At 38.9% G+C, this 95,302-nt stretch carries 70 protein-coding genes (1 of these 70 running past the window's edge); 36 read left to right on the top strand and 34 right to left on the bottom strand.

Going from position 1 to position 95,302, the window contains the following annotated elements; genetic code table 11:
* Nucleotides 1-704, bottom strand: a 704-nt coding sequence (locus DUT68_RS15930) for a hypothetical protein (protein ID WP_157960886.1), incomplete at its 3' end; no start/stop codon positions are given.
* Nucleotides 705-1,207: 503 nt separating this feature from the next.
* On the opposite strand from DUT68_RS15930, the gene DUT68_RS15925 reads away from it, so the two are divergent.
* On the top strand, nt 1,208-2,290 hold the full coding sequence (locus DUT68_RS15925; protein WP_113639211.1) for a hypothetical protein: 1,083 nt from the start codon (nt 1,208-1,210) through the stop codon (nt 2,288-2,290).
* Between the two features lie 501 nt (nt 2,291-2,791).
* Here the strand turns inward: DUT68_RS15925 and DUT68_RS15920 are convergent.
* From DUT68_RS15920 to DUT68_RS15910, 3 genes are read right to left on the bottom strand one after another with little or no spacing between them, the layout of a single operon-like run.
* A complete protein-coding gene (locus DUT68_RS15920; protein WP_113639210.1) occupies nt 2,792-4,804 on the bottom strand; it encodes an OmpA family protein in 2,013 nt (670 codons plus the stop codon).
* Between the two features lie 12 nt (nt 4,805-4,816).
* A complete protein-coding gene (locus tag DUT68_RS15915; RefSeq protein WP_113639209.1) occupies nt 4,817-5,809 on the bottom strand; it encodes a PorP/SprF family type IX secretion system membrane protein in 993 nt (330 codons plus the stop codon).
* A gap of 45 nt (nt 5,810-5,854) precedes the next feature.
* Nucleotides 5,855-15,442, bottom strand: coding sequence for an Ig-like domain-containing protein (locus DUT68_RS15910; RefSeq protein ID WP_113639208.1), 9,588 nt, complete (start codon nt 15,440-15,442; stop codon nt 5,855-5,857).
* Nucleotides 15,443-15,730: 288 nt separating this feature from the next.
* On the opposite strand from DUT68_RS15910, the gene DUT68_RS15905 reads away from it, so the two are divergent.
* Together DUT68_RS15905 and DUT68_RS15900 are read left to right on the top strand one after the other, a co-directional pair.
* Nucleotides 15,731-18,235 carry an NACHT domain-containing protein gene (locus DUT68_RS15905; RefSeq protein WP_113639207.1) on the top strand — a complete coding sequence of 835 codons (2,505 nt, stop codon included), beginning with the start codon at nt 15,731-15,733 and terminating at the stop codon, nt 18,233-18,235.
* Nucleotides 18,236-18,568: 333 nt separating this feature from the next.
* Nucleotides 18,569-19,075 carry an FKBP-type peptidyl-prolyl cis-trans isomerase gene (locus DUT68_RS15900; protein ID WP_113639206.1) on the top strand — a complete coding sequence of 169 codons (507 nt, stop codon included), beginning with the start codon at nt 18,569-18,571 and terminating at the stop codon, nt 19,073-19,075.
* Between the two features lie 81 nt (nt 19,076-19,156).
* Here the strand turns inward: DUT68_RS15900 and DUT68_RS15895 are convergent, their stop codons facing one another.
* From DUT68_RS15895 to DUT68_RS15885, 3 genes are all read right to left on the bottom strand, one after another.
* The gene (locus tag DUT68_RS15895) at nt 19,157-19,609 is read right to left on the bottom strand and encodes a hypothetical protein (protein WP_113639205.1); all 453 of its coding nucleotides are present in this window, start codon (nt 19,607-19,609) and stop codon (nt 19,157-19,159) included.
* 107 nt (nt 19,610-19,716) lie between these two features.
* Nucleotides 19,717-20,907 (bottom strand): ABC transporter permease, encoded by a 1,191-nt coding sequence (locus DUT68_RS15890; protein ID WP_113639204.1) that lies wholly within the window; start codon nt 20,905-20,907, stop codon nt 19,717-19,719.
* Complete coding sequence (locus DUT68_RS15885) at nt 20,904-21,566, bottom strand: ABC transporter ATP-binding protein (protein WP_306419627.1); 663 nt, start codon at nt 21,564-21,566, stop codon at nt 20,904-20,906. The genes DUT68_RS15890 and DUT68_RS15885 overlap by 4 nt, the downstream gene beginning before the upstream one ends.
* Before the next feature lie 559 nt (nt 21,567-22,125).
* On the opposite strand from DUT68_RS15885, the gene DUT68_RS15880 reads away from it, so the two are divergent.
* The 4 genes from DUT68_RS15880 to DUT68_RS15860 all read left to right on the top strand — a co-directional run bounded on the left by DUT68_RS15880 (nt 22,126) and on the right by DUT68_RS15860 (nt 28,451).
* On the top strand, nt 22,126-24,597 hold the full coding sequence (locus tag DUT68_RS15880; protein WP_113639203.1) for a glycoside hydrolase family 31 protein: 2,472 nt from the start codon (nt 22,126-22,128) through the stop codon (nt 24,595-24,597).
* 375 nt (nt 24,598-24,972) lie between these two features.
* Nucleotides 24,973-25,626: an ATP-binding cassette domain-containing protein gene (locus DUT68_RS15870; RefSeq protein WP_113639201.1), complete on the top strand. Its 654-nt coding sequence runs from the start codon at nt 24,973-24,975 to the stop codon at nt 25,624-25,626.
* A gap of 18 nt (nt 25,627-25,644) precedes the next feature.
* Nucleotides 25,645-27,648, top strand: a complete 2,004-nt coding sequence (glgB, locus tag DUT68_RS15865) for a 1,4-alpha-glucan branching protein GlgB (RefSeq protein ID WP_113639200.1) — start codon at nt 25,645-25,647, stop codon at nt 27,646-27,648.
* A gap of 212 nt (nt 27,649-27,860) precedes the next feature.
* Nucleotides 27,861-28,451, top strand: coding sequence for a hypothetical protein (locus DUT68_RS15860; RefSeq protein WP_113639199.1), 591 nt, complete (start codon nt 27,861-27,863; stop codon nt 28,449-28,451).
* Nucleotides 28,452-28,464: 13 nt separating this feature from the next.
* On the opposite strand, the gene DUT68_RS15855 is transcribed toward DUT68_RS15860, so the two are convergent.
* Nucleotides 28,465-31,113 (bottom strand): CHAT domain-containing protein, encoded by a 2,649-nt coding sequence (locus DUT68_RS15855; RefSeq protein WP_113639198.1) that lies wholly within the window; start codon nt 31,111-31,113, stop codon nt 28,465-28,467.
* A gap of 225 nt (nt 31,114-31,338) precedes the next feature.
* Here DUT68_RS15855 and DUT68_RS15850 point away from each other — a divergent pair, with 225 nt between their 5' ends.
* Nucleotides 31,339-32,016, top strand: coding sequence for a DUF4397 domain-containing protein (locus DUT68_RS15850; protein WP_113639197.1), 678 nt, complete (start codon nt 31,339-31,341; stop codon nt 32,014-32,016).
* A gap of 35 nt (nt 32,017-32,051) precedes the next feature.
* On the opposite strand, the gene DUT68_RS15845 is transcribed toward DUT68_RS15850, so the two are convergent.
* Together DUT68_RS15845 and DUT68_RS15840 are read right to left on the bottom strand one after the other, a co-directional pair.
* A complete protein-coding gene (locus tag DUT68_RS15845) occupies nt 32,052-33,365 on the bottom strand; it encodes an MFS transporter (RefSeq protein WP_113639196.1) in 1,314 nt (437 codons plus the stop codon).
* Nucleotides 33,366-33,442: 77 nt separating this feature from the next.
* Entirely contained in the window at nt 33,443-35,758 is a 2,316-nt protein-coding gene (locus tag DUT68_RS15840) for a sensor histidine kinase (protein WP_198659612.1), read from the bottom strand.
* A 342-nt stretch (nt 35,759-36,100) separates the two neighbouring features.
* Between DUT68_RS15840 and DUT68_RS15835 the strand changes: the two genes are divergently transcribed.
* From DUT68_RS15835 to DUT68_RS15795, 9 genes are all read left to right on the top strand, one after another.
* A complete protein-coding gene (locus DUT68_RS15835; protein WP_113639194.1) occupies nt 36,101-36,667 on the top strand; it encodes an RNA polymerase sigma factor in 567 nt (188 codons plus the stop codon).
* Nucleotides 36,668-36,744: 77 nt separating this feature from the next.
* Entirely contained in the window at nt 36,745-37,875 is a 1,131-nt protein-coding gene (locus tag DUT68_RS15830) for a FecR family protein (protein WP_113639193.1), read from the top strand.
* A gap of 129 nt (nt 37,876-38,004) precedes the next feature.
* Complete coding sequence (locus DUT68_RS15825) at nt 38,005-41,361, top strand: SusC/RagA family TonB-linked outer membrane protein (protein WP_113639192.1); 3,357 nt, start codon at nt 38,005-38,007, stop codon at nt 41,359-41,361.
* A gap of 12 nt (nt 41,362-41,373) precedes the next feature.
* A complete protein-coding gene (locus DUT68_RS15820) occupies nt 41,374-42,807 on the top strand; it encodes a RagB/SusD family nutrient uptake outer membrane protein (protein WP_113639191.1) in 1,434 nt (477 codons plus the stop codon).
* Nucleotides 42,808-42,823: 16 nt separating this feature from the next.
* Nucleotides 42,824-43,576, top strand: a complete 753-nt coding sequence (locus DUT68_RS15815; RefSeq protein ID WP_113639190.1) for a DUF4843 domain-containing protein — start codon at nt 42,824-42,826, stop codon at nt 43,574-43,576.
* A gap of 22 nt (nt 43,577-43,598) precedes the next feature.
* A complete protein-coding gene (locus tag DUT68_RS15810) occupies nt 43,599-45,119 on the top strand; it encodes a PKD-like family lipoprotein (RefSeq protein ID WP_113639189.1) in 1,521 nt (506 codons plus the stop codon).
* 51 nt (nt 45,120-45,170) lie between these two features.
* Nucleotides 45,171-46,550 carry a TlpA family protein disulfide reductase gene (locus tag DUT68_RS15805; protein ID WP_113639188.1) on the top strand — a complete coding sequence of 460 codons (1,380 nt, stop codon included), beginning with the start codon at nt 45,171-45,173 and terminating at the stop codon, nt 46,548-46,550.
* A gap of 66 nt (nt 46,551-46,616) precedes the next feature.
* The gene (locus tag DUT68_RS15800) at nt 46,617-47,645 is read left to right on the top strand and encodes a retropepsin-like aspartic protease (protein WP_113639187.1); all 1,029 of its coding nucleotides are present in this window, start codon (nt 46,617-46,619) and stop codon (nt 47,643-47,645) included.
* 136 nt (nt 47,646-47,781) lie between these two features.
* On the top strand, nt 47,782-48,921 hold the full coding sequence (locus tag DUT68_RS15795; RefSeq protein WP_113639186.1) for a thioredoxin family protein: 1,140 nt from the start codon (nt 47,782-47,784) through the stop codon (nt 48,919-48,921).
* A gap of 160 nt (nt 48,922-49,081) precedes the next feature.
* On the opposite strand, the gene DUT68_RS15790 is transcribed toward DUT68_RS15795, so the two are convergent.
* Together DUT68_RS15790 and DUT68_RS15785 are read right to left on the bottom strand one after the other, a co-directional pair.
* Nucleotides 49,082-49,843 (bottom strand): hypothetical protein, encoded by a 762-nt coding sequence (locus DUT68_RS15790; RefSeq protein ID WP_113639185.1) that lies wholly within the window; start codon nt 49,841-49,843, stop codon nt 49,082-49,084.
* Nucleotides 49,836-50,399, bottom strand: coding sequence for an RNA polymerase sigma factor (locus tag DUT68_RS15785; protein ID WP_113639184.1), 564 nt, complete (start codon nt 50,397-50,399; stop codon nt 49,836-49,838). The genes DUT68_RS15790 and DUT68_RS15785 overlap by 8 nt, the downstream gene beginning before the upstream one ends.
* A gap of 343 nt (nt 50,400-50,742) precedes the next feature.
* Between DUT68_RS15785 and DUT68_RS15780 the strand changes: the two genes are divergently transcribed.
* Both DUT68_RS15780 and DUT68_RS15775 read left to right on the top strand, forming a co-directional pair.
* On the top strand, nt 50,743-51,747 hold the full coding sequence (locus tag DUT68_RS15780) for a hypothetical protein (protein WP_237088357.1): 1,005 nt from the start codon (nt 50,743-50,745) through the stop codon (nt 51,745-51,747).
* A gap of 245 nt (nt 51,748-51,992) precedes the next feature.
* On the top strand, nt 51,993-53,990 hold the full coding sequence (locus DUT68_RS15775) for a DUF7849 domain-containing protein (RefSeq protein ID WP_113639183.1): 1,998 nt from the start codon (nt 51,993-51,995) through the stop codon (nt 53,988-53,990).
* Between the two features lies 1 nt (nt 53,991).
* Here the strand turns inward: DUT68_RS15775 and DUT68_RS15770 are convergent, their stop codons facing one another.
* Nucleotides 53,992-56,001 carry a thioredoxin domain-containing protein gene (locus DUT68_RS15770; RefSeq protein WP_113639182.1) on the bottom strand — a complete coding sequence of 670 codons (2,010 nt, stop codon included), beginning with the start codon at nt 55,999-56,001 and terminating at the stop codon, nt 53,992-53,994.
* Between the two features lie 213 nt (nt 56,002-56,214).
* Between DUT68_RS15770 and DUT68_RS15765 the strand changes: the two genes are divergently transcribed.
* From DUT68_RS15765 to DUT68_RS15755, 3 genes are all read left to right on the top strand, one after another.
* Nucleotides 56,215-57,312 carry a mandelate racemase/muconate lactonizing enzyme family protein gene (locus DUT68_RS15765; protein WP_113639181.1) on the top strand — a complete coding sequence of 366 codons (1,098 nt, stop codon included), beginning with the start codon at nt 56,215-56,217 and terminating at the stop codon, nt 57,310-57,312.
* Between the two features lie 122 nt (nt 57,313-57,434).
* A complete protein-coding gene (locus DUT68_RS15760) occupies nt 57,435-58,037 on the top strand; it encodes a GIN domain-containing protein (RefSeq protein ID WP_113639180.1) in 603 nt (200 codons plus the stop codon).
* A gap of 99 nt (nt 58,038-58,136) precedes the next feature.
* Nucleotides 58,137-58,901: a DeoR/GlpR family DNA-binding transcription regulator gene (locus DUT68_RS15755; RefSeq protein WP_113639179.1), complete on the top strand. Its 765-nt coding sequence runs from the start codon at nt 58,137-58,139 to the stop codon at nt 58,899-58,901.
* Between the two features lie 73 nt (nt 58,902-58,974).
* Here the strand turns inward: DUT68_RS15755 and DUT68_RS15750 are convergent, their stop codons facing one another.
* The 3 genes from DUT68_RS15750 to DUT68_RS15740 all read right to left on the bottom strand — a co-directional run bounded on the left by DUT68_RS15750 (nt 58,975) and on the right by DUT68_RS15740 (nt 62,606).
* Nucleotides 58,975-59,907, bottom strand: coding sequence for a glycerophosphodiester phosphodiesterase family protein (locus DUT68_RS15750; RefSeq protein WP_113639178.1), 933 nt, complete (start codon nt 59,905-59,907; stop codon nt 58,975-58,977).
* Between the two features lie 48 nt (nt 59,908-59,955).
* Nucleotides 59,956-61,086, bottom strand: coding sequence for a metallophosphoesterase (locus tag DUT68_RS15745; RefSeq protein WP_113639177.1), 1,131 nt, complete (start codon nt 61,084-61,086; stop codon nt 59,956-59,958).
* 149 nt (nt 61,087-61,235) lie between these two features.
* Complete coding sequence (locus DUT68_RS15740) at nt 61,236-62,606, bottom strand: dipeptidase (protein ID WP_113639176.1); 1,371 nt, start codon at nt 62,604-62,606, stop codon at nt 61,236-61,238.
* Between the two features lie 150 nt (nt 62,607-62,756).
* Between DUT68_RS15740 and DUT68_RS15735 the strand changes: the two genes are divergently transcribed.
* Nucleotides 62,757-63,773: a GDSL-type esterase/lipase family protein gene (locus DUT68_RS15735; RefSeq protein WP_113639175.1), complete on the top strand. Its 1,017-nt coding sequence runs from the start codon at nt 62,757-62,759 to the stop codon at nt 63,771-63,773.
* Nucleotides 63,774-63,827: 54 nt separating this feature from the next.
* Complete coding sequence (locus DUT68_RS15730; protein WP_113639174.1) at nt 63,828-64,784, top strand: zinc dependent phospholipase C family protein; 957 nt, start codon at nt 63,828-63,830, stop codon at nt 64,782-64,784.
* Between the two features lie 65 nt (nt 64,785-64,849).
* Here the strand turns inward: DUT68_RS15730 and DUT68_RS15725 are convergent, their stop codons facing one another.
* The 11 genes from DUT68_RS15725 to DUT68_RS15675 all read right to left on the bottom strand — a co-directional run bounded on the left by DUT68_RS15725 (nt 64,850) and on the right by DUT68_RS15675 (nt 75,148).
* A complete protein-coding gene (locus DUT68_RS15725; protein WP_370738894.1) occupies nt 64,850-65,506 on the bottom strand; it encodes a VTT domain-containing protein in 657 nt (218 codons plus the stop codon).
* A gap of 190 nt (nt 65,507-65,696) precedes the next feature.
* Nucleotides 65,697-66,821, bottom strand: a complete 1,125-nt coding sequence (gene dnaN / locus DUT68_RS15720; RefSeq protein ID WP_113639173.1) for a DNA polymerase III subunit beta — start codon at nt 66,819-66,821, stop codon at nt 65,697-65,699.
* Nucleotides 66,822-66,855: 34 nt separating this feature from the next.
* Nucleotides 66,856-68,547: a gliding motility-associated ABC transporter substrate-binding protein GldG gene (gene gldG / locus DUT68_RS15715; protein ID WP_113639172.1), complete on the bottom strand. Its 1,692-nt coding sequence runs from the start codon at nt 68,545-68,547 to the stop codon at nt 66,856-66,858.
* Nucleotides 68,541-69,269, bottom strand: coding sequence for a gliding motility-associated ABC transporter permease subunit GldF (gldF, locus tag DUT68_RS15710; protein ID WP_113639171.1), 729 nt, complete (start codon nt 69,267-69,269; stop codon nt 68,541-68,543). Before gldF ends, gldG begins: the two co-directional genes overlap by 7 nt.
* Before the next feature lie 102 nt (nt 69,270-69,371).
* Nucleotides 69,372-69,935 carry a porin family protein gene (locus DUT68_RS15705; protein WP_113639170.1) on the bottom strand — a complete coding sequence of 188 codons (564 nt, stop codon included), beginning with the start codon at nt 69,933-69,935 and terminating at the stop codon, nt 69,372-69,374.
* Between the two features lie 291 nt (nt 69,936-70,226).
* Nucleotides 70,227-70,877: a porin family protein gene (locus tag DUT68_RS15700; protein ID WP_113639169.1), complete on the bottom strand. Its 651-nt coding sequence runs from the start codon at nt 70,875-70,877 to the stop codon at nt 70,227-70,229.
* Nucleotides 70,878-70,999: 122 nt separating this feature from the next.
* Nucleotides 71,000-71,536 carry a hypothetical protein gene (locus DUT68_RS15695; protein WP_113639218.1) on the bottom strand — a complete coding sequence of 179 codons (537 nt, stop codon included), beginning with the start codon at nt 71,534-71,536 and terminating at the stop codon, nt 71,000-71,002.
* Between the two features lie 186 nt (nt 71,537-71,722).
* A complete protein-coding gene (locus tag DUT68_RS15690) occupies nt 71,723-72,256 on the bottom strand; it encodes a hypothetical protein (protein ID WP_113639168.1) in 534 nt (177 codons plus the stop codon).
* Nucleotides 72,256-72,963 carry an ATP-binding cassette domain-containing protein gene (locus DUT68_RS15685; RefSeq protein ID WP_113639167.1) on the bottom strand — a complete coding sequence of 236 codons (708 nt, stop codon included), beginning with the start codon at nt 72,961-72,963 and terminating at the stop codon, nt 72,256-72,258. The genes DUT68_RS15690 and DUT68_RS15685 overlap by 1 nt, the downstream gene beginning before the upstream one ends.
* A gap of 1 nt (nt 72,964) precedes the next feature.
* Nucleotides 72,965-73,885, bottom strand: coding sequence for a glycerophosphodiester phosphodiesterase family protein (locus DUT68_RS15680; RefSeq protein WP_237088356.1), 921 nt, complete (start codon nt 73,883-73,885; stop codon nt 72,965-72,967).
* 213 nt (nt 73,886-74,098) lie between these two features.
* The gene (locus DUT68_RS15675; RefSeq protein ID WP_113639166.1) at nt 74,099-75,148 is read right to left on the bottom strand and encodes a patatin-like phospholipase family protein; all 1,050 of its coding nucleotides are present in this window, start codon (nt 75,146-75,148) and stop codon (nt 74,099-74,101) included.
* Between the two features lie 281 nt (nt 75,149-75,429).
* Here DUT68_RS15675 and DUT68_RS15665 point away from each other — a divergent pair, with 281 nt between their 5' ends.
* Nucleotides 75,430-76,917 (top strand): glycine--tRNA ligase, encoded by a 1,488-nt coding sequence (locus tag DUT68_RS15665; RefSeq protein WP_113639164.1) that lies wholly within the window; start codon nt 75,430-75,432, stop codon nt 76,915-76,917.
* A gap of 82 nt (nt 76,918-76,999) precedes the next feature.
* Nucleotides 77,000-77,629, top strand: coding sequence for a hypothetical protein (locus DUT68_RS15660; RefSeq protein ID WP_113639163.1), 630 nt, complete (start codon nt 77,000-77,002; stop codon nt 77,627-77,629).
* Nucleotides 77,630-77,639: 10 nt separating this feature from the next.
* On the opposite strand, the gene DUT68_RS15655 is transcribed toward DUT68_RS15660, so the two are convergent.
* Complete coding sequence (locus tag DUT68_RS15655) at nt 77,640-77,984, bottom strand: arsenate reductase family protein (RefSeq protein WP_113639162.1); 345 nt, start codon at nt 77,982-77,984, stop codon at nt 77,640-77,642.
* On the bottom strand, nt 77,984-79,186 hold the full coding sequence (locus tag DUT68_RS15650; RefSeq protein WP_113639161.1) for a C40 family peptidase: 1,203 nt from the start codon (nt 79,184-79,186) through the stop codon (nt 77,984-77,986). Before DUT68_RS15650 ends, DUT68_RS15655 begins: the two co-directional genes overlap by 1 nt.
* Before the next feature lie 134 nt (nt 79,187-79,320).
* On the opposite strand from DUT68_RS15650, the gene DUT68_RS15645 reads away from it, so the two are divergent.
* From DUT68_RS15645 to DUT68_RS15630, 4 genes are all read left to right on the top strand, one after another.
* Entirely contained in the window at nt 79,321-80,403 is a 1,083-nt protein-coding gene (locus DUT68_RS15645; RefSeq protein WP_113639160.1) for a calcium:cation antiporter, read from the top strand.
* 31 nt (nt 80,404-80,434) lie between these two features.
* Nucleotides 80,435-82,366 (top strand): LTA synthase family protein, encoded by a 1,932-nt coding sequence (locus tag DUT68_RS15640; RefSeq protein ID WP_113639159.1) that lies wholly within the window; start codon nt 80,435-80,437, stop codon nt 82,364-82,366.
* Nucleotides 82,363-82,842: a GtrA family protein gene (locus DUT68_RS15635; RefSeq protein ID WP_113639158.1), complete on the top strand. Its 480-nt coding sequence runs from the start codon at nt 82,363-82,365 to the stop codon at nt 82,840-82,842. The genes DUT68_RS15640 and DUT68_RS15635 overlap by 4 nt, the downstream gene beginning before the upstream one ends.
* A gap of 387 nt (nt 82,843-83,229) precedes the next feature.
* On the top strand, nt 83,230-85,014 hold the full coding sequence (locus DUT68_RS15630; RefSeq protein WP_113639157.1) for an aromatic amino acid hydroxylase: 1,785 nt from the start codon (nt 83,230-83,232) through the stop codon (nt 85,012-85,014).
* 113 nt (nt 85,015-85,127) lie between these two features.
* Here DUT68_RS15630 and DUT68_RS15625 read toward each other — a convergent pair whose 3' ends face one another.
* On the bottom strand, nt 85,128-85,682 hold the full coding sequence (locus DUT68_RS15625; RefSeq protein ID WP_113639156.1) for a PhnA domain-containing protein: 555 nt from the start codon (nt 85,680-85,682) through the stop codon (nt 85,128-85,130).
* A 166-nt stretch (nt 85,683-85,848) separates the two neighbouring features.
* On the opposite strand from DUT68_RS15625, the gene DUT68_RS15620 reads away from it, so the two are divergent.
* A complete protein-coding gene (locus DUT68_RS15620; RefSeq protein ID WP_113639155.1) occupies nt 85,849-86,550 on the top strand; it encodes an SDR family oxidoreductase in 702 nt (233 codons plus the stop codon).
* A gap of 429 nt (nt 86,551-86,979) precedes the next feature.
* Entirely contained in the window at nt 86,980-87,516 is a 537-nt protein-coding gene (locus DUT68_RS15615; protein WP_113639154.1) for a C40 family peptidase, read from the top strand.
* 161 nt (nt 87,517-87,677) lie between these two features.
* Here the strand turns inward: DUT68_RS15615 and DUT68_RS15610 are convergent, their stop codons facing one another.
* Both DUT68_RS15610 and DUT68_RS15605 read right to left on the bottom strand, forming a co-directional pair.
* Complete coding sequence (locus DUT68_RS15610) at nt 87,678-88,565, bottom strand: flavin reductase family protein (protein ID WP_113639153.1); 888 nt, start codon at nt 88,563-88,565, stop codon at nt 87,678-87,680.
* Nucleotides 88,566-88,865: 300 nt separating this feature from the next.
* Nucleotides 88,866-89,861: a fumarylacetoacetate hydrolase family protein gene (locus DUT68_RS15605; protein ID WP_113639152.1), complete on the bottom strand. Its 996-nt coding sequence runs from the start codon at nt 89,859-89,861 to the stop codon at nt 88,866-88,868.
* Nucleotides 89,862-90,345: 484 nt separating this feature from the next.
* On the opposite strand from DUT68_RS15605, the gene DUT68_RS15600 reads away from it, so the two are divergent.
* The 3 genes from DUT68_RS15600 (at nt 90,346) to DUT68_RS15590 (ending at nt 94,115) form a co-directional block, all read left to right on the top strand.
* Nucleotides 90,346-91,512 (top strand): homogentisate 1,2-dioxygenase, encoded by a 1,167-nt coding sequence (locus DUT68_RS15600; protein WP_113639151.1) that lies wholly within the window; start codon nt 90,346-90,348, stop codon nt 91,510-91,512.
* A gap of 168 nt (nt 91,513-91,680) precedes the next feature.
* Complete coding sequence (gene hppD / locus DUT68_RS15595; protein WP_113639150.1) at nt 91,681-92,811, top strand: 4-hydroxyphenylpyruvate dioxygenase; 1,131 nt, start codon at nt 91,681-91,683, stop codon at nt 92,809-92,811.
* Nucleotides 92,812-93,251: 440 nt separating this feature from the next.
* Nucleotides 93,252-94,115, top strand: a complete 864-nt coding sequence (locus tag DUT68_RS15590; RefSeq protein ID WP_237088355.1) for a YihY/virulence factor BrkB family protein — start codon at nt 93,252-93,254, stop codon at nt 94,113-94,115.
* On the opposite strand, the gene DUT68_RS15585 is transcribed toward DUT68_RS15590, so the two are convergent.
* Nucleotides 94,101-94,688 carry a porin family protein gene (locus DUT68_RS15585; protein ID WP_113639148.1) on the bottom strand — a complete coding sequence of 196 codons (588 nt, stop codon included), beginning with the start codon at nt 94,686-94,688 and terminating at the stop codon, nt 94,101-94,103. The genes DUT68_RS15590 and DUT68_RS15585 overlap by 15 nt on opposite strands.
* 30 nt (nt 94,689-94,718) lie before the next feature.
* Nucleotides 94,719-94,994, bottom strand: a complete 276-nt coding sequence (locus tag DUT68_RS15580) for a hypothetical protein (RefSeq protein ID WP_113639147.1) — start codon at nt 94,992-94,994, stop codon at nt 94,719-94,721.
* Nucleotides 94,995-95,295: 301 nt separating this feature from the next.
* Here DUT68_RS15580 and mdh point away from each other — a divergent pair, with 301 nt between their 5' ends.
* A protein-coding gene (gene mdh / locus DUT68_RS15575; RefSeq protein ID WP_113639146.1) for a malate dehydrogenase crosses the window boundary here: on the top strand, nt 95,296-95,302 show its start. The gene runs 932 nt beyond the window's last position; 7 of the gene's 939 nt are visible here — the first part of the coding sequence; the start codon lies at nt 95,296-95,298; its stop codon lies beyond the right edge, outside the window.

Raw genomic sequence — 95,302 nt, 5'->3', positions numbered from 1 at the left:
TACTGAACAGTTTGGAACGTACAGGGATGGATAGTATTTCCGAAATACACAGCTGATTCAATATAAGCGTGAAAAAGTCCCATTATTTCAACTTCTCTAATATTCTGTGTGTTCTCAAATATTTGTTGACTATTTTGTTTTGAGAACTCAATAATCATATCAACTAATTTGGCGGCTGGTTTTTTGTCCTTAGCTACTGCAATTTTCTTTATTCTCTCCGCAATCTCTTTTTCTTGTTCAAGTTTTTTCTGTTGTGTGTTAAACGCAATTTTCTCTTGGATTTGCTTTAAAAGTAGGTGAACAAAACTTGTAACCGAAGTCATTGCAATAAATGCTTCGTTCTCGTCAAAAAATAATTTGTAATCGTGAGTTGATTTGTTACGCCACTCTTGTCGGTAGTTCTTAAAAAGCTGCAAAACCCTTTCACGAAAAATATTGTTCGTTTCAAAAAATTTCTCAATGTCATTTGTAGTTTTTCTAATGACTTCTTCCTGTGTCTTGTCCGCAAGAACTTTGTATGATTCTTTTAATGCACCTTCATAAGCTTGGTTGCTCCGATAGATCACGTCATTGAAATAATTTGTATCTGTCTTGCCCTGTAAATAGTAAAACTCTGTTCTGTCGATATGCGTGAAAATAGAGTCCAAGTAAGTTGAACTGTCAACTTTCTTAATTGAGTTTACTTGTTGTTCTATTTCTTTCAATATGTCCATTTAATGTCGTCTTTTAGGATTGCTGCCAACTTATATATTTATGTAGTTTATTACATAAAGTCAACCAAAACTGGTCGTGTCAGTGTAACTCAACTAATGAACACTCTAAAACTTTTCGAAATATTAGTGAAAGAATTGAGAGCATAAGTTCAACTAAATTAACAGAATACAATATTAATTGCAAATGATTTGCTCACCGCCTGCGAATGGAGCTTATGTGCCAAAGGAAAGGTTCGCAGCAAGGCTCTAACTATGTTTTAACACAAGCACTAGCGCTGCATGGACGATTAAGTAGTAGAAATCACACCAATTTCTTCCCAATTACCTTCATAAAACCAAGCATTAAAAAATAAATTGCATTTTATTGTCACCTTATAGTGACATATTATTACTTTTGTGTATGCGCTCAACTACAGAACAAAGAAACCCATCCTACTCCTATTACGAATGGGCGTTTATGCATCAACAAAGTCAATTTATTCAAACCAATAATTATGAAAATTTCTTTAATTAATTGCTTTAAAGCCTGCAAGAAAGGCGTTGGAAGCACCATGTTAATTGCCGCTTTATGTATTTTACCTGCGTATGTAAGCGCACAAATCAGTACGGCAACTTTCGAAAATGAAACTACTGGTAGCAAAACATTTACCGACAACGGAGTAACATTCAATATTGTGGATAACAGAGGTATTTTTGACATCTATTTTGCTAATAATGCCGGATGGAACGGCACTTCAAAGGATTCTAAGTTTATTGACAATAGTGGAACTGCCTTACCAACTAATCTAAATCCCTCAGTTAGTATTAAAGCAAGTTCTTCATTATTTAAGGTGAACAAATTTTGGGTGTTTCTATCGGACAATGCACTAAAGCAAAACGTTACCGGTACGCTAACGGTTACAGGAAAACTTGCTGGTGTAACGAAGTTTACGCAAACAAAAGCTACAGGCTTCAATACTACGTTGAGCACAAACAATGGTTATACGCTAATTGACTTAACCAATTTGAACGGACAGAACTATTCAAATATAGTGCTTGATGAAATTCAAGTGTCGGCCGACGGTGCCTACACCTATTTGGCTATTGATGCATTTACGTGGGTTAAACAAAGTACGCTTCCTGTTACGCTTACCGGCTTTAGCGCTAGCTTGAATACCAATGGTGTTTTAAAGGCTAACTGGAAAACTGCTTCGGAGAAAAACAACAGCCATTTTATTTTGCAGGGCTCTGCTGACGGCAAAACCTGGAAAGACTTGGTACGCAAAAACGCGGCTGAAAATGCTACCGCTGGCGCCAGCTATGAAGTGGAAACCAACATTGGCACGTTAACTTTGGCAGGCTTTGGTTTGCTGGGACTGCTGTTATTGCCTTTTACCAACAAGCGCTACCGCATGTTTGCTTTTTTAGCGGTGGTTGCCGTAGTTGCTACAGCTTGCGCTAAAGATAAGAATGATGGAGCGCTTAACTTGGGCGGTGAAAAATCTTTAAGTGGCAATACCATTTATTTGAGATTGGCACAAGTTGACCATGATGGCACCACAACCTATAGCGAAGTTATATCTGTTAAGGCTAAATAAATTAATACTCCTATGTTAAGGCGGGTTAGTGGTGTAAACTGCTACCCGCTTTTTAATACCAATGAATAATTGGAAGAGGTGAAATAATAACCAATGAACAATTGAACCAATGAACCAATAAGTAATTGGATAATGACCTAATTTGATAATCAGATAATTGGATGATTGGAAGCGGTGAAATAATAACCAATAACAATTGAACCAATGAATCAATAAGTAATTGGATAATGAGCTAATTTGATCATCGGATAATGGATGATTGGAAGCGGTGAAAATAAAAATGAACTAGTGAACCAATGAACCAATAAGTAATTGGATAATGAGCTAATTTGATCATCAGATAATTGGATGATTGGAAGTGGTGAAAATAAAAATGAACTAGTGAACTAATGACTATTGAACTAGTGAACCAATGAACCAATGAACTAGTGAACCAATAAAAACAAAGCCTAAGTAAACTTGTTACCTAGGCTTTAACTATAAACTAGAACGAGATGGCGGTTATTTGTCGCTCAATACCTTAAACTCTGTTCGGCGGTTTAAGGCACGGCCTTCGGGATTGTCTTTGCCTTTTTTGAGTTGATTTGGTGCGACTGGTTTGCTGAAACCGTAGCCTTTCCAAGTCAATCTGTCTTCTGTAATCCCTTTGCTTAAAAGGTAATCCACGCAAGATTTTGCTCTCTTATCGGATAGATCCATGTTATAAGTTTCCGTTCCGATATTATCAGTATGGGCACTCAACTCAATTTTTATCTTCGGATTATCAATCATTACCTGGAAAAGGGTATCAAGTGTAACCTTTGATGACTCCGTTAGCTCGGCACTATCAAACTCGTAAAGGATATTTTTAAGCACAATTGGTTTGTTGATTTCCATAGGTTCCAAGCAAAGCTCAGCACTGAGCAAGGTATCAGCATTTACCAACTGAGCATAGTTAAAACTGATATTCTTAGCAAAATACTTATCCTTTTCCGCATGGATTTGCAAGTCTCTGTTACTTCCCACTTGCAAGGTATAAACACCATTGGCATTGGTTTGTACACTTTGTTGCGGGATATTGGTGCCAACCGCAGTAATAGTAGCACCTGCTAAAGGTTTTTGGGTAAGGCAATCCAAGATGGTTCCTTGTACGCTTAGGTACTCACGCACCACATGGAAAACTTCTAAACAACAAACGGATTCGCGGTCGGAGCTGATATACCCTTCCCTTCCACTGTCATCTAAAGCAGCAAAGTAGATATCATCTTTAGCTGAATTAAATGGATAGCCCATATTTACCGGTTCCGACCATTCTACGAAATCTCCTGCAACTTCGTAAAAATCGAAACCACCTAAACCTACCCTTCCATTACTGCTGAAAAGCAATTTTTTAGTAGCTGGCAAGTAATAAGCTGCTTGCTCATCCTCAGGCGTATTTATTTTCCTGCCCATGTTAATGGCATTGCCCACCGTGCCATCGGGACGTAAAACCGCATACCATAAATCGTAGCCGCCCTGTCCGCCGGGTCTATCTGAAGAGAAAATAAAATATTTACCATCTCTAGTTACGGAAGGCTGCATGGAATTGAAGCCCATTAAATTCACTTGACTGCCCATTGCCACTGGCGAAGACCAACTTCCGTTTTCTTTTTTACTGATGTAGATGTTGCGTTTCTGGTTTTCTTTATCCATTCCCCAAGCAGTTAAAAACATGATTTCGCCATTAGGATGAATAGTAGCCGCAGCAGTTTCCATTTTCTTCAGATCGATATCTATTTTTTGAATACTCACCTGATCTGCCATTGGACTATCATTACCGACAGCGTAAATGGTATTTACGTAAGGCGTTTCCTTTTTCACCACTTTCGGCTTCCCTTTTCCAGCATCAAGCACCTGATTTTTGCCTTCGCTGCCAATAGGCCTGGACGAGGTAAAATAAAACTCCGAATCGCCAATGGCAGGAGCATAATTTGAACCCGCTTGATTGATGTTATTGCTCAATCGGGAGATTTTATACATCCGTGGATATTTCATTTCGCTCATGGCATACTTACAAGAAGCAATTTCTAGCTTCGCCTTCGGGATGCAATCATCATTAGCCTTGTATCTGCTGATGAAATTTTCAAACGCTTTAATGGCCTCTTCATATTTCAAATTGGCCCTTAAACATTCGCCATGCCAAAATTCGCTTTGCGCATACTTAGGATTGGTAAATTTATTAGAGATGGCATACCATTTTTCTGCGTCTCTGAAGTTTTTGTACAAGCGCAATGAAGTTGCCAGCTGATACACGGCATATTCGTAATCATCCTTACGCGGACTAGTTTCCTTCATTTTTTGTTCAAAAGCATAAGGCACTACAAACCCGGCGCTATCTGGTGAAATCGAAAGCATTTTTTTATAGTATTCGGCAGCCGCATAATATTCTTTATTGAGAAAATATACATCGGCAATACGTTTGGCACTTGGGCCAATTTGTGCACCTGCTGTACTAGCAAAGCAGATGAGCAGCACAATTATTTTAAAAGATTTCATGAGCTTAATTTTTTAAAGTCGAGGACAAAAGAAATTTGGACCAACAATACCTTTACGGGCATTAAATGAAATGGAAAGTTCTAACCCTCCCCTACTGCTGGTGGCCCTATTTAATCCCGAGGTGTTAAAATCGTAGCTTACGCCAAACACCATGCTTTTGATATGGAAGCCTAGAAAGGCAATAGCTGCATCATCTACCCTGTAATTGGAACCAAATAGCAAATCTGTTTCGGTGTTCAGCATCATTTGTGCATAAGCGCCAAAAGCAATTTGTTGTGCATTACCTTGTTTCAGAAATAGCGCATTAGGCGTGATATCAAAAATGTTATTTAAGCGTACCCTAGCTCCGCCATGACCGGTAAAACGCATAGGCAATTTGGCATCGCCTCCTATAAATTTATCTTTTGGCCGGGTTAAATGTGCCACTGATCCACCAAAAAATACATTCACAGATTTGTAATCCGCAGCATCAAAAAACATGATACCTGCATTCACATCAGGAGCTGTAAAATTTTGGGCAGCGAAGGTTTCATCAAAACCCATTCCGCTGTCGTAGCCCATACCAGGGTTGTACTGACTGCCCAAAGTGATGCGGGAAACATCAATGCTTTTGTTGATGATGCCTGCCTGCAAGCCGAAATTAATGATCTTATCGCCAGCTTGACCAAAACGGATGCGATACGATGCCGATGCCAAGGCACTTAATTGGTTGTAAGCTACCTCTCCAGCTCTTTGGTTAATTACCATTGCGCCAAAGGCGATATTTTTTTGGTTCGGGGCCGCATCAAATGAAGCCCCTACCGTTAAATAACCATTATTGATATTGTTCCACTGTTGCTTAGCATTTAAATTAGCCCTGTAAGCCCCATCGGTTACACCCGTTAATGCCGGGTTGAGCCATAATGGATTGGCGTAGTATTGCGAAAAATGTGGATCTATTTGTGCCTGTATATTGTTTACAGCTAGCGTTAATACAACTACTACTGTAACTATTATTCTTGTCATTTTCATTGGTGCTATTTTTAAATAAAACCATGTTTTTTTATATCATTATCTGAGTAGAGTTACAGTACCTTTAAAGGTTTTAGTTACGCCACTGTTAAAGGTTACATCGATGTAGTACACGTAAACGCCACTTGGCTGTTGCCTACCACGATAAGTACCATCCCATCCTTGCAGTAAATTCTGCGATTCGTAGATGAACTCGCCCCACTGATTGTACACCCTCATTCGGAACTTAGCCACGTTGTTGCCGTAGGCCATGAAGAAATCATTACGGCCATCGTTATTTGGCGTGAAGGTGTTAGGGATGTACAGCTCATCTTTGAAAGGTTCGGTGGTACTGGCTGTTACCGCATTTGAATTGGCACTGGTTTGGCAAGCCGAAACTGCTTTTGCCCTTACCACTACGGTGATGCTCTGGCCCTGATTTAATCCGGCGGCCAAGTAGTTTGGCACAACAGTAGTTACCCAATTGTTTCCGCCATCCATTGATACCTCATAAACCGAAGCTCCGGTGACCGCATTCCAATTGAACTGGATACTGCTGGTAGTTACATTGCCTACCGTTACTACTGGGGCAGGTAAAACCGATAACACGTTAACGATAACTGCCGTTCTGCTTACACTTACGCAATTGCCACCATTAGCTACCGCCTCTACATAATAAGTGGTAGTTACATTTAGCGGCATGGTAGTGTAAGTTACACCGCTATGCAACGATGTTCCGCCTGTTTCTGCGCTGTACCAATTGTAGGTTACGCCTGCAACAGGGTTATTTACCGTAAGTACCGTGGTGCTACCTGCACAAATGCTTGTTGCCGCAGCGGTAACATTAGCTGGAGGAGCTGGCGGCACACCTACCGTTACATTTACTTGAGTACGGCCTGATGATGCGCAACTTCCAGCACTGGCTTCCACGTAATAAACAGCGTTGGCACTTAGTGGTGGTGTAGTGAATATACTTCCCGTACCAACTGCGGTGCCGCCCATTGCGCTAGTAAACCAAGTATACGTTACACCTGCTACTGGGCTGCTTATCGTTAAAGTTGCCGTGCTATTGGTACAAGTACTTACCGTTGTCGAAGCCACGGTTGGGTTGGCTGGTCTGGCATTTACCGTAACTGCCACAGCAGTACGTGCCGAAGCTGTAGTACAACCTGAAGTGGCCACTGCCTGAACGTAATAGGTAGTATTGCTATTTGACACAGGCGTAGTGTAACTTGAACCCGTGAATAAAAGTGTACCATTATTGGCACTGTTATACCATTCGTAAACGGTATTGGCCTGTACATTGCTCACCGTTAACACCGTAGCATTATTGCTGCATATGGTAGTTCCTGTGCTTGCCACAATTGGTGCCACAGGTGCTGCAGCTACATTTATGTTGATACTAGCGGCAGTACCCACTGCATTTTCGCAACGGTTATCTCCTTTTACAGTAACATAATAGGTTTGATTTGCACTAAGCACCGGTGTGGTGAAACCTGGACCAACATTTACCACCGTAGTTAAAGCAGCATTGCTATACCAAGTAAATATTGGATTGGTTACCGTAGTGCTGCTGGCGGTTAAGGTTGTTGTTCCGTTAGCGCAAATAGTGGTGTTGCCATTAATTGTCATGTCACTAGCAAGCGCCCTTTGCTTAATGGTTACCGTTACCGCTCTGGCATCGGCGGCTGGTGTTTCACAACGATTATCGCCTTTTACTGTAACATAATACGTTTGATTAGTGCTTAACGTAGGTGTAGTGAAACTAGCACCTACAAAAGCCACATTCGTTAAAGCAGCATTGCTATACCAAGTGAACATAGGATTGGTTACTGTATTGCTGCTAGCGGTAAATGTAGCCGTACCAGATCCGCAAATTTCGGTGGTACTAGGCGCAACGGCCAAATCAGCGTTGGTAGCAAATGGTTTAACAATTACTGTTACTACTTTCGCATCGCTAGCGGGAGTTTCACAGCGGTTATCTCCTTTTACAGTTACATAATACGTTTGACTAGCAGCCAAGGTAGGCGTGGTAAAGCTTGATCCGGTGGCGGCTACCGTAGTTAAATTGGCATCGCTATACCAAGTAAATACAGGATTGGTTACTGTGGTACTGCTTGCCGTAATTGTAACCGCACCTGGGCCACAAAGTTCATTTGGTGTAGATACCGTTAAATCAGCAGCGGAAGCTCTGTTATTTACATTGATATCAATTCTTAACGCATTGGCTGGTTGATTTTCACATTTATCAGCCCCTTTAACCGTTACATAATAGGTTTTGTTGGCATTAAGATTTGGTGTAGTAAACGGCGTTCCTACAAAAGCAATTGTGGTTAAAGCAGCATCCTCATACCAAGTAAAAATAGGATTGCTTACCGTAGTGGTAGTGGCATTTAATACCGTACTTGAATTTAAGCAAACATTTCTGTTTCCGTTTACTGTGATATCCGAAGCTAAAGCATTGGCCTTAACGGTTACTACTACAGCTTTAGCTTGCGAAGCAGGACTTTCACATCTATTATCACCTTTAACAGTTACGTAATAGGTTTGACTAGCTGTTAATACTGGTGTTACGAATGGAGAACCTGTACCCGCAACGGTTGTTAATGCGGCATCGGTATACCAAGTAAATACTGGATTAGCTACAGTAGCGCTGCTTGCTGTTAGACTCACACTAGCTGTTCCGCAAATTTCAACTGCTGGAGATACCATTAAATCGGATGCAGTGGCCGGCGGATTGACATTGATAGTCACCGCTTTGGCATCCATTGGTAGGTTTTCGCATTTGTTGCTGCCACTTACCGTAACGTAATACGTAACACTGCTATTAATTACAGGCGTGGTGTAGGTGGCGGTTGTTGCCAATGGAATGGTTAATGCTGCATCAGCATACCATTTAAATTGCGGGTTAGTCACCGTGGTACTGCTTGCAGTTAATGTGGCTGCATTTGAAGCACAAATATCGGCTCCAACCACCATGATATCGTTAGCAACTGCTCTTTCGCCAATATTGATTGTGATGGATGTTCTGGTAGTATTGGCACAACTATTAGCGTTAGTTGCCTCTACCGTGTAAGTATAGCTTCCTACTGGCAAATTGGCAGGTATGGTATAGGTTGAAGTATTTAAGGCTACTAAAGTTCCATTAGCATTGTACCAGTTAAAAGATACACCTGCAACGCTCTCCACACCTAAAGCTGCACTAGCTCCAAAACAAATATTGGTCGGATTAGTATTCAGCGGAACTGGAGGAGCAGGAACTGGCAATATGGTAACTTCCACTTTTGTACCTGCACTTTCGCATCCATTTACTACAGCCCTTACATAGTAGTTATATGTGCCTGCCGCTAAATTGTTAGGCGTAGTGAAATTAGCACCCTCTGTAGCCGTACCTGTATTATTCAAATACCACCTGTAAGTAGTACCCAGAACTGGATTTTTTACACTTAATACCGCCGAACCACCTGCACACGCAGTTACCGCAGCCACATCCACTTGAGGAGCTACCCCGATACGCTGTGCATAATTAAAGTTAAGCGAATTAAATGCGCTCACCAAGCCTGAATTCAAGTGTAGTTCAACCGCATCAAATTGTTGCGTTGGCACAAAGGTCAGCGTAGCTGCACTTCCATCACTTAGCAATTCGAGGTTAATTAGCGAGCTATTGGCGGTTATTGCATCATTATTACTGTTGGTTCCATTATAAGTAAGGACGCTAATTGAAGGCAATACCGATAGTGAAAGTAATTTCCCTGGCGAGGTGATGCGCACTTTTACGGTGTCACCTATGGTAGATAAACTACCAAAACCGACCCTTTGATAAACATAGGCATTAGCTAGGCCTGCAGGAATTACCAAAGATGAAGCTGTCTCGATCCTATCGTCTACTGCTAACTGTGGATTAAACACATCGCTTAATAAAGCAACTCCAACCGTTCCTTTATCAACAGCAATTGTGGCAGATAAACAAGGAACTGGACCCGTATTGCCATCAGTAACTACGGTTACTGTTACTGGAATACGTACTGAGGCACAACCTCCATTTACAAAAGCTTCTACATAAAAAGTGGTATTGGCGGTGATAGGGTTAGTGAGGTAAGAATTTCCGGTTTGTAGCAAGGTTCCGCCTACTGGCTGATCATACCATCTAATAATTGCTGCTGGATTACTGGAAACTGCATTTAGCAATGCCCTAGCACCTGAAGTTACGCTCACATTAGCTGTTGTTACTACTGGTGCATCTAAAGTGCCCACGTTAATTTGAACATTGGTTTTTGTAGCGGAAGTGATGTTACAATCTGCATCGAAAGCTTCTACGCTAAATGTGGCATTTGCCGTCACATTATTTACTTGATAACTGGTGCCAGTAGCTACTTGTACATTGGAAGCATTATACCAACGGTAAGTAAGGCCAGCAATTGGATCTTTCACCTGTAGCACCACATTACTTCCAGTACAAGTGCTAATGTTATCGGATAACAAAACTGGCGCTGCCGGAATAGGTTTCAAACTCACCTCTACCGCTGTTCTTGAACTTTCGCAGCCCGAACCTGAACTTGCTGTTACATAAAATTTAGTAGTTGCGGTAATGTTAGGTGTAGTAAAAGTTACGCCATCAGCCTGATAAACACCTGCTTCATTATACCATTTATAGGTAAAACCTAATCTCGGATTTTGAACCGTTAAGTTAGCCGAAGCACCGTTGCAGGTGGTTACGTTGGCAGCGCTTACTTGTGGTGCAGCAATTACGTGTTGCGCATAATTGACATTGACTGTATTTAAAGCTGATGCAACGCCAGCATTTAACCTCAATTCCACCTGATCAAATGTTTGTGCAGGCACAAAAGTGAGCAACGCTTGCGTACCGCCACTTAAAAGTTCCAGACTGATGAGTGCGCTATTTAAATTGGTTAAATCGTTATTAGCAACGCCCGCTTTTAATGTGGCTAGTTGAACTGAACCTAACACGCCAAGCGAAAGTAATTTACCTGGAGAACTTACCGCAATTCTCACGGTGTCTCCAACAGCGCCCTCACCTGGGAAGGTAAACCTTTGATAAACATAACCACCCAAAGCAGCTACAGGTAAATACAAAGTAGACCCTGTTTGAGTGTCATTATCTATCGCTAAAGCGGAATTAGAAACACCAGCTAATAAAGCAATGCCACTTACGCCATTACTTTCCGCAATAGGTGAAATACAAGGTGTAGGAATGGCTCCAGCATTATTTACGTTGATGGTAATCATTACCCTTGATGGCGAAACGCAACCGGTAACGCTAGATCTAGCTTCGACATAATATGAGGTTGTTGTAGCTAATGGAGGAGTTACAAATGTTGCTCCCGTAAATACTGGCGTAGCCGCATTGGCGGAAGTATACCAGTTAAATTCAACATCGGTATCGGTTGAACTTGCAGTAAGCACCACGGTTTGTCCGGCATTAATTGTTGAAACTGATGCCTGAACCTGAGGTAAAACAGGACGAGGATTTACAGTTACCGCAACCGCTGCCCTTCCTGCACTAACACAACCTTGTTGGGTAGCTTCAACGTAGTAAGTTTTGCTAGCGCTGATGTTCGAGATTGTATAAGTTGCGCCGGTAAATAATTCTGTTCCGCCCACGGCAGCATCATACCATTTGTAGGTAACCGCCGGATTTGGACTAGCAACCGCTAAAGTAACTGGTGAGCTTTCGCATGCAGTTAACGAACTTGCAGCCACCGTAGGTACAGCTAAAAGAGGTACTACATTAACTGAGATTGGCATTCTACTGGTGTTGGCACATCCATTTCTTGAAACTTCAATATAATAGATGGTAGAAGCCGTTAAATTTGGCGTAGTGAAGCTAGCAGTTGTAGCCAATAAATTTCCACCTGTAGCGGCATCATACCAAGCAATTTGAGTGCTGCCGTTTGCTGTAGCACTGATGGTAGCGCTGGTATTATAGCAAATAGTTTGATTGTTACCAACAACAGTTGGATTTGGATAAACAATTTGCGCACCATAAATATCGAGGCTACTTAGTGCGGCAACAACTGCTTGAAAGCGAACCTCTACTCTATCAAACTCAGCTCCTGCCGCAAATGTAGCCTCAAATCTATTTCCTCCTAGTAATTGAAGATATACTAGGGAAGAATTTAACTGTAGTGTACGTACTACAGTGTTATTTTTCATCACGTTTACGGTAATGCCTCCCAAAGCCGACAAATCAAGTAAGCCAGTTGGCGTAGCTAAATCTAAACGAATGCTGTCAGTAGCTAATCCCATTGTTGGGAAAACCAATCGCTGGAAGCCAGTTGAGGCAGCGCCTACAGTTAAGGTAATACGGGTGTAATTATTTGGATCGGCATCCACGGCATTACCCGGATTAGCCACATTACAAAGCACACACAACAAACCTGTTATTCCGCTACTCTGCGCATTTGCTGCGGTGCAATTTGCCCCAGCACCTCCATTAATTACTGTTACTACTGCTGGCGTTTTAGTTAAACTAGCACAACCTTGTGCACTTACTGCTTCGGCGTAAAATGTAGTTGTGGCTGCTAAATTAGCTGTTGTAAATTCTTCGCCTGTGGCTAAAAGTGTTCCGCCAGTTACCGCATCGTACCATCTAATGGTATTACCCACATCAGCGGTAGCTCTTAAAGTAGTGGTTTGATTAGCGTTAATAGTTTGGTTGTTAGTGGTAATCACTGCAGAATTTGGTGCTGGATTAGCAGTCACATTTACTGCAACCCTAGCGCTTACCGCTGTGCCCGATACCGCTTCCACATAAAATACAGTACTTGCAGTGATGTTTCCCGTATTAAACGTGCCGTTGTTATTTGTTGCCAAAGCAGTACTACCACTTGCGCCATACCAATTATATGTTATGCCGCTTTGTGTATTGCCTACCGTGAGCGTTGTAGAAGTACCACTACAGGTAATTGCGCTTGCTACTACAGGCGCAGGTACTGTTACATTAACCTGATAGTTTGTGGTTACACTATTGTTTGCTGCATCTGTTGCATTAATACTAAAGGTATAGTTACCGCCCAATGTTGGCGTACCAGATAGTTCTCTAGTAGCAGGATTAAATGTTAATCCGGCAGGCAAATTAATTGCAGTATAGGTGTAAGGTGCAGTGCCTCCAGTTACGGCCGGCAACGTTTGTACCGGATAAGCCGTACCAACCGTACCATTAGGCAGGCTTGCCGTTGCCAAGTTTAATGCACCTGTTACACTCAATGCGTAAGTATTAGTTGCGGTTCTGCCTTCAGCATCGGTTACTGTTAGGGTGATGCTAAAATTTCCCGCACCTGTTGGCGTTCCGGTAATTTCCCTAGTGTTTGCATTAAAACTCAAACCAGCAGGAACATTAGTAGCTACATACGTATAAGGGCCAGTGCCTCCACTTGCTGCGGGCAATGTTTCTGTTGCATACGTTGCACCTACTGTTCCATTAGCCAACGTTTTGTTAGCCAAAGTCAATGGAGCAATTACCCTAATGGTATAATCAGTGCTTACCGTTGAACCTGCGGCGTCACTTACTTGCACACTTACCGTAAAATTTCCCACAGTAGTAGGCACACCACTAATTTCTCTAGTGGTAGGGTTAAAAGTTAATCCAGGTGGAACATTGGAAGCCACATAAGTGTAGCCCGGTGTGCCACCAGTAGCCGCTGGCAAGGTTTGCGACGGATAGCTTGCCCCAACTGTACCAACTGCTAAGGATGTGCTAGCCAAAGCCAAAGCATTTTTAATCACAATAGGATAATTGATGCTTGCTGCATTGCCATCTGCATCGCTCACGTTTACAGTAATTACAAAAGATCCGGCTACGGTTGGCGTGCCAGTAATTTCCCTAGTAGTTGGGTTAAAAGTTAAACCCGCAGGTAAATTGATGGCGGTGTAGGTGTACGGAGTGCTTCCTCCATTAGCCGCTGGCACTACTTGCGTAGGGTAAATCAATCCAACTGTACCATCTGGCAATACCAAATTCCCTAAGGTAAGGGTATTGGTAACCGTTAAGGTATGACTAGCGGTTGCCGTACAACCTTTTGCATCGGTTACTGTAATTGAAAAAGTGAAGCTCCCAGCCTGGGTTGGCATACCCGCCAGTAATCCGGCATTGCTTAAGGTTAAACCTGCAGGTAAGGTGCTACCAGCAGCAACAGCGTAAGTGTAAGCTGCGGTGCCTCCAGTAGCAGCTGTTAACTGTTTGCTGTAAGCGGTTCCTATGGTTGCGTTGTTTAGCGCAGTAGCGGCAAAGTTAATTTGAGGGTTTACGGTAACGTTGATAGGCACCCTAACCGATTCGGCTGTACAGCCTAATTGCCTAGCCGCTACATAATAGGTTTTACTGGCGGTTAGGGCTGGCGTTGTAAAAGATGTATTATACGCAGTTGTAGCTAAAGCGGTTCCGCCATCTTGCACATCGTACCAAACCAACTCATTAGTTGAAGCCGTGGTAGCGGCCAAAGTTGCAGTGCTATTATAACAAATGTTGAGCGCATTAGACAATGGGGCTGCAAAAGTTGGTCGTGGCGCAGAGCGGTTGACTTCAAAAACATCGATGGATTGGGTTAACGAAACACCCAGTAGCGCTGATAAGGTGATTTTCACCCGATCAAAAATGGCGTTTGGAGAAAACGGAATGTTGACTGCCTGTCCACCGTTAAGCAGTCCCAGCAAATCTAAATTGAGCAAACCAGCTAAACCGGTTCTATTATAAACTAAATTATTGCCATTATAAGCCTCAACAGTAATGTTGCTTAATACACCCACATTGGCTAATGCCGCCGAAACCCTAAGCCTGATATTGAATTCATCATTAACCCTAGATGGCGAATTGAAATAGATGTTTTGACTGATGGTTCCAACTGCTGAAATTAACCCTAAACTGATATTAGAATTGGTAGCGGGATTTCCATCAATGGCATTTTGAATATTGGTGACACCGGCACCGCCAGCGCCTAATAAACTCAAAGTAGCGCCAGTACCTTCATAATCAGTGGCAAAAGGTGGGTCACAATTTCCCGTTCCCGAAACATGGAATGCGTTATAAACCCTTATTTCGTTAGGGCTACTTAACAATAGCGCATTGGTAACATCTTTAATGAAAACACTTCGATAAGCTGCATTGGGTGTAACTGCCAAATAGAAATTGCCGGCAGCATCTCTCACTAGCTTCACATTGCTGGTGGAAAATGAACCGTTGCTTGAGCCAACAGCCACTTCTTGGCCATTTGAGTTTTTCGCTCCAACCACGAAATAGTGGTCGCCTAAAACTACGTTACCCAATAAACCAGCCAACGACGAGCCCAAATTGCCGCCCAATAAAGCGTTCAAAATGTTAGCGTCGTAGCCAATGCGAATAAAAGTGGTTCTGTTGGCGTCCACATCTTGTGCGTAACTAAGTTGTAGCTCGCCACTGTAACGGCCAATTCCGAGAGCCGCACCACCGTATGATTTTACGGATGCGAAAGTGTTGTCGTCTCGGGTAGCATTATCCTTATCGTCAACCCTAGTGGATACCACCGTAGCTGTGTTCGCAAAAATTTTAGTTTGCGCATACGATGAACTAGAAAGTAACGTTATTAGGTAGAAGTGCAATAAAATGAGCAACCATTGCTTCATCTTTGCGGACTGAGTAGAGGTTTGTCCCATAAGCCTGGTAATTTTTTGTTAATTCGAGACAATATTAACCACGGCTAACAGCTTTTTTGCTGTTCAAACTATCCAATGAAAATCCCTCAAAAATTTTTCTGTTCAATTTTGTTCGAAGCAAACATTAATATCCTGTTCAAGTTTTAAATGCTTTGAACAAACGGAGAAAACCAAGTATTTATACCTGTGTGAAATACGTAAAGTTACCTGAAAAGTGCTTTTTAGATTTAAAATGAAGCTTTTTCGTTAAATTAGCTATACGCGATAAATAAGATTATAGCTCTCACTATGAACCAAACTATTGTACTTGATAAAATACGGCGGGTGATCCTTCTAAAAGCAGGCATCCATGCTATTAGCCCTTCCGATTGCAAGCATATTGCATCCAGTATCAGCAAAGACACTAAAAAATCTATAAGCGAAACAACTGTTAAACGGCTCTACGGCTTTGCCGAAACCAAAAGTAATTTTTCACGCTACACCTTAAGCGCTTTGCTTGAATATGCGGATGAAATTGAAGCTGCATTTGCCAACGCGTTAACCCACGAGCAAAGCCTGAAACAGGTGCAGCAAAACTGCAAAATGACGAGCAGTGCTACTTGGAAAAACATCAGTAATAGAAGCGGCATCCCCTACCATTTAACGGTTCGTAGAATTTTTCCAAAACTTGATTTTGATTATTTCTACAACAGCAGTTATAGTTTTATGGCAATTGTATCAAGGGCTGGCTACGGAAAAAGCACCATAATGTGCCATTTGGTACAACAACTGTTGGAAGAATCAACTGAAACAACAGAAAAAGATGCCCTGCTATTTGTGTCAGCAAGAGATATTTTCGATGATCAATTTCAATACACCAATCTCGAAGACAGAATCAAATCAAAAATTGGACTTGCCGAACATACCGACTTAACCGATTATTTTTCGCAGCAATACCAACGCAACGGCAGTAAGCTGCTCATTTTTATCGACAGCTTTTCGGAGCTGTTAATCAACAATATCGCTAAGCCCGTCATTTTCGATAAACTCATTAACTTGATTTGCAGTATCGGGCAATCAGAAGGCATTAAGGTAATTTTCACAATGCGCTCCAACATGTGGAGCAGGTTTTTTGACCGTATCAGAAACATGCCACTTGTATTGGAAAAATGGTTTCCTGGGTTGTGTTTCGATATTCGTGATCAATCCAATATCCCGCCATTGGCACTTGAAGAAATTGACACTATTTTATCGAAGATAGATCCAGAAAAATCACGGTATCTTCCTCAAGATTTAAAATCGAAGCTTAAATATCCATTTTTTATCCAATGGTATTATTTGCTTAAAGATGAATTTCCGAATTTTGAGCCTACTTCCGATCTACTATTTTTTGAAATCGTTGACCGTTTTATTGCCGAAAAAATACATCACACCAGTTACGCCACCGAAAAAACTATCTTTTGCAGAAAACTCACCGTGTTGATGCAGGGACACAAATCAGTACCCAAATTGTTGCTAATAGAAGATTTAGCCCATTTTAAAAATGCTTACCGAGAGCTGCTAGCTGATGGAATTTTGATGGAAGAAAAACAAGAAGAGGATGGCATTATTGCTGAATATGTACGTTTTGTGCACCCTCACGTGTCGGAGTACTTTATTTTTTTAGAACATTACCATCTGGCTGGAAAGAAAATTAACCAGCGATTTTTCAAAGATATCAATGCCAATTATACCGGCAATTCTACTCGTTTTCAATTAATGCAGTGGGCCGCTAAAGTGATTATTGCAAAAGGTGATTTTGAGGAACTGGAATTGCTAATCTCAAAATCGCTGAACAACTACGAAAAGAAAGCACTTATTCATTTCATCGCCGAAAGTTTAAAATACCTGAAATCTAGAGGAACATTGTTGCCGCAATTACAGCAGCATGACTTACATGAAATGATTTGTAGTCACCTTGCGCCGCTAGATTTTGTTGACTCGAGATATTTAGATACCATTTGCGCTTTACATGGCGTGTCCTCGGCCGATCGTCAAACCTTCTTCTATTTGTTAGTGGTAGCAGTTTATGATTGTTTATCACTCAAAAAGTGCAGGTTGAGTAGAAGAATTAAAGACATTGAAAAATTAGATTTTAAGGAAACTGTATTTGGCTTATCACCCATTGCTTTACTCCGAAACCTCAACCATTTGCTATCCGGTAAAATCGTTGCCGATCCAGAACTTTCGTGGCAGATCGAGCATTTCAAGCAAAACAAACTCACGCTAGAACACAATGAGCAAAAAATACCCAAAGACGTTGAAATGTTGGTATTTGTTCTCATGATCATCCGTGAAAGCATTCAAAATCCTAAAGGCGTTTCTAAAATGATTGATGCAATGATTGCCTACTATCCGGAAATTTTAGTATCAAACAGTCCTTTCTCTGCCTATTTCTTGGCTATAATGGACTTATCTTTCAGTAGAGGAAATCAATCGGTAAGCGAAAACTTGAGTTCCAAAATCAAGGTAAAAATCAAACAAATGAAACGCGAACAAAATGCGACTAAATTTTCTGAAAGCATCTACAAGCTTTCTAAAGCGTATCAAAGCCAAAAGCTAGGCAACTATGAAATCGCCATAAACTTTGCCACACATTGCCTCGAAATTTTTCGTCGTAATAGGCTACGCTTAATTGAAGTTGGCGTTTATGAACTTTTGTCTGAACTTCATGGCGCTATAGGTGATATCGAGAAGAAAAACGATTACCTCTATCAGAAACTAAAATGCTTAAATCAAGAAGAAGCTGCACCAGCTTTAATTGAAAGTAAATAACAACTAACCTAAGTTCGATAATAACATCAACAGAGCAACAGCAAATTGGCGTTTCGTCATACTGCCCCGAATGTTCGGGATCAGTATCAGTGTTGAAAGCTAATTAGCAATGAACTAATAATAGAACTCGGGCGTAAGGTTTACTATTTAAAATGGTTTGCTTGGCTTAAAGTCAACAAAACTGCTGTTTTTTTGTTAGCATAATAATTAAGTTATATTTGCCCAACGTTAGCCCAATGGCAGCGAAATAACAATTAAATACGCTTAAAATAGTTAAATAATTGAGGTCTAAATAGTTAAGGCTTCATTCAATAAATACAAATAATAAGATAAATGAAAATTGCACCTAACACGGTAGTTTCTCTAACTTACGAGCTACATACCACAACTCCAGAAGGTAACCAAGTTTTTGTAGAGAAAGCTACTGAAGAAAATCCGCTAGTATTTTTATACGGTGTGGGTATGATGTTGCCGAAATTTGAAGAGCACTTAGCGGGTTCAGCCGTTGGTGATGAATATAGTTTTGAACTAGAGCCTGCTGATGGCTATGGTGAAATTGATCCAGGAGCACATGTTGATTTACCTGTGTCAATGTTCAAAGATGGTGGTGCTGAGCTTCCAAACGTTGGTGACGTGATTCCTTTGCAGGATAACCAAGGCAATCAGTTCCGTGCTGGCGTAACTGCAGTTGGCGAAGAAATTGTTTCAGTTGACTTAAACCATCCAATGGCTGGTAAAAACCTAATTTTTGCAGGTAAAATTTTAACTGTAAGAGAAGCTACTGCTGATGAATTGGCTCACGGGCATGCTCACGGTGTTGACGGACATTCTGGTCACTAATCAACTTTTTGAACACCGAATAGTCATTATAAAAAAAATCCCGGGGCTTAACCTCGGGATTTTTTTATGTTATTGATCAACCTATTTGATCACCTTTCCATTAATTAAGGATATTGGAGAAGCATCTAACGCATTAGCGGTACTTAGCTTTAAGGTCCCACGAACCTTAATGGTTTGGTAAGTGAATTTGGTGGGCTCAGCCAACTGCACCTCAACCATAATAGGAACACCATTTTTTCCACAGTAAAAACACTGGTTAATAGGCAAGGTAGAAAGCATAAACTTCGTTTGTTTCATTCCATCCTTAATTGGCACAATGTATCCTTCCAATTCAAATGGCTTACCAGCACGTTTTTTAATATCGTTGTTAAAAATGGCATACATTTCACTATCGTCTTTTGCCATTTTAAATTCTACATCGCCTATCACATCCCAGTTGGCTGATACAATTTGATCGCTTGGATCGTGTTGAGCGCTTACCCTATTAATTCCAAAGCCTGCTAATAATAAAAATAATACCGTTAGTTTTTTCATGTGTGTTCTTATTGTTTTCGTAGTTACGAGGTCCGAAGCATTTCTAAAAAGTAACTTCTAGCTATGATAAAATTACTTCTCGCCTCCGTAATGACTCTTTATTCTTGTTAGTTCTCTGCTAAAATTTTTGAAATGTTAGAACGATATGCCTGAATAGCCGGAATAATTGCTGCTAAAACGCCAATCATCAACCCCGCCCCTAATAAATAAAATTCCTCCTTAATAAAAATCAAGCCACTCATTTTAGCCTGACTGCTTTCCTGATAAGTGCCAATTAAATGTAATATGCCATGTCCAAAAGCCACGCCAATTATCGCACCTATCACTGTCAAAATTAATCCTTCTAAAATGATTAACGAAAAAAGTTTAGTTTTTGATGCACCCAACGTTCGCATAATTGCCAAATCGTAACGTCTTTCTTTTAAAGAGTTGTACAAATTCACAAAAACACTAACTGCCGCAATTAGCATAATCAACAAAGCAAACCATTGCAACGTATCAACTCCCACTCCTATCAAGGAAAACAAACGGGTACTTTCCTGTGCCGGACTGGCAGCTTGCATGTTCGTCGTTTGATTCACCATCATTGGAAACATAGCCACAGCCATCGGCGAACGGTATTGGATTAAAAGCGAAGTGTATTCTCGCTCTTGGTCGTGGTCATGTGTATCTTCAGCATGTTCATCGCCATGCATTCTCCAAACACTGCCTATACCCGTTAAAATTAGGTTATCAGTAACATTTTGTTGAGGCGTTAAAATACCAACCACTTTGTAAGCATGATCTTTGTGTTGATCGTTCATTTCTGTTAAACCATGCCCGCCAAAAAAGGTATCTCCTACTTTTAATTGCTGTGCATGAGCTACATTTGCACCAATTGTGGCTTCCATGTCGGCTTTCCAAAACTTCCCTTCCTGTATTTTTAAGCCATAAAGGCTGATGTAATTGCTATCGGTTCCAACAATGCGCACACCATTGTAATTATCGCCCAAGGCTAAGGGTACTGCCTTTTTCACAAAAGGATTGCGCATTAGCTTTTTAGCTTCGTTCATGGGAATATTTCCAGTCGGAAAATCGATATAATAAATACTGCTCAATATCAATTGCAGCGGACTGCCTTTAGCTCCCACTACCAAATCAATATCTTTAGAATTTTTGGTGAGCTTATCTTCAATTTGTGTAGATGCCAGCAGCAGAACGGTTAAAATAGCTGTACCAAAGGCAATCAGTAAAATGTTAAGGGCCGCGTTTAATGGCTTCGACCAAATGTTTTTCCAACTTATTCTAAACGGGCTCATGCTAAACTGTAGGTTAAGTTAAACGCATCTTTTACTCTTTTATCATGCGTGGCTACTACCAAAGTAGCTTGGTTAAGTTCCGATTGCTGTTTTAACAAAGCCAGTACTGCTTCCGCGTTTTTATCGTCCAAGCTTGAGGTTGGCTCATCAGCAATGAGCAAAGTGGGTTTATTAATCACAGCCCTAGCAATAGTAACCCTTTGCAGCTGTCCCTGGCTCAGTTCCTGCGGATAAGCATTTCTTTTGTGAGCCATATCTAAGGAAGTCAAAACCTCTTCAATACGTTTTTGATTAGTGCGCAGTCCGGCAAAACGCTGCGCCAACATTAAATTTTCGGCAATACTCAAACTTTTAATCAAGTGAGGTTTCTGAAATATAATGCCAATGTGCTGTCCTCTAAACGCATCCAACTTTTTAGATGTCAACTGGTATAAATCCGTGTTGTTGATATGCACTTTTCCACCCGACGGCTTTAGTAAACCAGTCAATATATGTAACAAGGTAGTTTTTCCACTTCCAGATTGTCCTAAAAGCAACCATTGCTCCGCATCGTTAACTTGCCAATCGGCAAATTGCAACGCTGGGGAGTTACCGTATTGGTGTGAAACTGATGAGATAGAAATCATGTAATCAATTACTGTGTTCCACAAAAATAACATAAGCGTTTGGATAGTAAGGGATGAATGTGTAAAGTATTTGCGACTATCGATCAACGGATTTGATTTTATCGTTTGATGTCACTTTTTGAAAACTATTTTTTCGAAATCTTTGCGGTTAAAAAAACTTAATTTAAATGCAAAGGAAAAAAAGAAATCGCAAAAGACTCCAAGCTCCCAACTTTGCGTGCTCTGCGCAACTTCTAAAATCTTTGCGGTTAAAAAAACTTAACGCAAAGAAAAAATAAGAAACCGCAAAGAACGCCAAGCTCCCAACTCCGTGTACGCTACGCAACTATCCGAAATCTTCACGGTTAAAAACATCCTTAATTTAAACGTAAAGGAATCAAGTACAACTCAACCAACAACTGATCTTATCCAAATCAAAAGCATTTAACATCATCAAAACTACTTCGTGTAAAGTGTACACTACAATTAATTTGCCTTGTATCTCATTTATTATATATTTACAATATCTTTTACATCTATAAATAAACACAACAGTTAACAAACAAATGATTAAACGGGCGGTTGTATAACCGACTGAAAGTACACAAGTAATATGGCAGAGGAAACGAACAACGACGTAGAAATTACAGAAATACATAACAAAGAACAATTTGAAGAAGAGGTAGTACAGCATTTAAACAATCCTGTTACCGACTTAAAACCAATTGTTAAAGAATACCTAACATCAGTAAAAAGCGTAAAAAAAGAAGGCAACAAATTTTACTTCTCAGATGGCGATGCAATTGTTGAAGTACGTGTAGTGAGCGACGAGATCATCAGGGTACGTTTAGCGCCACACGGCGTTTTCTTGGCTGATTTCTCTTATGCAGTGGAGCAAGTAGACAAAAAAGTGTCGACTTTTAGACTTGAAGAAACTACCGATGCTTATTTAATTTCTACCAACACCATTACCTGTAAAGTAACTAAAGCTGATTTTTTAATCTCCTTCGCTGACAACATTACGGGTTTGGTAACAAGTGCCGATGCTTCGCCAATGCACTGGGAAGAAAATGCGGAATTTGGTGGATTCTATGTTTACGCCACTAAACAATGCCAAACAGAAGAAAACTTCTTTGGCTTGGGCGATAAATCAGGAAATATGAACCTACGTGGTCGTAAATTCCAAAACTGGAATACTGATGCCTACTCTTATGGTTGGGATCAGGATCCACTTTACCGCACCATTCCTTTTTACATGGGTATCAATCAAGGCCAAACCTATGGCGTTTTCTTCGATAATACTTTTAAATCGTACTTCGATTTTGGAATGGAAGACAACGCTAAAACCAGCTTTTGGGCTGATGGCGGCGAACTTCAATACTATTACATCCATGGTCCACATATGATGGACGTAGTGAAACGCTACCAATCATTAACGGGTACGCATCAACTACCACCAAAATGGGCAATCGGCTATCATCAATGCCGTTGGAGCTATTATCCAGAGAGTAAAGTACGCGAAATAGTGGACGGCTTTAGGTCGCAAAACATCCCATGCGATGCCATTTATTTGGACATTGATTACATGGATGGCTACAGATGCTTTACCTGGAACAAAAAATACTTCCCGGACCCTAAAAAGATGATCAAAGATCTATCAAATGTGGGGATGAAAACTGTAGTGATGATTGACCCAGGAATTAAGGTAGATGACAACTATTGGGTTTTTAAGGAAGGGAAGGAAAATAATTATTTCTGCCGCAGAAGTGATGACTACTTCATGGAAGGTCATGTTTGGCCAGGGCGTTGCCAATTCCCAGATTTTACCAACCCAGAGGTAAGAGAATGGTGGGGCGGTTTATATAAGGAATTGGTTGACATGGGCGTTGCCGGCTTCTGGAACGACATGAACGAACCTGCAGTTTTTGGATCTGGAACCTTCCCTAACGATGTTCGCCACAACTACGATGGCTACCGTGGTTCGCACCGTAAAGCACACAATGTTTACGGTATGCAAATGGTACGTTCAACTTACGAAGGCCTAAAAAAATTACAGCGCAACAAGCGTCCATTTACCATTACTAGGGCCGGTTATTCAGGTATGCAGCGTTATGCTTCCGTTTGGACTGGCGATAACGTGGCAACTTGGGAGCACCTAAAAATTGCGAACATCCAATGTCAGCGTATGTCTATCTCTGGTGTGCCTTTTTGTGGAACAGATATAGGTGGTTTCAGTGGCGAACCAGACGGCGAATTATTCACCCGCTGGATACAGCTAGGCGTATTTTCACCATTCATGCGTGCCCACTCCGCTGGTGATACACGTGAACGTGAGCCATGGAGTTTCGGCGAGCCATTTACTTCGATCAACCGTAAATTCATCGAGCTGCGCTACAAGTTAATGCCTTACATCTATTCGGTATTTTGGGAACATCACCGTTATGGATTCCCGATGTTAAGGCCATTGGCAATGCTAGAACAAGAAAACATTGCTAACCACTATCGCCAAGATGAATTTACCTTCGGTGATAAAATATTAGTTTGTCCTGTTTTGGAACAAGGTGTCTCATCTAGAAGAGTATATCTGCCAAAAGGAAAATGGTATAACTACTGGACATTGGAGCTATTAAATGGTGAAAATGAGTATGTAGTAGATACGCCTTTAGACACCATGCCATTATTTGTACGAGCAGGAACAGTAATGCCAGAATATCCGGTAATGCAATACGTTGGCGAAAAGCATATTGATGAAGTATGGTTGAATGTGTATTATGCGGATTATGAGGTAAACTCGTTTATGTATGAAGACCACGGCGATACTTTCGCTTATGAGCAAGATATCTACTTGGAGAAGAAATTCAATGTAAAAGGTGATGCCAACAGCTTCAACATCGAACAAACCATCGAAGGTTTATACACACCAACTTACGAGCTTTACGATTTCCGCATTATTGCGCTGCCATTTAAAGTAGCTAAAGTTTTTGTAGATGATAAAGAAGTAGTTGATTTCATCATCAATGAGCGTGGTATTTTACGCTTTAAGTCGAATAAAAACTTTGCTAGGATCAATATCATCAAAGGATAGCAATCCCAAATCGCCGTCATTTCAATCGAGTGTAAGTTCAATTTTGAAATGACGGCATAAATTAATTGAAATGTATCAGAAATTTAAAACGCTCTACCTGCATCATTTCAAACTTGTTTTTACTTTAAACTTTGCCTTAAGTTTATACTTTGCCAATTTGTTTTACCTAAAAGGATTCGACAAAGTAAATCTGTACAACCTAGCTTTCGGATTTAAGCTTTTAGGTTATGCCACTACGATAGCCATCGAAAAGCTATTTTTTAATCGGCGTATTTTTTACTACTACAATTTGGGCATTAGCTACCGAAAAATATTAAGCATTTTCTTTGCCCTGGAATTTAGTCTTTTCTTGTTTATCTTACTTTGTTGTTGGTTATGGATCAGCTTTTCATAGATAGTGTACAACATAGTTTTGGGAGCAAAGTGGTATTAAGCAATGTTTATTTAAAATGTGATGTTGGCGAAATTGTTGGCGTTTTAGGCCGTAACGGCAGCGGAAAATCTACCCTACTAAAGATAATTTTTGGCGCCATTAGCCCAAACCACAAGCATTTAAAAATTGACGGCCAACTGGTTGAAAAAGGGTTTTTAACTCAGCAAATAGCCTATCTACCGCAATCATTTTTCATCCCTCCATACATTAAACTGAAGGTTGCTTTAGCACTTTATACGAACTTTTATCGCCAGCAACTCTTAGATTTAGCCATTATCAAAAATCAGCTCAACACTAAAATTGCTGAACTTTCTGGCGGATCAAGGCGTTTTGTAGAGGCTTTACTCATCATTTACAGCAATGCTAAATTCGTATTATTAGATGAGCCTTTTTCACAATTATCGCCACAGCTTATCGAAGAGTTGAAAATCCATATTAAAGCGATGCTGCCGTATAAAGGTTTTATAGTTACTGATCATTACTATCAGCAAATTGTCGACATTTCTTCACAAATAGTGTTAATCAATCATGGTTGTAACTACGCCATTAACACAAACGAAGATTTAATTCTTCATGGTTACCTGCCCAATCGTTAAAATTTATTAGTTTTAAACATGCCAAGTAAAAAAACCTCAGCAACGGTAAAAAAAAGCAAAACGACAGCGAAGCCCGCAAAAAAAGAAGTCAAAAGCACTTCTTTTGAGCAATTTCAATTGCCGGTTTGGCAGCACTCGCTTTTTACCGAATTTGACATTTCGCTTTTTCTTTTAGGGAAGCACTTCAGGCTTTACGAAAAAATGGGTGCACATATTTGTGAAGTTAATGGCGTAGTTGGAGTTTATTTTGCGGTATGGGCACCCAACGCACAAAAAGTTTGTGTAATGGCCAACTTTAATGGTTGGAACAGGGAAAGTCACTTACTTTACAATCGCTGGGACCAGTCTGGCATTTGGGAAGGCTTCATCCCCCATGTTAAAAAAGGCGAAATCTACAAATATTACATCAAAGGTTTCGACGGCGCTGATTTGGAAAAAAGCGACCCTTATGCCCTCCACGCCGAGCACCCACCGCATAAGGCTTCCATTGTGTGGGATACCAATTACCAATGGAAAGATAAAGCTTGGATGAACAAGCGGGAGAAAAAGAACTCACTTGACCAGCCTATTTCTGTTTACGAAGTTCACCTAGGTTCATGGCAGCGAGATCCCGCTAATCCGGAAAGGGTTTTAAGCTATGGCGAAATTGCGAAAACGTTGGTGCCTTACGTGATAAATATGGGTTTTACGCATGTTGAATTTTTGCCGGTAATGGAATATCCGTACTACCCATCTTGGGGCTATCATGTAACGGGGTACTATGCTGCGAGTTCTAGGCATGGCTCACCGCAGGACTTAATGTTGCTCATCGAAGAGTTTCACAAGCAAAATATCGCTGTAATTTTAGATTGGGTACCTTCACATTTCCCTGGAGATGCCAATGGTTTATATCATTTTGATGGAACCCATTTATATGAGCATTCTGATATGCGAAAGGGTTTTCATCCCGACTGGAAATCGTACATCTTTAACTATGATAGAAATGAAGTCCGTTCCTTTTTGATTAGCAATGCCATGTTTTGGTTGGATAAATATCATTTGGATGGCCTTCGTGTTGATGCTGTTGCATCTATGTTATATTTTGATTTTAGTAGAAGTGAAGGCGAGTACGGATTAAATGAACACGGTGGAACAGAGAATTTAGGAGCAGTTAAGTTCCTAAAAGACATGAACGAAGCCGTTTACGGTAATTTTAAGGGCATACAAACCATTGCCGAAGAAAGCAGCACTTACGACGGAGTTACGCGACCAGTTTACGCAGGTGGTCTAGGTTTTGGCATGAAATGGATGATGGGCTGGATGAACGATACGTTGAAGTATTTTAAGCTCAATCCCATCAGCAGAAAGTACCACCATCACCAACTCACTTTTAGCCTCACTTACGCCTTTACAGAGAACTTCATGTTGCCGCTCTCGCATGATGAGGTGGTACATGGCAAATCGCCGATGATTTACAAGATGCCGGGTGACGAGTGGCAGAAGTTTGCGAACCTACGTGCACTGTACAGTTACATGTGGACACATCCAGGAGCCAAATTGCTTTTCATGGGCGACGAGTTTGCGCAAACTTCCGAATGGAATTGTTTTGAATCGCTTAACTGGGATTTGCTGCAATATGCCCCACACCAAGGCATGCAGTTGTTAGTAAAAACATTAAATGAGCTTTACACTACTGAACCTGCGCTTTATCAGCATAATTTTTCATACGAGGGTTTTGAATGGCAAGAAGCCGATGATGTGGAGCAATCTATTTACGTGTACCAAAGAAAGGGTAAAAAGGCAAAAGACACTTTGATAATCGCAATTAACCTTACCCCTGTTTACCGTGAAAACTACAGAATTGGTGTTCCTGCAAAAGGCAAATGGACTGAAATTTTCAATTCCGATAGCGATAAATTTGGCGGCAGCAACAAGCTTAATCAAGTTCAAACCACTGAGGACATGGCTTGTCAGCATCAGCAACATTCTATCTTAATCAATATACCACCGCTGGGCGTGAGCATTTTCAAAAAAATGAAATAGTTTACACGTGCCTATAATTTTTTAGTTGTTTATTGAGTAAAGTTTTTCGCGGGCTGTGTAAATATATTCACTCTTTATAATTAATTATTTCAACGTATTTTTTGAAAAACAATCCATTTATTCAATTTTTAATTACTTTTAGGTAATTAGTAGATAGCGTAAAAAATTGTTACGATTTTTGTACTAGGGAATATATCCATCATCTACCACCTATGGAAGTATTTTCTTTAAACACTGATATTCCTAAGGGAAAATCATCAACACGTTATGGTCTTTTGAGCGTTTTGCGCACAAGAGCAGTTAAAAATGTTGGCCTTTTCAAAATAGGGTTAACCGCTTTAGTTTTCGGCCTTGCATCAATATCTTGGCAGTTTTGGAAGTCAAACCTTTACGATGATGGACTTAATGCCGAAAAAATAGTCAATGTACTTAAAAGCAGAAAATCAAAAGATTTCATACTGGCTGCCAATTATTACACCAATGGCCAAAAAATTGAAGCTACAGAAATTGTATCGCAACATTACAAAATGAACCCAAATGATGTGCAGTTGGCGGTGGTGTATGCCCAGATGCTGACCTCAGATGGCTATTTTCATGTAAGCAGGTGCGTACTGAATTCGGTTTTCTCAAAAGCGAATTATCAGCAGAAGGGAGAAACTGCATTTTTGATGGCAATCACCTACTTAAAAGAAGAAAACTATCAAGACTGTAAGCTTTGGCTAACAAAAATCGATAAACAAAGCTTATGCTACAAACAAGCACAACAGCTCCTAATCAAAATTAAACCATTTGTTAGCAGCTAAACCACTCACTACCTCAATTCATTGATTTTCTTTTGGTGTAAATGAAAGCGCCTAGCCCCACCGCCGCCGATGCAAAAATTGCGATAAGTAGTGCTTTCCAATTTGTTGGTTCGCTGATGTTTATTTCTTGATTTTTTCCGATGTAAATTAGGCTATCCCAGTAGTAAGGCAACAATAGCGAATTACTGGTTTTTTCGCTCTTCATCCAATTTAGCTTAGCCTGCTGCAATGCAACAACTGGATTTTTGTGCTTTTTTAGATAGCGATAAAAACTAGCCGTAATAGTTGCTGCCGCTTCATCGTTCACATTCCATAAACTTGCAATGGTTGCTGCGCTACCAACTGCGTTAAATCCCCTAGCCATACTAATAATACCTTCACCATTGGCCAATACACCATCCGCAGTTTGGCAGGCGCTCAATACAATCAAGTTAGGTGCATTGGTTTTATTTGCCAACTCAAATAAGTAAAACTTTTCTTTGCCAAAATCTAAGGTAGGTTCATTATTACTTCCAGAAAGATAAGCATGTGTACCAATGTGCATCACCTTACTTTTAGCAAATAGTTCATTAAAGTCTTTTAACTGCACTTCTCCGTCGAACAGAAATTTACCTGCTACCTGCTCCCTAATTAAGTTGGCCTCCTTTTCCATATATTTCAGCTCGGCTTTATCACTTTTACTATGCGTTAAAAACAATCCAGAAAATTCATCGCCGGTTTGAGTATGGTTTTGAGCTTGTAGGGTTTTAATCGAGAAAGCATAATCAACCAAATTACTTTTTATTAAAAACGGCCAATTGGCAATATGATCAGAAAAATGTGGCTTGCTAATTAGACCATCAAACGAGAGGTAGCCTAATACACCATCTGGAATAATGGTGATTTGCTCTTTATTTTTAACTTTCAGCGGTGCAAATATGAGGCGATAAATGTGATGAGAAGCAGTAAAAAAGCCTTCGGGATCATTCATCATCGCTGCCGGACCCTGATGAAAATAGGTTTGAACAAAATTACCTATGGCAAGTTTAGTTTTCTCTGCATTAGCAATTTTAATTACGCCAACTATTTGATTTTGATTGATGTTGACGATGTAAGTATTATGCTGACCGATAAAATATTCAATAAAACGATGTGGCGGCAGCTTTTTTAAATCGATATCGGTATCTGTTGTAGGCAAGTATTGATGTTGCTTAGCTAATGTTTTATTCACCAGTGACAGGTCAAACTTTAAATCATCGATGGTCTTGCTTAAAGTTGGATCTGCTTTCTCTAAAAGCTGTTTTTCTAAATAACTGATTTCTCGTTCGAGGCGTTGTTTCTTAAGAAAATTACTATCCTTCTTAAGATTTTTGGATAATAACCTTTGGTTGGCTTGGATTTGATCCAATAAAGTTCTGGCTTTGCTTTGTTCTGCAAGTGCCAAAATATGATGCAAATAGCTGCCATCACCAGTTTTTTGATACAAATTGTAGCAAATATCAATCCCTTGCTCTACAATTTTTTTCAAATCGCCCTGCAACCTTTCCTTGGTTTTATCGGCTGCAAATTCATTCCTAATCTTATCGGCAGTGAGCAAACTTAAATCAATATAATTTAAAGCTAAATTGGGTTCATTTGATTGCAAATGAGTTTTAGAGAGCATCAAGAAAACATCTACCAACATGTTATCACCGTAAATACGGGACTTTAAAATTTGGCCATTTTCATCAACAATACCCAAGGTAGACAAAGTTTTTTTAGCATAAATACCAGCCTTTTGAAGTTCCAATTGAGAGGCATAAACGCTGGCAATTTTTGTGTACAAATTAGCTCGCTCCCTTACCCTGGTTTGCAAAAAATAATGATTAAGCAATTGTAAGGCTTTAAAGTACTGCTGATTGGCCAATTTAAACTGATCCAATTTCTGATAAATATTTCCAGAGGTAGTGTAAGCGCCCATTAGCCAATAAGCGGTTTCGGCATTTAGCGCTTTTTGTTGTTTGATATTGTCGTTGATTACAGCCGCAGCTTCCCCAAACTTCTCATCATCATATAGCACTTCGGCTAAAATATTTTTCAGCATAACAGTTACCTGTGGGTTTGGCTTTAAGGATAATCCTTTATTAAGCACCGAATAGGCATCAGTTAAACGCCCCATGGAGCGGTAAGAAATTCCCATGTTGGCGTAAATTGCTGCTATTTCATTTTTATCCGTACTAAATGCGATTCCTTGTTTTTGAAGATATAAAGCCCGTTCGTAATCTCCCAAGCGGGTATAATTGTTACTCAAGGGTTTAAGCACATACTCCGCAATGTTGTAACTGAGCACTTGATTTTTACGGAAGAAAACCAGGGCATTTTCGTATGAATTTATTGACCCTAGAATGTTTCCATCCAACAATTGATAATAACCTAAAGTACTTAGTAGATTAAGCCAAGCAAAATGTTCATCTGCATTTTTAGTCGTTCTCCAAGCCTGCTTTTGCGCTTTAATGATCAACTGAGTAGCAGCTTTTGGTTGGCTATTCGCTCGGTCTAGCTGCTCATAAATCCAGTTGGTTAAATCATTATGTGCCTTTAAAGTATCAAGTATTGAAAAACGCTTATCGCTTTGCGCAAACGTAAAGATGCCACCGTGAAGCAGTAAAATTAGAACTACAAATTTGAATAATTGACGGCGCATTGCTTCTAAAATACAAAAAAGAGCAACTGATTTTTAATTCCGTTCAAATTAACCAACGCAGCGTACTTTTTTTGTTACAATAGGCTGAAATTTTTACAAGTACAAATACTTAAAAAGATTGCGGCAAATACGGTTTTTACCTACCAAAATCGTTGAAACAGCAATTAAAGTTAGATAACGGCATTTTTTTTGGCTTAGCTCAATCACATTAAACTAAAATGAGTCATGAAAATAAACACTAACTTTTTAACCACCCGCTTGGCTGTAGCAGCTGCCGTGGTATTATCAATAACCTCTTGTAAGAAAGATGATGATAATGAGATGATGATGAATACTCAAGTATCATTTGTGAATACCGTGGAAGGTTCGGCGGCACAAGATGTGTACATTAACGACTTGAAAGTAAACACATCAGCAGTAGCATACGGCAGTGCACTAACTGATATTTCTACCACATCAGGAAGTAAAACGATTGCCTTCAAAAATAGCGGATCAGCAACAGTTACGGCTTCGGCTAATGTTGATGCCAGCGCTAATTCATCACAAACTGCGTTCTTGGTAAAACAAGCGAATGGTAGTTTAGCGGTAAGCACTTATGCTAACGATAACACAACTGCCAGCGGAAAAGCCAAAGTACGTTTCATTAACGTAGCACCAATGTTAAGCAGCACCATTAACGTAGCCACTTCAACTGGCACCAACTTGATTTCGGCACTTGCATTTAGAACGGCATCTGCATATCAAACTATCGACGCTAATACGAACTTAAATGTAACTATGTCTGGTTCGTTAGAAGTAACTACCATTGCAGGCTCGGAATTACAAGCCGGTAAAATTTATACCATTTGGTTCGACAGTTCGACAACTACGAAAGCAAAATATCACATTGTGGTACAAAAATAATGAAGAGCGGCTGAGGCCGCTTTTTTTATTCCCTCTCATTCCAACATTGAATTTCGCTTTGTATCTCTCATAAAAATGTAAACAACCAAAGAAAATGCGATACATGCGGTGATATACCAATAATAGTAAACTTCCACTCCCTGCTGCTTAAACCACAGCGCAACATATTCAGCCGAACCACCAAATACTGCAACGGTAATTGCGTACGGCAATCCAACGCCTAAAGCACGGATATGTGTGGGAAACAACTCCGCTTTAACAACAGCATTAATTGAAGTATAACCCGAAACGATAATTAGCGCCACGATGAGGTACATAAATGCCTCCCACATATTTTCGGCGCCGCTTAATCCCTGCAATAAAGGCACTGTGCCTAAGGTTCCGGCAATGCCAAAACCCAACAACAAAGGTTTTCTGCCAATTTTATCGGATAAAAGTCCAAACAAAGGTTGCAAACAGGCAAAAATAAAAAGGGAAACAAAGGAAATCAATGTAGATTCCTGCTTGGTTAAATGAACGGTATTCACCAGAAATTTTTGCATGTAGGTGGTATAAGTATAGAAGGCCAAAGTACCTCCTAATGTTAGCCCCACTACTACAAGCAATGCTTTGGGGTGTTGCAGCAATTCTTTCAAAGAGCCTTCCTTTTTTAGGGTTTCATTATCAGCAGGCTGCTTGCTTTGTTGAAAGGCATCAGTTTCGTGTAAGCTCCGGCGTAAATACAAGGCTACAATGGCTAAAGCAGCGCCAATTACAAATGGGATACGCCAACCCCAACTATGCAAATCGGCTTCTGAGAGGATAAATTTTTGTAAAATCAACTGAATGCCGAGTGCTGCAAGCTGGCCACCAATAAGGGTTACGTACTGAAAGCTCGAATAAAACCCTCTCCTATTAGGCGTGGCCATTTCGCTTAAATAAGTGGCAGAAACACCGTACTCGCCTCCAACACTAAGTCCTTGCAATAACCTAGCAATTAGCAGAATAAGTGGAGCGGCTACACCAATGCTTTGGTAAGTGGGTGTTAAAGCAATCAGCAAGGAGCCAAACGACATGAGCAATACAGACAATGTCATTGCTTTCTTGCGACCAATTTTATCGGCGATGGAACCGAAAAGCCAACCGCCAATAGGCCGCATTAAAAAACCAACAGCAAAAATACCCGCAGTATTGAGCAACTGTGCCGTTTGATCGCCATTTGGAAAAAACGAAGCTGAAAAATAGATGGCAAATGCAGCATAAGCATACCAATCGTACCACTCCACCAAATTGCCGATGGAGCCACCAATAATGGCTTTAATTCTGTTAGAAACTGATAATTCCTTATTACCTAATTGATGTTGTGACATATTTAACGATTGTGATGCCACAAGTTAAAAAGGTTTTTGAGGAATTACACTAGAACTTGGCCTTTTAAATGTGACAATTAATTAAAAATGATGCGGAAGGTAGTGCCCTCGCCAAGTACGCTGGTCACCTCAATGCTATCGCCCATGGCCTCTATTTGATTTTTGGTGATGAATAGTCCAAATCCACGGGCATCACTATTGCCATGGAAAGTTTGATTCAAGCCAAATAATTTTTCTCCATTTTTGGCGAGGTCAATACCTACTCCATTATCGCTAATACTAAAAATATAACCAGTGCCGTTTGGCTGGCAATCAATTTTGATTATTGGCGTACGCAAAGCATGACTGTAACGTAAAGCATTAGATACTAAATTCAGCAAAATACTTTCCAGATAAGCCTTATTGAAATACACAAAAATATCATTAGCTACAGTATTGATGATGGTTGCGCCTTTACTTAATATTTGTGCTTCCTGCGTATGTATGGCATTGTTTACATATTCTAACAAGTTTAGCGGTTCCTTCACTAAATTAATGCTGGTTTGAATATTTACTATCGCATTTAGGTTATATAAGGTATCATTTAAATTAATCACTACTTTACGCAACAGCTTAATCATCTCATTTCGTTCCTCGTCAGTTTCAGCATTGCTAATTAAAGCGCTAATACCGTCAATGTTACTAGCATGCGAACGCAGGTTGTGCGAAACGATGTAGGAGAAATTAAGCAGGCGCTTATTTTGTTCGTTCACTAACTCGTAAGATTTATGTAAGGTATCTTCAGCTTGCTTAATGGCCGTGATATCCATCATAATTCCCCGGAGTTTTTGCGGCGATTCCAAATTAGGCACAATGTTTACGCTGTCCCTAATCCAAACGATAGAACCGTCTTTTGCAATCATTCGATACTCATGCTCATGGTGCATTTTCCTGAAAAGCTCACGCTTCAGATATTCCGCTATCCTTTCCCTGTCTTCTGGATACATTTTTTCGAAGAAGAAACCAGGCTTAGCCGCCCATTCTTCGGGTGTGTAACCTAAAATATCAACTATCTTATTACTGATAAAAGTATTGGTAAACTGCTCATTTACGGAAGCTTCCCAAACAATTCCCTCAATAGAGTTTACTAAATCCTCGATATGTTTTTGTGAAGCGATGATCTGCTCTTCGTAAATGATTTGCTGCGTAATGTCATCCACGATGATGATGTGGTTATCCGGACTTTCTCCTACTTCCCACAGCGGACTAACGATAGCATTTGCCCAAATGAGCTGTTTATCTTTGTTTACATATCGCCTTACCGATGAGAATTGCCTGATTTCGCCATTTCGAAGCCGCTTGAAATTTTTTGCATCAGCGGCCAAATCATCCTCATGGATCAGCGTTTTTATTTTCTTTTTATTGAGTTCTTCACGGGTATAGCCTAAAAGGTTACACAGGAAAGCGTTAGTTTCTAAAAATTCGCCTGTAATAGAATTTACCCTACCAATGCCGATGGCAGCATTATCAAAAATAGTTTTATACTTATTCTCGGCATCAATCAGCATATCGCTTTGTTTTGCCAGCGTTGCGTAAAGCTGAGCTTGTTTGTTCAACAAACGCAATAGCAAATAAGATGACAAAAAACTTAGGATGACACCAAATATCAGCAATGCGATTAAAGAATAATCCGTATAAATGCTACGGGTATCGGTCAAATAAATTTTCCAGTCGCCTTCTTCAAATCTGCGTGTTTCAAAAGTATTGTGTGTTTGATCAGCACCTTCTAAAAAAAATTCTTCTTTCCCATCTAGGGGATCAATTTTCGAAAACTGGAACCGATAATATGGATACTTGCTATTATCGATACCTGCAGCTTTTAAAAGTTCGTTAAGCTTAATGACAACTGCCGAAAATCCCCAAAGTTTTTGGTTGATAAAAATAGGAAGCCTTCCAACAACCCCTTGTCCGCCTTGTACTAAATTAACTGGCCCCTGAAAATAAATCCTACGTTTGGCTACTGCTTTTTTAGCAGCTAGCTGATTTTGTATGCCCGTTTTTAGCACATTGAGTCCAATGGCACGCTCATTTCCTTTTAAAGGATACATGTATTTGATTATGCCATTTGGGGCTAACTGTACACCTTGCAGATAAGGATTACCTCGATATATTTCAGCAGCTATTTGCTCAAAATTTTGAGGATTTCCTTGCTTATCCACCGTAAGCGCTAAAGTTAAGGTGATATTTTGGCTCCCCTTTAACAATTGCCCAAGCCTAATTTCTACGCTTTCTAGCATTGCTATGGCCTCTCGTTCGCGGCTTTCCTTTATGGTGGCATATCGTTGTAAGCCTATTAAGCAGATGATGCCAATAAGAATAATGAAAAAAAATGATGCAGTAAGTTTGGGGTTCAAAACAAACCAGTTAATTTTTGTAGGCTTTTGTCGAACAATCATTTAGAGGTTACTTTATTAGATTGGTGCAAACTTAATTTTTTGTATATAAACAAAAAATGGAATTCATCATTTTCAGGCAAAATAAGATTAAGAAATGATTAATGAAAATGACATATAACATTTTTGTTACTTTTTAACAATTTCTGGCTTCAAAATCCAGCAACCAAACATCAATCCATTTTAAAAGTTTGATGATTTAATACAACTTTTATGTTAACTTTGGCTAACAACCACGCTCAAAACTATTTAACTACTTATAAGGCATGGATACTTCGGTGTCCGTAATTTTTATTGCTAACCATGTTATCCTATAGCTCGTTTTCGGACGTAGAACTTTTGGAATTGCTAAAGAGTGAAGATACCGCAGCCTATACTGTTATTTACAATCGGTATTTTCATCCACTTTTTATTCATGCGTTACAAAAGCTAAACGATAAAGAAGAAGCTCAGGATATTGTTCATGAGCTATTTGCTCAACTATGGAATAAACGTAGTGATATCCAAATCCATACCAACTTAGCGGCATACCTTTATAGCAGTATAAGGAATAAAATACTTGACCATATTTCAAAAAAGCAGGTTAGGGATAAATATGTTGACTCGCTACAAGGTTTCTTAAACAGCGATTACAACATTACCGACCATAGGATCAGAGAGAAACAATTGGCTGCACTGATTGAGAAAGGCATTGGGCAACTGCCCAGCAAAATGCGTGAAATTTTTGAGTTGAGTAGAAAAAAATCTCTAAGTCATAAACAAATTGCAGCACAACTTAACCTGTCAGAACAAACCGTTAAAAAACAGGTTAACAATGCCTTACGGATACTTAGAACTAAACTAGGCACCATGCTTTTCTTAGTCGTTTAATTTTTTTTATTTTTTTTATACCCCCTAAGCTAGCGCTCTCCGTCTTGTAATATAATAAGGTAAAGATTCCTTAACATATGATGAATAGCACTGAAGCGGAAGAACTACTTAACAAATATGCCTTGGGAAATTGCTCTGAGCAAGAGCTGGAGCAGTTACATACTTGGTATGTGGAAGAAGCGCTAAATGAAGTTTCTATCACCGCAGCGGAAGTAGAAGATATTAAAAACAACATCTGGCAAATGCTACCTGTACATCAGGATAGCGGTACGGTAACAGCGCCTTTATTTTCGCCAATTTGGATTAAGCGCTTTGCTGTTGCAGCAAGTATCTTGTTGTGCGTTACCCTAGGCTACTATTATTTCAATAGAAAAAATACTAACACTACTCAACTGGCTAAACAAGAAGTAATTGTACCAGGCGGCAACAAAGCGGTACTTACCTTAGCTGATGGAACAAAAATTGATTTGGCAAAAACCACTAACGGATTGCTTGGTAATGACCATGGTACAAGAATTGTTAAAACCGATGACGGTACCATCTTTTATGGTGACGACAACAGCGACAATAAAAAGGTGGTTTGGAATACCTTGAGTATTCCGGTTGGAGGCTACTACAATGTAACTTTAAGTGATGGCACCAAAGTTTGGCTTAATGCTAAGTCGAGCTTAAAATATCCAACGGATTTTAGAGACAAAGAAAGAATCGTGACCTTAGACGGCGAGGGTTATTTTGAGGTTGCCCATAACCCAAGCAAGCCTTTTAAAGTAATTACAGCAACGCAAACTGTAGAAGTTTTAGGTACGCATTTTAACATTAATGCTTACACCGATGAAACATTTACAACTACTACCCTATTGCAAGGCAGTGTAAAGATACTTGCCGCCGGCCAACAACAACTACTAGCACCAAACCAGCAGGCTAAACTTAAAGACAATAAAATTAATATCACCAGTTGCGATGCCGAAAATGCGGTAGACTGGGTAAATAACGATTTTGTTTTTGACCACGAACAATTGGCAAGCATCATGCGCAAACTCTCTAGGTGGTATAATGTGGAAGTTTCTTACCCACCAAGTGTTGCCAACTTGGAATTTAACGGATCCATTTCTCGAACAAAAAACATCACACAAGTGCTAAAATACATGGAATTAACTGGAGTAGTAAAGCTTAAAGTAGAAGGAAGGAGGATTACTGTAATGCAATAACAATATATTTTACGCTACGGTAATCCAAAAAAAAATCCAGAGATGGTCGCAACACCTCTGGAAAAATTTAGGCTTACTGTTTGAAATTTTGACTTAACTAACTAACAACACCTAAACACAAACAAATGTATGAATTTTCACATGACATTTAAAAATGGTCGTGATGGCCATTTACATGCCAGAATTCTGTTAAAATTGAAACTGACCTTAATCATCTTAACCACGGTAATTCTACAAAGCAGTGCGGCTGGTTTTGCGCAAATTACCGTTAATGAAAAATCTGTTTCGCTGGAGAGTATCTTACAAAAAATCCGGAAACAAAGCGGCTACGACTTTTTTTACAGCACAAGTATGTTGAAGAATACCAAACCAGTATCTATCAATGTTAAAAATGCTCCTGTAGAAGAAGTGCTAAAAATTGCCTTTAAAGATCAGCCTTTGGCCTACACTATTGATCAAAAAGCAATTATTTTACGCTACGCCAAGGAACAATCATTGGTTTATGAAATTGCATTTCAAAAGACCATTACTGGAAAAATAACCGATGAACGAGGTGGGCCAATCCCTGGGGCATCCATTAGGGTAAAAGGCTTGCCAACGGCACCAATTGCCATCAGCGACGGCAATGGTAATTTCATGATTTCTGCCACCGAAGAGCAAACATTGATTGTAAGCTTTATTGGCTACGAAACGCAGGAAATACTACTGAAAGACAAAAAAACACCCTTGCTTATCAAACTAAAAGAAAAGGAAACCACCATGAAAGATGTGGTAATTACCGGTACGGGCATCAATAGAAATAAAGATAGCTTTACAGGTACAACGGCAACTTTTAGCGGCGATGACTTAAAAGCAATTAGCAATAACAACGTCATTCAGGCTTTAAGAACTGCCGACCCGTCGTTCTTAGTAATAGAAAATAACTTTGCTGGCTCCAACCCTAACGTAATGCCAGTAATTGAGGTGCGAGGAAAGAGTAGCATCCCAAGTGCGACGTTGCGAGATCAGTTTGGTAACGACCCAAACCAACCGCTATTCGTATTAGACGGTTTCCCTACGTCCTTACAAACCATCGTAGATTTGGACATGAACCGCGTAGCATCAGTTACCATATTAAAAGATGCCGCATCCACAGCCTTGTATGGCTCGCAAGCATCGAACGGTGTAATTGTAATTGAAACGGTAAAACCGAAACCGGGCGAGTTAAGATTTACTTACACTCAGGATTTCAGATTAGAAATGCCAGATTTAACGGCTTACAACATGATGAATGCTGCTGAAAAGCTTGAGTTTGAACGTTTATCTGGAAGATATAATGCTTCGGAAGCTAGTCCGGGTTTGGTAGTTGATTTAGGTAACTTATATGCAAAGCACTTAGCCGCGGTACAAAAAGGTGTAGATAGCTATTGGCTTAGCGAACCTTTGCAAAATGGTTATTCCACCAACTCTTCTATCAACGCATCAGGCGGCGACAATTCTTTCACTTACAACGTAGGGATGAATTACAGGACTGGTCGCGGTGCCATGATTGGATCAGGAAGGGACAGCTACAGTGGCAGCATTAACCTTACTTACCGGAAAAATGCAATCAACATTAACAATATTACCTATATCCGAGGCAACAAAACTTCAGAGTCAAACTATGGTTCGTTCGCTAATTTCGTTAATGCAAATCCGTATTTTGAAAAAACTACCGAGAACAGGTACTTAGAGGTAAGCTCGTTAAGCAATGGAGCTACAAATTATGTAACAAACCCGCTTTTTGATGCCACGCAACCTCAGTACAACAATTCTAAAAATACCGAGGTACAAAACAATTTAAATGTGAATTACGACATCAGTAAAGCATTTAGATTAACCAGTGCACTACAAATTACCAAAGGCAATACGAGTAGTAAAACCTACAAATCGCCGGATATGAGCGACTTTTTAGATGTGCCGCTATTAAGAAAGGGAAAATATACGGATAACCGAGTTGACAATTTCTCTTACCAGGGCAACTTGATGCTTACCTATTATAAAACCATCAAAAAGCACAACATTACAGCTAACTGGCGCAACACCATTGCCGAAAATAGAAATAGTGCTTATGCTACAGTTGCTGAGGGTTTCCCAGAGGGAAGTTTAGGAAATCCGAGGTTTGCTTACTCGTACCTTTTAAATGGAGCTCCTACTGCATCAAGCGGTGTTTTTAGAACGCTAAACTCTGCCATATCAGCCAACTACTCATTCGACAATAAGTACTTGTTCGATTTTGTTTATCGTATTGATGGCTCAACTGCATACGGGCGCAACAAGCAGTTTTCGCCTTACTATTCCTTCGGTTTAGGATGGAACTTGCACAACGAAAACTTCATCAAAAACAAAAGCTGGATCAACTCGCTTAGGCTTACCGGAAACATTGGTATAACAGGTAATCAAAACTTTGCCAATATCAGTTCAATTTCTATTTACAGCTACAACAGCAACACCAATTTCAATCAGTTTGGACAAGGTGTGAGTTTAGATTTGTTGGGAAACCCCGATTTGGCTCCTCAAAAAACAAGACAAATCAGTACATCATTAGATTTCAATTTATTCAAAGGCAGATTTGTAGGATATATCAACGCGTACAACAAAAAAACAAACCCGCTAATTGTACCTGTTGATCTTCCTTCGTCTACTGGTGTATTCAGCTATCCGTATAACGTGGGCAGTTTAACTTATCAAGGTTTAGAAACCAAGTTAACTTTTTTCCCGGTTTATAATTTAGCACAAGGCTTTACGTGGAATATTGGTTTAACAGCATCAAGCTACAAAAGCAGATACGACGGTTTTGGCAACATCCTTAACACGCTAAACAAACAGCAAGAAAATAGCAAAAATTTAATTCGCTATATCGATGGAAATAGTGCAGAAGCAATTTGGGCCATCAAATCATTAGGTATTGACCCAGCTACCGGACGCGAAGTATTCTTAACTAGTGACGGCCAATACACTTTTGATTATGCTACAGCAAATATTACCAACGTGGGCAACACAGTTCCATTTGCTGAAGGCGTAATTTCTACCGGGCTGCGTTATAAAGGTTTCAGCTTTGCTGTTGGTTTCCGCTATCGTTTAGGTGGCGATGTATTCAATACTGCCTTATTTAACAAAGTGGAAAACATCACTTTCACCAATATTGCCAACAATCAGGATAAACGTGCTTTATATGATAGATGGAAAAACCCTGGTGATGTGGTGCAGTTCAAAGGCATTTCTCAAACTACTGCTACACAAATTTCATCGCGTTTTGTGCAGAAAGAAAACACCTTAAGCAGCGAAACATTAAACATTGGTTACACTTTCGATAAGCAACCTTGGGTGAAAAAGCTGGGCATGCAATCGTTGATAATTAACGCCTTGGCTAATGATTTCCTTTACTTATCAACCATTAGGAGAGAAAGAGGTATTGACTATCCATTTGCACGAACAGTATCTTTTTCATTGCGAGCATCATTTTAAACCATTACAAACATGAAAAGAAATTATATCAAAATAATGGCGCTACTTATCGCTACCATTGGCATCTTGTCTTCTTGTAAAAAGTTTTTAGATGTTCAACCTGAAGATAAGGTATTGGAAACGCAGCTTTTTTCCACCAAACAAGGAATTAAAACAGTACTCAACGGGCTGTACATTAACTTGGCGGGCAACCAACTTTATGGCGATAATTTAACACTATCTACCATTGAGATTTTAGCACAGCGCTACAATGTGCCATCAACACATAGCTTAACTAAAATAGGCAGCTATGCGTACACCGATAATCCAACCCAATCAAGGTTAGAAAATATTTGGACCGGCGCCTATTCAACCATCCTTAACGTAAATACTTTTTTGGAAAACTTGAATAGGTATCCAGGTGTACTGGATGCTAAAACCGAAAAAATTTACCGAGGCGAAGCTACGGCAATGAGGGCTTTTTTACATTTTGATTTGTTGCGTTTATATGGCCCCAGGTACAGCACCGCTGACTCTACCAAAATGAGTTTGCCATATTACGAGACTCCACAGTCGAGTATTAACCCATTACTACCGGCCAACGGTTTTATTCAAAAAGTAATTGATGACCTGAATGCTGCAGAAAGCCTTTTAACTGAAGATGAAATTGTTACTACTGGAGTAAATATTGCGGCAGCAAATGCTTCGGTTGATTTTTTGAAAAACAACAGGAACTACAGGCTAAATTATTACGCCGTTAAGGCACTTAAAGCAAGGGTATTTTTATATCGTGGCGATAAAGTGAACGCCTTAAAATTTGCAAAGGAAGTAATTGCCGTTAGCAACGTTTTCCCATGGACCACTACGGCTAATGCTTTGAGCGAAAAGCAAAATCCAGACCGTGTATTTACCACAGAAATGATGTTTGGTATTACCAATACGCAATTGTATGCCCGTTATTTGGCACTTTTTGATCCGGGAGTTTCTGATGCGAACATTTTAGCGCCAATTACCGCCAGGTTAAATACAGTTTACGAAAGTAACGAGAACGATTATCGTTTTAATTTGAATTGGCAAATTCCAACTACGGGTGTTAAGGCGTACAAAACATTTTATAAGTATGCTGATATCATTGATAAAACCAAGACGTTCAGGTTTACAATTCCTCTGGTAAAAATTAGTGAAGTTTATTTTATAGCCGCTGAAAGCGAACCCGTAGCCGCTGATGGTATTGCGTATCTCAATACGGTAAGAGCTAACAGAGGATTAACCGCTTTAGCCACTACTGTAAACGTGAATACAGAACTTCAAAAAGAGTATCAGAAGGAATTTTTTGGAGAAGGACAGCTTTTCTACTACTACAAACGTAGAAATATCACGTCTGTACCAAACGGATCAGCTGCAAGTGGCAACATCACCATCAACTTTGCGGTGCCAATGCCGCTTTCAGAATCACTTTATCGTTAACCAAAACCTTAAAATAATGAACAAATTAATTTTAAATATTTTGGGATTGGTAGCATTGGGCATTTTGTTCGGCTGCGAAAAAGAACTCAACAAATACGAAGGCAAACCAACCGTATATTTTTACGATGCTGGGAAAACTCCTGCTTTCAATGGCGATAATCCCAAAGATTCTACCATCATGTCTTTCAGTTTGGCCAAAGCGCAAGACTCTATCGTAAACATGGTAATTAGTGTTACTGGTGCCAAATCGGATGTTGATAGGCCCTATAAATTAGTTATCAATCCTAAATCTGATGTAGTTGCAGGTAGCCACTACGAAATACTCAACTCCAATTTCGTCATCAAAAAAAATCGATTGGCTGATACCGTGAAAATCAAGTTTTTTAGGCGTACCGAAATGCAAACCAAAACCTATCTCTTAAACTTCGACTTGGAAGAAAATGAAAATTTTTCACCAGAAATGAAGTATCGTACAATAAGCAACCGACAGGTATCCTTAGTTAGTTATCGTTGGTTTGTAAACGATATCATTAAAAAACCAGGTAGATGGTTGGATGGCTATTTTGGAACTTTCACGCGTAAAAAGTTGCTGTTAATGGCCGAGGTATTGGGGATTGAACCCGCTTATCTGGACGCATCCGTATCGATAGCTGAAAGTACAGCTTACGGCAAATTCATGCAGCGTTACCTTAATGAACAAAAAGCGGCAGGGAAAACGGTGTATGAAGATGATGGCTCAGAAATGATGATGGGCGTATCAGTACAATAAGTTAAACCTTACAATTAAAGTTATGAAACTGAAAATATATCATTTGTTTTTATTGATGCTTTGTGTTTTTACAGTAATATCCTGCAAGAAAGACATCGGTAACTACGATTATGTGGCAATAAACGAACTTCAAGAAATTAATGGCTTACCCGCCGAAGTAGCAGCGGTTTACGGCAAAGCCATAAAAGTTGTACCTGAGGTTAAGTTTACGCTGGACCCAAATTTCGATGAAAGCAAATACACTTTCGAATGGACCTATATTGGACCAAATGGCTTAGGTGGCCAAAAGCTATTTACTTTGGCCAAAACAAAAAACCTCGACTTGGTGATGCAAGTAGTTGCAGGAACCTATCAGGCGTTCTATGCCATTACGGATAAGGGAACTGGAGTGAAATATTCCAACAAATTCACGCTAAAAGTAGTGAACGAAATTAACGAAGGCTGGATCATGATGAACGAAGCTAACGGTAAAGCTCGTGTGGATATGCTATCCTTAAATGCTAATAATGGGTTCGATTTGGTAATTGATTTATTAGCCACTACTGGCTCTGCACTGAAACTGGAAGGCAAACCCGTAATGACTTACACTTATAGTACTGGTTTATTGATAGGACCCGATGCCATTAGCTACGGCTTGTATTTTGGAACAGATCAAGGCACTACCAAGGTTGATCCTAATAGCTTCAAATGGACTAAAACCATGGGACTAACCTATGAAATGTTTGGCGATGTGCCGCAGGGTTTCTATGCTGATGTGATTCAACAAAGGAGTGGTAATGCCTCGTACATGATTGGGAAAAACAACGCTTATTATTACGAAAGGACGCAGAACATCTACTACTCGGCACCGATCAATTATATCAACGCAGAGCAAAAAGCCTTTGATGTAGCTCCATTTATTGCGGGTAACCATACCTCATCAACGGGAGTTACCATATTTTACGATAAAACCAACAGACGCTTTGTTAGGCACAGCGGAACTGCGGCTACCAGCACTACCCTACCTGACCCTACAGGCACGCAGAAACTATTCAGCTTTAGCACAGGAATGGATTTGGTTTACATGCGTTGGGTTTCTTTTAATGGTGGCGAAGTGTTCGCTGTTTTAAAAGACCCAGCTAATGGAAAAAGGTACTTAGCTCGATTTAATCCTGCTAACAACGCACAATCTTATTATGCGGAAATTACAGCAACAGATTTTACCAATGCAGAGTTTTATGCCGTAAGCCCGGAGTTTGGTTACATTTTTTACGTAGTAGGATCAAAATTATACCAGTACGATATGGTGTATAAAACCACTAAACTAATGGTTGATTTTGGCAGTAAAAAAGTGTCTTATCTTAACTTTTACGAGTTTAAAACTACTTCTAAGTATAAAGATGGCAACAAGCTTATGGTAGGCTTTTACGATGCAACAAAAAGCGATGGTACCGAAGGCAGCCTAAATATTTACACCGTGCCTAGTTTAAACGGAGAGCTAGTTTTAGATAAATCGTACACAGGTTTTGGACGAATCAAGAGCCTAACTTACAGAGAAAGATAATCAAATAACCTTACCTGCTAGCATGCCTAGCAGGTAATAAACACCACACAAATGAATTTTAAATTTATTTTAAACACCGCATTAGCTTTTGCTTTTGCCGGTACTTTACACGCTCAAGCGCCAGTAGAAATTAAAGGTGCGCTAAACACAAGCTATCCAAAGCAGGTAAAACTCTTTAAAGTGGTAGAAGGCAAAACAGTAGAAATTGCCAATGCATCACCACAAAAAAAGAAGTTCGGTTTTCTGTTTTATCCAGAGTATGAGGGCATTTACGTAGTTGGAACTGGCAATGAGCTTTCGCCAAATGACAATCATCTATTTTATTTTAAAGGCGGCGAACAACTCGACATTACTTTAAGCGACACCTCTTATACCTTAAATGGAAAGCTCAATTCAAAAGAAAATATTGTGCTGAAACAATGGAAAGATTTAACTAACCCGCTTTATCAAAAGGCCATTAATTTCATGAAGGTACAAAGCACTTTTATGGATTATTTCCCGCAACAGGAAAGCATTGTAGCTAAATCAAAAACGTTTTTAAACGGCAAAGCTACTGGCAATCCAAAGTTTGACAAACAGATCAAAGACATCATGCAGTTGGATTTGATCAGCTATGCTACCAATTTCATCAATACGCCACGTTCAGCACACCCAAGTTTAGATGAGTATAGTGATTTTTACGGCACAATTAAAGCAAATGAAATAGCGAAAACCACCCACAAAGTTTATAACTACCCTTACGGATTGCGCACACTTACTGCATTAATCAGCATCAATATGCGCCAGGATAAAAAAGCCTACAAACCAGCCGCAGAAGGCTTAGCGCTATTTGCATCTTATGTTCCTAACGATACGTTAAAAGGAGATTTGGTGCTTGAAAACCTAGCTCGCTACAAAAGCTATGATGATTTTAAGGCTATTACAAATCAGTTTGGAAAGTATATCGTAACTAAATCTCAACAGGAAAAAGAAAATTCCCTTCTATCACCACTGCTAACTTACAAACCCGGGACCGATGGTTTACAATTTGCCTATGCTGATAAAGATGGGAAGCAGGTTTCTTTTGCTAGTTTAAAGGGCAAAGTTGTTTTGGTTGATGTTTGGGCTACATGGTGTGGTCCTTGCAGGGCCGAATTTCCTCACTTAAAGCAATTGGAAAAAGATATGGAAGGCCAGCCGGTTCAAATTGTAAGCATTTCTACAGATGCTGATAAAGACAAAGAGAAGTGGCTAAAAATGATCAAAGACGAAGGTTTGGGAGGCATGCAACTTTATGCCGGTCAAAGCAACGAATTTTCGAAGTACTATAAAGTGAATACCATTCCTCGCTTTTTAGTGTTCGATAAAAACGGCAAAATAGTTAATGTTGATGCTCCTCGTCCATCCAACCCTAAATTAAAAGAACTTTTACTGGCCGAAGCCGCTAAATAACATTTTAACTACAAAGCCTTACGAAATTCGTAAGGCTTACACCTTCACCCACAACATATCTTTATAATGAAAGTGCTAAAAAACATGCACCTAGCCATTGCTTTGCTCTTATTTTTTGCCAACGCAAAGGCACAACAAGCTGTAACAACCATTCCATTTGAAATGGTACATGGCGCTATTGTGTTAAAAGTTAAAATTAATAACAGTAACAAAATTTTAAGGTTACTTTTTGATACCGGAGCTGATGGGATGGCACTGAGCAAGCAACTTGCTGATACAATTGGCCTGAAGGTAACAAGAAGCAACAACGCTTCAGTAGTTGGCGGCCACATGCAAATCAACGTTTCCGATGGTAACGAGGTGCACTTTGAAAATGGCTTTGCGCTACAAAATCAAGGCATTGCTATTTTTCCACAAATGGATAAAGGCTTGGATGGCATTATTGGCAACACCATGACGAAGCGGTATGTCACTAAAATTGACTTCAACAACAATCAACTTTCCCTATACGAATTTGATGGATACACTTACGAAAAAGGCGGTACCATCGTTCCAATTACTGTTCCGGCAGGCTTGTTTATCATTCCAGGAAATGTAGAAATTGTTGCAGGTAAAACCTATGCCGGAAACTTCGTATTCGATACAGGAGCATCTTACAACCTCATTTGTTTTAGGCCATTTGTACGCCAAAACAAACTGTTAATCAGCGGATTTCAATCAGAATACCAAGCTTCAACCGTGAGCATGGGCATTGCCTCTCCTACTTTTAATGGTAACGCCAACAGCTTCTCATTTGCTAACACCGCAGCCATCAAAAATATGCCTATTACCTTAATGGCGGGCGGTGGACAAAACGAAAGTTGGAACCCTGGCTTTGATGGGTCCATTGGCATGGGGATCATTTCTCGTTACAATTTTACCATCAACCGTAAAAGAAACGAAATCTATCTTTTACCCAACCACACGTACAATTATCCAATGCATTTCTCCCTACACAATTATTTGCTTGGGTTTAACCTAAAAGGCGAATTGGAAGTACAAAGCATCATTAACACGGCAATCCAGAAAGCATTATACCAAAAGGTGCTCGAATAACCAGTATTAATGACATTGACAGTCAGCAGCTACTTAAAAACCCTAAAAAAATTGAAGAGTTTAAAAAACTACCAAAGGATAAAGTGTGGTTCAAAATCATTTATCCCTAAACTCAAATCTCATTAACTCAAAAAAAATGAAAAAGCTAACCATAATTTTAATTGCACTGCTCACAAGTCAGCTTTGTTTTGCGCAAATCGAATTAGACAAAGCACTAATAAAGGCAAAAAAGGAAAACAAACTAGTTTTTGTTGACACCTACTTTACGGGCTGTATTCCCTGCGAACAAATGGACAGAGAAGTATTTCCGAATACGGCAGTAAGTAAAACTTTAGCGAAAAACTTCGTGATGTTGAAGGTAAATGTTTTTACCGAAAAGCTGGGTGATACCATTAAAACGCAGCACATACTCAATGGCTTTCCAACTTTTTTGGTGCTAAATGGCGCTGGAAATCTGGTGGCATCCGTAGCTGGATTTAAAGATCCTGGAGACTTGATTACGTTCTTAAATTTCGCAAAATCAAAAGCTGATAAAGGGTTAATTCATGCAGGTTATTCGGCAACATATAACGAAAAAAACTATCCTGCCTTTTATGTAGAATTTGCTAAAACACGCAAAGGCATTAATGCTGCTAATTTGAAGGAATACAGCGATGCGCTTAAAGACTTTAAAGCTACCAATAGCTTGCTGCCATTTTTAATTGCTAGAAGCACCAATGAAAAAGTTTCAGAACAAATTTTAAAGGATTACGATACTTACGCTAGCTTATACGGCGAAGAAGTTTTACAGCCTGTGGTTGATAAAGCGCTGCTATCAAAGTTGCAGGCAAATGTCAATTCATCTAGTTCCAACAATGATTTTGAAACATTCCTATCTAGTTACAAAAGAAAATTCCCTGCCGATAGATGGAAAATTAACCTGCAAACTTTAGGCAGCAAGTTTTATTTAGAGATGAAAAAGGACACTGCCGCTTACCTTGGTTTTGCCATTAAAAACCCGGTATTGTATCAATATCATTTTACGGCATTGGCAAACACTATGATAGCGAAGAAACAGTTGAATGGTGCTATGGGCACACTGCTATTGCAATGGGCCAATGCCATTGTGGATGAAAACAGCAGCATGGAAATCATTAAAAATGCAGCTTCATTAAACAAACAACTTGGCAATAACTTAGGCTATCAAAAAATGATGCAGTTGGCCATTAACCGAGCAAAAAAATATGAAATGCCTTATCAGGAACTGGAAGCCAGCTTAAAAGCCGCCTCCAAATAAAAAACAGCTATGGATGTAGCTGATAAATTTAGGATTAATTAATAAGTTAAAGGGGTTTGTTTCAAAAGCACTAACTTTTTTCAAGACACCAAGCGTACCGCCCAATAAGCAAAAATGCTCCACTTGAGCAAAGCGATGGCTTTTGAAGCAGCCCTTTTTATTATAATTTTTTTAACAGTTCTTGCGCTTTATCGTATTGTACAGCACCATTCGATACTTTCTCTAGCCAAAACTTAGCGTCTGTTTTTTTATTTTCTTTCAGATAACTCATTGCCATGGCGTAGGCGGCATCATTTTTATAAACCGACTGCCCTTTGAATAAATCTTCCAACAACAACCTTCCCTTAGCCGTTTCATTAGTTTGTAATAAGCTAACGGCAAAATAAAAAGCAATCATCGCATTTTTATTGTCGGCAGCATGTAGCTTTGCCAATAAAGGCTTTGCTTCAGTATATTTTTGTGCATTAAACAAACTTGCAGCTTGATCTAATTCATTTTGGGCAGCACCGCGTTCAGTTACCGACATGCTTGGTACAATTTGGTACTGTTGGTATAAATCAGCTTTCCAAGGCGACCAAACCAACAAACCTACCAATAATATTGCCGCAGCGCCAGATAACCAACGCAGATAAGGCTTAAATTTCACCGTTTTTTGAGATGGAGCAACAGGTGCCGGTTGATCTACAATGGCATCGTCTGCAAAATACACTTCGTTTAAATTTTGAATACCTGCCACCAATGCATTACGCTCATCATCGTAATCCATAAACATAATTAAGCTGCCATGAGCATCATGGTAATCAAGCAAATAGGCTTTCAGCTCTTTATCATACCTCAACAGGTTTTCATACTCCAAACGCTCTTCCTCGCTTAAATCACCCTCAGCGTATCTGGCAGTCCATAAAATTTTATCCTCAGTCATTTTTCTTATCAATTAATTTAACCAAGCTCGCCATACATTCCGATTTCTTTTTCCGCAAATATCCGTAAGTTACGCCCAAAGCCTCCGCTACTTTCTCTTGCGCATCGCCTTTTAAACTCCATCTAATAATTTCCTTACAGCGTTCCCCTAATTTTTCAAAAGCAGCTAAAAATAAGGCAGCCCTTTCCTTTTGTTGCTCCAACATTTCCGCAGCTGCAAATGTATCTTCGCCAATATGTAATAAATCATCGGTATTATTTGTTACCGGGCTAACCGCTCTTTTTTTTAGTTCGTTAAGCCATTTCCTTTTACAAACTAACAATAAAAATGGCTCAAAAGGACAGGTGAGCTGTAAATCTTTATACTTAGCTTGATTGTAAATATCTACCAAGGCTTCCTGAAAAATATCAGCGGCATCAGCAGCTGTACCATTATTAAACAGTACAAACGACTTTATCTTGGCAGCACATTTCTTATAAATTTCATTAACCAAAACCGTGTCGTTATTTAATAGCGCAGCTACATAACGTTGATCTTCATGCACTTTCTTGGTCATTCCATTTTCCTTTATCTAAAAGTAAAACTAATTAAGGAAAGTTAAAAACTTTGATTTAATAATTGAAACAGGAAAATATCCAAATAGCTAACCGAAACAAAAGCAGCCTACAACATGGACCTTGTAAACTTGTTTAGCCGAATGTAAAGCGGCATCAACCCTGAGCAACCAGCTTAATCAAAAAAAATAAACAACTGATAATCAACAACAAAAACATCTCCTTAAAAAAAATAAAAAAAGGGAGGTAACATTTTTTAGTTGGCCTTGATATATAACAAAAGCGATTACAAGGCGGTTGCTGAAAAGCCAAAAAAGAGTAAGCTCAACTAAAAAATAAAACATTATGAAAACTTTAACTTTGAAAAATACGTTTGCCAACAAACTTATTAAAGCACTTTATGGCTTAGCATTTCTTTTAACTATTAGCGCATTGTTACAGGCCTGCAAAAAAGATAGCAACAATAGAAACTTGGCCTATAGCGCAAAAGAATTTGCCGCACTTTATGGTCCACAAGCAGAGCGAATAGAAATTAATGCCGGCGTTTCCAATAACATTACGTTAAAAGGAGGAACAAAAATCACCATTCCTGCAGGTGCATTTAAAATGAACGGAAATGTGGTAACAGGAAATGTGGTAATTACAGCCGGAGAATTTTTAAAAAGAAGTCAGGTTTTGTTTAGTGGCACAAATACCAACCACATTAGCGGTGCACCACTGGAATCGGATGGATTTATATTTCTTAATGCCGCTGTTAACGGAACAAATGTGGATAAACAGCTAGCCGTAAATATTCAAATTACACTTCCAACAAATAATACCAGAGCTACGCAAATTTGGGAAGGCGTAGAAAAGGTAGATAATGCCAATCAAATGGCATGGCAAGCACCTGCTCAAAATGCAAATGGTGTGGGTATCAAACGCGAAAGCAATCCAGTAGCAGGGTTTTATAACTTCGAAATGGGCAACTTAGGCTGGATCAACTGCGATGTATTTTACAGTTACAACAATCCTAAAACCACCACTAAAGTAACCGTTGCCAACAACCCAGGAAGCTTTGCCACGTTTATGGGCTTTACTGGCGAAACTTTTGTATTCTTTTGTGCAAAAGGCAGTAACGTAGTAGCACAATTGTACAACACTGATGGTCCAAATACGGTGAAAAGCTATGACAATATGATGCCAGTTGGTGTGCAGGGAAAATACATTTCATTTTCAATTAAAGATGGTAAATATTATTATGCAGAACTGGAAACTACCATTACTGCCAACCAACAAGTTACATTAACCTTAAGCGAAACTAGCGAGGCCGGCATACAGCAAGTCATCACCTCACTAAATAATTATTAATATATCCCAATTTAACAAAAGCTTTGTTCACTCGTGTTGCTAATTCAGCATCACGAGTGCGAAGTTTTAGGACCATTTAATTTCTTTAATTATTAGAAACTAGTTAAATTTTTGTTGATTAACATACAAGTGTTATGTTGATCTTGTCGAAACCTTCTTTAACAAGTAGTCTTCGACAAGCTCAGACTGACAAGTAAAAAAGTTTAACTGAAATTTAAACAGTTTCTTAGTATATTTATTTAGCCATGAAGAAATATTGTACTTTGCTGTTATGCTTTTGCTCGTTTATTCCGTTGCTTGCACAGGTTATACCAAGCGACACGGTACCTGCTATTATACAGTATAAAACAGAGAATGGCATAACTAAATTTACGAGTGAATTAAGGCCATTGCGTCCTATTGCCGGTGCGCCTGCGCCATTTTATACCTACTTCTGGGAATTTGGCGATGGCAATTTCAGCTTCGAAGAAAACCCAAGTCACATTTACACTACGCGTAGAGATTCCATATTGGTTAGGCTTTTTGCTACTAATAATTATGACGATGGTAAACGCCCACCAACCCGTCCAAAACCGATTGTTAGACCACCAACTTTACCAAAACCCGCTGTAACTAAGCCCATGCTGGCTTCCAACTATAACTTGTTTAAGATGGGCGGCAATATAGAGATGAAAACCAATTGCATGCCTAAGCCTGGCGATGAAATGATGTTGGTTTTTGGGTACAGAAATAAACCTGAAAACGGGCAACAACAGCTAAACGGCACCATTGCTATCATGTACAACGATGTGGAGTTTAACAAAAATAATTTTGAACTTGTTGCTACCAGAACCTACAATAACGAGAAAACTGCCGATTTAAAACCCTTGCTCAGCAGTGCATTGTATCGCCAAAGCAAAAACCCGGTATATTACGCCTCTTTAGATCATGAAACCTATCCTACATTAGAAAAAGTACTCCTTAAAGATCAAGCCAAAGCTTTTAAAAATCAACAAAGTTGGAAGTTTAGCGATTTACAGCAAAACGAAGAACGCTTTGTGTTTATGCAGTTTAAAACTACGCCCGAAATGTTGAAAGACACCAACGCCGTAGTTCGAATTTCGGGAGCTTTTATCCCAGACAATCCATTGGTTGAAACTGAGTTTTTTACGCTTGAACTGCAAATAGTTGCTTCGCATGACCCAAATAAAATGGTGTTACGAAAAACAAGAATGAATTACAGGTTAACTGGAAAAAAAAGGGAGATGAGCTACAAAGTGCGCTTCCAAAACACTGGTAAAGGTCCGGCCAAAAAGATAGATGTGGGCGTGAACATTGCCGAAGTATTTGATGCCAGCACTATCAAAGTGGTGAAAACAAAACCCGAAGTAATTACCTGCGACTCGGTCTACACTGGGCAAAGTTGTTTAAAAACTTTCGTAAAGGCAGATAGTGTACACTTTGTTTTTTCAAATGTGTATTTACCTGGCACCCAGCAAAAAGGTATTAATGATGCCGATTCCACCCAGGGTTTTGTAGAATATAAAATTAGGTTTAAAGAGAAACCACCCAAATTACCCATAAAAAGTGGTGCGGCAATTGTATTTGATAAGAACGAACCCATTTACACCAATAACGCCACAGGAAGATTTAAAATGGGACTTTCACCAGGTATAGTTGTAGGTTATGGCTTCCCATTTGAAACCAATAAAAACGAATATGTAAGCCAAAAAAATATTGTTTTAGGCGCCACTTTATCCCCTTATGCTTCTCATAGGTATTATTGGCAAGTAGAACTTTACGTTAATTCTTTTAAGGAAAGCAGTGTTATTATGCCGCTTGAAACAGGAATACGAAAGGATACGGTTATTAACAACAACGCTTATCAAATTTTAGATAAACAGGCCTACAATAGGATTAAAGTGGCAACTATCAACGCTGTTCCGGCACAAATGCGTTATAACCTCAACAAATATGTAGGTTTGGGAATCGGTGCTTTGATAGGCGTAGATATTTACAATAGAACTATTCCCGAACTACGCTACAAACTTAGAACAGTTAGTGCAAACGGCGTAGTTACCGATATCGATTTTAATAGAGATTTAGCACAGGTAAAAGAAAGTTTCTCGGAAATAAGAACTTCCTTTTTCGGCGATATCCAACTGGGTTTGGTACGAGTTGGCCCAGCTATTGGCTTCAGGTACCTTTACGATCCTAAAACCAATTCCAACAATATGGCCACCTATTTAAGCTGGAAATTTTAATTTACGAGATGTGCGTAAATGCTTCGTCAATGGTTGCAACCGGCAACTGACAGGTTTTATTCTTGCACACGTAAATCTTCGTTTCTTCACTTTGCTTATACTCCAACAGGGGTAAGCTGCTTTTTAATCCAGCTAAATAAATTTTGTTTGGAATGTAATGCTCGTCGAAATTGCGCTTTACCAATCTAAAATCATTTCCCGTAATGGCAATTTCATTGATGCCATACACCTCATTAAGCAACTGTATGCTCCAATTGGAATATGCCGATCCGTAAGATTTTATTCTAGGCTGCACTGCTTTCAACATCATTAAGGCGGTGTTAAGGTAATTATCATTATCAAACAATAAACCTAAGCGATGCAGATTTTGTGCCATTACCGAATTAGATGCAGGAATCACATTATCCATCACTTCATGCTTTCGAGCAATCAAGTGTTCGCCTTTGTTAGAAGTATAAAATAGCATGTTATTTTGCTCATCTGAAAAATTTGCCAATACGTAATCAGTAAGTTCCTTAGCTTCGTTTAGCCAAGCTTCATTAAAATCTACTTCATAAAGTGCTAGCAAAGCTTCAATCATAAAAGCGTAGTCGTCCAAAAATCCGTGGATACTCGCTTTGCCGTTTTTGTAATTACGATACAGTCCCCCATCATCATCCATTAAGTGATTTAGGATAAAATTTGCTGCTGTTTTAGCTTTTTCATAATAGTTTTCATCAGCTAAAGCTTGTGCAGCATCGGCAAGGCCTTTGATCATTTGAGCATTCCATGCGGTCAGGCACTTGTCGTCCAAACCCGGTCTAATTCTTTTACTCCTTGCCGCAAGCAACTTATTTTTTGCTGTTTCAATAATATCGTCAAATGTGGCTTTAGCTAAACCATGTTCGGCCATTAAAGTCTCATCATTATGCAAACGGCGTAGCACATTTACCTTCTCTTCTTCCCAATTCCCTTCTTCAGTTACATCAAAATATGCCCTTAGCAAATTGTGATGTTCGCCAACTACACTATCAAATTCCGCTGCTGTCCATACATAAAACTTCCCTTCTACGCCTTCACTATCGGCATCCAATGCAGCGTAAAACAACCCCTCTGGTGAAGTCATTTCCCTATCAATCCAGTTAATGGTTTCCCTAACCACCTCAGCATACGGTTCCAACTTCAAACACTGATAAGCTTCGGCATATAAACTCACCAACTGTGCATTATCGTAAAGCATCTTCTCAAAATGTGGCACATGCCATCTATTATCCACCGAATATCTTGCAAAGCCTCCGCCAATTTGATCGTAAATACCACCAGTAGCCATTGCTTCCAAGGTGGTCATCACCTGCATCATTACACTCTGATCATTGCTTAAATGACCATATCTCAATAAAAAAGTCCAATTATTAGGAAGCGGAAATTTAGGTGCCCTATTGTAGCCACCTTCAATGGCATCAAACTGTCGTTTCCAAGGCTGCACTATTTCCTCTAAGTGCTGCTGGTTAAAGGTAAGTTCGTCATCTGCTACTTCTATCAGCTCTGCTTGCTGCAAGCCTTCAGTGAGTCTATCCGCGTATCTCAGCGCTTTTTCCGGTTCCTTTTCCCATAAATTAGCCAAATTAAGCAGGATATTGATCCAATCGGCTTTTCTAAAATAGGTCCCACCGTAAACCGGACGTTGATCAGGCAAACAAATTGCGTTTAATGGCCAGCCTCCATTCCCATTCATCAATTGAACCGCCATCATATAAATCTGGTCAATATCAGGGCGTTCTTCTCTATCTACTTTGATGCAAACAAAATGCTTATTCATTACTTCTGCAACTTCATGGCTTTCAAAGCTTTCATGTTCCATTACGTGGCACCAATGGCAAGCAGAATAGCCTACACTCACAATAATCAACTTATTTTCTGCTTTAGCTTTTTGTAGCGATGATCCATTCCACTCATGCCATTCCACAGGATTATAGGCGTGCTGTAAAAGGTATGGCGATGAAGCATGTATAAGGTTATTGGCTTGTTGCATGATATTGTTTTTTGAATAATAGAGAAGATTTAAGCTAAGGCTTAGCTCGTAAAATTATAAATTATCTACAAAGCTGCTTCTATTTAGTTTTTGTTTTTTATACTTTAGTTGCAAATGTTTAACACATGGATTTATTGCGAAATCAGGTTTGAAATGGAAGAATAAATTTATTGGAAAAAATATCACTCAATTAATACATAGAAGCTCAATATCATGATCATTACCCACACCGAAATTTACCGTTTTAGTATTCCTATGGAACCTTTTGTAATTGCAACCGGCACTATGCATTTTGCCCAAAATGTATTAGTAAGGATTTTTACCGATGCAGGAATTCATGGTAGCGGTGAGTGCTCTGCTTTTCCAATGATTGTTGGCGAAACACAAGAAACCTGTTTGGCAATGGCTAAGGATTTTGCTCAAATTTTAAAAGGCAAAGATCCCCTAGATATTCCGGCTCGGATGGACGATTTATTGGGCTATGCGGCTCATAATCCAACTGTTAAAAGCGCTTTCGACATGGCTTTATTTGATATTGCTTCGAAAAATGCCGGACAGCCGCTTTATCAGTTTTTAGGCGGCCAAAAGCGCATTATAGAAACGGATATGACTTTGGGAATTGGAACGCCTGAAGCCATGGCAGCAAAAGCAAAAGAACATGTAGCTAACGGCTGTAATATCATCAAAATAAAATTAGGAAAGAAAGTACACGAAGACATTGACCGTGTAGCGGCAATTAGAAAGGCAGTAGGCAATCAAATTACACTTCGTTTAGATGCCAACCAAGGCTGGAGCTTTGACGATGCACTTTTTGCGTTAACTGAACTGGAAAAGTTTGATATTGAATTTTGTGAACAACCGATGCGCACTTGGTTCGACGATAAGTTACCAGAGCTGAACACCAATTCGCCTATCAAGTTAATGGCTGATGAAAGTTGCTATAATCATCATGATGCTAGAAAATTAATCAACTCAAAATCCACTACTTTTTTGAATATCAAGTTTGCGAAATCAGGTGGGATTTTAGAAGCCCAAAAAATACATGAAATAGCGCTACAAAGCGGTGTAAAGTGTATGATTGGTAGCATGCTTGAAAGTCGCTTAGCACTAACTGCTAATTTGCATTTTGCCCTAGCCAGTCCAAATGTGGTTTATTTTGATTTGGATACCTGCCTTTTAGGCCATTTGGTTGACCCAGTAGCTGGTGGACTTACCTATGAAGGATTTATGTTGGATGTACCCGATACTCCAGGCATAGGTGCTGAGGCTGATGAGTTCTTTTTAGAAAAATGCGAGAGCTGGAAGGTGTAACAAGATAATCTACGAATTATTTCGGAGTTTGTCGAAAAAAAACGACTGTTTGTCGATTATGATGTTTTTGCTTGCAACGTTTTGGCAGTGTTTGCGTCTTATCTACAAAACACAAATCAATTATGAAACAAAGAGCCACTTCGCTATTCGCTATCGGGATTTTAGCTTTAGCCATCAGTACATCAGTTAATGCAAAAGATGCAACAAACCCTATCGCTTCTTCATACAAATACAAGAAAATTGAAGAGCAGCAGGCACCAAAAAAATTAATCGTAACAGGTAATGTAGAAGTTACCTTGGTACAGGACTACGAAAGCAGAAAACTTTATGCTAACGAAGGTACCTCAAAAACAAAAGTTTACAGCACCGATGATGCTATTTATGTATCTGGCAAAAAAAGCGGAGAAACCACAAAAGTTACTGTATATGTAGCAAATATTTACAGAATTGATGTTTCTGGAAATGCAGTGGTTAACACTAAAAACACCTTGAATGCACAACATTTACAAATCATATTACAAGACGACGCAAAAGCTGACATTACTTCTAAAACTGAAAGCTTGTACACTAAATTAAGCAACGAAACAGCGTTAAAATTAAACGGCGCCACACAGTTACATGCCATTTCAACCAACGAGTTAGCTACGTTGAACACCAAAAATTTCAGAGCTGCAAAAACTGAAGTTGAAAAAAGAAATTCGGCTGAATATGCCAAGGTAAAATAGACATTTCACACACAAATGTAAGCGCTATATCAGGTTAGGTATAGCGCTTTTTTTATGCAACAATAAATCTATATATTAGCAAACAAACTTATTATTGGCATGAAAAATATTACTGATAGGCATGAGTACATCCTCAAAAAACTAAAGGAAGATGGCAAAGTAAGCATCATCGAATTGATTGATTTGATGAAGGTTTCTGGCGTTACAATCAGAAAAGATTTGAAAATGCTGGAAGACAAAAATCTTCTTTTCAGAACTAGAGGTGGCGGCTCTATCAAAAATCCTTATGCCAGCGATAGAAGTATTTATGAAAAAGAGCTAATTAATGCTGATGAAAAGCAACGTATCGCCAAAGCAGCCCTTAAACTTATTAAAAACACCGATTCCATTACAATAGGCTCCGGTTCTACCGTTTTTGAAATTGCCAGGTTTTTAAATACATCAGAACACATTACGGTAATTACGCCTGCACTAAAAGTTGGTTTGGAATTAAGTAACAGAAACAATATTGAGGTGCTGCAGCTAGGCGGTATGATTAGAGCTAACTCTTCTTCGGTGGCGGGAAGCTTTGCAGAGAAAATTTTGGAAGAAATTTCTTGCGGCATATTGTTCTTAGGGGTAGATGGAATTGACCTAGATTTCGGTTTTTCAATTACTAACCTTAGCGAAGCTGCGTTGGATCAAAAAATGATAGAAACTGCTCAAACAGTAGTTATATTGGCGGATAGTACAAAATTTGACAAGCGTGGACTAGGAAAAGTTTGTGGATTTGAGCAGGTTGCCTATGTGATAACAGATGATAAAGCACCTGAAATATTTGTGCAGCAACTGGAAGAAAAAGGGGTAAAAGTGATCATCGCTTAGTGCTTTCTCATACGAATAAACAAAGCTTGCTACGGCGGCTGTTGACAAGCAAACGCTTAAAGTGCAAACTAAGTTATAATTTAGCTTTCCCCAAATATTGGTGCTGAGGTGTATTTGTTGGCACCAAGTCCTTAATTGCATTGGCCACTTCCACAGGCAAGTCAGACTCTAAAATATCAGCGCCTCCCTTAAAAATCTCTACGTAGGCTTTCGCTCTTTCCCAAGCGGTTGGCAATTTATCATACATTGGGGCCGATGAGATCATCACCATTACACCCTTAGCTTGTAAAAGCTGCATCAATTCTTTATTTTCTGGCGTAAACTCAGGGCCGATATAAGCAATGATGTTTTCCCAATTGATGCCAGCGCTAACGTATTCATCATAAGCTTTTTTGGTTTTGATATGAACGGAAAGCATCCAGTTTGGATTTTGTTCTAAGTAAAACTTTGCCTGTTTTGCGTTATGTACGGTAAGCATCACCGCTTCATTTTTGCATTCTTTTAAAATGCGGGCCGTCATTTCTAAAGGCACATCTTTTTTATCTAAATTCATTACTGTACGGCCCTTGCTCCACAAAATAGCTTCTTTTAATGTTGGTATTTTTGCATTCGTAATGTTTCCTTCAGGATCTTTCAAACGTAACTTTTGTAGTTCTGCATAGGTGTAGTCAGAAAGCTTTCCAGTACCATTAGTTGTCCTATCTAAAGTAGCATCATGCATTAAAACTGCAACGCTATCCTTGGTTAATCTTGGGTCTATCTCAAAAAAGGAAGGCATATACCTCAGCGTATTTGCAAAAGTTTCCATCGAATTTTCAGGAAAACCTTTAGTCATGCCCCCGCGGTGACCGCTAATAATAGGAAAATTCACACGATGATGCTTAAAAAAAGCTTTCAATTCTCCTACATTTTTAAACTTAAGCACATTAATTTCGGTATGCTGAGCTAAACTAGTAAGAGGTAGCAAAAGTGCAATCCCTAAAATTTTGATAAAAGAACAACTCATAATATATTTTGATCATATTGGATAAAGACACGATTTCGGTCGTAGATACTATTTGTATAAGGGTACGCTAAAATTACTGTCGTCGTCATTCTCTTCTATAATTTCGTTAGGTTTTGGAATAAAAGTTCTAACACTTAGGATTTGCTTGTCTTGATTAAATTTCATTAACCTTAGGATTCCATTACCGCCGTTTCTATCCTTATCCGTATAATTCGGGTTTCTTCTTCCCTGATAATCAGTAAGCAAAACCTTAATTTTTCTTCCTTCAAAGCTAAGTTCTTTCAAAGCCTCGCCGCTTACGTGCCCACAAAGCATCATAAATACATTAGGCGAATGTTTAAATTTTTCGTAAATACGTTTGCCTTGTTTAGTAAATGCGCCCGGCTTAGGTTTAGCCCCATCTCCGGCAACAAAATCACTAGTACTTGAGGTATCAGGCTTCAACATGCTATGGCTCACTACAATGGCCTTTCTATCTGCATTTTTTGCCAAAACTTCGGCTCCCCAATTATACACCTTCTCCTCTAATGCTACATCGTAAAATTCTTTCCTAGCCGGATCATTAAAAACCAAATACAACACAATAAACTTTTCACCATTAGCTTCAAAGATGTCAAAATGGCTATCGTTCGCATCATCATTATTGTAAGAACCACCGTAGTAAGGCCTGCCTTCAAAATGCTTTCGACCAAAATATTTGGTATAACCTTCCTTTGTTCCGTTCGGGCTTCCGTTGGGATTTACGTCATGGTTACCAACTGCTACGCCGTAAGGAATACCGTATGGCAAACCTGGCCGAGCTTTTTCTAAGCGATACATCGCATCCTTGGCCCTATCCCATTCCACTGGCTTGCTATCTCCATGATCAGTGATATCACCCACATGAACTACATAAGCAATTTTTTCCTTTGCAGCATTGGCATTAATCCAATCGATTTGATTGTAGAACATTGACATTTTACCGTTATGTCTTTCGGCGGTATAGTATTGCGTATCTCCTAAAACTGCAATCTGAAAATATCGATCTTCAGCGCTTACAACCGAAGTACTTGCTGCATTTGAGAATGCACCAATAAAACGCTTGGTGTTTAAGCCAATTAAAATGGAAAAGGCTAGCACTGGTACAATGAAAACTTTCTTTGTTCTCAGGCTGCCAGATAAAAACAAACTACTTATCATTTGAAACTTTATTTAAGAAATGGAAATTTAAATAAATGATTTTTGAAATAAAAATTAATTTTAATTAGGATAAAATGCTACAATACATCAGTCCAAAAAAAAAGCCTTTCTGTGGGTTGAAGAAAGGCTTTTTTTGATGTTGAAACGGATTACTTACTTAACTCCGCAAAGTATTTGTGGAACAAAGGCAATGTTTCAATCCCTTTATAATAATTGTAAATATCATATTTTTCATTTGGCGAATGCAGTGCATCACTATCCAAGCCAAAACCAAACAGTACCGTTTTAATTCCTAAAACATCTTCAAACAGCGCTACAATTGGAATACTTCCTCCGCCTCTTGTTGGAATAGGCTTTTTGCCGAAGCTTTCCTGAATTGCTTTTTCAGCTGCAAGGTAAGCAGTTCCATCTGTTGGAGTTACTACCGGCTCACCTCCGTGATGAGGCGTAACTGTAACTTTTACCCCTTTCGGCGCAATACTTTCAAAGTGTTTCGTAAATAAATCACTAATCTCGCTCCAGCGCTGATCTGGCACTAAACGCATTGATATTTTCGCATTTGCTTTGCTTGGCAATACTGTTTTAGCTCCTTCGCCAATATAGCCGCTCCAAATGCCATTAACTTCTAAAGTTGGACGTGTACCGGTACGCTCCAAAGTCGAATAACCTTTTTCTCCCCATTCCTCAGCGATATCTAAATCTTTCTTATACTCTTCTAAATCGAAAGGCGCACTATTTAACGCATCACGTTGAGCTTGTGTTAATTCTGCTACTTTATCGTAGAAACCTGGTATTGTGATATGGTTGTTTTCATCATGTAAAGACGCAATCATTTTACATAAAATAGTTGCCGGATTCGCAACAGCACCGCCATAAACGCCAGAGTGTAAGTCTCGGTTTGGTCCAACTACTTCTACCTCCATGTAGGCTAGGCCACGTAAGCCAGTCTCAATAGAAGGATTTTCCATGCTGATCATGGAGGTATCTGAAATCAAAACAACATCAGCCGCTAAGCGTTCTTTATTTTCTTTAACAAAGGTAGAAAGGTTTGACGAACCTACTTCTTCTTCGCCCTCAATCATGAATTTAACGTTGCAAGCCAGTGAGTTGGTTTGCATCATCAATTCGAAAGCTTTAACATGCATGTAAAACTGACCTTTATCATCGCAAGCACCACGGGCATAAATTTTACCATCACGTACTGTTGGCTCAAATGGCGGAGTTTTCCAAAGCTCTAATGGATCTGGTGGTTGAACATCATAATGGCCATATATTAAAACTGTCGGTAAGCTTGCATCTATTATTTTCTCGCCATAAACGATTGGATAGCCAGCAGTAGCACAAACTTCAACTTTATTGGCACCTGCGTCTTTTAATTTTTGTGCAACGAAATCAGCAGTTTGCAACACATCGTTTTTATACTTGGGATCTGCACTTACAGATGGAAAACGCAACAACTGGAATAGTTCCTCTAAAAAGCGTTCCTTGTTTTCCTCAACATATTTCTTTATTTCTTGCATAAGGTTATATTTTGCAACAAATATAGGTATTTTGAGATGAGTGAATTTCTTAATATTACTATAATTTATTTTCTACATTTTCGTTACATTAGCAATAAGATTTTAATATATATTTGTCTTATAATTAATTACAATACCCTTTCTGCTTAAATGAACAAACTGTTTAGCCTGTTAATCTTCCTGCAAGTTAGTCTTTGCGCCGGGGTGGGCTATGCGCAAACAATTCGTACCAGCTGTCCTGAATTTGCCAAATATTACGCTAAGGACAGTATCAATATTATCACTTTTGGAGCAAGTACCGTAGAAGGTGTAAACGGGCAAAATTTCCAAACGCCACTAACTAAAATGTTTCTTAATTGCTATAAAAAAGAGGTAATAAACATTGAAAACCGTGGCATTAGCGGACAAACTACAGGCGAATGTTTAAAACGTATACAAGGAGCAGTTGAAAACAAAACTGGGTTCATTGTAATTTTGGCCGGTGCTAATGATGCCATTAGAATTGAAACTGGCAAACTTACGCTGAAGGAAACTGAAGCCAACATGCGACAAATCATTATCACGGCGCTTAACCAACAGCTAACGCCAATTATTTGTACCATTCAGTTTTTTGACGACAGAACCCGCGACGACCTCAAGCAAATCAATCGTCATGTAATTAAAATCAATGCGCTTTATAAAAAATTAGCAAAAGAGTACGATATTGACTTGGCGGATTTAAACGCAGTAATTAAACGAGACTTTAGCTTGTATCAAGACTTTGTCCATCCTAATGAAAAAGGCAACAAGTTAATTGCAACTACATTATATGCGGTAATTAATAGAATTATTTCAGAAAAATTTGTTACCCTACCAACTCAAAATATTGGTTACGGAGATTTAAAATCAGAATTTCCAACTTATTCGGCATCCCAATCGTACCCAAATCCAACTAAAAACGGGTTTGCTTCAATTGATATTGTAGCTCCACAACCTGATGAATTTGTGCTAGATATTTTTGATTTGCAGGGAAAAATGGTATCTACTATTACTACTGCGCAGCTGAAAGTTGGAAAACACATTTTAAAAGTAGACTTAAGCAAACAGCCAGCCGGTGTTTATATCTACAAAATCAAAGCTAAATCGGGCTTGTTTACCGATACTAAAAAGCTAATAAGGGCATACTGATAAAAATCAATTCCCAATTTTTATGTAAATTCGTGGAGTAACACTCATTACGACATGAAAAAATTAGCTGTATATCCCCTACTTGTTGGCTTGGTATTGTTATGCGCTTCCTGGGGTTTCTTTGCTCATCAAAGAATCAATCAACTTGCAATTTTCACATTGCCTGAAGGCATGATCGGCTTTTATAAAAACAATCATAAGTACATTACGGAACACGCAATTGATCCAGATAAGAGGAGATACGCTGATACCGCCGAAGCACCTAGGCACTATCTCGATGTCGAAAATTACGAGCAACATATCGATAGTATACCTCACAAATGGAATGATGCTGTAAACAAATACGGTGCTAAAAAAATTGCTAACGATGGGATGGTGCCTTGGCAAATACAACGTACCTACAATAATTTGGTAAGGGCATTTAAAGAGCGTGATTCTGCAAAAATATTAAGATACTCTGCAGATTTAGGACACTATGTTGCGGACGCCCATGTACCGTTACACACCACTGCAAACCACAACGGACAACTTACCAATCAAACTGGCATTCATGGTTTTTGGGAAAGCAGGATACCAGAGCTTTTTGCAAAAGACTATAACCTATTGGTTGGAAAAGCAACTTATATAGAAGATCCTTTAAAAGAAGCCTGGAAAATTGTGAAGAAATCTCATACGATGGTAGATACCGTACTGACTTTTGAAGCTAAGCTGAACGCATCCTTCCCTGCAGATCGTAAGTATGACTTTTCGATGAAAGGCAAAAATGTAATGAAGCAGTACTCGGTAGCTTACACTAAGGCATATTCTGATATGATGAACGGAATGGTAGAACGACAAATGCGTTCATCTATCATCAAAGTAGGTTCTTATTGGTTTTCCGCTTGGGTAGATGCAGGCCAACCAGATTTAAAGAATATGATTAAAATTGAAGCTACTATTGAAGACAAGCAACAAGCGGAAAAAGTGAACAAAAGATATCAAGAAGGGCAGCTTATTGGCCGAGAGCTTTAGTAAATAAACTAAGCCCAAGCCTGTAGGCTAACCAGCTATTAATCTTTCTTAATTTCTTCTTCAATTTATTGCTCGATAGGTTTCTTTTTAAATAAGGATTTAAGCGCAGCCATAATCACTGGTGCAAAAGTTCCCACGGCAATAATTACAATAATTACTTCAAAATTCTTCTCTACAAAGGGAATTTTACCCAATAAAAACCCTGCAAAAGACAAGCTGAAAATCCATGCCGCACCGCCAATAATATTATAGGCAGTAAACTTACCGAACGACATGTTAGCAGCACCAGCTACAAATGGTGCAACCGTTCTAAAAATAGGCAGAAACCTACTAAAAACAATAGCCTTTGAGCCGTGCTTTTCAAAATACTCATGTGATTGATGGTAGTATTTAAGCTTCAGAATCTTATTTTCTTCCTTAAACACCTTGATACCGAAAAACTTTCCTAACCGGTAATTGAGCGTGTTACCAAGAATTGCAGCGGCCGTTAAAAGCAAACACATTAGCCAAATACTTAGTCCGGTATTTCCTCCGGCAATTAAAGCTCCCACTGCAAACAACATCGAATCGCCAGGCAAAAAAGGAGTTACTACAAAGCCAGTTTCAGCAAAAATGATAATAAACAAAATGAGATAAGTCCAAGTTTTGTAGTTCTGTATAATCGTAACTAAGGTATCTTTGGTATCGGTAAGTAATCTTACAAATAAATCTAGTATTTCCAATGTATTTAAATTTGGCGCTAAAATAAGCAAACAAACAAATACTTACGCCTTATTTAAATAAATTGTTGTTTAGTTTTTGTAAAGTTTAAATAGCAAGATTTTAATAATGCGCACATCAAAAATTATTAAAAAGCAAAAGCCCAAGCGTTTAAACTTGGGCTTTAACTCTATATATTGGTGTGCCTAAAACTTAGTAACTATTGTTTAGCATTACAGGCATCACTAACATTAATACATCTTCATTTTCATCATTAGTTTGCGGAATCAACAAACCTGCTCTATTAGGTGTAGAAAGCTCTAAAGTCACCTCTTCACCGCTTAGGTTATTCAACATTTCGATTAAGAAACGAGCATTAAAGCCTATTTCTAAATCCTCTCCGTCGTACTGGCAGCTTAAACGCTCATGTGCTTCGTTAGCAAAATCTAAATCCTCCGAAGAAATATTCAATTCGCTACCGTTGATTTTTAAACGTACCTGATGCGTAGTTTTATTAGCAAAAATTACCACCCTACGCAGGGTATTTAAAAACAACGCTCTGTCAATAATTAGCTTATTTGGATTATTTGCTGGAATTACCGCTTCATAATCAGGGTAACGCTCGTCAATTAACCTACAGATCAAATTGATATTTTCAAATTTAAAGAAAGCGCTTGTAGCATTATAATCCAAAGACACGTTCACATCACTACTAGGTAAAGCAGCTTTTAAAAGTGTCAATGCCTTTTTTGGAAGAATAAATGAAGACGCCTTTTCAGCTTTTGCATCATTTCTTCTGTAACGTACCAACTTATGTGCATCAGTAGCTACAAACGTAATATTTTGTGGCGATAGCTGGCAAAATACGCCGGTCATAGCTGGGCGCAGCTCATCGTTACTAACTGCAAAAATGGTTTTTGTAATTGCTTCGCTAAGTACTGAAGCTGGAATATTTACCGACGAAGCGTTGTCAACTACTGGGATTTTAGGAAAGTCATCTCCATTTTCGCCGCTTAATTTGTATTTTCCATCACCTGCACTAATCTCGATAGAGAAATTGTTATCATCTACATGAAACGTAATTGGTTGGTCTGGCAATGTTTTTAAGGTATCCAATAAAATCCTTGATGGCACAGCCACCTTGCCCTCTTCCTTAGATTCTACAGCTAAAGAAGTAGTCATACTGGTTTGTAGATCGGTAGCTGATATGGTTAAATTTCCTTCTTTAATTTCAAAAAGAAAATTCTCTAAAATAGGCAATACCGTACTGCTGCTTGAAGCACCATTAACTGTTTGTAAATGTTTTAATAACGTTGATGTTGATACTATAAATCTCATAGTTTGTTATATATGATATCAAAAGTATGAAAATTTACTTTGCATACTTAGTTTTACGATAATAATGTTGAAAAATTGCTAAACATATCAACAATAAAATGGGCACAACAGTGTTAATAAGCTGCCATTTTGTTTTCTCCGTACGCAATAAGGTTTTATCAAGTGGCCTAACTGTCACTTCTTTATTTCGCAAAGCGATAAGGTTATCCGTACTAGTGAAGTAGTCTGCAATGTTGAGTAACAGCGCTTTATTTCCAAAGTTTTGTTGCGTGTACCTGTCAAAGCCTAATGGGAAAGGCGATCCATCGCCAGACACCTGATTTTTAAAAATATCTCCATCACCCAAAACAACCATTTTTGCTGGCTTACTTTGCGAGGGAACCTCATACTTTTCCTTAATTCCTTCCGGAACAGGTCTGTTTAAAAAAACCGATTTGAAACTTCCTTCGAGCAAAACCCCAACACTTTTTGGTGTGCTGGTGAATTCCTTTTGTGTAGGCTCTTGCTCCACCATTTGTAAGTTGAACATTTTAGGGGAAGTGTATATCTTGTTATACGGCGACGTACTCAAAATGATGTGCTTCGCTACATTTTTACTTCCAATAGTGTCAACCGTACTAGCAAATTCAGCTTTAATATTATCTAAATTTTTAACTACCGCATTTGAAGTATCTGGCAATAAAATTGGATAATAAAGCCAAGGCGCAAGTTGTATGTTGCCACCGGGGCCATCGGCAGTTGCTACTGGAATTTCTGCGCAGTTCACATCAGCAATGATATCGTAGTTAACGCGGGCGCCGTACTCGAAAAGCAAATCATCCAAGTTCAGGTAATTATTTGCCGCTAAAAAAGAACGCCCACTTCGCAAACTGTCCAGCTCCATCCGTACCTGATCCAAAGACCAAACCACATGGCCTCCCTTCATCACAAAGTAATTGATCTTGTATTTTTGTGCTTCGGTAAAAGGTTTCAAAGGTTTTGCAATTACCAACATTTTTAAGCTATCCAGCCCTTGTTTGGTGATGGAATCTAAGTTTACTCTTCCTACTACATAACTATCCGATAGTGAATTGATCGCATCGTAAAGGTATCTTGTATCGGGCTCGCCATTTCCCTCTGTAAAACCAATCCGGGGATTATAACCAGATATCACTTTCTTAAGCGAAGAGGTAAAAACGTATTCTAAGTTTTTGATAGAATTGTTGATGCTTTCATCGTAGCTCACCGCCTCTCCACCTAAATTTTGAAGCAACTTCACCGGCATACGTTTCCCATTGCTCTCTATCATCGCCATTGGAAACACCAGTTTTTCGGCAAACCCCGCGTCGGTTTTGATATTGATATTAGTTGGTCTGATGCCAACCTCTAGCAAGTTTTGAATGGCTTGATTTTGTTCATCGGCGGATAATCCTTCAATTGGATTAACGAAGACCACCTTAAAATTGGCACCAGAATAGGATTTATAATCGTTAAGGATATCCTTTGTAGCGTTTTTTAAGCGCTTGAAAGCCCCTGGCATATCTCCATCCAAAAACACGGTTACCACAACCTCATGATCATTATTGGTTAGGAGTTCTTTTGTTTTTTGGGTAAGCGTGAAACGTTTTTCCTTTGTAAAATCCCATCTCAAATAGGCATACTGTGCTGCAATATTTACCACCACGATAGCCAGTGCCAGAACAAGTAGCCCTAACCATTTATTCACTTTTTTTTGTTGGCCTACCATTTCCTACCTCCTAAAGTTAACTTAGTAAAGCCTAAAAACAAAGTAACAAAACTTAGGAAATACACCACATCTCTGCTATCTAAAACTCCCCTACTAATTGATTGATAATGTTCGGCAATGCCTAAATTCGACAACATATTTTCTACAGCCGCAAAACCAGCTATTTTACTTACAGCATTGAACCCTGCGTAGGCAAAAAAACATAAGAAAACCGATACTGCAAAAGCGATTACTTGGTTTTTCGTGATGGACGATGCAAAAATTCCGATAGCAGCAAAAGCACTGCCCAGTAAAAACAAACCAATATAGGAACCAATTACAGCTCCGGTATCGATATTTCCTTTGGGCATCCCCAATTGCGAAATGCTGTAATAATAAACCAAAGTGGGAAGCAATGCAAACACCACCAATACCACACAAGCTAAGTACTTTGCAGCTATGATTTGCATAACAGTTAATGGCCTAGTAGCCAGCAATACGTAAGTACCCTCTCGCCTTTCTTCTGCGAATGAGCGCATACAAATTGCAGAGATGAGGAACATAAAAAGGTATGGCACTAACGAAAAGAAGCCATCCATTTCTGCGTAACCATATTCTAAAATGGAGGTATCTGGAAAAAACCAAAACATTAAACCACAGGCCAACAAAAAAATGCCAATGGTAATGTAAGCCATTAAGGAATTTAGAAAACTAAATAATTCTCGTTTAAATACTGCTAACATGCCGTAGTATAGGATTGCCGAAGTTATGCAATATATATAAAACTAAAAAGGCCTCTCCCAAATAATGGGGAAGCCTTTTCCGGTAGGTTGTTTAGTGATGAATTATTTTTTACCACCGCCTAAGAAAAATCCAATTTTAAAGGCTAAATAGTTATAGTTGGCACCTAAATTTTTACCAGCAAAGTTATACTCAATACCTGTGCGGAAGTGACCTGTTTCAAAACCTACTCCCGGAGCAAAACCAAATTTTGTTTTAGCACCAATTTCTAAATCTTCGTCACCGATTTCAATTCCAGCCAGGCTGTATAAACCAACACCAGCTCCAACAAACGGCCTAAAACCAGTTTCTTTAAGAAAATAATCACCAGTTAATAGATAAGATCCAGTTGCTTTTACATCTCCTACTAAAGACTCGCCATCAATTTCAATTGAACTTGCAGTTAACGCCGATTCCATTCTTAAACCTAAAGTAAGTGAATTGTTAACCGCATACTTTGGTTCGATTGCTAAAACTACACCGCCTTTGCTGCCAGAACCAGCTGGTACAGCATAACCAAATGCTAAATCCACTTTGAAAGGTTTGTAATTTGTTGATTGTGCTTTAAGGTTAGAAACCGAGAACGCCATAGCCGATAAGAGCGCACATGATAACATTAATTTTTTCATTGTTTTTCAATTTTAAATGTATTTGTTTTTACTAATTATGGCGCAATTAACAGAAGAGAAATGAAACCGTAGCAAAGCCCAAAGCAACAATATTACAAATCACTGAATAACAACAAATTAAACGTAAACATACAGGGAGTAAGCCTTTAAAAATCAGTATTTTGAGTAAATTTTGTCGTCGGTTTCGGCGAAATTATTCCATAAAAAAAGGCAGCTTCCGCAATGGAAACTGCCCTATAATTTTGCCGGTAATTATTTCAACCAGCGTTGTAATTTTCGACTAAATTTTTCTTAAAATCTGAAGCCCAAACCTACCGAAAATACTTTGTTTTTTGCTTTACCATCTAGTCCAGAATTATTGTCATTTGCCAAATTCCCTAAACTGAAACTGTATCCAGCATTAATGCTAAGTCCATTACTTAATTGGTAACCTGTTAAGAAATTTGCACCAAAGTCAAATCTTTTGATGTCATCTTCACCCGAACCAAAAGTTAGGTCTTCTTTTACTCCGCCAGATTTAGTGTTTCCGCTAAGTGCGTAACCAGCATACGGGCCAGCACCTACGAAAAATTTACCACTACCTGCATTGAAATTCGCCAATAAGTTCACTGGAAGTTCAAGGTATGATAAATTTAAAGTTGCTTCTTCAGACTCTAAAGAAAAGCCTCCATCATCAAAACTACTAGCAGATGACTTAGTACCTTTATTGATGAAAGTTAAACCAGGTTGAAGAGACAATAATTCAGATACTTTGATATCTGCGTTTGCGCCAACGTAGAACGAGGTTTTAGTATCCATGCTTAATGATATCCCCATCACGGAGAAATCCATGTTAGCAAAAGCAACACCTGCTTTAACGCCAAAAGATACTGGTTTGTCTTGAGCTTTAGCAGCTAAACCTAAACCTGCTGAGAGCGCCAATAATAGAACGATTTTTTTCATGTTAATTTAAATATAATTTGATTGTTAATTAATTAGTTTCAAAACTAATACTTTAGTAGGTATAAAAAAGCCCTAATTAAAAATAATTAGGACTTTGTAAGATTTTTTTTTTACACGAGCTATTACAAACCAAAGTTTAATGCCGCTCTCAATCCAATAAATGAAGATGTTCCATTTTTAGACCAACCTTCGTAGCGAGCGCCAAAGTCAATGGCTAACTTATTATCAACTGGAAATTCGAAACCTAAACTAGGTGCATATAAAAATGCTGTACCACCGTTAGTTTCTGTTGAAATTGCCGCACCTAACTGACCTTGAGCATAGAAATTTTCTGCCAAAAAGTATCTTATACCTGCTTTAAGCGGCACAAATCCAATGCTAGGCGCTTTAAAAGTTCCAATACCAGTGTTAATTTCTTTACCGGTAAAGCTCAAATAACCTGCCTCACCCACGAAATTCAATTTGCTTGCAATTGGTGCCTGTAAATTTAATGAACCGCCCACTCCGAAATTGTAAGTATCGCCAAAACTTCCCATAGGAAATGCGAAATCTGCTCCAACTCCAAGTTTTGATCCGTTCATTGCAGGATCTTTAGTTTGTGCATTAGCGGCCAAACCTAAGCCAGCCACCAACGCTAATGATAATAATAGTTTTTTCATTGCTTTGATTTTTTGTTTGGGCATTTAAACACGCTTTGAATTATTGAGCGAAATTTAAATACTTTCAATTTGTGTATTAATTATTGTTTGGCACGCAAACACAACAATGCTGCCAATGTTTTAACAAACTGAAATAAATTTTACAAACAAATGAAAATAAGGCAATTAAAATTCAAATAATTGGATTTACAAACCGAAGATGTAACCTAACTTTAATCCAATAAAGTTAAAACTTGTAGCTTTTAAGCTAGAGTTTGTGCCGTAACTTGTATTTGCCCACGACTCGTAGCGCAAACCAAAATCTAATTTTCCAGAACCCCCAGTTTTAATTAAAGTGCCAAATCCCGGCGACCAAACGAAGGAAGTTCCAGACGTATTTCCAACGCTAAATGCTGCTCCCGCCTGGCCTTCAATATAAAAATCAGGACTGGCATAATGTTTCAACCCCAATTTCACTGGAACAGCATTGATATTTGCTATTTTGGACCCTAAGATGTTTTTGGTGATAAATAAGTTATACGCACCACTAGCAGTGATGGCGTACCTTTCTGAAACACCAAATTCTGTTTTCAACGAGGCGCCAAAGCCAATTCCGCTAAGCGATGCCGCATTACCGGTAGGCAAATTAACTTCGGGCGCCAAACTAATTTTTACTTGTTGAGCATTGGTACTTAAACCAACAGAAATCAATATTAAAAATACTGCTAAAATCCTGTTCATTATCTAGTTAATTTTTTAAATATATCTTCCAAAGACAAATTATGGTGTGCTTTCTTCAATTCTTCAACAGATGAATTGGCTACTAAGCTACCTTTATTGATAATGATGATATCATCACATAAAGCCTCCACTTCCTGCATGATATGGGTGGAGATAATTACTGTTTTGTTTTTACCTAAATTTTTAATCAATGCCCTAATATCAGAAAGCTGATTGGGATCTAAACCTGAAGTTGGTTCATCCAAAACTAGTACTTCGGGCTGGTGAATAATAGCTTGAGCCAAACCTACACGTTGTTTGTAACCTTTTGAAAGCATTCCAATTTTTTTATGCTGCTCTTGAGTTAGTCCAACCTGTTTAATTACATCTTCAACTTTTTGCGCTACATTCCCTAAAGCGTAGGTTTCGGCAACAAAGGCCAAAAATTCGCGTACGTACATGTCTGCATACAAAGGGGTGTTCTCAGGGAGATATCCGATCAATCGTTTAACCTGAATTGGTTCTTCTTGTACATTTTTACCATTTACTTCCACTTTTCCAGAAGTTGGGCTTAAATAACCAGTTAGCATTTTCATGGTGGTAGATTTACCTGCGCCATTTGGCCCCAAAAAACCCAAAATACGGCCAGCATTTGCTTTAAAGCTAATTTGATTTACCGCTTTCTGGTCACCGTAGTGTTTTGATAAATGTTGTACTTCGATGCTCAATTTATTTCAATTTTAGGTTTTTAAAGTTCATTTGCTTCTCTTTACGATATTGATCCAATTGCTGTCCCGCTAGCGCAACATCATCTGTTGATAAAATATCAGCACCGTTAGCCACCAACTGGCGATAAACCATTTTATTAGGGTTTGCTTTAGCGCTACGATCTAAGTTACCCATAGTGCCCAAGATAGCACTGATCCCCTTACTTCGCAAAAGTTCATAAAGCGATTTATCCGGCTCTGCAACACCAACAAAGGCCACAATTTTATCGTTAGGAACACCCATTTTATTAAGTCGATCCAGATCTTCTTTACTTTTTACCGTTGCCGAGATCATCAAATCAGGGCCGAGTTGATGCACTTCCGCAGCTTGATTAGCATTGTATGTAATGATGATGGAGTTTGTTTCCGATTTAGTTTTACGGACGGCCGAAATAATTTTTTGATAAGGCACACCTCTTTTTAAATCGATAGTAAATAACACTTTGTTTTTGCCCCAAGTAAGCACCTGTTCCAAGGTAGGGATTTTGAAATTAGTTACTTTGCCGTCGTCATCCTTAAGGTTGAGCTTTTGTAATTCGCTGTACATGTAAGATGAAACTAATCCAGTACCTGTCGAAGTTCGGTCCAACTTATCATCATGCATAATTACTAAAGCCGAATCCTTACTTAATGCTACATCAAATTCTATAATTACCGGTTGGTAGGTAGTTGCATTTTCAAACGTCTCGATGGCATTTTCAGGGAAACCTGGCATTGGACCACCTCTATGGGCACTTAGCAAAGGATACCTTGCGGTTTTGTGATTTAAAAAATCTTGAAACTCACTTGCCGTTTTAAAGCTGATATAGTAATGTTTTTTTGGAACATTAAAAGCGAGGCTTAAAAAGGCAATTGCCAATATTACGAGGTGTATTCTTTTCACTTTTACAATTTTAGTTTACAAAGGTAGCTTTTTGGGCTATATCAAATTATGATTTGATTTTCATTTTTTAAGGATGATGAAATTATTTGTAACGGCTATAAGCGAATTTTTAAAGTGATGCTAGATAGCTGTAAAAATTGTTTTGAGCTAACAGCTAAACACTTTTGGAAGTAGATGTGACGGATATTTATCTATTGCTATGCCATTTAAAAATCACCTTTTGAGAAAATTCCAAACAGACTCGTTTTCTTTATTTTTTTTATCTCTGAGGAGGTCCTTAACAATTTCGTCAAGCAGTTCTTCGTTTTCGCTAACCAGCTTATCCGCTAGGGACACAATTTTTTGGATATTGGTTTTAGTTGCTGCATCCATAGAAGGATCTATTGAAGACAGGTTACTTGGCTCAATACGGATATAATTGCTCTTTTCATTTACCGAACGAAACAACTGCTTCAAAAAATAATCCGTGCTTTCGGCCGAGCTACTGCTCATGATATCCACCAGTGCTGGCCCTATGGAAATAGCTCTTTTCTTTTTAAAATCTTCGTATTTGTAAGATATTTTAGAAAGACCTGTTCCCAATGAAAGAATCCAAATATCATCGATTTTGTAAGACTTATAGCTTTTAATGACCTCCAATAATGCAGATAAAGATGGATTGTGCGCAAATACGCCACCATCTACCAAAGGATAGCGTGTTTTAGCAAGAGAAAAAATTTCGGCGACGGAGAAATAAGTGGGTGCAGCAGAAGTAGCCCTGCAAACATCTTTTAGGTAGAAATCCCGAGAATCGCCGTGTGAAATGGCCTTTTGCTGCCTGAAAAGATGGTTCTTGCGAAGCTCAATATCATAGGCAGTAATGATGCATGGCCGCAAAAGTTCGCTCAATTTTTTATCTCCCAAGTAGCTTTTAAGTACTTTTTCGAGAATTGTAGCGTCATACAACTCGCTTAATAGGCCAAATTTATTAAGAAATCTACGCCAAGGTCTGGCAGAAAAAATCTCTACGCCGTGTTGCAAATAAATATCTAAAGCTTGTTTGGTAGTATATTTCTGTTTTGATGGATTTTGATCATCGGGACACAGCAAAATTGACAACAGAATGCCGCCGGTACTTGTTCCAGCGAAGAAATCGAAATAATCGGTAAGGCGGGCACTGGGATTTTTGGTGGCCCGTTGTATTTTCTCTTCTAAAGCAACAAGAATCATCCCTGGAATTATTCCACGAATGCCACCGCCATCTATTGAAAGGATTCTCTTCATTTATTACGAATTGCAAGTTACTGATTGTAGCGAAAAATAAAAGTGTTTTTGTTGAGCTACGCAGTTTTAGGCACTAAGCGGCACGTAGCTAGTAGCAAAAGCTTTTGTAAAATAAACCTGAACGACGTGGAAAACCCGCATCCCAATGCAAAATTGGGAGAGGATTTGGAACAAAGTGCAGGACTTTCGGCACCGATTAAGCACTTACCTTGCTTTTCAAAAACATTTTAAAGCGCTTATCTTATAACTTTTAACTTTTAACTTTTAACTTTGGCGCCACTATGGCTCAGAAAAATAACGACGAAATTTTTAAAAATGTAATATCGCATGCGAAGGAGTATGGTTTTGTGTTTCAAAGCAGCGAAATATATGATGGTTTAAGTGCTGTTTATGATTACGGACAATTGGGCGCCGAGTTGAAAAACAACATCAAAACCTATTGGTGGAAAGCAATGGTGCAGATGCACGAAAACATTGTGGGTATTGATGCCGCCATTTTTATGCATCCTAAAGTTTGGAAAGCCAGCGGGCACGTAGACGGTTTTAATGATCCGATGATTGACAACAAGGACAGTAAAAAACGCTACCGTGCCGACCAATTATTAGAAGATAAAATTGCTAAATACGAAAAGGAAGGAAAAACGGAGAAAGCAACAAAATTGCAAAACGACATGGACGATGCGCTGAAAGCTGAAGACTTGTCGCGTTTAAAAACCTTGATTGAAGAGCATGAAATTGCCTGCCCGGTTAGCGGCACCAGAAATTGGACCGATGTACGCCAGTTTAACCTGATGTTTGACACGCAGTTTGGCGCTATGGCCGATGGAAGCGAGAAAGTTTACCTTCGTCCGGAAACTGCTCAGGGTATTTTTGTGAACTTTTTAAATGTGCAAAAAACAGGAAGAATGAAAATTCCTTTTGGTATTGCGCAAATAGGAAAAGCTTTTAGAAATGAGGTAATTGCCCGTCAGTTTATTATGCGTATGCGTGAGTTTGAACAGATGGAAATGCAATTTTTTGTGCGCCCTGGCGAAGACAAGAAGTGGTTTGAATATTGGAAAGAGGCTCGTTTGAAATGGCACAAAGCTATTGGAACGTCTCCTGAAAAATACCGCTACCATGATCATGTGAAGTTGGCTCACTATGCGAACGCGGCTACTGATATCGAGTTTGAGTTCCCTTTTGGATTTAAGGAAGTTGAAGGTATACACAGTAGAACTGATTTTGATTTAACCCAACATCAGGAGTATAGCGGTAAAAAAATGCAATACTTTGACGCCGAGTTGGATGAAAACGGCAAGCCTTATGGTAATTACGTACCTTACGTAATTGAAACCTCTATTGGTTTGGATAGGATGTTTTTGCTTACGATGATTAATGCGTTGGAAGAGGAAGATTTAAGCACTCCGGAAAAACAAGATAGCAGAACTTTACTGCGCTTACACCCTGCCCTTGCGCCAATTAAAGCAGCTATTTTTCCGTTAACTAAAAAAGATGGTTTGCCTGAGAAAGCTCGTGAAATTATGGATCAGCTGAAGTTTGATTTCAACTGTATTTATGAGGAAAAAGATGCCATTGGAAAGCGCTACCGCCGCCAGGATGCTGTAGGAACACCTTTCTGCATTACGGTAGACCACCAAACGCTGGAAGATGATACGGTAACCATCCGCCACCGCGACACAATGGAGCAACAACGTATTGCGATTAAAGATTTGCACTGGACTATCGAAAGCAAAGTAAGCTGGAGAAATTTATTGAGTCAATCATAATATAAAATCCCGATTTAACGTCGGGATTTTTTTATGGAAATTCTTTTTGCCGAACATCTTTAGATTTTTATACTACAACTTTATGAATAGGCTCTTACTAGTGATTTTAATTTTATTATCCATTTATCAGACGTACGCACAAATCCCTGTCTTCAATTCAAACGTAAATGATGATTTTAAAGCTAAATCGTTATTGTTTAAAAAGCTTAAACACAAATACGATTTCTTAATTGCTTACCACGTAGAAGGCATTACTAGAATGAAAAATGCTAAAATCCAAATTATTGCCGTAAAAAATAAGAAGTGGCGTAAACTTACTTTTATTTATGAAGGTAAATCTTGCTTAAAAAGAAGATTGACCAGCAAAAAAATCGATAAAAGCATTGGCAATGAATTGATTGCAAATCTAGGCAAAGAAAATTTTTGGACACTCGAGAATGATTCAATCAACTATAGAGAAATAAAGTCGAAACCTCCAGTTACACGCAAACCAATAAACGATACTGTATTTGTTATTGGATATAAGCCTGAGCGTACTTTGGTAGCAATAGACGGCGGAAGTTATTATTTACAAATGATGCAAGGAGATAATCTAAGGGTTTACAAATCTAATAACCCAGACTTCTACTTTAAATATTATCCGCAATTTTTGCACATTGGAAATTTCATCAGATCTCGGGATGCATTTATTGACGCCTTTGGAACTTTCTAATAAGCTAGCGCTAAAAAAGTTCATCCAATGCTTCCTCAGATCTACCAATTATCGCGACATCTCCTTTAACTAAAATCGGTCGTTGTATTAAGATTGGATTTTCATGCATTGCCTTAATCCACTCTTCATCAGATAAATTCAGGTTCCCAAACTTTTCTTTATAAATTTTTTCGGTAGTGCGCACAAGCTGAAAAGGACGAATCCCAAGTTTTTGGACAATGGCTTTCAATTCTTCAACGCCAGGTACATTTTCCAAATAGTTGATGATTTCAAAATCTTCGCCGCTTTTTGTTAACTCTGCAAGTGCAATCCTGCTTTTACTACAGCTGTTATTGTGATAAATTTTGATGCTCATTATTGCTTGCTCAAATACCAATTATGATTTTCTACTTTCGTGATTTCTGGTTTACCTACTTCCGTTAACATCCTTCTGGCTCCTACTAAAGTTTTACTCTGATATTCATCGTAATTGGCTGCTGTTGGCAAAATACTGCTGATTTTTACCATCCCGGCGGATTGGATGAACTGACCATCGCCCATGTATATTGCGGTATGACTTACCCTGCCGCCATTAATGCCTCTGCGCTTTGCCGCCGAAAAAAACATTAAATCTCCAGGCTTAAGATTTTTAAGACATTTTTCTACACTAATGGAATCGTTTTCTAAAACGTCTAATGCTTGTCCAACTAACGCCTGCTGCGACGCATCACGAGGGATGATCACTCCATTTAAAAAGTAAGCAGTTTTGGTAAAGCCACTGCAATCTACGCCCTTTATGGAAGTGCCACCCCATAAATAAGGCACACCAACCAATGTTTGCGCAGTTTTCAAAATGGCATCGGCAGTGGGCAATGGTCGTTTTACCCAAGTAGTATAGTCAGTAAGTTGTTCTGTTGGAACGTAAGCTTCCCTTCCATCAGGAAAACCGACCTTGGTGAATGCACCATTGGCAGAAATAAACTTCAGGATATTTCCTGCAACCAAATCGGAAACTCTAGCTGCCGAATTAGAAGCTGCTGTAAAGGCATGCCCATAATCGGCAATGAAAACAATCTTTTTTGCAGCTTGCCAAGCCTTAAATTTAGCACCATCCATCAATGCAATAGCGCCACCATCAGTCCAGGCCAAATAGCCATCGGGCGATTTCACTAGATAAAAGCCACCTTGCTTTTTAAGGATTTGGATAGGCGTACCCAACAAAGTTTGTGTCATTAACTCGGCACCATGAAAAGGCTGGCTCCTATTGTTCGCTACGGAAATTGTTGTTACGCCGTACACTTGTCCGTTTAAGTGTTGCGCTGGCAATAACGAAGCTATTAGCTTAGCTTTTTCAGCTGCTGGAAAAGAATTTTCGAAAGAAGTGATGGCTTGTTGCGATGTACTCTCTACAAAAACCGAATCGGCCTTGAACCTCACATTAAAATAAACAGACCGCTTATCTGGTGCATATTTCTTTTGAATGGCATTTGCAATAGTTCGATAAGCTGCAGTATCAACCTGCGCTTTTGCGATTTGAACCAACAAAAGCATCGCCAAAAAAGAAAAACATTTTCTCATATCAATTGTTTTGAGGCTAAAGTTACAACATATTAACTTCTTTACTTCGCTTTTAGTAAGTAATTAAACCATTACAGAAGACGTGTTAAACCTCTTCTTGCTAATCAATCCAGTTGATCACCTAATCAAATCGTATGTTAAATAAATTACCTCTCCCATTGTGGACCATCGCACTTCCTTTACTAGCTTGGATAGCTTATTTCGCACCCATCGGTAACCTGGGCGGCTTAGGCATAGGTTTACTAGTGGTAATGTTAAGTGGAAGTGTGCTCGCTGCAGTACATCATGCTGAAGTGGTAGCACACCGGGTTGGTGAGCCGTTTGGCACACTTATTTTAGCACTGGCCGTAACTACTATTGAAGTATCGTTGATTGTATCATTAATGCTTACTGGCGGCCCCGGAACAGAGGAATTAGCTAGAGATACTGTTTTTGCTGCCGTGATGATTATTTTAACAGGAATGATTGGTATTTGCCTATTATTCGGCGGACTTAAATTTAACCAACAAGGTTTTAGTTTTGATGGTGTGAAGGCGCCATTGGTAGCGCTCACCGCAATTCTGATGCTCACACTCATTTTGCCTAACTTTACCGTAAGCGTAGAGGGACCATCTTACAGCAGTTCCCAACTTATTTTTGTGTCCGTTATTTCATTAATTATATACTGCACCTTTATTTTGGTACAAACGGTAAGGCACCGAGATTTCTTCTTACCCCCGGTAAACCCAGCTAACGAAGAAGTTCATGCAGCGCCTCCAACCAACGCAGTTGCATTAAGTAGTCTAGCTTTACTTTTGGTTTGTCTTGGTATTGTGGTATTATTGGCAAAAACACTTGCGCCCGATATCGAAAATGCTGTAGTTAACGCTGGAGCGCCAAAATCGCTAGTTGGTGTGATTATAGCGACTGTAGTTTTACTGCCAGAAGGCATTGCGGCCTTAAATGCGGCAAGAAAAAACCGTCTGCAAACCAGTTTAAACCTGGCATTGGGTTCGGCGCTTGCCACCATTGGTCTAACCATACCAGCAGTAGCGGTGGTATCATTATTTGCAGGCTTAAATATCACGTTAGGAATTGATACCAAATCAATGGTACTTTTACTGTTAGCACAATTTACCCTTATGCTTTCCTTAGGCTCCGGTAAAACCAATATATTGCAAGGTGTAGTTTTATTAACTATTTTCGCATCCTACTTGTTCACCACTGTTGTACCTTAGGGTAAAAGATAGGTGGGCGGTAAGTACTCGAATGAACCAAAAAAAACGTCAACAATCTGTATATCTTATACTTATTTACCAATTTGTATTGCTGCTTGCCCTATATGCTTTGTGCAGACTAGGTTTTTTCATGATTAACAAGTCGTTATTTAAACATTTAACCAGCGGCGAAATTGCATATACATTTTTAGGAGGCATCAAATTTGATATTGTTGCCTTACTGTACATTAACTCGTTATATATCGTTTTACAGAGCGTACCATTTCCATTTAAATACCATCATAATTATCAAAAATTTGCGAAATGGTTGTTTATAGTGACTAACTGCGTAGGTTTTTTAGCCAACTTCATTGATTTTGCCTACTACAAATTCACGCTGAAGCGCACTACTGGCAGTGTTTTTTCACAGTTCAGTCATGAGCAAAACAAGATGAAGTTAACCGCCGATTTTCTGCTAGAATATTGGCACCTGTTATTGGTTTTTGTGTTATTTGTACTTGCTTTCGCTAAGCTAAGTCAACTATTTAAGGCAGTTAACAAGCCAAAGTTTACTTGGAAAACTTACGTACTTCAAACCGCAGCACTTTTATTGATTGCGTTTCTTTTCATTGGTGGCGTTAGAGGCGGATGGAGACACAGCACCAGGCCAATTACGCTGAGTAATGCTGGAGATTATGTGAAAGCCCCTGGCGATATGAGCTTGGTACTTAATACGCCATTTAGCATTATGAAAACGTTAGGCTCTTCGAAGCTAAAACCAGTTAATTATTTTGACGAAGCAAGCCTTAATAGAATTTACAATCCAATACACTTACCCAGCGACACCAATAGCTTTAAAAAACTAAATGTTGTATTTCTTATCATTGAGAGTTTAGGAAAAGAACACGTTGGAGCACTTAATAAAGATCAATTGAATGGCAAGTACAAAGGTTTCACTCCGTTTATCGATAGTTTGGTTGAACAGAGTTTTACGTCTACGCATACCTACGCAAATGGCCGCAAATCAATTGATGCGCTGCCTTCAGTAATTTCAAGTATACCATCTATTAAAGAACCCTTTGTACTTTCGCAGTATTCCAGCAACAATACTACGAGTATCGCTAAATTACTAGGTGATGAAGGTTATTATACTGCTTTTTTCCACGGTGCACCAAATGGCTCTATGGGATTTTCGGCATATACCAACTTGGCAGGGATTAAACATTACTACGGTAAAACTGAATACAATAACGATGCTGATTTTGACGGAATTTGGGGCATTTGGGACGATCCTTTTATGCAGTACGTGGCAAAAACAATCAATACTTTCCCACAGCCGTTTTTCTCTGCATTCTTCTCTGTATCGTCTCACCACCCGTTTAAGGTGCCACAACAATACCAAGGCAAGTTCCCTAAAGGAAATTTACCCATACAGGAACCTTTGGGCTATACAGATATGGCTATCCGTAATTTTTTTAACGCTGCGAAGAAAATGCCTTGGTACAATAATACGTTGTTTGTACTGTGTGCTGATCATGCTACCGTTTCCTATTTGCCAGATTATCAAACTACAGCGGGCTATTTTTCCATTCCAATTTTGTTCTATTTCCCGGGTGGAGAACTGAAAGGCAAAACCGATAAAATCATACAGCAAATTGACATCATGCCGTCGGTACTTAGCTTTTTACACTATCCAAAACCTTACTTTGCATTTGGTTTCAATGCATTCGACAATAAAACTGATAGTTTTGCTGTTAATAATAATGATGGAACTTTTAATCTTTACCATGGAGATTACCTGTTGACCAATGATGGGCAAAAAAGCACATCCTTATTTAACTTAAAACAAGATAGGCGCAACACGAAAAACTTAATAAATGAGCAACCACAAATTAAGGCTCAATTAGAAGAAAAGCTCAAGGCATTTGTGCAACAGTACAACAACCGAATGATTAACAACCAATTAACTTATAGAAAGAATTGAGAAAATTAGCACTGAAATTTATTGATTTCTTTTATCCGCCGTTTAAAAATTGGTTTGCTATCAACACATTCAGGTATCTGGCTAGTGGCGGTATTACTGCAGCATCGGGCATTGTAGCTTATTTTGTGATTTACAATTATATCCTGCACCAAAATGATGTTCATATAGGCCAGTATTTGATTACTGCACCCATCGCAGCATTAATTTTAGAGTCTATCATTACCTTTTTTATCGGCTTCATGCTGAATAAATATTTAGTATTTACACAATCTGATTTAAAAGGCAGGATACAGTTATTCCGATACGGAACTGTTGTATGCACCAACATCTTACTTAATTATGCATTGATGAAGATTTTGGTAGAAGGATTTAGGTTTTACCCTTCGGTTGCAAAGGCGCTAATTACTATCGTTTTAGCTGTATTTAGTTATTTCTCACAGAAGTACTTTTCTTTTCGGGTTAAAAAGAACGTGTAACTTTTTTTTTTTAACACATAGGCACATAGAATTATCAGAGATTACACAGCCTGTATCCTTATGTGATTAAAAAAGCACTTCCATTATCAAAACACATAAACAAACAGCACCATCAAAACCTTAAATGACCTTATATGCCTTAAATGGTTAAAAAAGGTACTTCCATTATCAAAACACACATAAGCAAACAACACCGTCAAAAATCTTATATGACCTTACATGCCTTACATGGTTAAAAAGTTATCGAAATACACATAGTTAAATAACACCTCCCAAACCTTAAATGGCCTTGTATGGTTATAAAAAACAAATTACATCCAAACAACGGTAATTTCTTGCATTGCTAGCCCAAATAAGCTAATTTAGTGCAATTAACACAATGTATAAATGAGCGATTTTAACGACTTTAATAACGAGCAAGTTGCCAAATTGCCTAGACATTTAAGGCAATTTATAGTAGAGCAAAATTACGAGAAATACACGCCAATAGATCAAGCGGTTTGGCGTTATGTAATGCGTCAAAACTATAGTTATTTAAAGCACGTAGCTTATTATCCTTACATCAAAGGTTTGCAAAGAGCAGGTTTAAGTATTGAGTACATTCCTGATTTGCAAACCATGAACGACAATTTAGGCAAAATTGGTTGGGGCGCTGTTACCGTTGATGGTTTTATCCCTCCTGCTGCATTTATGGAATACCAAGCATATAGGGTGTTGGTTATTGCTGCAGATATCCGCCAGATTAACCACATTGAATACACACCAGCACCAGATATTATCCACGAAAGTGCCGGCCATGCACCTATTATTGCTGATACTGACTACAACAATTATTTGAGCTACTTCGGTTCAATTGGCGCAAAAGCCATGTTCAGCAGTAAAGATTTTGAACTGTATGAGGCAATTCGTAAGTTATCTATATTAAAAGAAGCTTCAAATGTTGATGAAGCCGAGATTGCAAAAGCAGAAAAAGAACTGAAATTTATTTCCGAAAATATGGGCGAGCCTTCAGAAATGGCTTTACTAGGACGTTTACACTGGTGGACGGTAGAGTATGGCTTGATAGGCACATTAGAAAACCCAAAAATTTACGGCGCAGGATTGCTTTCTTCCATTGGAGAAAGTGCCACTTGCATGGATCCTAAAATTAAAAAATTGTGGTACGATATCAACACGGTTAACTATAGCTATGATATTACCCAAGAGCAACCGCAGCTTTTCGTTACACCTACTTTCCAAAATTTGATTGATGTTTTAGAAGCGTTTGCCAATACAATGGCTTTTAGGCGTGGCGGGGCAGAAAGTGTACTTAAAGCGATAGAATGTAAAAACCCAAGTACGGCAGTGTATAGCTCTGGCTTACAGGTTACTGGTATTTTTACCGATGTGGGTATCAGTAAAAACGATGAAGTGACCTTCATCAAAACTAATGGACAATCGGCATTGGCATTTGACAATAAAGAGCTGCCAGGACATAGCAAGCATTATCATAAAGATGGATTTTCATCGCCTGTTGGCAAATTGAAAAACATCGACAAAGCTTTGGAAGACCATAATTTGGATGATTTATCAAACTTAGGTGTTTATATTGGATCAACTGCGCAACTAACTTTCGAAAGTGGCATTGAAGTAAACGGAACGGTAAAAGAAATCATCCGTAAAAACGATAAAACCATACTGATAGCCTTTGAGCAGTGCACCGTAAAAGAAGCCAATGGCAACATTTTATTTCAACCTGAATGGGGAACTTATGATATGGCCGTTGGCGAAAAAATTATTTCGGTATTTAATGGTGCTGCCGACAAAGATGCATACGAGGAATTGACACACGTAAGCGATCAACTTACGCATAAAGTGATTTACGACGATGCGACGAAACGTTTACATGAGCTGTATCAACAAGTGCGAGACATCAGGGAAAGCGGCGAAGGTCAAGAAAATCTAGAGAGTATATTTTCAGAATTGAAGACCAATTATCGTCATGACTGGCTCTGTGCGTTACAGATTGTTGAAATTCTACACCATACCGCTACTGATCCATCGCTGGAAAGCGAAATAAGAATTTATTTAGAGATGAAAGCGGCTAACGAAAAAGAATTTACGAAGCTAATTAATGATGGGTTTCACGTTATTGCTAATCCAGTAACACAATTAATTACCGTAGAGGACTAACATCTTTAAAGCCTGAATAATTAACAAAAAGCTAATTACTGATAAACTTACGAAGTTTTAAAAGCTTCGTAAGTTTGTTGTACCCAACCTTTGCAAGGTAAGACAAGGTCTTTTTAGTTATTCTTTTTAACGTACTTCGTTAATATCACAATCATTTGATCGTTGATTTTTCCTTCAATTTGCTCGTGATTATCGTGTACTAACCTAATGCGTTTCACTACGGTACCTTTTGGGGCACTAAAGCTAGTACCTTTCACATCTAAGGCCTGTGTAAGCACCACGGTATCGCCAGCTTCAAGCGTATTACCAAAAGCATCCTGATGCACATCAGCTAGTGCTAAACCGCTTAAAGCCCATTGTACCACATCCTCATCTAAATCAACCATGCTTAATACGCCACTTGCCCAATCTTCATCTTTATATTTTTGAAGTATGCGGTAACTTAAAGCTTGTACGCTAGGCTCCGGATTCCAAATGCTTCCTTCTACCACACGCCAATAAAATCCTTGATTTTCTGCATCAATATTCTGCAAACAATCGTTGCAAAGCGCCACCTGGTTTGCAATGGAGTCATCATTTTTCGGACTTACCGTGTAGGCAGTTGTAGCTTCAGTTTTACTGCATAATTCACATAAACCTTCGCTTCTTTCTTTTAATTTATCTAACATTTGTTTGAATTCAAACGGCAAAGGTACTTATAAACTATTGGCTTTTGGAAAGAATGACGAATATCAAACATCTTAAAACACAAAGTATTTATCCGATGAACTTCAACAAAGCTAATTGCCTATTACGCCACGTAAATTACTTATCTTTGCCACTTAATTTACAGCCATGAATATCATCATCACAGGAGCAAGTAGCGGAATAGGCTTTGAAGCAGCTTTAGAATTTAGTTTAGATACCAAAAACAAAGTAGTTTGCATCGCTAGATCGGCAGACAAACTGCGAAAACTACATGAAATTGCAAAAAGCATCACGCCAGAATGTACGCTTTTGCCTGTTGCGTTTGACTTGGTTAATGATGATTACAACGCTTTGGTGCCTTTTATTGAGCAACGACTAGGAACGGTCGATATTTTAGTTAATAATGCAGGCTCACTAATCAATAAACCATTACTGGAAACTACCGAAAATGATTTGGCAACAATGTTGGAGCACAACGTGATGAGCCACTTTAAGATGACTCGCTACATGCTTCCATTTATGACAACTGGTGCGCACATTGTGAACATTGGTAGCATGGGTGGTTTCCAAGGAAGTGTGAAATTTGCCGGATTAGCGGCTTACTCGGCCAGTAAGGCAGCATTACATATTTTAACAGAATGTATGGCGCAAGAACTTACTGCTTCTGGCATTAAGATTAACTGCTTAGCATTGGGCTCGGCACAAACGGAAATGTTAGAAGCAGCGTTCCCGGGTTATGAAAGTCCGGTGCTGGCATTTGAAATGGGCAAATATGTTGCTGATTTTGCTAAAACTGGGCATAAATTTTTCAATGGAAAAGTATTGCCCGTTGCCGTAACAACGCCATAAAATTGACGATTTCAGATTTACGAGTTACGATTTGCTAGAGCACTGAAATAAAATTTTATAGCACTGTAAACCAAACAACTAACCACGTAAATTGCCGATTTCAGATTTACGAATTACGATTTACTAGAGCACTGAAATAAAGTTTTATAGCACTGTAAACCAAAAAACTAATCACCTAAATTGCCGATTCAGATTTACGAATTACGATTTGCTAGAGCACTGAAATAAAGTTTTATGGCACTGTAAACCAAACAACTAATCATCTAAATTGCCGATTTCAGATTTACGAGTTACGATTTGCTAGAGCATTGAAATAAAATTTTATAGCACTGTAAACCAAACAACTAATCACCTAAAAAACTAACAAACCACACACAAAGTTTTCCACATTCTTTGGTGCTTTAACTGTAGTTAGTTAAGTTTGAAATAATGAAGAAAGCACTTTTCGCCATCTTATTGCTCACAAGTATCGCTTTTAGCTCGAAAGCACAGGATAACGTATCGTTAACGATGCAATATCAAAAAATGATGGAAAAGGTAATTAACCGTATTCCTGAAGTAGCCAACTCCACTTCCAACAAAATCATGGATTTCGCAAAATCATTGATCGGAACCAGGTACCGCTATGCTTCAAGTAATCCTGAAATTGGCTTTGATTGCTCAGGTTTTGTAAGTTATGTTTACAAACAATTTGGTTTCAATGGTGCACGTTCATCAGCTGATTTTGCTAAAAAAGGCAAGGCCATTAAGTTAGCAGATGCCAAAGTAGGCGATATTTTGGTATTCACCGGAACTAATTCTCGTGTTAGAAAGCCGGGGCATGTTGGTATTATTTACTCGAAAGATGAAAATGGAAACATCAAGTTCATCCATTCTTCGTCGGGAAAGGCTAAGGGTGTTACCATTACCGACTTAGAAGGATACTATAAAAATCGCTTTTTGAAAGCTGTGACTGTAGTGGAGTAAATAGTAGTGGACAGGGATTAGGAATCAGGGATTAGTCATTAATATTTCTACACTGCCTTTAGGCTTATAACAACACATACTTCACTTTAATCATCTGCAACGTTCGGACTTCCCGACTTCCCGACTTCCCGACTTTCAGACTTTCATACTTCCCGACTAAATCAGAGCAACAGTACTTTCAACGCATCAGCTACTTTGCCATAGGCAATCAATTCTTTCGCGAATTCATGTAGCTCACGTTCGCGGTTAGCAGCATCTCCAATAGTAGCATCTAAAATATCTTTCACATTGGTATTCCATTGCATTTCTGAAATTTCTTCATCGCTAGGCAACACTTCTAAATTCCCCAGTAAACCTAAGTCATTACCACTTAACACTCTGGATTGACGCACAGATATAGGTAAGGCATCTACGCCAATACCCAACGTTGTTAGCGGTTTCGGCACCGTAAATAAACTTTCAGGGGTAACCCTGCTGTACCAATTTCCGCCCAAGCGTGCTACTAAATCAATTTTTTGTTGATCTATTTTCCCCTCGGCATCCAAAATATCTTCCTTAATATGAATTAATTTGATTTCAGCTAAAACTAGGTTTCCAGCGCCATGCTGATCTCCCAAAGGAATTACCTGACTAATTACACATTCTAACTGTACAGGCGCTTCCGCTACTCTTGGCGGCTTCACCAAATGAGAAACCTCCATTGAAAAACCAGCCTTTTCAAACTCATTTACGCCTTTCCCATACTCAGTACTCGATAGACTGGTTTGTTGCACCATCGCATAGTTTACGATGTTCACTACACACTCTCCCACCTCTAAAATATTATCTAAGGTATGTTTTGTGGTATTATCTCTTACCCTACGTGCAGGTGAAAAAATACAAACCGGCGGATTGGTACTAAATAAATTAAAAAAACTGAAAGGGCTTAAGTTCACATTTCCATCGACATCAATAGTTGAAGCCAAACAAATTGGACGTGGCGCTATGGCATATTGCAAGTAGTTTTGCAATTGCATTGGTGAAAGTTCTTCGCAGTTTAAGGTAAGCATGGTATGGGTTGGAAAGTTTTAAAGTTGGAAATGTTGTAAGGTTGGAAAGTTTTAAGTTTTAAGGTTGAAAGGATGGAAATGGAAAGATTGAAATGTTAGTTTCGCTTCTTATTTGTACACCTTTCTTGTCATTCCGACGTTAGGAGGAATCTATCTAAAAGAAACGCTTCATAATCAATGCTGTAAGTTGTAGCATAGAAAAATGTACTTATGTAAGCTAAACCTGATAGCAGCGGCACGCAGTAAAGCGAATAGCAGGGCTTTCGTAACCGAAGCACATCGAACCCTGCTTTTCAAGTCTTATTTTTTAAGTGCTAATATCGAAAAATCGGTATCTGCTTTAGTAATGGTATTGCTTAATGCGCCCAAACCCGTGATTTCCATTTCTACATGATCACCCGGTTGTAGCCATTGTACCTGATAGTTAGGGTCGTTCAACAAACCGGTACCATTTAATTCCAAGAAACATCCAGTACCTACCGTACCCGATCCTATCACATCGCCTGGCAAAACATCCACTCCGTAGGCACAACGCTCCACAATTTCGGCAAAAGTCCAGTCCATATCAGCCATGTTGCCGCTAGATACTTCAATGCCATTCACCTTGCAGGTCATCTTTAAGTTATAGTTGTCACCTACGTGGCCATCCTTCGCAGGAACTTTATATGACGCCAACTCATCAGGAGTAACTAACCAAGGTCCAATTACGGTTGAAAAATCCTTACCTTTTGCTGGGCCCAAATTCAACAACATTTCCTCCATTTGTAGCGTACGGGCACTCATATCGTTCATGATCATGTAACCAGCAATATATTCATCGGCTTCCGCAGCTTTGATGTTTCTTCCTTTTTTCCCAATTACAATGGCAACTTCCAGTTCAAAATCAAGCTTTTGAAAATGATCAGGCATACATTCGATTTCACCAGGACCTTGAATAGCATTATGATTAGTGAAGTAAAAAATCGGATATTGATCGAACTCAGCAATCATATCTACCTTACGGTTTCTACGTGCTGCAGCCACATGCTGCCTAAATGCGTAGCCATCCCTACAAGAGGTTGGATGAGGAACTGGCGCTAAAAGCTCATAAAAAACTTCCTCTTTCGGCGTTAGTGCACCCGTTAAAATATCTTGATTTACTTTTTTTGCTCTTTCCATCAGCGGCTCGCCACCTTCTAAAAAAGCATTCATATGATCAGGAATCAATTTATCACACGAGTTAAGGTTATAGATATGCCCATTAGCGTATACACCTAGGTGCTCTCTATCTTCTGTTTTGTAGGATACAAGCTTCATTTTTATTAATAAGTTTTAGCGATGTCAAAATAATACCCAATAAAACAACAACGCAACTTGGAGAAGGTTTATAATTGGATGGTTCAAAGCTATGAAAGCATTATGGGTTTTCCAAAAGCTGTATCAGGTTATATTTATTGAAACACCCGATGCACTTTAGTTCACCTTTGTTTAGGACAGTAAATCTATGGCGTGAACTTAGGTTTCTAAGGTGGTAAAATGTTTAGTATAAAATTGTAAAATTTGAAGTTTGAAACATTGCGGCAAAAAAGCTATTTTTACAGCAACAAATATGAACGAGATTTTCCCATATCATAACCACTGTGTAGCAGAAGTTTTTTCCGCTTACAGATATGCTATGCTTTCCAAATTGATATTTGCACAATATTCTTTTTAATAACTTTCCATCTAAATGAACGTACAGTAAACGTTCTCTACCTTTATTCGTTATTATAGTAATTTCTAACCAAAAGAATCTTATAATATGCCTATTTACCATACTTTAGGGAGTATTCCTCCTAAAAGACATACCGTTTTCCGCAAGCCAAATGGCGATTTATATGCGGAGGAACTCGTTTCAACGGAAGGCTTTTCTAGCTTATATTCGCTGGTGTACCATTGCCATCCACCAACTATTGTAAAAGCCATTGGCGAACCTTATTCCGTAGAACCCAAAATTGCAAGAGAAAAACATCTCCGCCATACTAGTTTAATTGGTTTCAACATCAAACCAGAAGACGATTACCTGAAAAGTCGCAAGCCGGTACTGGTAAATAGCGATTTGCATATCTCCCTTGCTGCGCCTAAACAATCAATGACTGACTATTTTTATAAGAACAGTCAGGCCGATGAGGTAATTTTTATTCATGAAGGATCGGGAAAGCTTAAGACAGGATTTGGGGAAATTGCTTTTGAATACGGTGATTATTTGGTTATTCCACGCGGTACCATTTATCAGATGGAGTTTAATGACGAACAAAATCGCCTATTCATTGTAGAAAGTTTTAGTCCAATACGTACCCCAAAAAGGTACAGAAACACTTTTGGGCAATTGGAAGAGCATTCTCCATTTTGTGAAAGAGATATCAAAAGACCGCAAAATCTTCAAACTTTTGATGAGAAAGGAGATTTTAAGGTGCTAATTAAAAAGCAAGGCATCATGTATCCATACACCTACGGTACGCATCCATTTGATTTTGTAGGCTGGGATGGCTTTCATTATCCTTGGGCTTTCTCTATCCACAATTTTGAACCTATTACCGGACGCTTGCACCAGCCGCCTCCAGTGCATCAAACTTTTGAAGGACACAATTTTGTAATTTGCTCTTTTGTGCCAAGAAAGTACGATTACCATCCTTTAGCGATACCAGCGCCTTATAACCATAGTAATGTAGATAGTGATGAAGTGCTTTACTATGTTGATGGTGATTTCATGAGCCGCAAAAGTGTGGTGAAAGGACAAATTACATTGCATCCAGGCGGTATTCCTCATGGGCCACATCCAGGAACGGTAGAAAAATCTATAGGTCAGGAAAAGACAGAAGAGCTAGCGGTAATGATAGATCCTTTTAGACCGCTAATGCTTACTGAAGATGCCATTTCCATTGAGGATGAAAGCTATCATAAAAGTTGGCAGATAAACGTAGAGTAGTAGTCAGAAAGTTTTTGTCGGCAAGTCCGCAAGACTTAGCAGGCATTAACTTCAACGCAAAAAATAAAAAATTTAATTTCTGGAATGGCGGATTTTCCGACTTCCGTACTAATTAAAAAGTTATAACATCCGACATCGGTGGTTCGACTTCGGACAAAATAAAACAGAATGAGCACACAAACATTTGCAGAAAAAATAGCTAAAGCACCTGATTTTCTTCCTATTAATGGAACAGATTATATTGAATTTTATGTAGGAAATGCCAAGCAAGCAGCGCATTATTATAAAACTGCATTCGGATTTCAATCTTTAGCCTATGCAGGTCCAGAAACGGGAATTAAAGACCGAGCTTCGTACGTACTACAACAAGGTAAAATACGATTGATTTTAACTACCGCTTTAAAATCCGAACATCCTATAGCTGAACATGTAAAAAAGCATGGCGATGGCGTTAAAGTATTGGCACTTTGGGTTGACGATGCCTACAGCGCTTTCGAAGAGACCACTAAACGTGGTGCAAAGCCTTATCTAGAACCTCAAACATTAACAGATGAGCACGGTGAACTACGCATGTCGGGAATTTATACATACGGCGAAACCATTCACATGTTTATCGAAAGAAAAAACTATAATGGCGTTTTTATGCCAGGCTACCAAAAATGGGTAAGCGAATATAATCCAACCGATACTGGCTTACTTTACATTGACCACTGTGTAGGCAACGTAGGTTGGAACCGTATGAATGAAACCGTGAAATGGTACGAAGAAGTGATGGGTTTTGTTAACATCCTTACCTTCGATGATAAGCAAATTAATACCGAATACTCTGCGTTGATGAGTAAAGTGATGAGCAACGGTAATGGTTACTCGAAATTCCCAATTAACGAACCTGCGGAGGGAAAAAAGAAATCTCAAATTGAGGAATATCTAGAGTTTTATGAAGGAGAAGGCGTACAACATATTGCAGTAGCCACCAAAGACATCGTTAAAACAGTTAAAGAATTAAAGGCTCGTGGCGTGGAATTTTTAAGTGCACCTCCACAGGCTTACTATGATATGATGCCCGACCGAGTTGGGGAAATTGACGAAGAACTAGCGCCGTTAAAGGAATTGGGTATTTTAGTGGACCGAGATGAAGAAGGATATTTACTTCAAATTTTCACCAAACCAGTAGAAGACAGACCGACTTTATTTTTCGAAATTATTGAACGTAAAGGCGCACAAAGCTTTGGTGCAGGTAACTTTAAGGCACTTTTCGAGAGTATCGAAAGAGAACAGGCTTTGAGAGGCAATTTGTAAAATACGCTTCTCATTTCAAGCGCATGGAGAAACGCTAAGATTTAAGATTTCTTCATGCGCTTATTTTATGAAATGGTGATGATTCAATGTTAGCAATGGCCCAACAAGTAGTATAAAGCTACAAAAATCACGATTGTTGATAGGCAACCTCCGCCTAATTTCCAGGCACCCCAGCCTGCTATAGCTGTTCTAAAAAAATTGTTCATGGCTTATCTCCTTTAGTTTTTTATCATAACCAACGGGACAAGTAATAGTTTGAAACTTTATAATTTTAACCGCAATTGTTGCATTAATAATAACAACAACAAACATCCTTTGGCATATTTTGTTATTTTTGAAATTCGCTAATGGGAATAACATCTACATTGAAAGAGTCGAAGCTGTTTTTGTTTTGTAAGCATTTACGAAACGCCTTTATGCTATATCAAAAAAACGACCCGTTGAGATTAGCAGGAGCTACCGCTTTTTTTGCCAACTTCGCCATTCCACCAATTCTTCTAATCTTAATACGCTTGTTTGGTTTTTTTGTGGACAGAAGATTTCTTGCCTCTCAACTATTTGACCGTATTTCGCAGATTTTAATCCCAAGCAGTACCAATCAAATTCGCGAAACATTGCGCAATATCAGAGGGGTTGACCATAACTGGTGGGCTACAGTATTAACATTTGTGTTTTTCATTTTTGTGGCCACTACCCTATTTAACGTAATCAAAAACTCGGTAGAGCAAATATGGAATATTGGGCAAAATGACAAGCAAGGCTTTTTGTTCACCTTGAAAATACGTGGGCGATCGATGATTATTATTTTGCTAGCTGGAATTTTGTTCTTTGTAGGTTTAGTTACCGATAGTGTACAAGCATTTGTAGGTACGTACTTGCACAGCTCAGCACCTAACTTCGGAAAATATCTATTGTGGGCCTTAAATCAACTAATTTTCATATTAATTGTAACTATCTGGTTTACAATTTTATTTCGATTTTTAACCAACGCCCGTCCAAAATGGAAAACTGCATTTCAAGGAGGCTTATTAACAGGCATCTTATTTAATTTAGGAAAATACGTATTACGTATCATGTTGCCGCTCAGCAATATCGAAAATATTTACGGCGCATCGGGCTCAATTGTGTTAGTGATGCTATTTGTTTTCTACTCCTCACTAATTTTTTACTTTGGAGCTTGCTTTATTAAAATTATAAGTGAGCAGCAACAGCTAAATATACGCCCCATTAAAGGAGCGTATACCTACGAGCTTAAAGAAGTAACTCAAATTATTGAAAAAGGCGATGATTTAGAACAATCGTAAGCCCAAACCAAGCATAAAAATATTCAATTTAGTTTCTGGATAACCAGCAGCATTGAGCTTAGATAGCCCCATCTCGTAGCGCAAATCAAAACTCAATTTACCTAAATCTAAACCTGTTCCAAACTGCCACGCAAATGCTTGATCCTTAAACCTGCCATTAAAAACGTTGGAAGCGGCTTGGTCAAAACTTTGCTTTTCGCTGATTACAAATGATGCAACCGGACCTGTGTTTAAACGGATGCCAACGCCAGCTGCTCCAATTTTTGCACCTACTAAAACAGGTACATCCAAGCTCGTAAAAGTAACTTTGTTTTGTAACCCACTGCTGCTTTGTAGTGTTGTGTTTTTACCAGAAAGATACAACTCCGGCTGCAAGTGAATTCCAGCACCGCCTATTCTAGCCCAAACCCCGCCGTAGCCACCAGCCTTATTTTCGCTGGCAAAAGTATTTTCAGTACTAAACTTAGATAGATTAAAGCCGCCTTTCAACCCGAATTGAAATGAAGGTGCAACCTGAGCAGTAGCCATCTGCGCTACAAAAAACAAACCTGTAACTAAAGAAAATATTTTCATCTGGAAAAATTTATTGATGTGCGATATACTTTATGACTTTGGAGCGATTTTTTCAAAACCTTGCATTTCAAAAACAGCTAGCTTATCCAAGCAATTGAAGTGTAGCGTGCCAAAAAAATTGAAAATACCCTCTTCATTTTTACCTTCTATACAAACAGTTTCTTTCAATGTTGGATTTTTAGCCCCGCCAATATTTCTGAAGAGCATATCTTCATCTTGAATAATGACATTTTTCGCTTCGATAGCAAAATCACTTAAAATGGTCAGAAACGCCTTTCCATTCAATAATAGTTCCTTGATATTCATGATGCAATTTTTTGAAGTTTAAATGCTAAACAACATAAGCACGAAAATAGTTCTGGCTAACGCCAAAAAAACAGAATAAAAAACTGTTAATCAAACACTTAAATAAACAAACAGGTATTTAGCCACGGCAAAGAAATCTGTATCATCAAATAAAAATCATAATGCTTTATACAAATGCAAAAAATATTTGTTTAGCTGTTACAAATCTATACCTTAGTTCTGTGAAAAATCTTTAATATAATAACACAAATTAATAAAAGAGGCTTTTTAAGCTTCTCCAATTACTAAAACCAAAGTAGATATGAAAA

The organism is Pedobacter zeaxanthinifaciens, from assembly GCF_003313335.1.
GTDB classification, from domain to species: domain Bacteria; phylum Bacteroidota; class Bacteroidia; order Sphingobacteriales; family Sphingobacteriaceae; genus Pedobacter; species Pedobacter zeaxanthinifaciens.
Note: the sequence above shows the minus strand (reverse complement) of the source record. Positions and strands in the feature narration are given on the sequence as shown.

Bases quoted from the DNA above. Each gene is read 5' to 3' on its own strand.
- DUT68_RS15770 (WP_113639182.1), bottom strand. From the start codon at position 56,001: ATGCAACAAGCCAATAACCTTATACATGCTTCATCGCCATACCTTTTA.
- glgB (WP_113639200.1), top strand. From the start codon at position 25,645: ATGCCAAGTAAAAAAACCTCAGCAACGGTAAAAAAAAGCAAAACGACA.
- DUT68_RS15880 (WP_113639203.1), top strand. From the start codon at position 22,126: ATGGCAGAGGAAACGAACAACGACGTAGAAATTACAGAAATACATAAC.
- DUT68_RS15795 (WP_113639186.1), top strand. From the start codon at position 47,782: ATGAAAAAGCTAACCATAATTTTAATTGCACTGCTCACAAGTCAGCTT.
- DUT68_RS15745 (WP_113639177.1), bottom strand. From the start codon at position 61,086: ATGATAAGTAGTTTGTTTTTATCTGGCAGCCTGAGAACAAAGAAAGTT.
- DUT68_RS15825 (WP_113639192.1), top strand. From the start codon at position 38,005: ATGAATTTTCACATGACATTTAAAAATGGTCGTGATGGCCATTTACAT.
- DUT68_RS15890 (WP_113639204.1), bottom strand. From the start codon at position 20,907: ATGAGCCCGTTTAGAATAAGTTGGAAAAACATTTGGTCGAAGCCATTA.
- DUT68_RS15730 (WP_113639174.1), top strand. From the start codon at position 63,828: ATGAAAAAATTAGCTGTATATCCCCTACTTGTTGGCTTGGTATTGTTA.
- DUT68_RS15765 (WP_113639181.1), top strand. From the start codon at position 56,215: ATGATCATTACCCACACCGAAATTTACCGTTTTAGTATTCCTATGGAA.
- DUT68_RS15830 (WP_113639193.1), top strand. From the start codon at position 36,745: ATGATGAATAGCACTGAAGCGGAAGAACTACTTAACAAATATGCCTTG.
- DUT68_RS15630 (WP_113639157.1), top strand. From the start codon at position 83,230: ATGAGCGATTTTAACGACTTTAATAACGAGCAAGTTGCCAAATTGCCT.
- DUT68_RS15580 (WP_113639147.1), bottom strand. From the start codon at position 94,994: ATGAATATCAAGGAACTATTATTGAATGGAAAGGCGTTTCTGACCATT.
- DUT68_RS15805 (WP_113639188.1), top strand. From the start codon at position 45,171: ATGAATTTTAAATTTATTTTAAACACCGCATTAGCTTTTGCTTTTGCC.
- DUT68_RS15775 (WP_113639183.1), top strand. From the start codon at position 51,993: ATGAAGAAATATTGTACTTTGCTGTTATGCTTTTGCTCGTTTATTCCG.
- DUT68_RS15855 (WP_113639198.1), bottom strand. From the start codon at position 31,113: ATGCGCCGTCAATTATTCAAATTTGTAGTTCTAATTTTACTGCTTCAC.
- DUT68_RS15600 (WP_113639151.1), top strand. From the start codon at position 90,346: ATGCCTATTTACCATACTTTAGGGAGTATTCCTCCTAAAAGACATACC.
- DUT68_RS15800 (WP_113639187.1), top strand. From the start codon at position 46,617: ATGAAAGTGCTAAAAAACATGCACCTAGCCATTGCTTTGCTCTTATTT.
- DUT68_RS15915 (WP_113639209.1), bottom strand. From the start codon at position 5,809: ATGACAAGAATAATAGTTACAGTAGTAGTTGTATTAACGCTAGCTGTA.
- DUT68_RS15920 (WP_113639210.1), bottom strand. From the start codon at position 4,804: ATGAAATCTTTTAAAATAATTGTGCTGCTCATCTGCTTTGCTAGTACA.
- DUT68_RS15850 (WP_113639197.1), top strand. From the start codon at position 31,339: ATGAAAATAAACACTAACTTTTTAACCACCCGCTTGGCTGTAGCAGCT.
- DUT68_RS15740 (WP_113639176.1), bottom strand. From the start codon at position 62,606: ATGCAAGAAATAAAGAAATATGTTGAGGAAAACAAGGAACGCTTTTTA.
- DUT68_RS15755 (WP_113639179.1), top strand. From the start codon at position 58,137: ATGAAAAATATTACTGATAGGCATGAGTACATCCTCAAAAAACTAAAG.
- DUT68_RS15860 (WP_113639199.1), top strand. From the start codon at position 27,861: ATGGAAGTATTTTCTTTAAACACTGATATTCCTAAGGGAAAATCATCA.
- DUT68_RS15675 (WP_113639166.1), bottom strand. From the start codon at position 75,148: ATGAAGAGAATCCTTTCAATAGATGGCGGTGGCATTCGTGGAATAATT.
- DUT68_RS15705 (WP_113639170.1), bottom strand. From the start codon at position 69,935: ATGAAAAAATTAATGTTATCATGTGCGCTCTTATCGGCTATGGCGTTC.
- DUT68_RS15870 (WP_113639201.1), top strand. From the start codon at position 24,973: ATGGATCAGCTTTTCATAGATAGTGTACAACATAGTTTTGGGAGCAAA.
- DUT68_RS15690 (WP_113639168.1), bottom strand. From the start codon at position 72,256: ATGAACAGGATTTTAGCAGTATTTTTAATATTGATTTCTGTTGGTTTA.
- DUT68_RS15820 (WP_113639191.1), top strand. From the start codon at position 41,374: ATGAAAAGAAATTATATCAAAATAATGGCGCTACTTATCGCTACCATT.
- DUT68_RS15900 (WP_113639206.1), top strand. From the start codon at position 18,569: ATGAAAATTGCACCTAACACGGTAGTTTCTCTAACTTACGAGCTACAT.
- hppD (WP_113639150.1), top strand. From the start codon at position 91,681: ATGAGCACACAAACATTTGCAGAAAAAATAGCTAAAGCACCTGATTTT.
- DUT68_RS15615 (WP_113639154.1), top strand. From the start codon at position 86,980: ATGAAGAAAGCACTTTTCGCCATCTTATTGCTCACAAGTATCGCTTTT.
- DUT68_RS15910 (WP_113639208.1), bottom strand. From the start codon at position 15,442: ATGGGACAAACCTCTACTCAGTCCGCAAAGATGAAGCAATGGTTGCTC.
- DUT68_RS15625 (WP_113639156.1), bottom strand. From the start codon at position 85,682: ATGTTAGATAAATTAAAAGAAAGAAGCGAAGGTTTATGTGAATTATGC.
- DUT68_RS15785 (WP_113639184.1), bottom strand. From the start codon at position 50,399: ATGACCAAGAAAGTGCATGAAGATCAACGTTATGTAGCTGCGCTATTA.
- DUT68_RS15700 (WP_113639169.1), bottom strand. From the start codon at position 70,877: ATGAAAAAAATCGTTCTATTATTGGCGCTCTCAGCAGGTTTAGGTTTA.
- DUT68_RS15810 (WP_113639189.1), top strand. From the start codon at position 43,599: ATGAAACTGAAAATATATCATTTGTTTTTATTGATGCTTTGTGTTTTT.
- DUT68_RS15790 (WP_113639185.1), bottom strand. From the start codon at position 49,843: ATGACTGAGGATAAAATTTTATGGACTGCCAGATACGCTGAGGGTGAT.
- DUT68_RS15665 (WP_113639164.1), top strand. From the start codon at position 75,430: ATGGCTCAGAAAAATAACGACGAAATTTTTAAAAATGTAATATCGCAT.
- gldF (WP_113639171.1), bottom strand. From the start codon at position 69,269: ATGTTAGCAGTATTTAAACGAGAATTATTTAGTTTTCTAAATTCCTTA.
- DUT68_RS15605 (WP_113639152.1), bottom strand. From the start codon at position 89,861: ATGAAGCTTGTATCCTACAAAACAGAAGATAGAGAGCACCTAGGTGTA.
- gldG (WP_113639172.1), bottom strand. From the start codon at position 68,547: ATGGTAGGCCAACAAAAAAAAGTGAATAAATGGTTAGGGCTACTTGTT.
- DUT68_RS15845 (WP_113639196.1), bottom strand. From the start codon at position 33,365: ATGTCACAACATCAATTAGGTAATAAGGAATTATCAGTTTCTAACAGA.
- DUT68_RS15760 (WP_113639180.1), top strand. From the start codon at position 57,435: ATGAAACAAAGAGCCACTTCGCTATTCGCTATCGGGATTTTAGCTTTA.
- DUT68_RS15835 (WP_113639194.1), top strand. From the start codon at position 36,101: ATGTTATCCTATAGCTCGTTTTCGGACGTAGAACTTTTGGAATTGCTA.
- DUT68_RS15695 (WP_113639218.1), bottom strand. From the start codon at position 71,536: ATGAAAAAACTATTATTATCATTAGCGTTGGTGGCTGGCTTAGGTTTG.
- DUT68_RS15620 (WP_113639155.1), top strand. From the start codon at position 85,849: ATGAATATCATCATCACAGGAGCAAGTAGCGGAATAGGCTTTGAAGCA.
- DUT68_RS15650 (WP_113639161.1), bottom strand. From the start codon at position 79,186: ATGAGAAAATGTTTTTCTTTTTTGGCGATGCTTTTGTTGGTTCAAATC.
- DUT68_RS15750 (WP_113639178.1), bottom strand. From the start codon at position 59,907: ATGAGTTGTTCTTTTATCAAAATTTTAGGGATTGCACTTTTGCTACCT.
- DUT68_RS15925 (WP_113639211.1), top strand. From the start codon at position 1,208: ATGAAAATTTCTTTAATTAATTGCTTTAAAGCCTGCAAGAAAGGCGTT.
- DUT68_RS15585 (WP_113639148.1), bottom strand. From the start codon at position 94,688: ATGAAAATATTTTCTTTAGTTACAGGTTTGTTTTTTGTAGCGCAGATG.
- DUT68_RS15815 (WP_113639190.1), top strand. From the start codon at position 42,824: ATGAACAAATTAATTTTAAATATTTTGGGATTGGTAGCATTGGGCATT.
- DUT68_RS15905 (WP_113639207.1), top strand. From the start codon at position 15,731: ATGAACCAAACTATTGTACTTGATAAAATACGGCGGGTGATCCTTCTA.
- DUT68_RS15655 (WP_113639162.1), bottom strand. From the start codon at position 77,984: ATGAGCATCAAAATTTATCACAATAACAGCTGTAGTAAAAGCAGGATT.
- DUT68_RS15640 (WP_113639159.1), top strand. From the start codon at position 80,435: ATGAACCAAAAAAAACGTCAACAATCTGTATATCTTATACTTATTTAC.
- DUT68_RS15780 (WP_237088357.1), top strand. From the start codon at position 50,743: ATGAAAACTTTAACTTTGAAAAATACGTTTGCCAACAAACTTATTAAA.
- DUT68_RS15660 (WP_113639163.1), top strand. From the start codon at position 77,000: ATGAATAGGCTCTTACTAGTGATTTTAATTTTATTATCCATTTATCAG.
- DUT68_RS15610 (WP_113639153.1), bottom strand. From the start codon at position 88,565: ATGCTTACCTTAAACTGCGAAGAACTTTCACCAATGCAATTGCAAAAC.
- DUT68_RS15645 (WP_113639160.1), top strand. From the start codon at position 79,321: ATGTTAAATAAATTACCTCTCCCATTGTGGACCATCGCACTTCCTTTA.
- DUT68_RS15735 (WP_113639175.1), top strand. From the start codon at position 62,757: ATGAACAAACTGTTTAGCCTGTTAATCTTCCTGCAAGTTAGTCTTTGC.
- DUT68_RS15895 (WP_113639205.1), bottom strand. From the start codon at position 19,609: ATGAAAAAACTAACGGTATTATTTTTATTATTAGCAGGCTTTGGAATT.
- dnaN (WP_113639173.1), bottom strand. From the start codon at position 66,821: ATGAGATTTATAGTATCAACATCAACGTTATTAAAACATTTACAAACA.
- DUT68_RS15885 (WP_306419627.1), bottom strand. From the start codon at position 21,566: ATGTTATTTTTGTGGAACACAGTAATTGATTACATGATTTCTATCTCA.